Consider the following 115,343-nt stretch of genomic DNA (forward strand, 5'->3'; position numbering starts at 1 on the left):
TAGATTGAACATTTGTTACTATCTGTTGGTTCTCTTCAGCATTTTCTTCCGTTACATCCTCTGGATCATCTGCAGGATCAACTGATTCATCTGAAGCAAGCGATTCATCTAAGCTTGATTGAGCTTCGGCCTCCTCTTCAGGCAGTGCAGGGTTTAACCCTTCTGGATTCGTTGCTGATTCTCTAGCTACCCAACTCGTCATCGTCGATTCATCAATAATTTGTCCTTCTTGCATGTAATATTGTTCTGTAGGAAAAACTTGTTTACTAATTCGTAGTAAACCTTCTTCAAATGCACGTATATTAGCAGCTGAACTTAAATTATAGTTTGAACTCGCTGATGCACCCATCTGATATTGCCCATCAGTAATAACAGCACGATAATAATCATTCGATAATTGATTTGTTGTCGTTTGAACTGTCACTTCATCAGGACTGACCTGTTGATTATTTTCTGATTCGGACCTTACTTGCGTCACGCCTCCGGAAAGCATTAAGCAAGCAAGTACTACAGATACACTTTTTCTTATCTTTCTGTTCATTTAATTACTCGCTCTCTTTTAATTTTTCTAGGAAAGTTTCTTCATCCATTATTGCAACTCCAAGATCTTGTGCTTTTTTCAGTTTACTTCCTGCAGCTTCTCCAGCTACAAGATAATCAGTGTTTTTCGACACACTTCCTGTCACTTTTGCTCCAAGGTTTTCTAAACGTTTTTTGGCTTCGCCACGAGTTAGAGTTTCCATTGAACCTGTTAGTACAACAGTTTGATTTGCCCAGAAGTTATCTTCTAGAGCAATTTCTTCAGGCACAACACCTAAGTACTCTGTATTTACCCCAGCTTGCTGTAAACGTTGAATTAACTCATTTGATTCATCCATCTCAAAATACTCAACGATTGCCTGACTAATCATTGGGCCAATGCCATCGATTGCTTCAATGTCTTCATTCGTCGCTTTTTGAATCCTTTCGATATTTCTGAATGTTTCTGAGATTAGTCTAGCAGCTTTGGAACCTACATGTCGAATACCTAACCCAAACAATAATCGTTCTAAGGAATTACCTTTAGATTCTTTAATTGCATTCACATATTTGGTTGCTGATTTTTCTTTCGTACTCGGTAGTTTTAAAAAATCATCTAGCTCCAATGTATATAAATCACTTGGGTCAGATATCAATTCTTGATTAATTAAATGCGCAATAATCTTATCACCTAATCCAGTAATATTCATCGCATTTCTAGAACTAAAATGAATCATTTTAGCTACTTTTTGTGCTGGACACAGTGGATTCATACATCTAAGAGCGACTTCCTCATTAAGGCGTACCAATTCAGCTTCACACTGTGGACAATTTATTGGTATAGGGAGTGGTTTTGAATCGTCTTGACGTTGACTCATAACAACACTAACTATTTCTGGGATAATGTCTCCGGCTTTATGTATCTCCACAGTATCTCCGATTCTAACACCTAAAGATTCAATCAAATCAACATTGTGCAAAGAAGCTCGTTGAACGGTTGTCCCTGCAAGTTGGATTGGGTCCATTACAGCAGTAGGTGTTACAACACCTGTTCGCCCAACAGTCCATTCCACTTCTCTGAGCGTTGTCTCAGCAATATCAGCTTTAAATTTATATGCTACTGCCCATCTTGGTGCTTTCACTGTAAAACCAAGTTGTTGTTGCAAAGCAACATCGTTTACTTTGATTACGATACCGTCAATTTCATAGGGTAAGTCATGTCGTTGTTCTTCAATCTGATGAACAAATTCCATAACTTCAGCTTGATTTTTACACAGTTTACGCAAAGGATTCGTTCTAAATCCTAAGTGTTGTAATTGATTAAATAAATCAGCTTGTGTTTCAACATTAAAGTCTTCATTATATAAAGCACTATACAAGAACATGTTCAACTGTCGCTTCGCAACAGCTTTGGGATCAATTTGTCTTAATCCACCAGCAGCAGCGTTTCGCGGATTTGCAAATGGAACTTCTCCAGTTTCTTCTCGTTTTTCATTCAATACTTTAAAAACTTCTTTTGGCATATAGGCTTCACCACGAACTTCAACCGTCACTGGTTCTTTTAATTTCAATGGTAATGATCGAATTGTACGGAGATTAGAAGTAATATCTTCTCCAATCATTCCATCTCCACGTGTAGCACCTCGAACAAATTGTCCGTTCTCGTAGGTTAAAGCAATGGCTAAACCATCAATTTTGCATTCAACCATGAATTCGACTTCTTGCTCAGTTTGACTTTGAACGCGTTGAATAAAAGCTCCGACCTCTTCCTCATTGAATGCATTACCCAAACTATACATTGCTTCAGCATGCTCAACTTTAGCAAAACCTTCTAATAATTGATCTCCAATTCGCTGGGTAGGTGAATCAGATGTTACCCAATCTGGATATGCTTTTTCAAGCTGTTCCAACTCATTATACATTTGATCGTACTCTGCATCTGTGATATTTGGTTTATCTAACACATAATAATTATATGCGTGATGATTCAGCTCACTTTTTAGCTGTTCAAGTCTTTCTTTTGCCTGTTCTAAATCTTTCGATTGAACCATTTATACCATCACTCCTAAAAAGCCATTACGTCAATAGCGGTCTTAATTTCTTTGTCATAGTATATCATTCTTTACCTTTTCTATCAGTAAAAACTATTAACAATCTATTCTACTTTTGATATCGGTGCAAAGGAAGCGAGTAGTTCTTTAATGCCTTGTGAATCGAAAGCAATGCTTAGTAATGCATCACTACCTGACCCTTTCACATTAACAACTGTTCCAACTCCCCAAGTGCGGTGATCAACTTTATCACCTACTGTATAACTTGAATTGGAAGTGTTTGTTACTTTTTTCTTCAATGCTCCTGTCGAACCACCTTTTGGTCGTTGACTTAAAAGAACATTTCTAGCAGCACTACTTGAACGGTTTCTTGATTGCTTCATATTATTTTGTGAGCGAATAACAGTTTGGAATGATTGCCCAACTTGCTCAATAAGACTCTGGTCAATTTCTGATACGAACCTACTTGGTGCATTATGTTGGTATCTTCCATATAATAATCGACTTCTGGCTGCCGTTAGATACAACTGTTCCTCAGCACGTGTCATGCCTACATAAGCTAGACGTCTTTCTTCTTCTAACTCATCGTCACTTTCAGATGCTCGACTTAATGGAAATAAGCCTTCTTCCATTCCTACAATGAATACATTCGGGAATTCTAGTCCCTTAGCGGCATGCATTGTCATTAAAGTAATCTGATCAGCTGATTCTTCTTCAGATGTATCCGATACAAGCGATAACTCTGTTAAAAATAGCGTCAGGCGAATTCTTGGTGAATTCATATCGAGCACTTCCTCAGGTTCTTCTGGGTCTTCAGTGAAATCTGGATCTTTTTCAATAATATCTTCTAAATCCATCTCATCGAATTCTTTTGTTACTGATGCAAATTCATCTAAGTTTTCCAATCGATTTGTTGCTTCTAGCGTGCCTTCTTCTTGTAAGCTATGCTTATAATCTGATTGTTCCCAGACCTCTTCAACTAATTCACTTAGCGTTAGAAATTCAGCTTGTTGTCTTAGTCGCTTAATCATATCACTAAAGCGAACAAATTTATTTTGTAAGCTGGCTGATAGATTTGAATTACCAAGTTGGTCAATTGCTTCAAACCAGCCTAAATTTAAACTATCCGCAAATTCTGCTAATTTAGCAATACTTGTCGGACCAATACCACGTTTTGGCACATTAATGATTCGGTTAAAACTTAAGTTATCCGCTAAATTGTTAATGAGTCGAAGATATGCCAGTGTATCTTGAATTTCTTTTCGCGAGTAGAACTTCAACCCACCAACAATTTTATAAGGTAAATTCGCTTTTAATAGTTGATCCTCTAAATTACGCGATTGTGCTTGAGTTCGATAAAGAATGGCATAATCACTATTTGATCGTCTTTGATCTTCTTTCGTTTGAAAGATTTGTTGGATCACGTATCTAGCTTCTTCTGAATCAGACTCAGCGAGATAAAATTTAACTTTACTACCTTGAGCCTTATCACTCCATAGTTTTTTATCTTTACGGTTAATATTTTTCTCAATAACGCTATTTGCTGCGTTCAGAATAGATTGAGTTGAACGGTAATTTTGCTCTAATAGGATCACTTTAGCATTTGGATAATCCTTTTCAAAGTTCATAATATTTTCCATATTCGCTCCACGCCATCCATAAATACTTTGGTCAGCATCTCCTACAACACAGATGTTTTTCAATAATTCAGCTAATGTTTTCACTAGTAGATACTGTGTTTCGTTTGTATCTTGATACTCATCTACATGAATATATTGAAACTTTTGTTGATAAAAATGGCGCGCATCGGCGTTTTCTTGAAGTAATTTCACAGTTAATAGAATTAAATCATTAAAGTCCATGGCATTACTTGTTTTTAATTTTTGTTGGTACATTTTGTATACATTTGATTGAATGTTACCTAAGTAATCTGTATTTTCTGCTGCAAACTCTTGTGGCATTTGTCCTTCATTCTTTGCTGCATCAATAACCCATAACATGTCTTTGTAATTAAATCTTTGACTATCAAGGTTCAATTCTTTTAATACACGTTTCATTAACGTTTGTTGTTCACCTTGGTCAATAATCGAAAAGTTTTGGTCATACCCAATCTGATTGGCTTCACGACGTAAAATTCTCGCACACATTGAGTGGAATGTTGATACCCAAATCGATGATGCCTCAGGTCCAACTAACTTCTCAACACGCTCTTTCATTTCATTCGCGGCTTTGTTTGTAAAAGTGATAGCTAATACATTCCATGGTTTGACCTTTTTCTCCTCTAATAAATAAGCAATTCGATGTGTCAAAACACTGGTCTTTCCACTTCCTGCTCCAGCAGCAATTAATACTGGACCGTCTGTTGTATATACAGCTTCTTGTTGTTTTTTATTCAATCGGTTAATACTTTCTATTAACGATGACATACTATTACCTCCAATTTATTTAGTAGGTTTTTAACTCTTTAAAAATCATACATAGGAGATTATATCAAAAATCGGTGTAGAGTCCTAACAAACAATCGATTAATTTCCTTTGTTACTTTTTTATGAGTCATTCTACTTTTTTAAAAAAATTATTGTATAAGATTTAATGAATTGTAACGACTTGTATCTAATTACTTCCTGCATAAAAAAATACCTCCTTGAGCTTTTAACTCAAGAAGGAAATTTAATTTTTTATTCAGTTAACTCTGTAATTTGGATTTGTCGTTCACATTCTGATAATGAATCACCTGTAACAATAACTTGTCCAATTAAACGTTTTGTATCATTATTAATCGGATTGAATAATGCGAATCCCCAATCCGTTCTTAGCATTAGCTGAGTTAATAAATTCTCCTCATTTAACACTGATGCTGGTAAAGCAATCGCTGCTCTACTCTTTAAGTGAAGTGTCGGCAATGGTAAACCTAATATAGCTCTTGCTGCAGCTTCATAGTGAGATATACTCATTGAACCTATCGTAAACATTGCTTCATCAGACAAACCAATACTTGCTTCATTTATGTATACAACCCCGGCTGATGTAATTAACATCTTCAGTGTCAATGAACCCATTAAATTCAACGACTCAGCTAAAAACTGTGCTAGTCGATTCATTTCTAGTTCAACGGGTTTAGAAATTTGTGCTGGAAAACGAACTTGTCTACCAAGTTGGTCCCCTTGCTCGCGTACTTCAAAAATCGGATAGATTAAAATTTCTCCGCGTTCGTTACGAATAACCGTAACGCTTGCTTTCTTTTCAGTAGGAATCCATGCTTCTAGAATACATGTTGTTTCCTCTAATTTTACACTGGCTTCATCATAATCCTCTTCACCGTATAGTACGATATGCTCATTAGCATTATCGACATGACGCTGAGTGGACTTTAGAATACATGGGAAGCCAATATACTCAACCGCTTCTTTTAAATCTGTTAAATTAGTGACTAGCGAAAATGGCGCAACTAAACATTTGTTAGAATCTAAGTAAGCCTTCTCAATGAGTCTATCTGTTGTAATTGCAATTAGATCCTCTGACAATGTTAAATCTGTCTTTGATGCTAATAATTGGAACTCTCTATTGGATAAAATTCCCATCTCAACAGTTACTACATCCACTCGTTCACTAAAATAATTTAAGACTTGCTCATTATATGTTTCGGTAACAGTTTGCCATGTAGCAAATTGCCTAACTGGATTATTCTCACTTGTTACCAAACTTGCAACACGATAGCCTAGCTTACCTGCTGCTTGAGCCAAGACAGCTGCAGAAATAGATGATCCAATAATTCCAATTGTCTCACCTGGATAATGTCTTTGCGCCATCCTGTCTACTCCCTTCAATCTTCGATATTTAAATGCACCTATAATAATAACACAACATGCAAATTCTGGCACTGATAAATTAATTTTTTTTAATTATTGTAAGGGCTGATCGTATTGGTGTAATTGATAAGCCTCAATCATCTCAATCAATTTTTCAGCATAAATAGGATCGGTGGCGTATCCTGATTCTTGCAATGCATAAGCTTGCTCCTCGTAATTATCTCCGTCTAATACAGCGTGATAGAATGTAGGATCCCAAGATGTACCCTCATTAATTAAAATAGCATGATTCTCCATCGATGCTTCCCAACTTGGATATACTTTGAATCGATCTGTTATTTCTATCCATTCATCATCAAAAAATTCTAATGTAGGAAAATCAACACCATCTGGATCTGATGCATCAGTCTTAACACCATAAAGATTATTATAGTCAGCACCTAATTGACTTTGACCAAAGTTACTCTCTAAAGCAGCTTGTGCCATTGATATACTCGCTAGCACACCATACTGCCTTTGAAGCCTTTGGGAGATGGGGATAATTGTCTCTATGAAAGTCAACCGTTCCTCATAATCTAACTCACGTTGAATAAGCTCACTATGCCGTTGATTAGCTGTTTCAACCCAACGATAAATGATTATCCCACTTAACAAGGTGAATATCACAAAGAAAATTGATAATATACCGATTTTTTGCAGAAATTCGGTTTTAAATGTATTCCAGTTTTTCTTGTAGTTTGTTTTACTTTTTCGTCGTCGCGTTGGGCGTTTTTTAAATTTAAATAAGTTCTTTTTCTTCTTGGCCATAGTGCCTCACTTTATTATTAGCTTTCTTGTAACTTCTCACTTTCGTCCACAAACCATTGTAAAAGTTTTACTTCATCATGTCCAATTTGTTGACGTATAATTCCTGGTAACCTTAATTCAATAATATCATTATAACCCCATAAGTTGTAATCAACAATCAACTGTAGAATAACCATATTCGATTTTCTAACACTTTCTTCACTATTCTCATCACTTTGATGCCACTCTAATCGAGCGATTCCATTATTAACCCATTTTTTTGCAATTTGGTATTTTAAGAAATTATATTCATTCACAGGATTGTTAACAACATCAGGCATAATCTCTGTTGTTCGAACTACTTTTTGCACAAGCATCCACTCATAATCTGTGAATAACGTTGAAAGAATTTGAACATTATCATACTTTAACCCCTGGTCCCCTTTTTTCCAACGGTCCCAACTTTGCGGAGAAATACCTAATTTTTCAGTATAAAAGGCTTTTTCACTTACATACTTTTCACGAATGACTTGAACTACGATTTCAATTAATGCTGGATTCATACTATCACCCTTTACGTGTATTTTATATACAACATTATACACCCTATACGTGATATATCCAAATGATAGATAGACATTTTAAAAATTTTTGTTACTATTATACTCATCATTAAATTTGAAAGGGCTATAGATGGAAGAAAATAAATCATTTAGAGATAGACTATCACTAGGATGGCGAGCTTTTAAAACTGCTATTGCCGTTTCTTTAATAATTATTATCTACACTTTATTTAATCTTGGAGAAGGTACTTTGGCAGCTTTATCTGCTGTATTCGCGTTACGTGGGACCATGCCAGATACTTATAAATACGCAAAATACCGAATTTTCGGTAATACTGTTGGTGTTCTTATCGCAACAACTTTAATCTTTTTAAGACAAAACGTAGCATTTTTTGCCAACGATTTCTATACTTCTATTTCAGGTGGCTTAGGTGTTCTATTAGTCCTAAACTTTTGTACTTTTTTTGGGAACCAACAAAGTATCATTAATTCTGTAGCAACTTTTTTAGTTGTGTATTTAGGTACACCCGAAGATACTTGGCTAGTTTATAGCATTAGCCGTATCTTAGACACCATTTTTGGTACGAGTGTCGCCATTGCCGTTAATAGGATACTACCTAATCGTTATAAAGATTAATAAAAACACTACTGATTCTAATCAATGTGTAAAAGTGAGAACAGTGAAGAGAGACGTAAGCTCAGTTTCTGGGCGATAACCGAAGGGATTAACTAGAGGCGTTTCACTAGAGTCATAGAAGCGTTCTCGCTGGAATAAATGGTAGACATTCATTTTAAGAAAAAACCGCCTATACATATATCTTAAACAGATAATGTATAGGCGGTTATTTATTTAATGATTAACGGTAATAGTATCTTTCTTCTGCTTCATCGTAAAACCATTCTGCTGGTCTTGTTTCTCCAGTTGATTCATCATAAACAGTTTCTTCAGGTAAATCAACGTAAGATCCAATATTCTCAACATATTGCTGTGAATACGTTCTTCCATCTTCACCTACCGTACCCGATGCTGGTACAGATTCTTCAACAACGTTAACTTGTGAAGGTGTAGATTCCTCAACCACTGACTCAGCTTCAGCAGCCGATTCTTCTGCTTCTAATGCCGCTTCATCAGGCGTTTGTCCAGTTTCAAAATACGTAACAATCTCATTTATAGACGTTGAAATTGCCGGTACTACCTCTTCAGCACTACTAAAGTTTGAAGAAAGAATAACTACGATATAGTTAGTATCTTCTAATTCAATAATACCAGAATAGTTTTGTTGAGCAGAATTTGAATCTGCTGATGCAATTTCGTAACGTGTTTGGTATCCATCGATTTGTTCCGCTGGATATTTTTCAGTAATTGGTGTATTTAATAATAACTCTTTGAATGTAGCATCTAATTCTGGTGATACTAGTTCATTATTAGCTAATTTATCTAACAACTGAGCGATATCTTGTGCGCTAGTTACTGCACCAACAACTTGCCCTGATTCTTGTGTTGTTAACATTTGAGTCACTCGTGTTGAGAAGTAATTCGATTCATTTAGCCATAAGTTAAATGAATTTGGACCGCCAGTTTCTTGAATTAAATGATTCATTGCTGATGCATCATTCGATTCAACAACCGCTGCTAATAATTCCTGAATTGTAAATTCAGCTCCTTCTTCAGCTGTTGCTACAATCCCTTCATCATTCTCAGAAACTAAGTCTAGAGATACAGAAACTGTATCTTCAAGAGCTAACTCACCATCATTAATTGTATTGAATGTGTGACCTAATACAAACCAGGAAATTAAAGCATCTGCCTCGACACTTTGATCATCATATACATATGGGACTTCTGAATCAGCAGGATAAACCACAGCTGATACATCTCCTAATGATGCTAAGTTATCTGTAATTGTTGAATTAAAGAACTCAGCTTGTCCACTATCAAGTGTAGTAGTTGGTACTTCATATGTAATACTTTCGCTTACACCTAATGTTTCAGATTCAATATTAAGTACTTGCTCTTGAGCCTCTGTTGAAAGAACAGCGACTGATGGATCATTGAAACTGATCGATAAAGTTTGTCCATCTTTAACTAATGAATAATCATTATCTAAATCAATTGTTTCACCATTTGCTTCAATTGTAAAAGCAAAAGTACTATTATCTACACTATCTAATGACTCATCAAATTCTAGTGATACATTTGTTAATGGATATTCGTCTAAATTAACTTCTTGATTAACTATAGATATTTGTCCTTCAGTCTCAGCCTCTTCTTCAGATTCAGATGATTCATTTGTTTCCTCTGTTTCAGCATCTGATTCTTGAGCTTCTTCTGAAGTTTCTTCTACTTCTGATTCCCCATTAACAGGATCTTGTGTTTCCGGTTCTTCTTCTGGTGCATTTTGAGCCACTTCAGTTTCAGATGGTTGGAAGTAATCTACAACTTCGTTAATAATTCGTGGACCGAATAAAAATGCTAAGAAAACAATTGCTACTGCTAGAACTAATTTAATAATTCCCCATAATACACGTGTGAACCCACCTCGAGAACGACGCGGTGTTTCTTCTACTATCTCTTCGTCATAACTATCTTGTTTTACTTCAGCTACTTCTTTTTTATTGAAGACATGCCCACAATAGGCACATTGGTTTTTACTTCTTACGTTTCTACCGCAATTTGGACACTGCATTAACTCTACCTCCTAGAAATGTTGTCATTCCTTTTGTGCTTCCTATTGTAGCATAGAATGAATACAATTGTCAGTTACAAACTCTAAAATATAGAGTGAATTCCATTGTTTTACACGTTTATATTAAGTTTATAACATTCTCATAACAAGAAAATTAGTCTTAAATATCAAAAAAACTTCCAATGTTTTCTCTAGCAAAATTGACTAGGAATTCATTGAAAGTTTTATCAAATATTATATGTAATACTTAGTCCACCCCTTTTAACGCTTCAACCATGTCAATTCGTTTCAATTTATAGTGCATTGCTATCATGACTATTGCAGAGAAAACAAATGATATAATAAATGATGCGATATAACCTGGGATAGATATACTTGGACTGAATAAAACATCGGTCATTTGCATTGTTTTTAACAAGAATGTATTCAAGACTGTTCCTAACACTAAACCAACAAGTCCTCCTAAGAATGTAAGTACTAGCACCTCATTGAATATGTACATACTCACTTCATGATTATAAAAACCAAGTACTTTAATGGTTGATAGTTCTCGTATCCGTTCGGCTACGTTAATATTAGTTAAGTTATATAAAACAACAAATGCTAGTGAGGCTGCGGAGATAATTAATACTAAAGTAATTAAATCCAAGCTACCCATTTGATCTCCAACACTTTGTTCTATGGTATTTAAATCAACCGTTGTTAACACATTATCATTTTCCATGATTGCCTCTTCAACTTGCTTGTGATTGCTATTCTCAGAGTAATTTACTAAATAAGCATTACGGATGGGTCTTTCACCGAATATAGCTTCATACTGCTCTGGATTAACATAAAGGTAATGGGATACATAATTTTCTACAACCGTATAATCTTCTATTGTAAACTCATCAAAGTCTTCATTCACTAATGTAAAAGATTCGTTTGATGGTAAGTTTAGTAACTCACCCATTCGTTCAGTGATAAACGGTCCACCTTCAATGATGGCATCCGGATTGGCTTGATGATCTCTTTCGCGTAAAGTAACATAATGTGAAAACTCTTCTATATCACCTAATGGCACCGTTACAGTCACCGGTTGAGTTAACCCATTCTCTAGCTCAGCATCATAAGTATCTTGTACTACTGGCATAATTTCTTGAACTCCATCTAAGTTATTAAATGTTTGAGTTACCTCATCTAATTCAGATTGATTTAAATCATCTGAAAGATATACCATTCCATCATAAGTTTGTATCTCATTGAATTGAACATCTACAACACTCGAAATCGTATTACTTATTCCAAAGCCTGTAACAATGAGCATTGTACAACCAGCCACGCCAATTAAGGTCATAGAATTTCGCCCTTTATATCGGAGTAAATTTCGCACTGTCATCTTGGCGTTAAAAGATAATCGATTCCAAATTGCTGGCACACGTTCAAGCCATAATTTTTTACCTGATTTTGGTGGCTCAGGTTGCAGTAGATTGGCTGGTTGGGTGCGAAGCATATTCAACGGTGTGAAAATAGCTGGTAGTAATGCTGTCGCTAAAGCGATAAATGCTGCAATGAAATTCCAATCCCACAGTATTTCTATCTTAGGGTTGTCAAAGTAATAAAGCATATTATAAGCATTCAAGATAACACCTGGGAACACTGAATAACCAATTACTAATCCAACAATAGTTCCTAGTACTCCAGCAATACCGGCATAAACAACAAACTTTTGTATTATTGTTGTATTTGTATAACCTAATTGCTTCATAGTCCCCATGTAATTTCTTTGTTCACTAGCCATTCGCTTAATGGTAGTAAAAGTTACTAAAATCGCAATGGCAAAGAAAAAGACTGGGAAAATATTTGAAATCACATCTAGTTGATTAGCATTATCATTTAAGCTTTGATAAGCGCTTGAGCTACCACGTTTCTCTACCATATATGTGGGTTCATCTAAATCGTCTAATGTTCTTCTAGCCTCTGCAATATCCGCTTCAGCATCTTCTAGGTCAACTAGAGCATCTGCTTCTTCCGACTCAAATTTATGCCGATTTAAATTATACTCAAAGTCCCCTTGCATCAAGTCCATTCGTCCTTCTATTGCTTCTTGTTGGCCTGTTTCAAACTCATTTCGTCCTTCAATTATTGCAGCATAAGACTCATCTAAAGTTCGTTTACCATTGATTAAATCATCCTGCCCCTCACTTAATTGAGATTGAGCATCATCTAATGCTTGCCTTCCCTCAATTAAAGAATCGTACGATGAATCCAATTGTTCTTGCCCTGTAGCCCTTTGGGCATTTAATTCTGTCCAACCTTGGTTAATTGTACTTTGAGCTAACTCTAATTCTGCCACGCCAGCATAATATTCATCCCAGCCTGCTGCTAACGTTGAGCTTTGCTCATCTAAAGTTGCTTGGGCAGTTTGTAACATCTCAACAGCTTCTACTAATTGACGTAGTTCAGATTGAACTTGTTCTAAGTCTATCCCTTGAGGTAACTCACCTAAACCATTTTCCTCAAGAAGTTGATTCAGCTCTGCTTCAGTGGCAGCTAACGCCTCTTGATTTTGAATTAATTGATTTTCAAGTTCGCTAATTTGTAAATCGATTGAATTAACTTGCTCTAATTGATTATTTAAATCATTAATTTCTAGATTATTTTGTTGGATGACACTTTCCAATTCAGTCTGTTCATTGTTATAAGTCTGTAATTCTTCTTCAATTTGCATACGCTCTGAGTCAGTCAAATTCTGATTTTGAAGTTGTGAATTTAAACCGTTTATAATCTGTGACAATTCGGTTAATCTTTGATAATATGTTTCATTTTCAGTAACTAACTCATCTTTACGTGTGAGTAGTCCGTTTACATCGCCTAAATTAGTACGTTCAGCTTGTAGCTGGATTAGTCTTGCTTCAATTTCTTGAATTTGAGATTCTAATTCACTAATTTCTGACAGTTTGTTCGTGATATCTTCGTAATTCATTGAGCTATTTTCAAGACCTTCTAATTCAGACATACGTTTATTTAATAATTGAATCACTTCATCGATAGGTGTTGTTGAATTCAACTCTGTATTCAACAATTGTTCTAATACAGCCACTTGATCTCCCGATAGTTCCAAGTCACCTAAGTTCTGTTGTGAAGTATCTATCTCAGGTAATCCACCAACTATATTCGTAAGTTCTTCTAGGTTCTGAATGAGTATATCTCGCTCTGTATCCAATGAATTAATCCAAGAAATAATATCTGGATTATCTCCATTATCCGCTTCTTCTAAAGTTGCAAGAAAAGTATTGATAACATCAATTTGTTCTTCAATTGCAGCTAAAAGCTGTTCTGGAGGAATCTGTCCATCCGTTGCTAAACCTAATTGGTCTAATAATTCCTGTCTTCCAGCAGCTAATTGAGCATAACCAGCATCAAGCGCCTCTTGGCCTTCAGCAAGTTGTAAGTATCCAGCTTGAGCCTCAGAAGCTGCTTGATTTAACTGTGATTGCGCATCTGTTAACTGTGATTCAGCTGATGCTATTTCTTGATTAAACATAGCTAGGCCGTCTTCATATTGAGCTAAGCCATCAGCATATACCTTCTCGTTATAATTAAGTTGTGCACGTCCATCTGCAAGTTCTAAACGACCTTGATGATACTCTCTAATTCCATCTCTAAACTCTTCTTCTCCACTCTCAAGTTCTGAACCCCCTTGATTAAGTTGCTGTTGGCCTTCTACAATACTTACATGGCCATCTTGAAGTTCTTCTTTAGCATCTTCTAATGCAATTCGAGCATCTTCCAAAGTTTGATAACCATCCGTAATCTCTTGTTGACCTTCTTGTATCGAATTGGCAACTTCATCACGCAATTCTTTGACCCGAATCTCTGGTCTATCTTCCAGCACTTCTTCTATAGTAGCGACAGTACTGTCAATAATTTGATTATACTCTGGTGAATAAGCCTCGTAAGCTCTTGCCTCATCTACCCAATAGTAAGCTTCAGAGTATATATCTCCACTTACTGCTTGATCACTGATGATTGCAAAAACATTTGCTGTTCCACTTCGCGTTATTCTTTCTATATAAATAGGCGTTCGAGCAAAACCAACGACCTCAAATTCTTCTGACTCCAAGGTGAATCCCGAGTTATCCAAATTATCCAAAGTGACTCGATCACCTATTTGAATTGGCGAATCCATTTGTTCATTAAGTGTTTCTAAATATTTTGTATCTAGAACGATCTCATCTTTGTCTTCAACCATACGCCCTTCGTAGATTTTAAAGAAGCTTGTACTTTGATTTCCATTATAAGTGAATACTTTCGCATTCTCTTCCCCAGGACTTATGACGGCATTGATAGACTGCATAGGTAACCAAGTTAAGTTCTCTTGGTTATTTATCAAGTCTACATCTGCTTCATTTAAGCCCACCGTTGAAAGGATGTGTCCATCTGGCATATTATTATCTTGATACACTTCTCGCGCAGTCTTGACCATAGAAGGCCCAGCAGCTCTAATACCAACAAAGAACGAAACACCTAAAGCGATAATCGCAAATATAGATATAAAACGTGGTATGGAATCTTTAATTTCACGTAAATTATCTTTCCATAATGCAGAATTCATAACATCCCCCCTTAACAATAATGATTACCATGTAATCTCATCGACTTCTAAAGGTTCTTCATTAAGTGTGATATCATCAACTTTTCCATTACGTATCTTTACAACTCGATCAGCCATCTCAGCAATCGTTGTATTATGTGTAATGACTACAATCGTTGTATCTGTATTACGACTTGTATCTTGCAATAATTTTAAAATTTGTTTACCAGTTTCGTAATCTAATGCTCCAGTCGGCTCATCTGCCAATAATAATTTCGGCTTACTTGCAATGGCTCTAGCAATTGACACACGTTGCTGTTCCCCACCTGAAAGCTGCGCTGGGAAGTTGTCAGCTCGGTGGTCTAAACCACACTGTTTTAACACTTCCATAACATCGGCATTACTTTTAGATATTTGAATGGATAATTCAACATTTTCTTTTGCAGTTAAGTTCGGAACAAGATTATAGTTTTGGAATACAAAGCCAATATTATTTCGACGAAACGTAGTCAATTCTTTATCCGTATAATTGCTGATATCTTTCCCAGCAATAATTACTTCACCTGAGGTTGCCTTATCCATTCCGCCTAATATATTTAAGGTTGTCGATTTTCCCGCGCCTGATGGTCCTAAAATTACAGCAAATTCACCTGCTTCGATTGTAAACGTAACGCCGTCATTCGCTCGAGTCACTACTTCCCCACTAATATATTCTTTTATAACTTCATTGAGCTTAATATAACTCATATAATCTCACCTCTTTTACTAATTTTCGCGATAAAACACCAATACTTTGAGGTAGCTACTCTCTTCATCCGAACTTGTTGGAAAGTCTTCTGGTAGTCCGAATTGTTGAATTAAATAATATGTTCCTTCCATTGATTGAGTTACCTCAACCATATCATCACGGAATTGTTCCAGCGCATAACCGCTGTGGTTTGTACTTAAGATCGTCATACCATTAGGATTTGTTAGTTTGAATAATTGTTTTGCTAGTCTAGGATAATCTTCTTCTACTCTAAACATTTTCTTTTTGGTCCTAGCGAAACTTGGTGGATCACTCACAATCAAATCATAAGTAATCTTATTTTTCAGTGCATAGTCTAAGTAATTGAATACATCCATGACACGAACCTCATGAGGCGAATCTTCAACTTCAATATCATTTAATGCGAATTGTTCTTTCGTCAATTCGTTGCTACGATTAGCTACATCAATACTGACTGTTCGATTACTACCACCTACTGCTGCTGCCACTGAAAAAGCACCTGTGTAACTAAATATATTTAGTACAGACATATCTTGAGATTGAGTATTAATAAAAGATCTAACATCTCGTTGATCTAAGAAAATACCAGTCATCCAACTCTCACCTAAGTGAACCGCATAATTAATATTATTCTCTTTAACGATTAATGGATCCGGTGCTACTTCACCACTCACCAATTGAATTGGTTCTAAATCATCAGTTTGGAAGCGAAGTGTCTCATATACTCCCTTAACTTGTGGAAGTAATTGTGCTATTGCCTCAAAGAACCAGTTGCGATATTCATAAATCCCTTTAGAGTACCAGTTAATTTGCACATAGTGATCGTACCAATCAATTGTAACCCCACCAATACCGTCTCCTTCTCCATTAAATACGCGAAATGCAGTCGTTTCTGCGTTATTAAAGAATGCATCACGTTCTTCAATTGCATCTTTCAATGCATAATAGACTAAACTTTCATTCCAATATTCATCTTTAAACGTCGTTACCAACCAACCAACACCTTTATTTTGGCGTCCTACTAACATTTTACCTAAAAATTGATTATCAAAATCATTTAGGATAATAACGTCCCCTTCAATAAAATGTTTTGCTCTATCTTCATTTTGGAAATCTTTAGCCTTAATTAGCTTTCCACCTTGTTTGATTCGCTTTGTTGCAAGTTCTCTTAATTTATATTCTGCCATTTTGGACACCCTTATTCTCTTATTTTTAATTTAATAACTTATTGTCATCGACATACCGATTATTCTCTGCTGTTAATACTGTTTCCATCAAGTAGGCAAATTCCGTCATCGTCATTTTTTTTATTTCGTTAAATTTTGGTACAGTTTCTTTAGTTGGTGCGACTGTTAATTCTAAACGGTAGTTAAATGATTCTAAATCAGCCGTTTCATTGCTAAATATGTTTAACATAAATTGTTCGTACAAACCAGTTAATGTTGCAGAATAACTACCTATTCCTGGATTTATATTGATTGTCGCTTTTGTCAGTTTGTCTGTCACGTGGTTAGTACTGACGTTACTTTCCCATAAATAATCTTCTGGTAATTCATCAGTTTCAGTTCTTTTTAAGCGAATTAAATCATCTGTAATCTGAGACGTCAGTTTAGTTTGGAAAGTAAGTCCGCGAGAATTTTCTGAAACATTGAACCCTTGTGTAGGAATAACGTCGTAATCCATCAATCGTTCATCACTTTCATTGATATCAATATTCAAGTTGTAATCTAAACTAAAGCTTCCAGCATTTTGATAGAAGCTACGAGGTATTTCCAACCTTTCCATATCTATAATTGTACTGTCGTTTAGTTGATAGATATTATCAACAGATATCTCCCCTATCTGAGATAGATTCGGAAAATATAATAAATTGCTAAATAACTCATCATTCAGATTGATTGAACTAAGTTCATCATGATTAATGGGGATATAGTAATCTTTATAATTTTCCAATTGATTTTGAACATTTTGAGAAAAATAACTTTGATCAAAAAAGCCTGTATCCCCTAATAATCCAATCGTATTAATATACGCTAACGAAAACTCACGATACGATAATATATTATACGTAGACACAGATTGTGTATCATCTTGTCCATATGCATAAACATTGAATGCTAAACTCGCATCTCCACTCGCACTGTCACCAATGATTTCTCCTTCGGCGAGCAATTTGTTTGAATCAACATTCATATATCGTAAACTTACTTTGTAATTATCTTCTTGTTCTAATTTGTCTATGACTTGATTAAAATCACGAGTTACTTCATCTCGTATAACTAGCTCCTCTTGTATTTCTTCATCAGATGCTTCAACAAACTGCATAGGAAAATTTATGAGAGTTATGATACTAAGAGGTATTAATATTTTCTTTAATCGACGCATACTTCTTCGCTCCTGACCTTTTATACTCGTTTCATATATTAGCACATTTTTTCGAACTGAGTATGAATTTTGTGTTCTTTTTAAAGAAGGCTTAGACAACGAAAAAAATGCATACATTTTTAGCAATAATCACTAAAAATGTATGCAAATATTACGTATTAAAAAGCTACCTATTTTCTGTCTCTATCGTCACCGTCGAATGCATCTTTCACGCCATCTACTGCACCTTTTACTGAATCTTTTGCATCATTTAATAGTTCTTTCGCTTTACCACTATTTTTTTGTGCTTTTCCTTCAGATTCACGTTTTTTGTCCCCAGTCACTTTACCTGTAACTTCTTTTGCTTTTCCAGCAACTTGATCTCTTTTTTCTTCTGACATAATCAATACCTCCTGATATTTAATTATTTCTTACTTTATATTTTATTGAAATAAAGGGGCATTTGTCAATTCATAACACTTATTTTCACTTCTTAATCTCCGAAATATAGACACTATTCAATTGCACTTGATTGACTGTAACGCTTGCTAAAATGGTTTTCATGAACTAAACTAAAATTAGTTAAAGGGGTGTATTATGAAAGTATTACTGTATAGTGAAAACTTAAAACAAATTGGTAAATCTGGCTTAGGTAAAGCCATTCAACATCAGAAAGAAGCTCTTGCTTTAAATAATATTGAATATACTACCGATATAAATGATACGTTTGATGTACTGCACATTAATACGTATTTTCCTAAATCATATTATGTCGCCTTTAAGCTGAGCCATAGTGGCATCCCGGTTGTTTACCATGCTCATTCAACTGAAGAAGACTTTCGAAATTCTTTTATCTTCTCCAATCAAGTCTCACCTTTATTTAAACAATGGTTAATTCAAGCATATCGACAGGGTGACATTCTTATTGCACCTACACCTTATGCTAAGAAATTACTCGATTCATATGATATCGGCCGAGAAATTGTTAGTGTGTCTAACGGGATTGATTTACGCCGTTTTAAGCATATTGATAATGCGAGAGAGTTATTTTTAGATGAATTCAATTACGATGAACAAGACTTTATAGTTATGGGTATAGGTTTATACTTGGAACGTAAAGGTATTTTAGATTTTGTTGAACTAGCAAAAAGAATGCCACATATTCAGTTTGTCTGGTTTGGATATACTGATTTAAAGTTCGTACCTGACAAGATTAAACATGCGATTCAAACTGATTTACCTAATCTGAAGTTTGCTGGATATGTACCCAACGATTCAATTATTTTAGCATTACAAGGCGCAGATTTATTTCTTTTTCCTACTATGGAAGAAACTGAAGGCATTCCCGCTCTGGAAGCTTGCGCAACTAAAGCTAATTTTATTGTTCGTGATATTCCAGTCTTTGATGATTGGCTTATTGATAAAGAACACGTGTATAAAGGCAAAGATATAGATGATTTCGAACATTTGATTGAACAATTTAGATTGAAGGAACTGCCTCCTTTAGGAGAAAATGCTTATCAAGTTGCACAAGAACGAAATTTGATTGAAATTGGCAAACAGCTAAAAAATGTCTATGAAAAAGCCATAGAGATAAAACAAATGGATGAAAAAAACTGACGTAGATGAACGGCATAATACCGTTCATCTACGTCAGTTTTTTTATTCTTTATGACTTTTTTATCAGATGTGTTTCTAAAAACTTTTCTAATTGTCCTTTATCTCTAGCATTTTGACCTTGTGAGATATTCGTCGGATTTAAGTATAAACGAACTTGCTCTATATTATCTTCATTCAGAGCTGCAATCGCTTCACCCTCATCCTCATCAAACACGCGTTCAACATGATGGTACTTGCTGTCTAACAATTCCTCAACATCTTGTGCAATGGCATCACGTAGGACTTGATACATTTCAGCTTGTGCTTCGGGTATGTAGAATATATCGACTTTTACTAAGCTTTCTTGCTCAGTTCTTTTTCCTTTTTGATTTCTCTTTTTTGCCAATTGTCGCCACTGACCTTTCTATTTTTTCTTATGAATTAAATAATTATCCATAAACTCCATAGATTCAAACGATATCAACTCTTCTAGTATATTAACGACTGAAGAATCTTCATTCGTTCCAATTTGGTACGTTGTTGATAATAATAAATCATGATCAGCATTCCCCATTGCAATACTATAAAGCGATTCTTTCATCATACTTTCGTCATTCATGCTATCGCCAAACGCCATTGTTTCTTCTTTCGTAATATTATACTTCGCTTGTAATTTTCTTACTGCGCTTCCTTTACCACCGTCTACTGAGTACACATCCAACCATCCGTCGCCACTTGTTACTGAATCAATATCTTCATATCTTTCTTTCAAGATACGAACCATTGTTTTGTTACGATCAAGTGAATGAGTAGAATAAATAGCTAATTTAGTAGGTGATTCATCTTCAGGTATGTCTTGAAATCTTTCAATGTAATCTAATGCATTATTATATTGAGATATGTGATCAAAAGCATGCCCTTCACGCTCTCTAAAGTATGCTTGAGGCCCAGTATTTACTACGATGTGGAAGCCTTCAAACTCATCTATAAAATCAGCAATTTTGTATAAAGTGTCTCTCTTTACATTTGTTGAAGCTAATTCTACGTCATTTTTTACAATGAAATTTCCATTATCACAAGCAAAATATAAATCTTTTTGATCTTCTGGTGAGAAATAATCAATTATCTTATGATAACTGTTTCCAGTAGCAATACATACCAAAACACTTTGATCCTTTAATGATTGAAGCACATGATTAAAGCGCTTTACGTCGTAACTCTTGTCTTTTTTAAGCAACGTTTCATCTAAGTCAATTACAATCAATTTTACAGTCATTATAAACTCCTTATATGATGTTTATTTCACATTTATAGTATCATATTTTATGAATATTTTTAAATATATTCACTGAAAGAGTCGATGTAACCCTTTTCATGATGTTTATATAATTAATCTTTCAAAGTTTCATTGATGATATCACTAATTATTCGCCTTGCTTCTTCACCTTCTGGTGTCGGATAGATTGGATAAATATGATTCATTTTTGCTGCAACGTATAAGTCATGTTCTATATTATCTTCCTTCAATCGTCTTGAAAACTGAATAATATCTGGATAGAACACTTCATGTGTACCAACAAATAATGTTATATGACCTAAGTTTTTTCCGCTAATTACCATCGGGCTTACTAACGGATCTTCTATACTCCCATTTTTACCTAACCAATATTCACTCGCTAAATTTAAACCTATCTGACTTATCATTGGATCACTTGGTTCAAATTCAGGTATTTCTGGATTTTTATTTGTAATATCCAACCACGGTGATATAACAATAATTTCATCTGGTTGAGGTAAACCTTCAGTTCGTAAAGCATCTGCAAGTCCTAAAGCCATCCCCCCACCGGATGAATCTCCCATTAAAATAATCGGGCTGTCTTGAATATTCTCTTTAAGCATCTCCTTATACAATGAAAGTACATACGGCACAGAATCTTGATACGTGTATTTCGGTGTTTTTAGATACAGAGGAAATATTACTTGAGCATCGGTCTTTCTCGCAATTGAACGCAAGAAAAAATAATGTGTCGGATAAGGTGGAAATGCGTAGCCACCACCATGTAGATAAAATATGATTGGCTGTTTCTGCTTTTTATTATTCCAAGAAAAAACTTGCATCGGTCCATGATAATGTTCCTTCACTTTATAACCAACCATAATATCTGGTTTAATTAATGGTTTTGTATTCCATTTGATGAAGTCATCAATTCGGTTTTGTTGTTCGAACAAATTTTGTTGTTCTTTCTTCATGTCATATAAAAACAAACCACGTTCAATGATCCAACTTGAGAATGATTGGTTTTTAAGTTTAGGGAATAGTTTAGTTGTGAAAAAAATTCCGCCAGCAATTACTGCTCCCGCATATGCTAAGTGATTTAAAGTCTTTTTCTTTTCTTGCAACTTCACTCCTCCTTTGTTTAATATGATTCATTTCATTGTATCAAACAGTGGGCTCATTAATAAACCATTATGATTATAATGACTTAAATAAATTTGACAAAACATTAGTATTTGATTAGAATATATTTAATATTTTTAATTTAAGGAGAGTTTTAATGAAAGATGCATTCAAGTTCGCTTTTCCTCATACAATACCTATTATGGCGGGCTATATCTTTTTAGGTATACCTTTTGGTATATTGGCAGTTACCCAAGGATTTCAACCCATTTTTGCTATATTAATGAGTTTAATTATTTATTCCGGTGCGATTCAATATGCTGCAGTGGATGTTTTTTTGGCATCATTTAATCCAATTAATGCATTGCTTCTTACTTTAATGGTTGGTGCTCGACACATATTCTATGGAATCGCGATGTTAACTAAGTTCAGTAAATTGGATTCTAAACGTTATTATACAATCTTTGGATTAACGGACGAAACTTTCTCAATACTTGTTTCTCTCGATGTTCCTGATGACATCAACCGTGATTGGGCATATTTCTTTATTACAATTTTGAATCAAACCTATTGGGTGACTGGTACTGTTATTGGAGTGCTATTAGGTAGCCTCATTACGTTTAACTTAGATGGTATTGATTTTGTTCTTACAGCTTTATTTATTACTATTTTCGTTGAACAATGGCTCAGCAGCTCAAGTAAAACACCTGCTTTGGTAGGTGTACTATCTGGATTTATTTCTTTGGTCTTAATTGGCCCTGACAACTTTATGATTCCAGCGATGATATTTATTGTAGGGTATTTCTTACGTCAATATTCAACGAAAGGAGTTCCTAATCAATGACACAAACTCAACTATGGATAACTTTTGCCATTATTGCTGGATTCACTATGTTGACCCGATTCATTACTTTCGTTATTTTTCCACCGAATTCTAATCCACCTAAAGCAATTATTTATTTAGGGTCTGTTCTACCAACAGCAGCAATGGGATTGATTGTTGTATTTGCTTTACGAAATACAAAGATATTAAATTATCCTTATGCGGCACCTGAAATTATCGCGACCCTTTCAATAATCGCTATCCATTATTGGAAACGTAATACAATACTCAGTATTTTAGTTGGTACTGTTATCTATATGTTTCTAGTTCAAAGTGTATTTTAAAAAAGACCTTTCTTAGTCAAAAAACTAAGCAAGGTCTTTTATTTTTTTCTATTACATTTCTTCTGGCGCTTCTACACCTAATAGGCTTAAAGCGTCTTTAATTACTATCGTTACAGCTTTAACTAATGCCATACGAGATTCTAATTGGTCATCTTCGTTTAAAATTCTAACATTCGCATAGTATTTATTAAACTGCTGCGCTAATTGAATCACATATTTAGCAACCACTGATGGTTCAAATCGTTGAATCGCATTCTCAACAATTCTTGAGTAGTCAGCAATTTTCTTAATAATTTCCCAGCTATATGCATCATTTAAATTGACAATTGTTTCTGCTGAGATGTCTTTATTGTATTTACGCATCATACTCATTGAACGTGCGTATGTATATTGTACATATGGTCCAGTTTCACCTTCAAATTGAACAATATCTTTAAGGTTAAAATCAAAGTTATTCATACGATCTGTTTTAAGGTCGTGGAATACAACTGCTCCTACACCTACTTGATGTGCTACTTGTTCTTTATTAGGTAAAGCTGGGTTTTTCGCGTTGATTTGTTCTGAAGCTAAATCAATCGCATCATTTAATACTTGTTCTAATAAAACAATTTTCCCTTTACGCGTTGATAACTTTTTACCATTTAATGTAATTAAACCAAATGGAACATGAGTCATCTCGCTATACCAGTCATAACCTAATTTGTTTAAAACAGCTTTTAATTGTTTAAAGTGAACACTTTGTTCATTACCTACAACGTAAACGTTTTTAGAAAAATTATAAGTATTGTGACGGTAAATTGCAGCTGCTAAATCACGAGTAACATAAAGAGTCGCACCATCTGACTTTTTAATTAATGCTGGTGGTAAGTTCTCTTCTTCAAGATCAACAATTGTTGCTCCTTGGTCGATCTTAGTAATACCTTTTTCTTCTAATTCATCAATAACATTTTGCATTTTATCGTTATAAAATGCTTCACCATTGAATGAATCGAATTCGATATTAAGCATGTCATAAACTTTTTGGAATTCTTTAATTGACTCTTCTTTAAACCAAGACCATAATTCAAACATTTCTTGATCGCCATCTTCAAGTTTCTTGAAGGCAGCTCTCGCTTCATCATCTAATTCTGGGTCTTCTTCAGCTTTTTCGTGAAAATCAACATATAATTTTACTAATTCGTTGATTGGATCGACTTTAACTTTTTCCTCGTCTCCCCATTTTTTGTAAGCTACGATTAATTTACCAAATTGAGTTCCCCAATCACCTAAATGATTAATACGCACCGCATTATATCCTGTTTTCTCAGCTAAATTAGCAATTGCATTACCGATTACTGTTGAACGTAAATGTCCCATTGACATTGGTTTTGCGATATTTGGTGAAGACATATCAATTGTCATCGCTTCGCCATTACCAATATTTTGAGAACCGTAGTCATTTTCTTCAGTAAGAACTTGATTTACTAATGTATTTCCTACATTTTCACGTTTAAGAAACACATTGATATATGGTCCAACTGCTTCAACGCTTTCAAAGTTTTCCATATTAATTTGTTCAGCAATATCACTTGCAATTTGTTGTGGCGCTTTACGGAACACTTTAGCTAAAGCAAAAGCTGGAAACGCTAAGTCTCCATGTTCAGTATTGTTTGGTACTTCAATTAATTTAATGATTTCTTCTTTATTTAAATGCTCACCAACAATCGGTGTTAAAGCATTAACATATATTTGTTTTATATCCATCGTATATATTCCTCCTATAATAAATTTCAAAATAAAACACCTCAAGAAAGACACAATGATATGTCTTTCTAGAGGCGTTAACTTATACGCGGTACCACTCTAGTTCCATGAATCGATGATTATTCATGCTCTCATATTGATAACGAAGTTTCCTCCGAACTAGAGTATCTAGTTTCTTCGATGAAAGTGCGCTTCGATAGTTTTCTCATGCTGGCTCTCAACATCCCAGCTTGCTGTATAGAGAAAAGTTATCTACTCTCTTTCAAGGGTTAACTGTCTCCTAAACCGCAACTATTCTACCAAAATATTTTGAGTTCGTCTAGACTTTACTGATTATTAATTGATTTATTACGTGTAAACAATAAATATGCTCCACTTAATAATACAAGTACTCCAACCATGAGTATACCTCTAGTTGACGCTTCACCCGTATTAGGTAAGTCATCATCGTTTTCTTCAACACTTGATTCCATAGACACACTTACTGATTCTTGTGATATCGATGCTTGCTCAGCATTATATACAATACCAAATGTACCTAATTGTTGTGTTCTAAAAGTAATTCGTTGATTATGAAGCGCAAATGTTAAGTTCGAATTATTACTATCATTCACTCTAACAACACGTAATTGCGAATTAACTGGGCGCGTAGGTATTTTTACCTCTGCAATACGAGTTAATTCAACTGCTTCGTTGTTGTCATCAAGTAAAGTAATTGTATAAATATCAGCATCCGCATTTTCTAATGTCGGTGCGCTATCTAATGTTTCTATACTAACTCTGGCAACATTCGCAGCATCTTGTGGATTAACCCACACTTCGATACCTGTTTCAGGATCAACAAATTGTCTTGTAGCTAGTGACGCTTCTTCATCAATACTTGCTTGCTCAGCTGGTGTCAAACTCTGTGATTCATCTACGTTAACACTTGATGACTGTGATTGACTTGATGCTTCACTGCTAGCCTCTTGTGAGCTTGACTCTTCAGAACTGGTTTCTTCAGAACTTGATGATTCTAAAGCAGTCGCTTTGACATTAAGTGTTATGGTTTCGTTTGCTACGATACCAAACTCACCTTTTAATTGATCTATTTCGAATCCATCAGGAATACTAATAATTTCATATGGATATGAACCAACCTCTAAGTTTTCAACGGTAACTTTCCCATCATTATCAGTAGTTACGGTTTCATGATTAATTCTAAGTTCTACACCTGCGACAGACTGATTATTATTATCAGTAATTTGAATCGTTACAGCACCCGTTTCAGGTAATTTTTCTACTTTAATTTCTGTTTCAAAAGCAGATCCTTCTTCAATATCAATTACCTGCTCTTCAGAACTATTGTAATAACTGCTCGGAACATTCGTTACTGAATAATTATAACGACCTGGTTCAAGGCTTTCAAAATTTATGATCCCTTCTGCATTCGTTGTTCCAATCAAACCACCGAATGATACACTCGCATCTTGTACAACATCACCATTTTGGTCAATGACTTTAATCTGTGCTGTAGATAATTCTACTTCTCTTTCAACACTAATTTCTGCTGTCGTAATCTCAGCTTCATTTACAGTGACTTCTCCACTTGGATTACCTATATAACCTTCTGGTAACTCAGCGATTGAATAAGTGTAATTATTTGGTTCAATGTCCGTAATTGTTGCAGTACCTTCAGCATTCGTTGTGATTGTTGTGTCATTGATTGAAATATCAGCACCCTCTACAGGATGATTATCTTGATCTGTTACATTAAAGATAACCGTTCCAGGCTGAGTATTATGTTGAACTTGTAAAGTTCTCACTTCTGTAGCACCTTCAGCAATATAAACGCTTTGAGAAGCAATATTATGCTCATAATTTTCTGGCAATGTTTCAATCACATATTCATATGTACCTTCGTCTAATTCATTAAAGATTGCTTGACCTTCAGTATCTGTCGTTATAGTTTGGTCTTCATTTAATTGTATATCAGCTCCAGCAACAGCTTGATTATTTTGATCGTTAACAGTAATTGTTAATTGTCCTGGTGCAAGTTGTCTTTCTACTGTAACCACTTCCTCAATATTACCCTCTGCTTCAATTGTTACTGTTCCTGAAGCTTGTCCAATATAATTTTCTGGCAATTCAGATAATGTGTAATTATATGTTTGCCCAGCATTTAAACCTTCTATAATAACTTGTCCATTTGTATTCGTTGGATAAGTATTTTCATTTAAAGTAATTTGAGCTCCCTCGACAGCTTCACCGTTTTGATCAACGATGTTAAAGGTTACATTACCAAATTGATTAACTTCGCTTAAAGAAATTTCTTGAGAGGCTTCTTCATTCTCTGTAATTGTCAGTTGTCCTTCCACTGGGCCTTCATACTGCTCCGGTAAATTTAAAACTCTATAGTTATACGTTCCGGGTCCTATATCAAAAAACTCAGCTATACCACTTGTGTTCGTCGTTGTAGAACCTGTCCCTAATTCAATCTCAATGTTTTCAATGGGTTGACCCGATTCATCTAAGACAATAAACACTGCACTCCCTACTTGATCTGGCTGTGCGATAACTAATGTATCTTCAACTTGTTGCTCAGGATTCACTGTAATCGTACGTATCTCAGCTTCCCCTTCCATTAAGTATCCTTCGGGTAAAGCTGATACATAATAGTTGTATGATTGATTTGCTTCTAATCCTTCAATAATCGCTTGACCGCTCCCATTAGTAACAAATGTTTGCTCGTCAAGCGTTAATTCCGCTCCAATAATAGGTTGTTGATTCTCATCCACTACATTAATTAAAACTGATCCGTATTCAGTAGCATTTGTTAATGTAATTGTTTCTTCTGTTTGTGCCGATTCTACAACATTAACGCTATCAGCTTCTGGTAAGTTATAACCATCTGGAACCGAAATTACCTCATAAGAATAACCACCAACTGAAAGTGCTTCAGTCTCAACTTGTCCAGTTTCTGTTGTTGTATAAATAGTGTCAGCAATCGCAATTTCAACGCCATTGATTGGCTCATTGTCTTCATTGATAACATTAAACACAATTGGGTTAGTTACAATTTCTTGTGATAAATTTATCATCGCTTCTGTTGGTGTTGCCTCATCTACTAGAACTGTTCTTGTCGGTTGTTCGAGGTTAAATCCTTCTGGCACACTATTAATTGTATAAGTTACTTCTCCAACTGGAACCTCAGTGAATACCGCTTGTCCATTTGCTTCTGTATACACTTCTCGTTCATTTAGTGTGATTGAAACATTTGGAACTGGAGTTAAAGTCTCGTCCAAAACGGTTAATGTCACAGTATTGGTCTGTGGTATTTCTGGAATGCTTTCAACCGTAATTGTTGTATTAGTCGTTTCTTGAGCTGTCACAGTTACAGGGTCAAGTGTTAAACCTTCAATTGTATACGCTTCTGGCACAGAAATAACATCCATTAGAACTTCACCTGTCACTACATCATCAATTTGGATTAACCCTTGAGCATCAGTAGTATGTTCTTCTCCATTTATACTGATAACAGCATCACTCACTAATGTGCTATCGCTACCAATCACTTGAATGATTAATGAACCCGTATCTGTTGGTGTCCCTTCATTAGGTAAATCAGAATCATCTGAATTATCTGGAAGTGTTCCTACTGACTGTTGATCGGCAATTGTTACTATTAATTGCGTTTCATATTGATTGCTTGTTTCATTCAACAAATTATCCCCGATTTCGATAGTAAACGGTACATCAAGAACTACCGTACCATCTCCCCATGGGATTAAATCTCCTGAATTACTTAATGTTTTTAAGTTATTACCTTGGCCATTATCTTCTTCAGTTAATGTTGGAACAGTTTGTTCCACTCGTGCTGGTGTCAACTCTAGTCCATCACGTTGGAAATTTCCTCCATCATACAATCTAAATTTGTAATTCCCTGGTGTTAACATAAGTGGCTCACTTGTTGGCTCACTAGAGCGATAACTATAAACAAGTGTTCCTTCATTTGTTTGTGGATCAGTTTGAATGATGTCGTAACTGATTTGATTTTGTGGCGTAGGTTCACTCCCATACATTGCTAAATACACCTGAACATCAACAGTCACAGGCGTTACTGCATTCTCTTGTGCGTTTACTGGTTGTAACCCTGAAAATAAACCAACAAAAGATGATAAAAACATGAATATTGTTGTTATATACTTAATCTTCTTCATTCTACATACCCCCTAATTATATTTGTTATAAACTACATTATAAGTGTACCATAAAGGTGTTTTAGATAGGCTAAAGTACTAAAAACATCATAATTTGAAAGTAATGTTTCTCAGTTAATTCATTAATTATTCATATTTCTATATAGTGTGATTTTTGTATAAAAGCTATCATGTGGATTGCAATGAATTTACCTTGGCATTGAAAATATGCGAAGGTATTTTAACTTCATGCACCGATATCTTGATAAACAAAAAAACCATTCACTTCAATTAAGAAGTAAATGGGTTATATATTGTATAAGATTAACTTGTAATTGTTTGGGCAATATCAAATGCATGCAACATATCGTCCGATGCATCGTCTACGCTTAATGTATCTACTAATACACCTTGCACTACCACACGATCAATAAGACCTGTATCACACGTTATTAGTGTTACTCGTCCTTCTTCTGTTGGATAAGTTACTTCTACAGCAGTTGCTGGGACTGTATCGATGTAATCAACTTCATAAATATAAATATTCTCTAGATCAGTTAAGTAAATTGTTTGTCCTATTTCAGCTCGCATCAATGGTTCAAATAATAAACCATCATTAATTGAGTGATGACTTGCTAATGAGTAATTTGACACTCCCATTTCTTGATCTGGGTAAAGCGTCCCTGCTCCATAGAACATTCCTTCATTAGAAACACCTTTATAGATAGGTAAATTCATTCCTAATTCTGGCATGGCTATTCCACCAATAGTTGGTAAATCACTAGGATTAACACCACTTGCTAAAACTTCTCGGGCACTAAGTGTATTGATATCTCCCCAATCGTAAGTTACATCTACATTTTGGTTCGACTCAATTTGTTCTCGAGTTAAATTACTTACCGTATTTTGCTCACTACCTTGTTCAATTAAATAGTTCTTAATTGGATCCAAAGCTAACAAAACAACTGCTACCAATATTAATACGATACCAAAGAACGTACGTAACCCTCCGCCACGTTTACGTGATTGCTTTCTTCTACTTCTAGCTTCACGTCTTGTTTTGGGTTCTCTTTTACTCATCTATTTACCTCCAAAATTTTATATATACAAATAGAATATTATTTGAAACATATCGAAATTATGATATCACTTCCGTGACTGATAATATAGGAAAATGAGCTAATTTAATAAAAAAGCAAACATTATTACAAAAAACTTCATAATTTCTAACAATTTAGTTTGATAATTAGTTAGTAATCTTTTATAATAATTATATTAATTGTTCATAAGGGAGTAACTAGGGGTTTATCCTCGTCAGTATCAACATCGATAAGTAGTATAACTACTGGTACTGTACTTAAATAGTGAGACTTATGCCATCTGTATCGCGTCTGCTTTTGCATCTGCTTTATAGTTGGTGTAAGTCTCTTTTTTCTAGTAATCTACCCTTATAACAAAAGAAAATAGGAGGAATATTGTTAATGAAAGATTTTATTGCCTATAATGAATCGTCAGATTCAATTGTTTCAAAGCTTGACAGTAACGTGTCACAAGGTTTGAGCTCTTCTGAGGCGCAAGCTCGTATTGAAAAATATGGACCTAACGAAATTCAAGCCGAAGAGAAACGTACGCTACTACAAAAATTCTTAGATCAGTTTAAAGACTTTATGATCATTGTATTATTAGTAGCTGCTGTTGTTGCTGGGTTTGTTGGGATTGCTGAAGGTGAAGGTATTGCTGACTCAATCATCATTTTAATTGTTGTTATTTTAAACGCTATTATGGGAGTATTCCAAGAGCAACAAGCTGAAAATGCTATCGAATCTCTACGTAGCATGGCTTCTCCTGAAGCACATGTACGTCGTGACGGCACTATGAACTCAGTTAAAAGTACTGAATTAGTTCCTGGAGATATCATTACATTAGAAGCTGGGGACGTTGTTCCTGCTGATGTGCGTTTAATCGAAGCGAATTCTTTACAAATTGAAGAAGCATCTTTAACTGGGGAATCAGTCCCTGTAGTTAAAGATATCGCTACAATCGATAAAGAAAATGTTGGTATTGGTGACCGTGAAAACATGGCATTCTCAAGTACTAACGTAACTTATGGTCGTGGTTTAGGTATTGTTACTGGTACTGGTATGAATACTGAAGTTGGACACATTGCTAATATGTTAGCAAATACTGAAGGTCAATTAACACCATTACAACGTGACCAAGAAAAATTAGGTAAAAACTTAACGATTGCAATCTTAGTTATTGCTGTTCTTACTTTCATCGTTGGTATTACAGTTCAAGATTTTGAGATTACTCATATGTTATTAGTTTCTATCTCATTAGCTGTTGCGGCTATTCCAGAAGGTTTACCTGCAATCACTACTATTATTCTTTCTCAAGGTACAACTTCAATGGCCAACCGTAATGCATTAGTTCGTACATTACCTGCTGTTGAAACTTTAGGTAGTACTGAAGTTATTGCATCTGATAAAACTGGTACATTAACAGTTAACAAGATGACAATTGAAAAAGTTTATTATGATGGTCAAGTTCATGAAGCATCTGAAAAAATCGACTTTAGTAATCCTTTATTACGTTCAATTACTTTCGCTAACGATACTGAAATTGATGGTAAAGGTGAATTGATCGGTGACCCTACTGAAGCAGCGATGATTAAATATGCTATCGAGCAAGGTTTTGATGTTAAAGAAGCTGTAAAAGTTGAACCTCGTGTAAACGAAGTGCCATTTGATTCTGGTCGTAAATTAATGTCTACAATCCACAAAATGGAAGACGGACGTTTCTTCGTAGCTGTAAAAGGTGCTCCAGACCAATTAATCCAACGTGCAACTAAGATTGATATCAATGGTCAAGTTCGCGATATTACTCAAGATGATATTGATAAGACTCTTAAAGAAAACGAATTAATGGCTCGTGAAGCATTACGTGTATTAAGTGGAGCTTACAAAATTATCGATACTGTTCCTGAAACTATGAGTACTGAAACAGTTGAGCAAGATTTAATCTTTGCTGGACTTGTTGGTATGATTGACCCTGAGCGTTCTGAAGCTGGAGCAGCTATCCGTCGTGCTCGTGAAGCTGGTATCCGTACAGTTATGATTACTGGTGACCACGCTATTACAGCACAGGCAATCGCTGAACGTTTATCAATCTTAGATCCTAACGAACCTAATAACGAAGAACATGTTCGTACTGGTGCTGAGTTAGATAATATGACAGATGAAGAATTAACTAAAGATGTTGCTAATTTCGCTGTATATGCACGTGTTTCTCCGGAACATAAAGTGCGTATTATCAAAGCGTGGCAAGCAAACGACCGCACTATCTCAATGACAGGTGACGGGGTTAACGATGCGCCATCACTTAAACAAGCTAATATTGGTGTTGGTATGGGTATCACTGGTACAGAGGTTGCTAAAGGAGCTTCTGACATGGTACTTGCTGATGACAACTTTGAAACAATCGTTGTTGCTGTTGAAGAAGGACGTAAAGTATTTACTAACATCCAGAAAGCTGTTCAATTCTTATTATCAGCTAACTTGGGTGAGGTATTAACTTTATTCATTGCTACTTTATTCGGTTGGACAATCTTAGAACCAGTTCATATCTTATGGATTAACTTAGTAACTGACGTGTTCCCAGCTATTGCTTTAGGTATGGAAAAAGCTGAACCGGGCGCTATGAAACAAGCTCCTCGTACATCGAAAGATAGTTTCTTATCATTCGGAGTGCTTCCAAGTATTGCATACCAAGGTGTATTCGAAGGTTTACTTACTTTAGGTGTATTCTATGTTGGTGAGTTTGTGCTTCAAGTAGAACATCAAACTGCTGAAACTATGGCATTCATTACACTTGGATTCATTCAATTGTTCCACTCGTATAACGTTAAATCAATCTTTGGTTCGTTATTCAGTAGCAATCCGTTTGATAACAAGTACTTAAACGGTGCCTTCATTCTATCTGGTGCATTATTGTTAGGTGTAATCTTAACTCCAGGAATCAACACTTACTTCTCAGTAACTGTACCTGGTCCAGTTGAATGGGCAATCTCAATCAGTGTGGCATTCAGTATTGTTATTATCGTTGAAATCGTTAAAGCAATCTTCCGTGCTACTGGTTTAGCAGATAAATATCAAAAGAAAATCGCTGAGTAATTAGCAGTATTCTAAACAAAGTCGTTGAGCATTCGCTCAACGGCTTTTTTGTTTTTTACTGAATTAACGAATTCCTTTAACTACAAATACGACTTCGCAGTGTAAAAATTTGAGTTAGTCGCTTGGTAAAGTAAATTTAACTCAGATATCATAGCAGAACGCCTTAAGCTCATTACACTAAGATTACCAAACCATTCTCCCTGAAATAAGCAACCCTTCCATTTATTTGAATGAAAAAAACCTTAAGAAGATTGATTCTTAAGGTTTTATTACTCTCAACTATTTAATTATAATGTACTTCCACTCTTTCGTGCTTACAAGACGATACTTGCTCGAGTTCCTGAAGAATTGCATCCACTTGATCATTTGGACATAAAGTTAATACAGTCGGACCTGCCCCACTTATCACCGTCGCATATGCTCCATTATCTAGTGCAATTTGTTTAATCTCAGAAAACTCTGCAATTAATGGTTGGCGATAAGGTTCATGAAACTTATCCTTCATCATTAACTCGCCCATTGTTTTAAAATCTTTCTTAACCATTGACAGTAACATCACATTATTCAAAGCATTTTGTTCAATCGCAATGCCCTTTTCATATGATTCTGGTATAGCTTCCCGAGCTACTTTAGTTGAAATTTCATATGGCGGGATGGATATGATGAGTCCAATATCATCCATATCTATTTGATGATACGCTAAGTACTCATCTTTATAGTAGCCGACAAATGCCCCTCCCGTAATACAAGGGCCAACATTATCAGGATGACCTTCTATCTTTGAAGCCAGTAAAATTTTATCATACATTGATAAATTTAACTGACAGTAATGATTCGCTAATTCGATACCAGCCACGATAGCACTTGATGAGCTTCCTAATCCATGGGTTAAAGGAATTTCACTCGCCATCTCTACATGTAAAGTAGGCATCTTCTTATAATACGTTTTAGCAATGTCAATGGCTGTACTTGCGACAAAATTTGATTCATCATTAGGCAACCGACTTAATTCTTCATCTTGAAAGTCGAATTCCCATTTTTCACTTTTGCGTGCATTGATATACAAATACTTCTTGACTGCTATACCCATTGTATCGAAGCCCAGTCCAAGATTTGCACTTGTAGCTGGTATTTTTAATGATACATTATTCACACTATCCACTTCCAATTCTTAATCTTTTATAACTGCATAGACTGCCTCAATATTATGACTATTTTTTAATTGTTCTAATGCATTTGCTCCAATTGCTTCAGTCATAATTACTAAATCTTGATCATTCGTTACTACTTCATATTTAGCATCTAAGTTAATATCAGCTTCTACATTTTCAAAACGAATATAATACGATGCTGCTTCTCCAGATTGGTTAATTGTCGCTTCTTCTTCAACGATTAAGTTCCCAACAAAGCCAAATTTAGCGATATTCATCACATCTGAAACTACTGCTGAAGCCGTTTCTAAACTTCCTGCTCCAGGTCCGTAGAACATTGTCTCTCCAAATGCATTTCCGTTCACGTAAACTGCATTTGCTGCATCATTCACAGTTGCTAATTGGTGACGGTTAGGTAATAAAACAGGCTCAACACTAATTTCTAGTTTATCACCGTTGTATTCACTCTTACCTAATAATTTCATTGTTAGACCCGCTTCTTTAGCGTAATCAATGTCTTTAACGCTCACTTGGCTAATGCCGCTAACTGGAATATCCTCAACATTCATATCTAATTTATATGCGATACGAGATAATAAAGCAATTTTGCGTCTTGCATCTAACCCTTCAACATCATTCGTCGGATCTTTTTCTGCATACCCTTTTGCTTGCGCTTCATCTAATGCTTCTTGATAAGACCAGCCATCTTGTGTCATTTTTGTCAAAATATAGTTAGTCGTACCGTTTAATATTCCCATCACGCGATGAATCTTATTAGCTTGTAATCCATATGTTAAAGCATTAATGATTGGTATTCCACCTGCACAACTTGCTTCATATCCTAATTGAGATTTGTTGTCGTCTCCAATTTTTGCTAATTCTTTAATATGAACGGCTAACATATCTTTATTAGCACTTACAACATGAATTCCATTTGATAAGAATTTTTGGTGTAAGCTAAAGGTAAAGTCAATTCCACCCATCACTTCCACAACTAATTCTACATCGCTATTCAAGATATCATCGATATTCTCTGTGACAGTCACATTAGTAAAGTCAGCTTCATGTTGATTGTGAATAGCTTTAGCAAAAACATGTGAAACTTCGATAGGCTCATTGGTAAACTGTTGAATTTCTACTTGATTCTCTTGAATTACCTTGATTACACCACTTCCAACTGTTCCCATACCTAATATTGCAATTTTCATATTAAAATTCTCCTTAAATTATATTAGAGATACATTAAAAATTCCCTCACACTTATTTTACAATATGTGGTAGGAATTTTCCATTATATAATGTATTATTATAAATAGATTAAAAATGAAGGAGTAATATTATATGAAAGTTGCAAAATTTGGCGGAAGCTCATTGAGCTCATCAGTACAAATTAAAAAAGTATCCAATATTATAATGAATGATTCTGATATACATTATGTTGTTGTTAGTGCCCCAGGAAAACGTGATGACAAAGATATTAAAGTGACTGATTTATTAATCGCTTTACATACAAACCACACGGTTGGACTAGATACAACTAATATTGAAAAACAAATTATTGAACGCTATCAACATATCGCTGAAGAACTTAATGTAGATGTTTCTATCATTAAACATTTTAGTGATCGATTACACAACTTACTTGAAACGATTGACCGCTCGGATAGATTACTAGATGCACTTAAATCATGTGGTGAAGATTTCAATGCTCAATTAATTAGCCAACACTTTAATAATATTGGTTTAAATGCTGAGTACAAATCTCCAGAAGCAATGGGAATTTATGTGACAGATGAGCCTGGTAACGCTCAACTCCTGAAGGAATCTTACGATAAGATTGCAGAACACAAAGAGAGTGATAAAGTTTTAGTTATCCCAGGATTTTTTGGCGTATCTAAACGCGGTGACATTGTTACCTTCTCACGCGGTGGTTCGGATATTACGGGTGCGATTATTGCTCGTGGTGTGGAAGCTGAAATATACGAGAATTATACTGATCAATCTCATATCTTTTCTGCCCATCCTGGCATTGTAGACAACCCACATGCTATTAATGAAATAACATATCGTGAGATGCGAGAGCTTGCATATTCAGGGTTCGGTATCTTCCATGATGAGGCCCTAACTCCTCTATATGAAGTCCGTATTCCTATTCAAATTAAGAATACGAATGCACCTGAAATCGTTGGAACAAAAATTGTCGTTGAACGTGGAGAAATAAAACAGTATCCAGTTATTGGCGTTAGTGGGGATGAAGGGTTCATTTCTGTCACAATCAAACGTTACTTACTTAACCGAGAAATTGGTTATACACGTCGTCTCTTACAGATATTCGAAGATCATGATTTAAACGTAGAGCATATTCCAACGGGAATTGATGATATATCAGTTGTTATGCGCGCAAATCAATTTGAAAACAATAATAAATTGGAAGAGTTACTAGAAGATATCGAACAACAATTCGAACCAGAGTGGATTCACGTAGAACGAGACTTAGCTATTATTGCTATTGTTGGTGAAGGGATGCGTGATACGATTGGTATTGCCAACAAAGCAACTGCTGCCTTTGCTGAAAGTAATATTAGTTTACGTATGATTAATCAAGGTGCTTCTGAGATTAGTATGTTCTTTGCTATCCCAAGTGAGGACCTTAAAAAAGGTCTAAATAATCTATACTTAAATTACTTCGAAAAATAACTTCCAAATATAAAAGCGAATCAGATTACCTAAGTTGGGTAATCTGATTCGCTTTTAGTGTAAATTTATTTTATTGATAAAATATTATAGGGGTCATATACAATTTCTATATTAGAATGTGCAATGTTATGAGCTGATAAAATATGTCGAATATTATTCTTTATCTGCTCATGAACGGTTATTGAATCAGATGATGTACAAACAGTCATAGACATCATATGTGCCTCACCATCTAATGACCATAGGTGAAAGTGAGATAAACCGTTAATATTGTCCACACTCTGAACTTCTTCTCTTAAAGACTCCCCATCAATTCCATCTGGGACAGCCTGCAAAAATAGTCTGACTACTTTCATAAATTCTGGGATTGTTTTGTAAAGAATAAATAAAGCTATTCCTATTGATAATAATGGGTCTAAGAAGTACCAATCTGTAAAGTGCAAAATAATACTTACAATAAGGACACCAACCCAACCGAGTACATCCTCAAGAAGATGTAGAGATAGAATTGACTCATTATGTGATGAACCTTTGCTGATTATCCAAGCTGACACACCATTCGCTGCGATGGCGAATATTGCTAAAATCAACATCCCTTGATAATTCACAGGTTCTGGATCTAGGAATTTTTCGCCCGAATGAATAATCATAAATACTGACCCAACCATTAGGACAACACTCGTAATTAACGCTCCTAGTAGTGAGTAGCGCTTATAACCATAAGAAAAAGTTGAGTCTGACCCTTTTAATGATATTTTTTGGAACATCCAGGCCAATCCAATCGATAATGCATCTCCAAAATCATGCACTGCATCAGCTAGTATAGATGCACTGTTGAAGAGCAGTCCAAAAACAGCTTCTATAAGACTAAACATTAAATTAATTCCAAACACAATCATCATGTGTTTAGCAGCCTTACTACCACTCGTAAAGTCTACATCATGACTATGATTGTGGCTATGTCCCGGTGAATGGTGATGTTCGTGTTCTTCATGATGCTCTAATGATTTTAGCCCTACTTTTTCAAAACTTAATAATCGCTGTAAATTCTCATAACAAGAGATATTATCGACTTCGATTTCTTGTTTGTTTTTATTAACTTGAATGTTTTCATTATCTGGTAATTGATTTATCTGATTAAACAAAGATTCAGCATGGTCTTGATTACGAATCCCGACTAATTTATATTTCATAAGAAACCACCCTTTACATATGAATTGTTTTTCATATGTAAAGTATAGTCTGTTTTTAGAATTAATTCAAGTAAAACAAAAGAGTAATCACATTAACTTAGCGTTAATATATGATTACTCTTTAAGTAAGTAACTATTCTCTAATTTGCCCTGTTCCTTCGACGGTATATTTGTAACTCGTTAACTCTTCAAGTCCCATTGGTCCTCGTGCATGTAGTTTCTGAGTACTAATTCCCATCTCGCCTCCAAAGCCAAACATCTCTCCATCAGTAAAACGTGTTGATGCATTCACGTAAACCACTGCTGAATCGACATCGTTTAAGAATGATTTTGCGATTGTGTAATCTTCAGTAATCACAGCATCAGAATGTCCTGTCGAATAAGTTTCAATATGTTGTATTGCATCGTCATAATTTGCTACAACTTTAACAGCAATGATGCTATCTAAAAATTCTGTTGAATAATCTTCTTCAGTGGCTTCTTCAATCGTTGGGACAATCGTCTTAGCCTTTTCGTCTCCACGGATTTCAACTTGGTACTCTTTTAATGATTCAATTAACTTTGGTAAATCTGTCTTAGCGATGGCTTCATCGATAACTAACGATTCAAGCGCATTACAAACAGAGTTTCTTTGTGTTTTACCATTAATTAAAATTGCTAGGGCCTTATCAATATCAGCTGCTTCATGAATATAAAGGTGACAGTTCCCTACTCCTGTTTCGATAACTGGAACCGTTGCTTGCCTCATGACAGCATTAATTAATCCTGCACCTCCACGCGGAATTAAGCAATCCACATATTGATTTAAGCGCATGAATTGAGCCGCTAACTCGCGTGATGGATTCATAATAAGTTGAACAGACTCCGTAGAAAGCGCTGTTCCTTCAAGGGCCTTTTGAAGAATTTGAACAATTGCTTGATTACTTTCTAAGGCTTCTTTCCCACCTCGTAAGATTATAGCATTCCCAGCTTTAAGACATAAGCCTGTCGCATCTACTGTTACATTTGGGCGTGACTCATAGATGATTCCAATGACTCCTAACGGTACACGCTGACGTGATATTTTAAGACCATCTTTATTAACCCACTGTTTCTCTGTAATAAGCGTTGGATCTGGTAATGCAGCCATTTGGCGTAAACCGTTAGCCATTGATTCCACTCGCTGTTCTGTAAGTGTTAATCGTTCTAGTAACGCATCCGTCAAACCATTCTCTTTACCTCGTTCAAGATCTTTTTGATTCGCTTCAATTATTAATGCTTGATTCTTAACTACTGCATCCGCCATCTTTAGGAGTGCTTCGTTTTTCTCAACTTCTGTCGCTCGGCGTAAAGTTTTTGCTGCTCCTTTAGCCTTTTTCCCAAGTTCTATTAAATAATCATCCCATTGCTCAGTCATTTTTATGTCTCCTTATACTCTTCTATTGCTTAAACAACGTCCCTATTGAATCTCCTTCAAGTATTCTAAAGATAGACACAGGGTCTTCTCCACTTGTAATAATCATTGCCTGATTCTTTTCGAGAATTAATTGTGCTGCTTTCAGCTTTGTTGACATGCCACCTGTTGAAAAGGCTGATCCTTTACCACTTGCCATCAGCTCAATCTCTTCATTTATTTCGCTTACTTGTTCAATTAATTTAGCATCCGGATTATCTTTAGGGTTAGAGTCATACAAACCATTAACATCACTCATTATAATCAATAGGTCTGCTTCACTTAACCCAGCTACGATCGCTGATAATGTATCATTATCTCCAAACTTCGTTTGATGATTTAACTCATCATCAGCAATCGCATCATTCTCATTGATAATAGGTACAACCTTCTGATTCAATAATGTATTCATTGTTCGCTTAACATTGTAATATGACGTTTCAAACGTCACGACATCTCGCGTTAATAAAATTTGTGCAGTTGTCTGATTGTAATATTGAAAGAATCGGCTGTAATGCCCCATTAAGATACTCTGCCCAATTGCTGCTAAAGCTTGTTGTTCTTCAATCGTTTGTGGATATTCAGTTAAATTCAAGTGACTTGCCCCTACCCCTACTGCTCCGGATGTGACAATAATAACTTCTTTTCCTTCTTGAATTAACGTTGAACATACAAAGGCTAATCGGTCTAACTTCTTGTAATCAATTTGGTTTTCTTCAAGCATAATTGAATTGGTTCCTATCTTAATAACAACTCGCTTGTAATCTTTCATAAATTCACGACTCATAACATACCTCTATTCTAATCGTTCTCATCTAATTATAACAAATATAGCAAGATATTAATATACCCTAATTTTTCATGCTATCTCTTGTTTGATTTCTTCTAATAATGCTTTACACCCCGCATGTACTTGAGTATAGGTAGTATCAAAATCCCCCGTAAAGTAAGGATCTGCAATGTCTGCGTCGTTTCCAGTAAATGACAACAACTTTTTCACTTGGCCAATTGAACGACCGTCGACAAACTTTTCGATATTTTCGATGTTACTTTCATCCATTCCAATAATATATGTTGCCTCTAGATCATTATCTTCTAGTGGACGAGAATACATGCCCTCAACATGAATACTTTCTCGGGCTAGTCGTTTCTTTGTACCTGGGTGAGTTGAATTACCTTCTTCCCAATCACTAGTTGCTGCGGAGTCTACTGTAACTTTATCTGTTAATCCTTCTTCTTCAATCATATTACGAAAAACGGCTTCAGCCATAGGTGAGCGACAAATATTTCCTAAACAAACAAATAGTACATGTATCATTATTAACTCTCCTTATTCTTTGCCTTAATCATTGTTATTATCTCTTTATTAATAGGGAGCGATCGCCCAATAATTGAGCGCATCAGCAATCACTGTCTGAGCATGTATTCCTTGAATACTGAATAACTTATCTGGCGCATCATTAGGATCATTCAAATAAACTAAGCCGTCTTGATAACCACGCATTAACATGACGTGACCACCTTCTGTAAACGTCCCGGGCCCAACGGATACTACAACAAGGTAACCTTCTTCAAGTAAATTAACTGCTGAGTAGAAGTCATTACCAACATCGATGACATCATAGCCAAATTCTTGTCCAAAAGCTGAATAAATTGACCACGATGTTCCTTGATGAGACATGTAATAGTCGTCTCCTGCCCATCGAGTAATATCTTCTGGGCGTACTTCTTCATGTGTATAATAGCTATCTACCATCGCCAATACTACAATGGCACAGCCATTTTCCCAAATCGTTTGGGACGCATCTGTACCATAACTTTTATCAGCCCATCTAGGGTCATTTTGATTAATGTAAGGAACATTATGTTGATTAACATGTTGAATATCAATATAATTTGCTGGTTCTTCAGGTATAAAGACATGTCCTAATTGCTGTGGATTTACTTGCGTTTCTTCAATTTCTTCAACTATTTGAGCTTGATTCTCAATTAAATAATGTTCATTCGCTTGAGCAATCTCATAATATGGTTGGTAACTCATATCTGTTGTGAAATGAATATATAATAGAACCATGGTTCCGATCAAAATAATCAACCCAAAAAGTATTAAAACTATTTTTCCGGTGATTGATGCTGATTGTTGTTTTTTGGTTTTTCTTGCCATAGTTCCCTCCATAGATTTAGTAGTTTCTAATATAACAAAGATTCGATTCGTCTGCATCAGCATTGCGACTGATATTTTAGAAAAAGCCGCAAGAATTGCTTTCACAATCCTCACAGCTTTATGCCTACTACCTATTTATTTAGTTAAACAAATAATTATATTGCATATCTTGACGTAATGCCTCGCCGTCTCCACCTAATATATCTACTAGCGTATAACCAAATTCTAACGCCACTCCAGCTCCACGAGCTGTAATTAGATTGCCATCAACGACAACGACTGCATCCTTTTGGTCGAGTCCACTTGCGACCTGATCTTCGATTCCAGGAAAGTGGGTAAATTTCTTACCTTCTAATAAGTTTGCTTTTTCTAAAACAATTGGCGCTGCACATATTGCGGCGATTTTATTATTGGCTTGGTTCATTAGTTGTAGCGTTTCGATGATTAAATCATTATCGCGTAAGTTTTTTGAACCAGGCATTCCACCAGGTAAAACAATCAAATCATAATCAGTTAAAGGCTCATTCAATATGTAATCAGCTTTTATAATAATATCATGTGCACCGGACACTTCTTCTGTTAATCCAAATACATCTACTTTAAAGTCTGCACGGCGTAAAATATCAATTGGTGCAATCGCTTCTATCTCTTCGAATCCATTGGCTAATATTACTGCAACTTTTTTCATTTATAACGCCTCCCTATGCTGTTATTATAAAAGAACTATCAGAATAATCCTAATCATCTACTCAACTTGTACAAGTCTTTATCGTTAAGTAAAGACGAGTTGCACCCTTACTTCTTGACCACTACTTAGTACTCTAAGTCTTTTTGTCCTAAGCCTAATGACTTCGTATTAGGTACGAAGACTAATTGATTCTCATCTCGACCCTGAACAATAAAGTTTGCATTATTACTATTGTATTGTTTTTGAGCTAATTCTTTTAAGTCTTTAGTTTTGTCTTGATTTAAACAATTGAATATAACATTCAAGGAAACATCTTTGAGTTCTGTCATCATATGGTAATCCCCCATGCTATCACCAAATAAAGCAATTGGCTGACGGTGTTTGTGCTTTGGTGCAATGTGATTTAAAATTGCTTCCGTCTTACCTTCTTTTTTCGTAATTGGTGCGCCCTTTGTCATATACGCTTGAATTCTTCCCTCATCATCTAAATCATAATTCATACCTATCACTTGATTGATTGGTACATTGAATTGATAATCACTCGCCGCAGTTTTAACAACATCAATCGGACTTGCACTTACGACATATGTCACAATCCCATTAGCTTGAAATGCTTTATATAAGTCAATTATTTCTTGCGGGTACCTTAATCCACTTTGAAACTTACTACTAATTCGACCAGTTTTACCAATAAGCTCTTCTGGTGTCGAATAAATAACTTTTTCTGATCTTTTAGCTAATGCTTCTTCTAACATATCTTTCGTTAAACTTGATAATTCATTCGGAGTATATCCTTTAAACCAATAAGTTAACCAGGGTTTACCTGCTTGGCGAGTGAATTTACCGTTGACATGAACATAGTAGAATCGAAGCTTCGCCTGAAATGCACGATACTGCGCTGTCTTTCTGATTTCGCCTATATCTAGTCGATTCGCTACTTCTAGATTGATAAAATTGTGCCATAGCCATGCGTAACTATCGATGATATCGTCTGCTAAATTTCTTGGGCTCGTATGTGGTAATGCATTATCTAGTATCGTATCCATATCAAATAGATCCGATATTAACACTTCTTCTAGCTCCTGGGGAGTTAGTTTATAAAGTAAGTGATCTAACATATAAACCATCAGATTATCTTCAACATCCCCGATAATACTTGTATTATCAAAATCGAAAACAACATAAGGTTTGTCTTGATTATCAACATCATCTGTCGTTTTATTCTGTTCGATCAGTTGATTTAATTGCTTGTAAGCGTATGGCTCCCATTGGTTTTTTTGAAAGTATTGTGTCATGATATACCCCTTTAATTAGTCTATTTATATTGATGCTCTGCCTATCCTCTTTGGAATAAAATGATTCCGATAATCATGATAATCATACCAAAGACTTTGCCTGTTGTTAATTCAATCGCCTCTACGTTAAACCATCCATTCGTATTAATGATTAATGCGATTAATAGCTGAGCTACCATCATAAGCATGAACGTATACACCGGACCTAAACTCATCATTCCTTGAACTGAAAAATAAACGATTAATACACCAAACACACCGCTTAAATAATACAATTTATTCACTGACTGTAATTGTTCAATTGTTCCATCTCTGACCAACATGATAATTATTAATCCTAATAAAAACCCAATCCCATGAACAACTGTCGTCATAGTCCAAGACCCAGTTTTGACACTAATATTTGTATTAAAAACACTCTGTAAAGCAATAAACAGACCAGCGAATAACGAATATAAAATACCTTGTAACATCTGAGTACCTCCTCTATATTGTCCTTACATCATAACTAATTTCAATCCATTTTGAAATACAATTCATTTAAAGCCACATTGCTAGTGAAACGCTTTCTGTTATCATATAATAATATATGAATACCCAAATAAGAAATTCAAATAGGAGGTTAAGCAAATGGTTCAATTACAACATAAACACACCCTATTATTCATCGGTGACAGTATTACTGATGCCGGTCAAAGAGAATACTTTGGCGCTAATCTTGGTCAAGGATATGTCAACATGATTGCAGGACACTTATATCGACAATATATTCCACTTCAATTAAACATCTTAAATCAAGGTGTAGGGGGTGATAAATTAACTGACTTAGTTACCCGTTGGCAAGTTGATTGTCTCGATTTAAACCCTGATATCGTCACAATTCAAATTGGTATTAATGATATATGGCATCGACTTTCCGCTGAAATCCCTTATACAGAGTCAATTTTGGAATTATTCAAAGAAAATTATGGATATCTACTGGGTACGTTGAAAGAAAGAGAGATAGAAATTATTTTAATCGAGCCGTACGTACTACCTTTCCCAGAAGATAGATCGCAGTGGCGCCCGTATGTCGATAAGATGATACAGGCTGTTTCAGAGATGGCGGATGAGTATGGTGCTACTTTAGTAAAGTTAGATGACGCATTAAACCAAGCTGGAGATAACTTAGGTTATGAAGCAATTACTGGAGCGGACGGTGTACATCCTACTAGTTTAGGACATGCTTTTATAGCGGATCAATGGTTACGTTATACTGGATTATAATAAAAAAGAACCACCCGTTTGAACACTTTGATGTGTTTCAAACGGGTGATTTTAAAATAATAGACTTTTTACTCTGATTGGCCTAGCGTCCATTCATTCACACGGAGATTTAATTCTGCAATAAACATATCTGCATAAAGATCATCTCTAACCATTACGACTAATGAGTAAATCGGCTCTCCTTCTTGAAAGAATATTCCACTGTCATTTAGCATATTCTCATAACGGCCATACTTAGTAGCCATGTCGTTGACAAACAGTGAGAAAAATTGTTTAGGAGATGTTTCCATCATTAAGTCTTGAACGACGGCATATGTATCATCTTGAGCAATTTTTTGTAGTGATAGATTCATCATATGGGCTGATCCATAATTATCGTAAAAGTATACTTCTGGTACGTCATAATAATCGACAAAATCTTGGAAACCAGTTCGGAAACTACCGAAATTATTCACATAATAATAGTAAAGGATTAATGATGCAGTATTATCTGAATAGACAATTGCCTGATATGCTAAATCATCTAGCCTATAGTAAGCTTGTTTAGGATTAGCAGTTATCTCGCCAGCACCATCTTGATAGTATTCTTCACTATAAGGTAACTCTGAGTCCCAAGTTAAGTAGCCTTGATTAATTAAATCGATAAACATCGCAACCATTGGTACTTTGTACATACTTGCTACAATCATTTGTTCATCTTCATTCAAATAGAATGATTCTTCCGTATGTAAGTTTGTATACGCTAATCCGACTTGAGACACATCTAGACTATACTTAGCCATTAACTCATATACAATCTCTTCTAATGATTCATATTCAGAATACTCAAGAGGAACCATATCTAAGTTTTCCATCGTTTGATAATCATAGATTTCAGTTTCTTGAGAAGTTTCCTCAGTCATACTCTCTTCTTGAGATGATTCTGATGTGACTGAGTTTGACGTTTCCTCAGCATTAATTATTGGTAATGTAGTTTGAACTATCAATAAAGCAATCATCATAATAAGCCCTATATTCATTGTGTTTTTAATTTTCATGTTCATGTGTCCTTTCTCTAAACAACATGATGATTATTATAGCAATCTACTTTGGAAAAAACATCGAAAAGAGTATGAATATTTATAATCTTTTTAAAAGGGTTAACTTTTGACACAGGTTCTTAAAAGCTATATGCTTTACCCTAATAATGAATAAAAATTCATATTAATGGAGGATTTATTAATGAAAAAGAAACTTATTCCAGCAATGATTGCTGGTACTTTAGCACTTAGTGGCATGACATTTGCCTCTAACGTATTTACGTCTCAACCGGCGGTTGTATCTGCACAAGAAGAAACTAATTTTGATCAAGGTGACTTAAGTGATGAAGAGTATTTAAATAGTATCATTGATTCATTCAGAGTAGCAGAAAAAGTTCACTCATCTCAAATCGATGAGTTAGCGAATACTGATGGTTCAGTAGCGACTCAAGAAACTGTTCTGATTCATGACGGTAGCGTGCCAGCGAGACAATCAACAACTTCTGTAGGCGAAGAGCAAGCTGTGTTCTACTACTATAACGAAGGTATGTTATTCGAGCCACTTAGTCTTCACGAGTCAATGATTCCTATGATGTCGATGACAGACGAAGATTACGAACGTAAAGTCCAAGAATTATCAGATTCATTAAGCGAGGGGCAATTAGTATTAAATGAATCCGTAGCTGGTGAAGTCTTAAACCCATTTGAAATTTCGTTCCCAGAAGAGCAAACATTTAACTCTACTGAAAAAGATGGTTCGATTGTTCGTGGAACGATTGAAGATTACAAATTAACCGATGAAGAGAGCGAGATGTTAGCTTCAATTCTACCGGAAGGAACGACGTTCAATATTACTTTTGAAGTCAATCCAGAAGATGAAAGTTTAACTTTAATGCAAGAAACAATCTTCCCAGAACCTGAGGAAGAAACTGAAGGAATTAATCCATTTGAGGATTCTTTAATTACGTCAACTGTCTATACAATAACTGATGAAACAGTGCCTCCTTTATCAGATTTTGAAACAATTACTTATGAAGAATATCTAGATCTTCTAACTGAAATCGGATTAGATCCAGTCCTATAATTTCAAAAATCACTTAACCGTTTGATAAATGGCTAAGTGATTTTTCTTTAGATAAAATGTATGTTGATGTGCGAAAGTGAAAATCATTCGCTTATTCTAGTAAGAATGTTTCAGTAACCGTAGTGGAACGCCTCTAGCTAATCACAGCGGCTGTCGCCAAAGCTCGCTATGCTACAGAAACCAAACCTTGCGTCGTTGTTCGCTCCTACGGTCTCAAGCGGAACTACAGTAAACAAAAACAGTTCTTTTTATTCTGCAATATTATTGATGATTCCCTCGAATAATGGTATCTCTTCATAAACAATTCCATAGATAAATGGTTGGTCCACAATTAATTCCACGGGTTCCTCTTCAATCGGTGCAGCTGTCGTTTCGATATCAATCTCAGTTATTGCTGCCGCTCGCGTTCCTTTCTCATCTAATACAAACTCTACACGTTGAAGAATTTGGCTAATAGCCGTTGATTCTTGTGCTGTGAAAAAATCGGTTTGCCCGAGGTCTTTTTTAAACGTTTCTAAACCAAATAAATCTAATGAATCCGTTAAATCAAGCGAACCACTACTTTTCCATTTCGGTAAGCTTAAGTTAATTAATCTACTCTCAAAATCTTCTTCTTGGTCTAAGGCAGTTTGATAAGCTGACCACATATCTTCATCATTAGCTGCTTCTGTTGGTATAACAACTAATAAAGAAGCTCGGTTTTGGTAAGGGAGTTTAATGGCTTTAAAGCCCTCTCCTTCCAAGTAAGCAAACTGTGTTTCCTTATGCATCATTGGTACCGTTGTCTCTTCATCGCGTCCAAAGAATAATTCCTCTGTATTCTTCTCTTCATTAAACTCACTTCGCCAATTACTTCTAAAATAGAACAGATTCATTATGACTAGTTGCATGTATTTATTTTCTGTCATTTCAGCAATACGTTCCTCAGTATAATAAGGATCGATTAACCCCTCAGTGAACTCTGCAATATCCTCATTCATTAGTTTATAAGTAGATGAATCTTGAAAGTCTACATTCATTGGATTCGTAGCTAATTCATTGACTGCTTCTAAGTAAGTTGGATTCCATTCTAAATCATCACGCCCTAATAGATATGTTTCAGTATTAAAAATCGGATTATCATTATTCTTCGCTTCTTTTAGAAACAGTGCCATATTTTCAAAATAAGTCTCTCGATCCATATTATCAGATATAATTACATCATCAAGAAGGTCTCTTTCTGACTCTTTTAAACCTGGTTCTAAGGCCACGAGAGCTAAGTAATAAGATAAGGGTGAATACAGTGAGTTTCCTTCATCTTTATTAGCGGATAGTGGACGTATTTGTTCTGCAAAACTTTGAACTTGTTGAGCTAACTCCCCTTCAAAATCCACGTCATCCGCCGCAGCAACTAAACTGGGTGTTAATGACGTTAGTATAACCATCAAAACTACGTAACGCTTCAATGGATAATATAAATTTCTCAATAAACTTAACATAAAAGCTCCTTTCATGACGCCTACCTTTCTCTCTAATATCAGTATATCCATATTGAGATGAATGTCATTTATTTTAACTATTCACCTATTGGAACCAATTCTCCCTCATCAACTACAAGTAACATCGTACCACCTTCATTAACTGAGGGAACCTTCAACTCAACAGTAGTCTCTCCTGCTTGACTATTCGTGAGTTCGAACTTGTGACCACTATAATAATCGGTTACAAGAGCAGTGTCTGTTGATACAGGTAGTTCAATTGAATGTGCTTCTTCTGATAAGTTAAACACAATATACAAACGCTCTCCCGCATACTCTCGAGTAATAATTGTCCATTGATCTTCAATAGATTGACTTAAAACGTCTCGTGTACCGCGAGCTAACAATTCTGAATACTCTCCCCGGAAATCGAGTAGCTTTTTGTAATGAGTTAAAATATCGTTGTTTTGCGTTTGGTCCCAATCTAAATCATAACGATTATCATAGATTGGCCAATTATTTGCACCTGTTTGCCCGAGTTCCTCCCCGTAATAAATAACTGGTTGACCTTTTGCGGTCATTTGTAAGGTGACTGCAACTTTATATTTATCAACATTCCCATTCAGCATGTATAAAAAGCCTGTCTCATCATGACTGCTTAAGAAATGCCCAGTCGGACTCGCACTTGTCATTGCCTCGTTACGACGAATGAGACGTGAATTTACTCCCCTTAAATCACCATTAATAAAGTTCCTTGCATAGTCTTTAAACTCAAAATCCAGAACACTATCCATCATACCTGAATTTAAATATCCTTTAGGGCTTGTTGCACTTGCTCCCCAAACTTCACCGAGCAATTGGAATTCTGGATCCATTCTAGTTAATTCATTCCTGAAATGTTGCCACGCAGTATTATCAACGTGTATAACCGTATCCACTCTAAAGCTAGCAATTGAATTCCCACTAGGTGTCGTTGATAATTCAAGCCATGCAGTCTGCCAATCGACAAGTTGCTCGTAAACTTCAGTATCTTCCGTAGTAAAATCCGGTAAGCCAGATAATTCTTGTGTTAGGGAATCAACCCCTGGGCTCTCTCGCAACATCCCCTCAAAGACAGCTCGGTCTTCATTAGTCGGATAGCCTTCCGGTGGATCATCTAAATTCTCACCCTTACTATTCATGCCGTATCCCGCATGATTCAAAACAACATCGACCATTATTTTTATATTCTTTTCTGCTGCTGTATCGATTAATTCATGAAACTCTTCAAGAGTTCCAAAATGTGGATTCAATTCTTCAAAGTTCTGTGCCCAGTACCCATGATAACCGTAAAATGCGCCGTCATTACTTCCTGCCGACACATCATAAACAACGTTGGACACGATAGGTGATATCCAAATCGTCGTAATTCCTAAATCATCCAAGTAATCAATGCGTTCAGTAATTCCTTTGAAGTCTCCACCTTGATAAATTCCTCTTTGATTATCAGCTTGATCATAGCTTAATTCATAAGGATTATTATTAGATGCATCCCCGTCGTTAAACCGGTCAGTTAGCATAAAGTAGATAATTTCCTCATCCCAATCAATCTCTCCCTCATCTTTCTCCCGAGGTAAAATCGTCGCAGTAGTATAAGATTGATATTCATTATCATCCTGATCCCACCAAGTGATAGGTATATCATAATCCCCTGGTTCAATATCATGCGTTACAGACAAAGTCACTTTAAGAAGTTCCGGCGAGATATTTAACTGAGTTGACCCTCCAAGTTGCGAAACATCCGCAACCATTCGCTCAATTTGAATACCTTCTTCAACTTCGACCTCGAGAAGTGCATGCTGATTATAATGAAAAGGCTGATTCACACTTGCCGTCACTAAGTCAGATTCCTCTACCGTCTCAACTGCTTCAGCAAGTACAGTTTGAACATTCCCACCAACTACCGGCTGATAGAATGTCCCGAATAAAGTTAATAATAAACATAATTTTAAAAATGAATTCATATATGCCTCCTTTTAATAAAGCGTTTACAATTCAGTATATCAATAGATCAGTTAAACGCCAATACTTTCCATATAAAAAGACTGAGATTGTCTTCTCAGTCCTTGAGTGAAATTATAACGACTCCATGTAGGCCTGAAGTAAGGCAACCATTCCTTGAACAGTTTGATTGAGATAACTATCAACGGCTTCTGATGTTGAATATCGTATTGAATTATCTTCAAATAAAAGATAACTTTCAACGAACATATCATTCGTATCAGTCTCCTGTTCAAATCCTTCAGGTAAATCTTCTGGCATTGTTGATGGAATTGCCAATGTTGGCTTGTAGCCATCAATATTCATTAACCCGATACCCAATGTTGTAAAATCAAGTTCACTAAATTCATCTATGCTTGTCACTTCTTCTATCTCTTCAAAAGAGACAACATTCACTTCATCTACATTCATTGTTACAGCCACTAAATCAATATGAATTAAGTAACCATCCCCAAATGATGCTTCTAAGAACGCAACATCATCTTCAACTTCATACATATACGACAAAGTTGACTCGCCATTCTCATATTCAAATACTTCTGACTCAGCATCAGGATTAAAATCTGCCTGAATTTCTTCTTGTGTTGCTGTTACCTCTTCGAGCTCACTCGCTGTCATATCTTGGAAATGATATGTATCTGCAAGCATAACAAAGTCTTCCAAAGCTTGTAATAACGCCTGATTGTTCACTGTATCTTCATTGATAAGTTGCTTAAAAATTTCTGTGTCAATTTCTCTTGATTCATTTGAAACTGACTGACTAGATTCTTCCGTATTAGTGCTTTCGCTTGCATTGATACTGAGTTGATTCAAAGGAAACAACAATGTAGTGGCTAATAGTGAACTGATTATAACCTTTAACCCTTTATTTAGTCGTTTTTTCATAATATATCCTCTTTTCTGAATACCTTCAGGAACGGTCTAATCATACTACCTCAATTATATTCAAAATATTAATGTGACTCAAATGAAAGGGCTATCACGGTATATATACAAAAGAATCAGATGAACGATTAGAATGACTGACCATATCGCTGCATATGTCTTGTTCTCCTTTATAAACCACATATAACTTGGCATCGATAATATGATAAATTTACCTACTAGAGCCCAATGAACTGGCAATGGATGAGACGCTTTTGGAGCGAAGAATGCACCCCATATAATAATGATGACCCCAACACTAATGAATCCTCCAAGAATTTGCACCCAACGAGTTGAAAAGAAATGTGTTCCAAAATTCCAATAGCTTATTAAAGCGATAAACTCGATAATCAAAGCCAAAACAGCACTTCCACCCCATAAAAGCTTCATATGATTCTCCTTAAAAAATCTTATTTATTTTTTTATAATTTATTAGCTAAACTCCTCATATTCTCTAGGGTCTTGACCTTCAACTAAACCTTCTTTTCCTTTGTCTAGCTGCTTGATAATATTCATGTCTTCTTGAGATAATTCAAAATCAAAGACGTTTAAATTTTCTTTTTGATGATCCAAGTTGCCTGATTTAACATTGATTAATATACCTTCTTGAAGATTCCAACGTAAAATGATCTGTGCAATGGATTTCTCATGCTTTTGAGCTATTTTTGTTAACGTTTCGTTCTGTAATAGATCATTTAACTCGCGACCAAGTGGACTCCATGCTTCAGTGATAATGCCTCGTTCAATGTTCGCATGATGTAAATCTAAGTTATTAAAATATGGATGTCGTTCAATTTGATTCGTTGCAGGTGTAACACCTGTTGCATCAATAATCCGGTCCAAGTGCTCTGGCAAGAAGTTGGACACCCCGATCGACTTAATCAAGCCAAACTTTTGTGCATCGACCAACGCTTTCCAAGCATCAACGTATCGATCTTGTTTGGGTAATGGCCAATGAATTAAATATTTGTCAAAATAATCAATACCCATTCGGTATAAAGATTCTTGAATCGCATCAATTGCTTTGTCATATTCATGATTAGCGCCTGGTAGTTTGGATGAAATTTGAAGTTGCTCTCTTGAAATCGTCCCTTCTCTAATTGCCTTCCCAACAGCACCTTCGTTATTATAGTTTGTTGACGTATCAATCAAAGTGTATCCGTTATTAATAGCTGTTTTAATTGCTTGAACACCTTTAGCGCCTTTGAGATTGACTGTACCTAAAGCTATCTTCGGAAATTGACTACCGTCATTTGCATAATAAAACTCCATATTATTCTCCCCTTTTCTGGCTTAAGTTTAACACCTTCAATTAATTCAGCAAAATAATATAACTTCAAAGAGATAATATGGTTCTTATGATATATTAATAAATGAAATCTAAATAAAAGGAGTTTTATTATGTCAACTAAAAAAACGGATAAATTATTTAATACTTACATAAGTGAAGTAGATGAAAAGCATAAAGATACACTTATTTACTTAGATTCATTACTCACTTCAAAGTTTGGAGGGGATAATCGGTATATTTGGGAAGGTCCGTTCTGGGGTGGATCCGATCAACAAATTGTTGGATATGGCGAAATACCTATCAAAGGAAATACTGAAGAGACTTGGTTTATGATTGGTCTTGCTCGCCAAAAAAACTATTACAGTCTCTATATAAATGCAACGGAAGATAATACCTACCTTGCAAAAAAATATGGAGATTCACTTGGAAAAGTAAAAGTTGGCAGTAGCAGTATAGGTTTTAAACACTTAGACGATATTAACTTATCTACACTAGAAAAACTAATAAACATCGCCTTTGAACAATGGCTTGAGATAAATTAAAAAGGATGATGATATCAATGGAACAACATATTAAACAGTTATTTGAGGATTCAAATAATGGTTCTAAAGAAGAACGTTATGATGCTTTAATTAAGTTGAATACACTAATGGATCAGCCAGTTGATTGGACTTATGAAGTATGGGATGAGTTAATTGAACTGTTATCAGATTATGATGGTCACCAACGATCACGTGCAGCCCAATATTTATCTAGATTAGCAGCCTTTAGTGACCCAGAAAATCGGGTTTTACAAGACTTTGATAAGATCTGGCAAGTAACTTTTGATGAAAAATTTGTGACTGCCCGTCACACAATTCAAGCAATGTGGCGTATTGGAATGGGGAGCTCTCAAGCTCAACAACTACTCTTACAACACATAGAAGTAAGATTCAGAAATGGCTCACAAGAAAAAAATTATACTTTAATTCGAAATGATTTTTTACAAGGTATGCGTAATTTATATGACCAAACTCAAGAACAACACATCAAAGACCGAGCACTTTCTTTAATCGAAACTGTTGATGATGAGAAGTACAAAAAGAAATACACAAAAATTTGGAAATAAAAAATAGGGCTCTGATAAAATAACCAAGCCCTATTTGTATAGCTTTTTTGTATATATATCCACGGTAATTAATATTCTATATGTTTCAGTACTATATACCCTACTCATTTGTAGGATTTTCATATGAACTGCTTTCTTTCAATCGTGGCTCTTCTCATAACCCCACTCTGTTTTATCTATTATTTCGATTGATTATTATGAAAGGCTTAAATCTTAATTGACATCAGTATTTATACAAAAAAAGAAGAGTATCACTACTCTCCCTCTAATTCCTCAAAATAATTAATACCTTTTAAATTTTTAACCTTATTGATGAAATCTTGCTTAGGTATACGATTATATAAATCAATCGCAACAAAGTAAACAATTTCATTTGAATCACTTCTATAATCGATATCGATTACGTGCTCACTTTCAATTTGCATATCGATAATATTCACTCGTAAATCTGCACAAAATTCTAAAAAATGGTTGAAACTATCGAGTGATTCAGCAATGATATAGCAATCTATCTTGCTAGATCTCCCTTGTATAACCTTTTTTAACGGTCGCAGAAGAGTCATAATGATTAAAATGGCTATTCCACCAGCTATCGCACCTTCATAGAAACCAATACCAATGGCTAAGCCGATACAGGCTGCTGCCCATAACCCTGCCGCTGTTGTTAAGCCTTTTACGCGATTACGATTGGTTACGAGTATCGTTCCAGCCCCTAAGAAACCAATTCCACTAATTACTTGAGCACCCATTCGAGTTGGGTCTCCCCCGCCCATTGTTTCAGTTACATACTGATTCGTCATCATAACCATCGTTGAACCGAGACAAACTAGAATATAAGTACGAAGACCTGCTGTATGATTCTTCATTCCACGCTCTACTCCAATAAGTCCTCCAATTAAAACTGCTAATAAGATTCGTACAAGTATTGTAGTCATGTTTAATTCGTATAAGTCGAAGTTGATATCCATTATGATTCTCCTCACTAAAACTCATATTTTATAACTTTATTTTACCATATTTATTAAATAATCATTGTTATAAGCTATGCAGATAATCGTATTAATAAGTTCTACTCGATAACTTCTTTGACGCGTCCAACTGTACCACTTTCCAGCATTACTTTAATTCCGTGGTGGTGAGTTTGTGAATTCGTTAAAATTCTTTTTACGACTCCTGATGTCAACTTACCTGATCGTTGGTCTTGTTTCTGAACCACATTTACTTGTGATCCTACTTGAATATTAGCTCGTTTTGTTCCATCTTTCATTTCTTTTCCTCCTGTAAAGTGCGAGCGCAAAGCTCATTTTATTTTGTTGTATTGAATAAAAGTATACATAAGTTGAAGTGTACTGAGCAGACTTCTATGCATCTTGATTATAAAAAAGATGACATCACTCATAATCATCGTATATACTTGTAACAATAGCATCTTTCTATCATTTTAAGAATAACATATATTATAATCTTAAAGGTGCAAATAAACTTTTTCGAGGTGAAAAGATTGCGTAAAATCTATTTTATTCGTCATTCTATACGAGATACCAATATTAAACATGAGGTTGAAGCCCCACTAACTGATGATGGTTATGATTTAGCTGAATTACTTGTACCTATATTTGAAAGTATAAATATAACTGCTATTTATTCAAGTCCATACAACCGTGCAATTGAAACGATTGTTCCCATTGCAGAGTCTAAGAAGATTGATATTAACATCGTCACTGATTTAAAAGAGCGAGTTATTGGGACTTGGGTGAAAGACTTCGATTCATTCACTAAACAACAATGGGATGACTTTGATTATTTGATTGAAGATGGCGAATCGTTAAACGACGTAAGACACCGTATGCTTCGTACATTCAATACAATTTTGAGTCGTTCAACGGGTGATATTATCGTTAGTGGGCATGGTACAAGTTTTGCTGTGCTATTTAATTATTTCACACCCGATTTTGGATATGAATCATGGAGAAATATGACAATGCCTGACGTTTATTGTTTAACAATTTATAACGATATCTTTGAACTAAAGAGGACTAAATTGAAAGGTGGTTAATCGTTATGGAGGAATGTATCTTTTGCTCTAAAATATCAAAAAAGCTAAGAATAGCTGAATCGAATCATTTTTATATTGTTTATGATATTGACCCGATTCAAGAAGGACATATATTAATCATTACTAAAAAGCATATTATGAATTTAACTGAATTAGATACCATTCAATTACTTGAGTTAAGTCACATTCAGCAAAAAATAGTTGCTATTTATGAAAAAAATGCACTCATTGCTGGTACAACTTTCATCCAAAATAATGGAGATATTATGGATGATGGTGTTCATTTTCATCTACATGTCGTTCCGCGTTACGAAGATGATGATTTTTGGCATAATCATCTTGTCGAAAACAAGCCTTTGTCAACAGAGTGGTTAACGAAAGAAATCAAATCAGAATTTAGTTAGACAAATTTCCAATAAAAAATAGCTAAGTCTTCTAATTTGATAGACTCAGCTGTTTTTCATTGATTATTTTACTTTAATTTCTGCTTTGACTTGATCCATAATCTTCGCGATATTTATTGAGTCTTGTAGTGACATAATTGGGCTTTCAATCATGTCTTGATTGATACAATCAACAACATGCACAATTTCACTGTAAAAATCATCAATATCGTAAGGTACTTCAATGTACTGAACTTCATTACTATCTCCCATAACTAACTCATATGAATAAGGTCGATGGAAATTAGGTATACGGATCTCTCCCATTGTTCCAGTAATAATCGCAACAGTTTCTGTCTCACGATCAAAGGCAGATTCAAGCTTCCCAAAAACTCCGTTTGATTCTAAGTTTGCATTCACATAAACTTCAACACCGTTGTCTCGCACTTCATACTCAACATCTTTAACTTGGACCGGTGACGTCATAAAATCCTCAAGCAATGCGATATTGTACACACCCATATCAAGTAAGCATCCTCCTTGAACAGGTTCAAAATGATAGCTAGAATCTGCTTCACTGAATACACGACATAAAGATGTAGATACACTTAACACTTTACCAATTTCACCTTTATCAATTCGTTCTTTAACCTCACGATATGCTGGTACAAAGCGACTTTTCATTGCTTCCATGAAAAACAGACCTTCTTCATGAACCGTCTCCGTAATTTCTTCCATCTCATCTAATGATAACGTTGCTGGCTTTTCACAAAGTACTGCTTTTCCAGCTTTTAATGCCTTCTTGACCCACTCCAGATGGAATTGATGAGGCAACGCAATATAAACAGCATCAATCTGTGTATCATTTAATAAGCTTTGGTAATTATCATAACTGACTTCACATGGATGTTCACTTCTAAATGCTTCGGCCTTTTCCATAGTACGTCGTGCTACAGCATACAATTGCGCTCCATCAACGTACTCAAGACTATCCGCAAAACGATGAGCAATATTTCCTGCTCCAATTATTCCCCAATTTATCATAAATGACCCCTTTACGGTTAATATAATTTGTTATCTAAAAACTGTAACGTTTTCATTGATTAAATTGTACCCTATTTTTTCATAATATGGTAATTCTTTAAAAATATAATTAAGGTTAGCTCGTATAATTTAATAAATTGAGGTTATACTATTAACAAGTATTCTTTTTATGATTAGAGTTTGATTACTGCGTGCTATTTCTGAGAATAGACTATGCTAAACACATTACCTCAGCTTATTTTGACGAATAAGGTGAGGTAATTAATTAATATCGGTATTGTTAGATGCAGTTCGAATGCCATGCTATAAATTCTATTTCGATATTTAAGTAGATATTTCTACTCATTTGAAGCGTTTTATCATATAGTTAATATGAAGAATTCATTAGGAGGTTTATTATGCTAACAATCGCATATATCGGAAATGGTAAGAGTACAAACCGTTATCACTTACCATTCTCCACAAAGTTATCAGATAAAATAAAAGTCAAAACGATTTACTCCCGTAGCGGACTAAGTGATTGGCCACCAATCGAAGGTGTTCATTACACAACTGATATTGATGACATTTATAATGACCCAGAAATTCAACTAGTAGTCATCACTACACCTAGTTCATCGCACTATCAGCTTGCTAAAGAAGGCTTACATCGTGGTAAGAATATGCTCGTTGAAAAACCTTTTACTGAAACAAGTGAACAAGCAGAAGAATTGTTTGCCATCGCAAAGGAAAATAATCTCTTTGTTCAAAGTTATCAAAATAGACGTTATGATTCTGATTTTCTAACGGTACAAAAAGTCATAGAATCAAACAAATTGGGTGATATATTAGAAGTTGAGATGCACTTCGATTACTTCAGACCTGAAGTCCCTGAAAATAGTCCCTATTCTCAAGTTGATAGTTTCATGTACGGGCATGCTTGTCATACTTTGGATCAAGTGATTTCATATTTCGGGGAACCGGATGACGTTCATTATGATGTAAGACAATTACTCGGTGAAGGTCATATGAATGACTATTTTGATTTGGACCTTTATTACGGAACGATGAAAGTGTCTGTCAAATCAAGCTACTTCCGATTAACGCCCCGCCCTAGCTTTATCGTGTATGGAAAAAAAGGGTCCTTTGTTAAAGAATCGACAGACCGCCAAGAAGAACATCTAAAACAATTCTATATGCCGATCCAACCAGACTTTGGTGTCGACTCACCCGAACATTACGGTACGCTAACTTATATGGACGAAAATAATATGTATCATCAAGAAAAAGTGATCTCAGAAGCTGGGGATTATAGCCGCTTCTACGAGAATGTATACCAAACACTTGTCAATAATAAAAACAAAGTCGTCAAAGATGAAGAAACCTTATTACAAATTCGTATTCTTGAAGAAGGCACAGAACATCTACGTTAAATCAGTCAATTGAATGGAGGAAGTAAAATGAAGCTAGCCATATTTGGTGCAGGTATGATTGTCCGTGATTTCTTGGACATGGTTAAAGATATTCCCGAAATTGAATTAAAGGCCTTATTATCTTCAGAACGTAGCCTTGAAAAAAATACCGCTCTAATTGATTCTCATCATATTGAAGGCATTTATACCGATATAGATGACATTCTTAAGCATTCTGATATTGATACTGTCTATGTCGCTTTACCTAATCATTTACATTATGAATATAGTAAGAAAGCACTTAAGGCAGGAAAGCATGTTATCTGTGAAAAACCATTCACTTTAACTTTGAGTGAGCTAGAAGAGTTAGAAGCATTAGCCTTGTCTAAAGATCTAGTGTTGATCGAAGCAATCACGAATCAGTATTTCGTGAATTATGACCAACTTAAACGTGATTTGTCTGATATTGGAGTCTTAAAAATCATTGAATGTAACTATTCGCAGTATTCATCTCGCTATGATGCCTTCAAAGAGGGAACAATTCTTCCAGCCTTTAACCCTAAAATGGGTGGTGGATCGCTCATGGACATTAATATTTATAATATTCACTTAGTTGTGGGCATACTTGGGGCGCCTAATCGCGTTGAATATTACGCAAATATCGAACGAGACATTGATACCTCCGGGATGCTGGTTATGGATTACGGTGACATTAAAGCAGTATGTATCGGATCAAAAGACACAAGTGCGCCAATTAAGAGTACTTTTCAAGGAACTGACGGTTCACTCGTTGTGAATGGCCCAACGAATACCTTAGATAACTATACAAAAGTCATTCGTAAACAAACTGATGAAACGATTGATTTAAAAGTACATCCACATCGCATGTATGAAGAGTTTATCGCATTCAATCGCATCATTAAAGAACATGACATGGACACAGTTCGTGAAAAATTGACTCATAGTAAAATCGTCATGGATATCGTAGATAAAGCACTCGACGGTGCAGGAATTAAATTAGGCTAAAAAATAACACCAAAGGAAAGTGAGATATCATTCTCATTTCCCTTGGTGTTTTTATTATAGTAATTCTTTTCTTAACGCTTCATTGCTCTTGGGCGATAAGTATTTCGGTGCAATATCAAAGACCGTCATAGCTCCAAATTGCCCTTCTTTATGAATTTTGTAGGCCGCACGAGCGTAAGCAACATTCACTGCTGCCGTAAATTCAGGATTACTAGCTAAGTCTAAACCAAACTCATATACTTGATGGTTTTCAGGCGATGTCTTTCCAGAACGGATGACACGTCCTCCATGAGGTAAGCCAGAATGATTGGCTTTTAGTTCTTCCTCGCTAATGAACGTTACCGTTGTTTTGTAACCTTCAAAATAATCGGGCATCGTTATAATTTCTTCACGCACTTTATCTGCGTCCGCCTCATCTTCTAATACAACAAACACATCACGGGTATGCGCTGACTTCGATGTGTAGTTGACTTGTTTGCCCTCATGAATTTGATCAATTAATTCAGTGTTGGGAATCGTATATTGAACCCCGTCTTTCACACCTTCAACACGGCGCACGGCGTCCCCATGTCCTTGACTCAATCCTTTACCCCAGAAAGTATAAGTATCTCCCTTAGGCAATACCGCTTCACCAATTAATCGGTTTAGGGAGAATAGACCTGGGTCCCAACCCGTTGCGATAATTGATACATTTTTGTGTTCTTTTGAAACACGGTCAACACGTTCAAAATAATTTGGTATATTTCCGTGGTTATCGTAACTATCAACTGTATTAAAGTGTTCAGCCAATGTAGGTCCTTGTTCAGGAATATCTGTTCGCGAGCCTCCGCATAATATCAACACATCAATCTTATCTTTAAAACTTACTAAGTCATCCATATGATACGCTTTTGCCTCTGCATTTAATGTTTCAGGATTACGACGGGTAAAGATCCCAACTAAATTCATATCTGAGCTATTCTTAATGTTCGCTTCTACTCCACGCCCAAGATTACCGTAGCCCACAATTCCAATGTTTATCATAATTAAGTACTCCTTACAGTATAATTAAAATCTAATGTTATTTTGCTTGTTTTTATTTAATCTGTCAATTAATTTACTATAACATAATTCCCCTTTATATAAGATTTAAATTATTGATAATTGTTACACAAGCTGTTTTATAGTTTTTTCCTTATATACATAGTATTCTATAAAGGCATACAAGATTATATGGAGGTCATTATGAATAATATAGTAGAACTATTAAAGGGAACGACTTGGTCACTGAGATCTTTTGAATCCTTAGACAAAAATGAAGAGATTTATTTCCCATTAGGCGATGACGCAAAAGGTTATATCGTTTTTGACCATACTGGTCTTTTCTCGGTACAAATTATGGCTAATCATCGTGATGAACCATTATCTGTAGATACATTAAGCTCATATCGAACTGAAGTAGAAAAACAAATGGGTATCAATGGATATCACGCTTACTCTGGGCATTTTTCTTTAGATGAAGATAAAGCTATCATGACTACCTCTGTCGAATTAAGTCTCATTCAAGACTATGTTGGATCTAAACAAAAACGTTCGGTCAGAATTGACGGTAATTTACTATATTTATCGAATATAGATCATCCTGAACGCAAATTAGTATGGGAGAGAAAATCCTAGGGGGATTTTATGGCGCTTCTAATAGAATTCTTTGTTCGTTTAACGCCAGGGTTAGTTTTAATCAGCATCACGTACTTATTAGTACCAAAGAAAAATTATTTCTTAAAAATTATTCTATTGCACATGGATTAGCTATTTTTCTGTTAGCTGTTGGTCAATTCTAATCCCCTATATCAATCAAATGCATGTCGTAATGAACGTTTTCTTATGCTATACTATTCCTATTATGTTAAGGAGCTAATCATGCTAGAGATAGAATTTTTTCACGATGTTATTTGTTCATTCTGTTTTCCAATGTCTGATCGATTACGTAAAGTAGTGGGTAAATATCAGAACATTGATGTTCAACATCGCTCTTTTGCCCTAGGTTGGGAAGTTGAGCACTTTGAGCAAATGTTTGGCAGTCACGAAGCTGTTAAACCAGAAGTGTTAAACCACTGGGAAGCTGCAAATCAAAATGATGATGACCATCGTTTTAATATTGATGGAATGAAGCAAACTGATTTTAACTTTCCTCATTCACAACCAGGACTAATCGCAGCTAAAGCAGCTGGTTTAATTGGTGGAAACGCAATGTATTGGGAAGTGTTTGATAAACTTCAAGACGGCTTATTTGTTCGCAATCTAAATATTGCAGATCAACAAGTCATTGATGACTTAGTAAAAGAGACGTCCATCGACTTTGATTCATGGAAGAACCAAGCAAATAATGATGAAACTAAACAGGCTGTCTTAAATGACTTAGCCCTGGTTAACGCTTATGGTATCCAAGGAGCTCCAGCTTTAGTCATTGATAAAAAATACTTAATTAGTGGTGCCCAACCTCAAGAGCTTATTGAACAAGCTTTAGAGCAAGCAGCACAAGAAGCAAATATAGATATCACTAAACCAGTGACACCACAGTTTCAAGTACTAGGTGATAATACTGGCGCGTCATGTCGCGTTGAAAATGGAAATTGGATCTGCGACTAGATTCAAAATAAAATCAAATAAAAAACGTAATGAAGATGGAAATCAAATCCACTTTCATTACGTTTTTGTTTTGTTAAAAATAATTATTTAACTTAGATTCGAATAGTCTTAACTTAAATGATGCGCCTTGTTAGTCATCCCAATCGTCATCATCCCAGTCATCATCGTCCCAGTCGTCGTCCCAATCGTCGTCATCCCAGTCATCATCATCCCAGTCATCGTCATCCCAGTCGTCGTCATCCCAGCCATCGTCATCCCAGTCATCATCGTCCCAATCGTCGTCATCCCAGTCATCATCGTCCCAATCATCATCATAACGGTCGTCATCATCGTAACGGTCATCATCACGTCCATAGTAATAATTATTATCATAAACTGTTGGACGGCTTCCACTATAATCATTATAGAATTGACGGTAGTAATGGCGATCGTCATCATCGTCGTTATCGTCATCATTTACATCGTCATTAACGTCATCTATATCATCATCATCTTGATCAAGAATATCCCCAGTTAAGGCATCAACTTCGACTTCGATTTCACGATTACCATCAATGAGTGTAATCTCCCACTCTAGTTTATCGTCATCATCGTTATCATCATCGTCGTCATCACTATCTAAACTCCAATTAACGATATTATTATTTTGAGTGTGATCCATGACTGATTGAGTGATTTCTTCGATAGAAGCTAGCTCATCAATATTTATAGCTAAATTATCATCGTCATCATCTCTAGATTTACTTGCAAAAAAGTTTTCCCCGTTATATCTAATTAATTGATATGCTTCTGTCTCACCACGGCCAAGAACTCTTGTAATAAACTGCCCTGTTTCTTGATGCATGTGAATATCAATATCTGTTAATTCGGCATTTGGATAGTATGATTGATAAAGTGAAACTGCCTCATCAAAAGCATTTTGTAACTCACTTGTTTGTTCTTGAGAAATCGCAACAGTACCAACATCATTATTTTGCGCATTAATACTTACTACAGGCGTGATACCACTTAGAGCAAGCATAGATGCACTGAGTAGAAGGAATTTTTTCATCTTCATTTTCTATCTCTCCCTTATTTTTTTACCGTTTGCTCGGCTTATTAAATAATACGAATGTCGATTTGTTTTTAGGTACCTTTTTTATAAATTAATCATCATCATCGTCAAAATCATCATTCCAATCGTCATCATCATCCCAGTCGTCATCATCCCAATCGTCATCATCCCAATCATCGTCGTCCCAATCGTCATCATCCCAGTCATCGTCACCTTCTATATAAGAATTCACTGAACTATTGACATTGTCATCAGTACTATACGAATCTTCATCATAAAACGATTCGAACCAATCATCATCTGAATTAAATTCACTATTATCTGTTGGTTTTGGTGTAACTAATCCTTTGAAGAAGCTTTGTAGTTCTTGAACTTCTGAGCGATTATAGATACTTTCTAATAATTCTCTAAAACGTTCACTACTTTGGTTAAAATTATAATACTCCGCGTTTCCTGATAAGCGGTCACGTTTTTCTTTAGCTGATAATACGCGACTCTCTTCATCAGTCCACAATGAAATATTTGCATTAGCCAATTGATAATCACCCAATAAGACTTCTTGTTGAGTCGCATTTTCGTAGTCTTCCATTGTTCCTTTAATAACAACAATATTGTTGTTTGCCATTGCGTTTCTTAACTCTTCTACTACTAAATTCTCAATCGCATTTGTATCATCCGTATTGGGAGCCGAGATAGCGATCAGAACATCTAAGGAATCTGATTCATCAATGAGACTTACAAGTGAAGGTGTAATTTCACTTAAGTTTTCTCCTTCAGTTATGCTTTCATTCTCCATTTCACCCAGTCGATTAATTACTCTAACGACTTCATAATCATCATTCAGTTCAACTTGAACACCTTCTTGTGTTCCAATTGAAATGGCTGCATATGCAGGTTCTGATGGACCAAATATATTTTGAGAAAGATTAAAGAATAAGAACAACACTGCCGCAACAGCTACGAGGCTTATCAGTGGTCTGAAATTCACACGATGAACTTTTTCTTTTGCTTGATATCGATCAGAATCAAAGTAAAAAATTTGATCTCCAACGGCTAAAGAATCTTTTCTTTTCAACCGATGAATTTCACCACTCGGGTCCATGACGATGACGTAATTTTCTTTGACGTCTATGACAATTGTTTCTTTTACATCATATTTACTCATCTTATCCCCTCTTTATCCAATCTATTAAGCTCGCTAACCCATTTTTAAATATAATAATTGTCGATGTGATAAACACTTTGTTTCCTTTAACGACTTTCACTGAGACATTATTATATGTTGCGGTTAGTTTTATAGGTAGACGCTTCTTTTCAAATAAGGGTATTGTAATCGGCTTATGTTTACTTGATTTCTCCGATATATGAATGGCTCTTTCGCGACTATCTTGATGTTTTGGAGATTCTTCTATTAATTGCTCCAAAGTAATATCAAAGTCTTCAATCGTGCTTTTCCACTCTTCAATTTCAATAGCCAATACATTTTCACTTTGTTTCGATTCATCTTGAAATTGCATGCCTGATTCTGCCATGGAATCTAAGGATGCCATCTCTTCATTCTTTTTTTCTTTCCTTAGATAATCAATCACGCGACTTCGAATGACCACTTTTACAAAATTTAGTAAAGATCCTTTTGACTCGTCATATTTTTCAACGGCTTCTTTAAAAGCTAACAAAGCAATTGAAAAAGCATCATCATTTTGAACATTAACATATCGATTGGTAGTCTCGCTGACTACTTTTATAATGAAGCCATAATGCTCTTCAATTAGTTGCTCAATTTGTTTCTCGATTTGAAATGCCTCCTATCTGCTCAATAAATAATACGTAACTTTATAACAATTTAGGGACCATTTTCTTACTTTAATTCAATCATAGCACAATTTTTTATCGAATTAATCTAATTATCCTCCAAAAGGTCCCTAAAATTGATTTAGCTTTCGTATTATGTATCGACTGGCAAAGCAAAGTCAAAAATAAGAAAGAAGGTACGAAAATGCGAAACAAGAAATATCTATTAAGAAGAAAAGGTTTTAGTGTTAAAAAGGCTCTATTATCAATTGGTGTTGTTGCTTCCATTGGATTAGCTTTTAGTCATTCGACTGAAATCTTAGATAGTGCTTTAGCTAATTCCACAACTGAAAATGTAGATGTATCTCAAACAAATAATGTATTAAGCCATCCGGTAGTGCAAAAAGAACAAAATGCTGCTTTAAATGCATTGATTAATCGTTGGCAAGAAAAATCGGCTGAAGAAATTAAAGAGGAATTACTTCGTCAAGAAGAAGCCGGTTCTATTGCTTATGTCGTTCAGTGGGGAGACACTCTTCCAAATATTGCTTCCGCTGCAGGATTGACCGTTGATCAATTATTAGACTTGAATGGTCTGAGCGAAGATTATCATATGAATACTGCAGATATCTTAATCGGTCTCATTGATAACCAAGATATTCACGTCGCTGGCGCATATGACGATGATTGGGATGATGACGACTGGGACGACGATGATTGGGACGACGATGACTGGGATGACGATGATTGGGATGATGACGACTGGGACGACGATGATTGGGATGACGACGACTGGGACGACGATGATTGGGATGATGACGACTGGGATGATGATGACTGGGATGACGACGACTGGGACGACGATGACTGGGATGATGACAACGGTTATGATGATGACTGGGATGATGACGACAATTATTGGTTAGAACGATTCTATAACGATCCGAATAACATTCCAGGACACAATCCGAAAACCGAAGGGGATATTCCTACAACGATTGCCCAGGATACTGAAGTAGAAACAACACAATCGCCTGATCAAACAGTAGATAGTCAAGTAGCGGATACAACTTTAGATGAATTACCACCCGTTGATACGACTGTAACAGATTCAAATAATGTCAATCTTGATGCTGTTACTCAAGAATTCCATAATTTAGTCAATCAAGAACGTGCAAATAATGGGCAAAGCCAATTGAATTATGGTAATCATTTACAAACTGCTGCCGTAAGTCGAACATCAGAAATTACAGAACATTTCTCACATACAAGACCGAATGGATTATCATTCTTCACAGCACCCGGCTTTGATCAAGGTGGTACAATTGTCGGAGAGAACTTACAACAAACATATATTTCACAAAATGCAACACCAGAAGAAATTGCTCAAAAATTATTTGATAACTGGAAGAAAAGTCCAGGACACTATGAAAACATGATGGATGGTTCGTATTTAGATCATGCAATTCAACTTGATACATACGAAAATGGAGACAACATCATTATCTATTCAACACAAGTATTTAGTAATTAAGCAAAATAAAAGATACCGAATTTACTGCCATAAATTCAATATCTGATAAGTTTTAAATTCTAGTTCATTTAAAAATATAAAAGTTAAGAAGTACGGACAATTTACGAATTGTTCATGCTTCTTTTTTTCTATAAAAAATAACATTTAATGACGTCAGTATTCGCAATTTTATTCAACATGTGATATAATAGTTATTACGCGAAAGATATTTTTTATGCGAGAATTTAATTTGTTTTGATGAAATTTAATCAAACTGGCGTAACTAAAGGGTTACAAGGATATATTAGAGGTTATGGGAATATATCGTTTAAATGAGAAAGAATTAATTTTAAGTAATAGTTAAGCAAGAACTTTAGAATAATAATATTGACTAGTTAGGTAGCCTTCTCTTCACAGAGAGGGCTATTGTCTATTTAAAAGATAATTTCATAATAAAAAAGCAAAGTGCGCCGAAGTTCACTTTGCTTTTTTATTATGCTTCTTCTTGTAATGATTGAAGTCGATACATATCGTAATACGTACCTTCCAATTCAATTAATTCATCATGACGGCCTTTTTCAATGACACGTCCTTTATGTAAGACATAAATTTTATCTGCATTCTTGATTGTTGAAAGACGGTGAGCAATAACAATTAACGTTGCTTGCTCTCGTATCTTCTCAAGACTTTGTTGAATATATTGTTCTGTTTCTGTATCAATATTGGCAGTCGCTTCATCTAATATCAGAATACGAGGGTTACGAATGATTGTCCGCGCAATGTTAATCAATTGCTTCTGACCCGCTGATAATGACGATCCACCTTCACTAATTGGAGAATGATACCCTTCTTCTAAAGTATTGATAAAATGATCAGCTCCTGTAAATTTGGCAGCATCAATCACTTCTTCATCTGTGTAATTCCCATGTAAGCGAATGTTATCAAAGAAGTCACCATAAAACATGAATGCATCTTGTTGTACAAGCCCTATCTGAGAGCGGATGCTTTTCTTTGAATGATTACGAATATCTTGTTTATCGACAGAGATAATACCTTCTTGATACTCATAGAAGCGCATCAATAAGTTGATGATTGTACTCTTTCCGGAACCAGTATGGCCCACAATAGCAATCATTTCTCCCGGTGCCACTTCTAACTCAATATCTTTCAATACATTATGTTCACCATCATATGAGAAATATAAATCATCGATATTAATTTGCCCAGTAATTTGAGTGTCCATTGCATCTGATGTAGGTATAGGCTCAGTATTGTCATCATCCAGTAAAGCCATGCCTCGTGAAGCCGATACGAGTCCATCTTGATAAATGCTCAAGCTGTCTAGCATCCCTCCAATTGGGTGGAAAAATGACTTCGAATAAGATGTAAAAGCGTAAATAATTCCTATATCAACGAGAGATCCAGCAATGAGTTGCGAAGCAAAGATCCAAATAACAATGACTAAAACAATTTGTTCAATCAAATTAATCGCTGGCATTAATAGTATCGCATTCATCTTGAACATATTCGTTCTCGCCATTAAGTATTCTTGATTGACCTCATCAAATTCTTCTTTCATTCGCTCAGTTTGGTTAAACTGTTGAATCAGCCACATTCCCATAGTTGACTCACTTAACCTAGCATTCACTTTACTTAAAGCTTGTCGCATCCGCCTGTAAATAACCGTACTAATCTTTTGGTATACATATATTAATACAAAAACCACCGGGATAAAGGCCATGAACACCCAAGACATAGATGCACTCAAAGAAAACATTGCAACAGCTATCATTGTCGCATTAATAAAGCCATCAAAGAATGTCAAGAAGACATTCCAAAATTCTTTAATTGTTTCTGTATCGTTGGTTACGCGAGATACAACTTCACCATTTGGCGTTTTGTTAAAGTAATCTAAACTCAACGTCCCTAATTTGCGGTAAATATTATTACGCATATTCGCTACCGTATGTTCAGAAGCTAATTTGAATGTAAAATCTTTAAGATAAACTATAATCATTCTTAGAAATAATAGGACTAAATAAGTTCCTGCAACTTGTAATGTTACTTGTATTGTTGCTGAACTTGTTGATAAGTAATCATCTATATATTGTTGAATAATAATTGGTAAGTAAGCTGATAAAGCAGAGGCAAAAGTCATCATCACAATTGAAACAATAAACCATTTAATTTCTGACTTCGCAAACGAGAATAGGTAACGTAAAATACCCCATTGTTCTTTCAGTGAGAAGTTTGTTTTCCTTTGTTTCGTATTACTCATCTACTTCACCACTTTCTGAAATTTTTTGGTCCAATTGTTGTTGGCGGAACATATTATCGTACCATCCTGCTTGAGTTAATAATTCCTCGTGTGAACCTCTTTCACTAATATGTCCTTGGTCTAGAACAAGAATTTCATTCGAACGCATAATCGAACTAATCCGGTGAGTCGCTATAATTGTAATACCACTCTTACGGAATTTACGTAAATTTGATAAAATTCTTTGTTCAGTTTTAGCATCTACTGCCGATAGCCCATCATCCATAATTAATATTTTGGGATTCATAGCAAGTGTACGGGCTATGGAGATGCGTTGCTTCTGCCCTCCAGATAGACTCACTCCTCGTTCCCCAACTAAAGTGTCATAACCTTCTGAGAACTCTAAGATATCTTCATGAACATCCGCAATTTTCGCATAGTATTCCACTTCTTCTTGAGACATGTCCGGTCGACCAAAACGAATATTCTCACGAACAGTTGTTGAAAATAGTAAATTATTTTGTGATATGTAACCTACGCGTTCATTTAATTCTATCATATCAATCTTACTCAACGGTGTATCATCAATCAGAATTTCACCAACTTTAACGTCAAAATTACGTACCAGTAAGTTAAAAAGTGAACTCTTTCCAGATCCTGTTCGTCCAACGATTCCTAAAGTATCCCCTTCTTTTAATTCAAAGTGAATATCTTTAAGGATGATTACATCTGAGTCTGGGTAGCTGAATGAATCAATATCAACTTTTAAATTGTCATACTCTAAACCTTTAACAGGATTTGGCGCATTAACAACAGTTGCTTTCGCTGATAGCAATTCAGTAACTCGGTCATAACTCGCATTCCCACGCTCCATCGTATTGACTAAACGTCCTACCGCAAGTAATGGCCACGTCATATTACCTAGATAACTTAAGTAAGCAATTAAATCCCCTAACGTAATTCGACCATTTTGAATAAAGTATGTCCCAAAGATAATTGTTAATACATAAGTTAATCCGGTAATAACATCAATCACAGGTGTATAGGCCGAATCAATTCGGAATACTTTCTTATTCTTCTCAACCACATTATCTGTTTCTTTAACAAAATCTCGGTAATCGTCTTCCTCTTCACCAAAAGCTTTAATAACTTTCATCCCCGATACACTTTCTTGTACATGGTCATTCATTTGTGAGAATGATTGAAGTGAGCCACGAAAATACTTATTAATTAACTTCCCAAGATAATGGGCTACAAAAATTAATAATGGAAAAGGTATGATAGTAAGCAATGTTAATTGCCAGTCAATGATAAATAACATTGAAAATAATGTTACGACTGTAATGGAAAGAGAGTCAGTTAAGGTAATAATCCCCCCACCAGCAACAAAGCGTAAAGCCGCTAAGTCATTGGTTGCATGGGCCATTAAGTCTCCAGTTCGATATTCACCATAAAACTTCTGATCCATCTTAGTAAAATGATCAAACAAACGATTTCGCATAATCGCTTCTAATAATGTTGAATTTCCGAATAAATTACTACGCCACATATAGCGTAAACCGTACATAACCAATCCAATAATAAGTAACAAGCCAGTTTGTTGCGTTAAACTCGTCCAAGTAATACTACCCCTTGCCATCTCATCAACTAGATTCCCAATAATTAAAGGAATGGATGCAGATAATAAAGCACAAGCAATCAAACCACTAATTGCAAGTGTATAAGTCTTCCATCTCAGTTTGAAGAACCAGCTTAATTTTTTAAATATTTGAAACATGATATCCTCATTTCTTATATGTATTATTCAACTTAATAAGTTCATCCTTTATAATAGCGATAGCTATCAGTGTCTGTCAACAGTCATTGGGTGCTAAATGAGTATTTTTTATACCTATCAATATTAGATAAAATTCAAACTTAATTTATGCCCATTTCACTTGAATTAATCTTCCAGCTACTTACTCATATATTTATTTGATATAATTAAATAAATAAAATTTGGGAGGCCATAATGAAATCTTTAATGAGGAAAGCTTTAGGTATTGGTAGTCTTTTAGCACCCATCTGGTATGCAATTTATGCATGGCCACAATCTGACGAAGCAATGCCGTTTTTTGAAAAGAACCGAACTAGACCTTATAACATTGCTCATAGAGGTGGCGCAGCCTTAGCACCCGAGGAAACGCTTGAAGCATTTGCTAAAGCGGACGAAGCTGGAGCGGATATGTTTGAATACGATGTACATATTACGAAAGACGGACATCTTATAGCGAGTCACGATCCAACCGTCGACCGTATTACAACTGGCACAGGCTATATTAATGAGATGACTCTCGAAGACATAAAATCTTTAGATGCTGGAGCAAAATTTATTGATTCTGATGGCAACCATCCTTATCAAGGACAAACTGTCCAATTAGCAACAGTTGAAGAAATTTTCTTACTCTTCCCGCGCAAAAAAGCTGTTATAGAATTAAAAGATACGAATAATCCCGCTCTTTATGAAGAAATGATTCAAGAAATGTGGCGATTAATCCAACAATATCATATGGAAGATAAAGTGATTGTCGCAAGCTTTGATCATAAGATTAATCAGCGATTCAAAGAGATATCAGAAGGTCGCGTTGCGATTGGTGCGGGTGAAAGCGAAGCAACTTCTTACTTAACGAAGATGATGCTTAAGCTCAATGGCATTGCGCATACGGATGCTGAAGCTTTCCAACTACCTCTTGAACAGCATGGCTTAGACCTTACTCAAAAGAATATCATTGAAGGTTCTCGTAAACGTGGTATCGCTGTCTATTATTGGACGATTAATGATGAAGCAACCATGCGTGAGTTGATCCGTAAAGATGTGGATGGGATTATGACAGATAATCCGGAGATGTTGGGGAGAGTTTTGGATGAGTTATAAGATCCACATAATCGGGTCTATCGGAAGCGGAAAAACGACTCTTGCTAAAATGATTTCAGAGCAGTTAAATGTTCCCCACTTTGAATTGGATAATGTTGTTTGGATACGACTCGCTTCTGGCGATAAAAAGCGAACTGATTATGATAGAGATTTGTATTTACAGGAAATCGTAAATACTCAATCTTGGATTATAGAAGGTGTTCATCATAAATGGATTTCTAAATCACTTGAAGAGGCTGATCAAATTATATTTCTAGACATAAGCTTACTAAAAAGAAGATGGCGAATTATCCATCGCTTTATCAAACAAAAATTTGGTGTTGAAAAAGCCAATTATAAACCTTCATTGAAAATTCTAAAATTTTTGTATAATTATAACACAGTATTTGAGCATAAAAGTAAGCCAGAAATTTTATCTGTACTTTCTGACTATAAAAACAAAGTGGTCTTTATTAAAAATGATCAAGATATAAAACATTATTTGAACCATTTAACTTAAGCCTTACAAAGAATAAATATTTTTCTACTAAACGACACTGTTTGATGAAACTCTCATCTTTCTGAGTCATTCTCGAACTTTTCTCAATAAAAAAATACCTCACTCCCACAAGCCACCACAGCTAGGGGAATGAGGTATCGCACAAATAGCCACTTGGGCTATTTGATATAATTAATTATAACACGAATAGATATAATCTCCAAAAATTTCTATCCACTAAATAGTTATCTAGACTACAAGAAACAAACCGTCGAGCAAACCACATTTATCAGGTTTGCTCGACGGTTTTCATTAACTCTTAAGAGCTAATACAATTCAGTTTAATTTATAACCGCTTCAATCATAGCCAATTCTTCTTTGCTAAAGTCTAAATTATCTAATGCTTTCACGTTACTTTGTAACTGGCTCAAACGGCTTGCGCCTACTAGAACACTCGTAATGATAACATCACGTAAAATCCAGGCTATCGTCATCTCTGCTAGACTTTGACCACGTTGCGATGCAATATCATTCAGTTTTCTCACTTTATCAATCATTGAAGCAACATTCTCTTCAGATAGGAACGGACTGTCACTTCGATGTGCACGAGAATCTTCTGGCACGCCATTTAAGTAACGATTTGTTAATAAGTCTTGAGATAAAGGACTGAAAGCAATCGCGCCTAATTCTTCTTCAACTAACACATCTTTTAAGCCATCTTCAACCCAACGATTAAACATACTGTAACTGGGTTGATGGATAACAAAAGGTGTACCTTGCGCTTTTAGAATATGAGTCATTTTCTTCGTATCTTCTGCAGAATAGTTCGAAATACCCACATACAAAGCTTTTCCTTGTCGCACAAGTAAGTCCAATGCATGTGCTGTTTCTGTTAACGGCGTGTCACTGTCTGGACGGTGATGATAGAAGATATCTACATAATCTAACTCAAGCCGTTTTAAACTTTGATCACAACTTGCAATGATGTTTTTCTTAGAACCCCACTCATCATAAGGTCCCGGCCACATATAGTAACCAGCTTTCGATGAGATAATTAATTCATCACGATATGATTTTAAATCCTCTTTTAATATACGTCCAAAATTAATCTCAGCACTACCCGCTGGTGGACCGTAATTGTTTGCTAAATCAAAATGCGTAATTCCCATATCAAAGGCCCCATGAATAATTTCACGTTGATTGCTTAAAGAATCTACATCTCCAAAGTTATGCCATAAACCAAGCGAAATTGCTGGTAATTTTAAGCCACTATTACCAACACGGTTATAAATCATTTTCTCGTATCGTTGTTCATTTGCAATATACATTGAATCTTCCTCTCAATATAAAATATTCTTCTCTCAGGAAAAATATTTTCACTTACTACTCTAAATTGATAGCGAATTTGTTGTAACCGCTTTTATTATTTTATCTTATAATTAGAATAATGACAAAATTAACTTACTGAAAACACTATTACTTATTAAAAAACTTGATCCCAAAAAATTAATCTTATTATGTGGTGTCTCAGTAGCAGAAATCTGATTTTTCAATGTGTCATCAACATTTCCAACTTTATATTTTACCAATTAATTAAGAAAAAAGAAAAAAAGATGAATCGCCTCAACAAGCGACTCATCTTTTAATCATTAATCTATTATTTCAGAAAATTATTTAGCTACTTTAGAATCTAATCCTTCAGCTTTTAAGTATTCACTGAATGGTACTAAATCTTCTGCTTCATATTTCTCTTTATAAGCTTTAATTTCTTCTGCACTGTAAATTGAAGCATCTAATTTCAATGTTTCCACTGGAATTGGACGATCTTTAGTAATCTTCGCGTCAATTACAACAGTATTACCTTCTTTGTATGCTTTAACAGCATCAGCCATTACTTGATCCATATCTTCGATACGGCTTACTGTGAAACCAACTGCACCTTGTGCATCCGCAATTTTAGCGTAGTCCACATCTGTAAACTCAGTACCAAACGTGTTCGTGTTCGTATCTTCATATTTGTTTTGATGAAGCCGTACTCAGTATTCGTGAATACTACGTTGATTACTGGCATGTTGTAGCTTACGTTAGTAACAACATCTGGATAATTCATAGAATACGCGCCGTCTCCCATTAAGTTCCAAGCTTGACGATCAGGATAAACATTCTTAGCCGCAATCCCACCAGGTATTGCGATACCCATTGATGCGAATAATGGAGATGTTCTCCACATGTTCTTAGGTGTCATGTGTAAGTGACGAATAGATGTTTGAGTTGAGTTACCAACATCGATTGAGTAGATAGCATCTTCGTCAGCGTGTTTGTTAATAGCATTGTACACTTGATAAAGTTGTAGAGCACCAGATTCTTTTTGCTCTAACTTGTTCATGTATTCACGCCAGTTTTCAATGTTCTTAAGGTTAGCGTTCCACCATGCTGATTCTTCAACAGCTGTTACTTTTTCTAATAATGAGTGAACTGCTTCACCAGCATCACCAAGAATTGCAACATCTGCATCGTGGCGTTTACCAAGCATCACTGGGTTGTTGTCAATTTGGATGAAGTTTTTAATGTTTGAGAAAGTACCTTCTATTTCAGCAAATGGGAAGTTCGAACCAACGAATAATACTGTATCTGCTTCTTTAACAGCTTCGTTAGCTGGTTTCCAACCTACACGGTAAGTAGAACCAGTTAAACCTTCAAAGTCCCATTCGAATGTTTCGAAGTTTTTACCTGTAGTAATAACTGGTGCTTTAAGTTTACGAGATAGTTCTTGAACTGCTGGACCATGTCCCATAGTTCCGATACCTGCATAAATTACAGTACGATCTGAGTTGTTTAATAATTCAACAGCAGCATCGATGTCTGCTTCATTAATTGCAGATGAAACGTAATCACGGTAGCTATGACCAGTTGAATAGAATGCATCGTTATCAATTTCGTGGAAACCAAAGTCACCAGGTACTTCTAGTACAGCAACTCCACGTTTAGCGATAGCAGTACGAATAGCTTCGTCAACTAATTTTGGTAATTGTTCAGCATATGCAACACGGCGGTTATATACTGCAATGTCTGCGAACATTGGAATTTGGTTTAGTTCTTGGAAAGCATCCATGTTTAATTCTTTTAATGGACGAGATCCTAAGATAGCTAATACTGGCGTATTATCCATAGCTGCATCGTAAAGTCCATTGATTAAATGAGACGCACCTGGTCCACCTGATCCAACACACACACCTAATTTACCACCGAATTTTGATTGCATAACGGCAGCCATTGCCCCTACTTCTTCGTGTTTTACTTGAATAAATTTAATGTCTGTATCTTCTTGCTCACCTAAAGCTTCCATTAATGGAGCCAAAGTTCCTGAAGGAATACCATAAATTGTATCGATATCCCATCCTGCCATAACTTTTAGTGCAGCTGTACTAATTTTAGTTTTTCCGTCTGTCATTCTAATAATCTCCCTACATAAATTTTTCTAAAAATAACTCATGTATGATATTATCACTTTAAATTTTAAATACAAGAGAAACTTGACATTTAAGCCTTTATGAATTTTTTTTATAAGTTATTAATAAAAAAGCTCCTTACAAACCTAGGTATTTTGACTTCTCTTTTATCAAAAAACAAGTGTTTTCTCCTGTTTCATTTGGTCCATTAATCTGTACTACTTTATTGTCTAGACAAGATTCCATCAATTATGTTTAGCATTTTATATTTGTCAATTAATTGGAATATTGACCTCTTGTCTATAAATTGATAGATATTTAATTCGGTTTATGCTCATCATGATTGATACCGCTCCATACAAAAAAAGCTACGAACCTTTAGATTAAAAGGCTCGTAGCTTTTTTGACTTGTTACTAGTAGTGGGGTTTAAATTTTATTTTACTCCCACTCAATTGTCGAAGGTGGTTTACCCGTTACATCATACACTACACGGTTAACATGAGGAATTTCGTTAACAATACGCTTACTAATCTCATGTAAAATATCCCACGGAATTCTTGCGAACTCACTTGTCATACCATCAATAGAAGTTACAGCTCGAATTCCAACCATGTGGTCATACGTACGGGTATCTCCCATAACTCCAACACTTTTAACGTTTGGTAATGTCGTAAAGTATTGCCAAATATCGCGGTCTAAACCGTGTTTAGCAATTTCTTCACGTAGAATTGCATCTGATTCGCGGACGATTTCTACTTTTTCTTCAGTGATTTCACCTAAGACACGGATACCAAGTCCTGGTCCTGGGAATGGCTGACGCCAAACAATTGAATCTGGCATACCTAAAGCAGTACCTAAAGCACGTACTTCATCTTTGAATAATGTATTCAAAGGTTCGATTAATTCGAATTGCATGTCTTCAGGTAATCCACCCACGTTGTGGTGAGATTTAATCGTTTGAGCAGTTTTAGTACCAGATTCAATAATATCTGTATAAAGCGTACCTTGAGCTAAGAAGTCGATACCTTCTAATTTAGTCGCTTCATCATCAAAGACATAAATAAATTCGTTTCCGATAATTTTACGTTTTTCTTCTGGATCACTTACGCCTGCTAACTTTGTGAAGAAGCGGTCTTTAGCATCAATGCGTATGATATTTAATCCGAATTCTTCTAAGGCAGCCATAACGTGATCTCCTTCATTTTTACGAAGCAAACCATGGTCAACAAAGATACACACTAATTGCTCGCCAATTGCTTTTTGAAGAAGAACTCCTACAACACTTGAGTCTACTCCTCCTGATAAAGCTAATAGCACTTTGCGGTCTCCTACAAGCTCTCGTACTTTAGCAATTTCAATGTCGATAAAGTTCTCCATTGACCATTCGCCGGATACATTACAAATATTGAAGATAAAGTTACGTAGCATATCATTTCCACGTTCACTTGCTCGAACTTCTGGGTGAAACTGAACACCATAGATTTGTCGTTCCGTATTCTCAAACGCAGCAATCGGTGTGCTTTCATTACTTGCAGTAATAGTGAATCCTTCTGGTGCTCTAGTAATTAAGTCTGAATGACTCATTAAGACATTCTCAGTTTTTGATAAATCTTCAAATATCCCTGACTCTGTGTTGCTAATATGAATTGGCATTTGGCCATATTCACGTTTATTTGAGCTTTGCACTTCACCACCAAAGAACTTCGTTGTTAATTGCATTCCATAACAAATTCCAAATATTGGAAGATCTAAGTCATAGATCGCGGGATCAATGTCAAAAGAACCTGGTGCATACACACTATGTGGCCCACCTGACAAGATAATTCCTTTTACCCCATCCATAGCTTTAATTTCTTCAGCTGTTGTGTCATTTGGTAATAATTCACTGAACACTCCAAATTCACGGATACGTCTTGTAATTAATTGGTTGTATTGACTTCCAAAGTCTAATACGACGATTTTTTCAATATCTAATAAATTTGTTTCCATGCTATTCTCCTTTTTAATCAATATTTACGTACGTAAACATTGTCAATCGAATGATTAATCCCTTTATGTAAGATAACATCAGCACGGCCTCGTGTAGGCTGTATATGCTGTACTAAGTTCGTTAAGTTAATTGTATACCAGATTTCATTTCCATAATCTTCCACTTTTTCTTGTGGCCATTTTGAGATTTCATAGAAGTAGTTTGTCGGATCATCTTTAGCTGATTCCATATGCATTATGAATCGATCCATGAACCATTTCTTTATATGAAGTGGATCGGCATCAATATAAATTGAAAAATCAAAAAACTCATTCATATATGTTTGTTGGTTCTCTGGTAATTGGAATGCATTAATCCCTTCAACAATTAAGATATCCGGCTCTTTCATCACTTGCATCTCTCCGGGAACTATATCATAAATTTCATGCGAATAAGTTGGGTACTCAACTTTATCCTTCCCAACTTTAACCTTACTCATAAAATCAACTAAACTAGGCATATCATAACTTTCTGGGAATCCCTTACGCTTCATTATACCACGTCGTTCTAATTCTGCATTGGGATATAGAAAACCATCAGTTGTAACTAAACCAATTCGCTTATCTGGGTAATACTTTTCAAGTAAGCGTTGAAGTACTCTTGCTGATGTACTCTTGCCAACTGCTACACTTCCAGATACACCTATCATAAAGGTATTCGTTTCAAACGAACTTTTCTGTCCAATGATATTAAAGAACTTATCACGTTCTTCACCGTAGTTTTTTTTGTTGTTATGCATTACATCAATATAATGGACTAATGGTACATAAATCTCTTTCACATCATCTTGAGATAATCGATCATTAAGTGAAACAAGTTCTTCCAATCCTACAATTGGTTTTAACGTTCCTTCAAATCGATTAAAATGTTCCCATTCTTCTCTTGAATATTGTGTAAATAATTCGGTAGACAATTAACCACTCCTCAGACTTTACTTTAATTATAAGTATTTTAGCACTCTCGAGGAGTACTTTAAAGACTAGAAAGAAAACATTTTCATTAATGTTTCTAATCAAGCCTATATCCCTGTCTTATCTCGGCCAAAACAGAGATAAGTAAAGTGTCAGAGCGATTCTTTGCAAATACTAAAGAATATTATATAATTATGTTATCAATACGTTTGAATATCATTGTGTATTAATTTTAGAATCTTACCACGGCTTAAAGCAATACACAATAAAATAGCGTTAAAAAACCATGTTTTTCCATTTAATGTTCGGGTTTTATAGATAATTGATTTCTTTTGATTTTAATACTTACTTTTTAAAGAATTAAGTTCTAAACACATTGGATTTCCACTATATATCGTATCATTTCTTCTGGATACGGTTACTTAAGGTTGTATTCTAACAGTATTTATGTAAAATAATAAAGAGATGTAAACACACATATTTATTCATATTATATGGAAATTGATTGGAGGTAAAAAATGGATATTTCGAAGCAGTATAACCAACAATCTGGATTAATTACTTCAGATGATTTACAACAAATCGGGATTGGTACAGCACACAGTAAAATTATCTTAATGGGAGAGCATGCGGTTGTCTATGACTATCCTGCTATAGCCTTGCCTTTTAACTCTGCGAATGTAACAGTTACCATTACACCTTCTCAATCAGACCAATCTTTTATTCATAGTTCATATTATGATGGCGTTTTAGACGACGCTCCTATTACTTTGGATAATCTAAAGCAAGCAATTCTAGTCACTTTGAATAGCTTAAAGCTTACTTCTACTCCGATGGACATCACAATAGATAGTTCTATTCCATCAGGTCGTGGAATGGGTTCATCTGCTGCTGTGAGTGTAGCTCTTGTTCGTGCTTTAGCAAACTTTTACAAACACTCGATCTCAGATTATCAACTTAACTTTATCGTAAACCAAGCTGAAGTGATTGCACATGAATCGACAAGTGGACTAGATACACTTCTAGCAAGCACGAACTCTCCAGTGATTTACCGAAAAAGTAAAGCTGCCAAACCTATTCGACTTAACCTAGATGCCTACTTAATCGTTGCTGATAGTGACATGCCAGGACAGACAAAAACAGCTGTGAGTAAAGTAAGACAATTAAAAGAAGCACGCCCAGAATTCATACGCTCAGCAATGCGTGCAATTGGTGGTTTCGTCCAACAATCTGTTGAAGCCATTCAAGAAAAAAACATCAATGAATTAGGTCGCTTAATGACTTATAATCATTATTACTTAAACCAATTAGAAATTTCAAATTCCCACATCGACCGCATTGTGAATGCCGCTTGGTTAGCTGGTGCTTTAGGCGCTAAATTAACTGGTGGTGGATTAGGTGGGTGTGTTATTGCCCTAGCACAAACCAAAGCAGAAGCATTACTTATTCGACAAGCAATGAGTGAGGCTGGCGCTACAAAAACATGGGAATTAGATTTAAAAACAATATAGAGTGAGGTTTATAATGCAAACTGAAAAAATGGATACAACAACGTATCGTGCTTATACCAACATTGCTTTAATTAAGTATTGGGGAAAACGAAATAAAGAGTTGTTTCTACCAGTGACTAGCAGTCTTTCATTGACATTAGGAGAGTTTTACACAGATACAACCTTGGAATGGAATCGCGATTCCATTCATGATACTTTTACCTTAGATGGTCAAATACAAGATGCAAACGCGATAGATAAAGTATCGCGTTTTATTAATATGTTTAGAGATTTATCTGGTATTCAACGCCCAGTACATGTTAAGAGTATCAATCACGTGCCCACAGCAGCAGGACTTGCTTCTTCAGCTTCAGCTTTTGCAGCTTTGGCTAGTTCATGTAATGATTTATTTGGGACACAACTCTCAGATAAAGAGTTGTCAACTTATGCTCGTCGTGGTTCTGGAAGTGCTACTCGAAGTCTATTCGGTGGTTTTACAATGTGGCATGAAGGTATTGGCAATGATTCTGATTCGAGCTACGCCGAGATGATTGATTCTGCAGATTGGGATATCGGAATGGTTGTTGTAATGATAAACAAACAACAAAAGAAAATAAGTAGCCGTGTTGGGATGGAACATACAATTGAAACTTCACCGTTCTACAAACTTTGGCCAGAAACAGTTGCTGAGGATTTAAACGCAATAATTCCAGCAATCAAAGAACAAGATATTAAAACAATCGGTCAAATTGCTGAACATAATGCAATGAAGATGCATGCAACTATTATTGCTGCAAATCCAAGTATGACTTATTGGGAGCCAGAGTCTTTGACCGCTATGAATACTGTTCGAGAACTTCGTGAAGCAGGAATTGATTGTTACTTTACAATGGATGCGGGACCTAATGTTAAAGTCATTTGTCGTTTGAGCCAGGCGGATCAAATTAAAGAAGCTTTTGAAAAACACTTTTCAAGTGACCGCCTAGTGATTACAGGACCAGGTAAATCCCCTCACAAGATTAATTAGGAGTGATGACATTGTCAAAACAATTAACTATTCAGTCACTTTTTAAAAAAACAACAAATAATGAGATTAGTTCCGTAAAGGTTCCGGGAAAACTTTTCATTACGGGAGAATATGCTATTCTCTTTCCAAAACAACCTGCTATTATTATTGCCGTTGACCAGTTTTTAACTGCAAATGTCACGCCAAGTCAACAAACCAAAGCAGGTGTAATAACAACTGATCTATCTGAATTAACACCACTTGAGTATGTAAGGATAGATGGTCAGTTTCATGTTGATTCAAATGTATCTTCTAGTTGGCATTACGCTATAAACGCTGTGAATGTCGCTGAAGCTCTATTACATAGCTTAGACATACCTATTTCAAATTATAATATTCATTTTAATTCAGATTTAGTTAATAAAGATGGTTTAAAATTCGGTTTAGGTTCAAGCGGTGCTATTGTCGTTGCGACTATCAAAGGTTTATTGAATTTTCATGGCGTTAATGCTCTTGATAACGAAACAATCTTTAAATTAGCTGCAATCGCCTTAACATTATCAAAATCTAATGGTAGTCTGGCAGATATTGCTACAATCACAACAGGCGGATGGGTCTATTACCAATCCTTTGATCGTCAGTGGCTAAAGAATCAAGTTGAAGCAGGTACTCCAGTAGATATAATTCTTTTAACAGATTGGCCTGATTTAATTATCGAATCACTTAATGTACCAGATGATCTAGCGTTATTAATTGGTTGGACTCAATCTCCTGCATCTACTGATAATTTAGTCGGTCAATTATTAGAAAGATATACAAAACATGACGAGGCTTTCAACCTGTTCTTAAAGAATGCTGCTACTTCTGTTGAGCGAATGAGGTTTGCTTTTAATGAGAATAATCTAGCGACAATTCAAACAGAAATCCGAACGTATCGTCAACTTTTAATTGACTTAGCTAAAGCCTATCAACTTAACATCGAAACGACTAAACTGACTCAATTTATTGAATCGGCTCTTCCATACACTTTCTCTGCTAAGTCTTCTGGTGCAGGTGGTGGTGACTGTGGTATTGCAATAGGCCATAAAGATGCCTCAACTGAGGCTTTAATCAAAGAGTGGGAACTGGAGGACATTGTAGCTTTACCGCTTCAAGTGACACCGCCCTTCTCTATTGAAACAACTTAATATCGGAGGCAATTATGACAAAAGATATTCAACCTTCACTTGCTCAACAACGTAAAGATGATCATGTGAACTTAGCGTTAGAACAACAAAACAAATTAAATACATCGCCGTTCGATGATATTCGCTTTATGCATCATTCATTCAGTGATGTAAAATTTGATGATATCGATATTTCAACTAACTGGGCGAATACAACTCATCGCTTACCTTTCTATATTAATGGTATGACTGGCGGCTCAAAATATACTCGACAGTTCAATGATTCACTGTCAAAACTTGCACATGAAACTGGGCTAGCGATGGCTTCAGGTTCAGTCAGTGTTGCTTTAAAAGAACCTGAAGTCAGAGACTCATTCACGATTATTCGTAAAAACAACCCAAATGGCTTTGTTATGGCAAACTTAGGCGCGCATCATGACTTAGAAAATGCCAAGCGTGCTGTTGATTTACTTCAAGCGAATGCTTTACAAATTCATTTAAATACACCGCAAGAAGTCGTTATGCCTGAAGGTGACCGTGACTTTTCAATGTGGAAAGATAACATTCATCACATCGTTAAAGATTTAGGTGTGCCAGTCATTGTTAAAGAAGTTGGCTTTGGTATGAGCAAAGAAACAATCGAAGAATTAATATCGCTTGGTGTGAAAAATGTCGATGTAAGTGGTCGAGGCGGAACTAACTTCGTCAATATCGAGAACGATCGACGAGACACAATCGATTACAGTTTACTTGGAGAATGGGGACAAACAACACCGGAGTCCTTATTAGAATCGCTATCATTACAAAAAGAAGTGAACATTCTCGCAAGTGGCGGCGTTCGAACTTATTACGATATAGTTAAAGCAATCGCACTCGGAGCAAAAGCAACTGGTTTATCAGGTAAGTTACTCTCAACTGTTCATCAGGAAGGTGTGGAAGCTGCAACTCAGGTTGTTCTAGACTGGGAAAAAGCAATCAAACACATGCTTCTATTACTTAACTGTCGTAACCTTGAAGAATTACAACAAACTCAACTATTACTTCGTGGTCCACTGCGTGACTATGCAGATTTACGTGAGATTGATTATAAATATTTAGCCAAGCGCTAAGCAAAAATTCCCACCTACTCTACTTTGAGTAAGTGGGAATTTTTGTTTAGATTATAGTATTGTTCAAACTTGTTTCATACGTTTTTTGATGTATTATATATTACTTTTTTGTTAAGCGTGATTAATCGTATCTACAATCAGTTGAATAGGGTCACTATGATCACTAATGGTAAAGGCATTGTTCAATTTTTCTTTGACCTCATCAATATTCTCAGTGTTTGAGTGCACGACTACAACTGGATCACCTTTTTTCACTTTATCGCCAACCTTTACTTTCAATACTACACCGACAGCTGGATCGATATCGTCTGTATACTTCTCGCGACCAGCTCCAAGGATACTACATGCAATCCCTACCTCATGAGCAATCCACTCACTAATTACACCGTCTCGTTCTGCAACAATGGGAATTTGATATTTAGCTTGAGGGAGTAATTCTGGGTTATCAACGACAGCTGGATTACCACCTTGATGTTCAATGAAATGACGCAATGTTTCTAAAGCTTCACCATTATTAATTTTTTCTTGTAATAACGTTTTTCCTTCTTCTAATGTATCAACTTTATTAGCTGCCATTAACATTTGACTACCAAGTACGAGACATAACTCTGTTAAGTCAGTTGGTCCTTCGCCTCTTAAAGTATCAATGGCTTCTTGAACTTCTAAAGCGTTCCCAACCGCAAAGCCAAGTGGCTGGCTCATATCTGAGATAACAGCCAAAGTCTTACGGTTTACTTGTTCACCAATTTGAACCATTGTTTCAGCTAGTTGACAGGCTTGCTCAACTGTCTTCATGAAAGCACCGTCCCCGACTTTAACGTCAAGAACAATAGCATCAGCACCTGATGCTATCTTTTTACTCATAATTGAACTCGCAATTAATGGAATCGATTGAACCGTACTTGTTACATCGCGTAAGCCGTACATTTTCTTATCAGCTGGCGCTAAATTACCTGTTTGACCAACAACTGCTACCTTGTTCTTATTAACAAGCTCGATAAATTTCTCAATAGGCACTTCAATTTCAAAGCCATCAATTGCTTCGAATTTATCCAATGTACCACCAGTGTGGCCTAACCCACGCCCACTCATCTTAGCAACTGGAACACCAGCGCTCGCTACTAATGGTGCGAGTACGATGGTCGTTGTATCTCCAACACCACCCGTTGAATGTTTATCTACTTTGACACCTTCAATATCAGATAAGTCGATTTGGTCGCCACTCTCAACCATAGCCATAGTCAAATGACTCGCTTCTTCTTCATTCATTCCTTTGAAGTAAATTGCCATCATCCATGCACTCACTTGGTAATCTGGGATAGATGAATCAGTAAATCCTTCAACAATAAAACGAATCTCTTCTTCGGTTAAAGCTTTACCCATTTGTTTTTTTTCAATGATATCTACTACTCTCATAACTTGTCTCCTCTTCTGACACTATTTAATTTCGTTTAATTTCTTGAACATTTCCTTCAGCGTCACCTGATAAGATTGTATCAGGGTAATTTAAGAATAAACCATGTTCAACAACACCAACCATATTACTTAACTCAAAGGCAAGTTGATGCGGATTTTGAATCTCATCTAAGTGTAAATCTATTATATAATTTCCTGAATCTGTGATAAATAGCGTATCTTCACCTGATTTTCTAAATGTTGGATTCATACCTGCTTGGTCAAACGTACGGAATAACTTCCAACTACCGAATTGGACAATCTCTATTGGAAGTGGGAATTTTCCTAACGCGTCCACTAACTTATCTTCAGTGACAATCCAGATAATACGACGGCTATTTTGCGCAACAATCTTCTCGTATAATAAAGCCCCTCCGCCACCTTTAATTCCATTAAAATCTTGTGTGGTTTCATCCGCACCATCAACAAGTAAATCAATAAAGTTAACGTCGTCAAGCGAACGGCTAGGAATGCCTAAAGACTTCATCTGCGTCAACGTACGACGTGATGTCGCTACGCCAACAACATGATTCAGTTCGCCAGCTTGTATTCTTTTTCCAACTTCATCTATAAAATAATAGGCAGTTGATCCAGTTCCAAAGCCAACTACCATCCCATCTTCGACATAATCTGCCGCTTTTCGACCTACAGCTTCTTTACCTAAAGACATATTGTCATCCACCTTATCCTCTGTCATATTTGGGCTCTGCTTCGCTTTGGTAGCCCTACCAAGTAAATTATAGCATATTCATTAATACTTGTTACCTTAGATATCGTATAAATTATCTAATTTTGTTATAATGAATATATTGTTTAAATTAATAGAACAGCTTCTAGGAGGATTCGATGAAACAAGTAGTTAAAATTAAATGTCCTGTCTGTCAAACACCTGCCTCACAAGAGGTTGAAACTCGCGTAAATTCTATTTTGCAACCCAACTTAAAAAAAGATTTATTAAATGGTCAATTGCAATTTTTTGAATGTAGTGACTGTGGTGCACGCCGACAAATTGAAACAGATTTTCTATATCATGATCCAAAGAACAAATTTATGGTCTTTTTGATTCCTAACTTAAGAAAGAAACAAGATCAACTAAGTACCTTATTAGAAAACGTTGCACGAGATGAGAAAGTAAACCTTTCAGATTATGAGTTACGTATTGTTACGCATCATCCAGATTTAGTTGAAAAAATTCAATTATTCGACAATGGTTATAATGACCGTGAAGTCGAGATTGTTAAGTTATTGACTGATGGACTATTTGCTAAAGAAAGACCCAACGAAGAAGTGAAATCACGCTTTTTCTACATGAAAAATAAAGAACCAAAGATTATGTACATTACGGCTAATGAACAACTGTTAGTTGATTTTAGTGATAACTTACATACCTTTGCTAAAGATAAATACAAAAAAGTTGTATCTACATCTGAAAAAGGTCAATTCCATTTAATTAATGCGGAATGGGCAGCACATGCATTGAGCGGTAATTAACACAAATAGAAAACCGTCTAAGTATCTACGCAATTTGCGTTGGATTCTTAGACGGTTTTCACTACTTTATAATTACTTGTCATCTCGTTTATGTACTTCCTTTACGATATAGAGTGGACGACGCTTTGTCTCGTTAAAGATTTTTGCGACATACTTACCAACAATTCCTAAACAGAAAAGATGAAGTCCTCCCATACCAACTATTAGAACTGCCAGACTAGGCCATCCTGGTGTGACTACACCTAATATCATTGTCTTCACAATGATATATACCCCATAAATACTTGAAAGGATGAATATAACTAAACCTAGCATACTGGCAAAGGTTAATGGTGCATCTGAAAAACTAATAAAACCATCAAAAGCATAATTGATGAGTTGAAGAAACGACCAAGATGAATCTCCAGCACTTCGTTCTACATTATAGTAATCTAGATACTTCACTTTATAACCGACCCAGCTAAAGATTCCTTTAGAGAAACGGTTACGCTCTGGTAAGCTTAAGACCGCTTCTACCACTTCTCGTTTCATTAAGCGGTAATCCCGTACACCTTCTTCTAACTTTACATCAGAGATAAGATTATTTAACTTATAGTACATATTCGCAAAGAACGATCTGACTGGTGGTTCACCATCTCGATTCACCCTTTTCGTTCCAACTACATCATAATCTTCTTCAGTGATCAAGCGGTGCATCTCTAAAAGCATCTCAGGTGGATCTTGTAAATCAGCATCCATTAATGCTACCCATTCTCCTTGAGCATGCTCTAATCCAGCAATAATACCTGCTTCTTTTCCAAAGTTTCTTGAGAAAGATATATAACTCACACGATCAGGATATTTAATAGCGAGTTGCTTAATAACTTCAAGTGTTTTATCTCGAGACCCATCATTGACGAATAGCGTTTCAATAAAAACCGATGGTAATTTCTTTTGTGTTTCTAAAATCGCGTTCATAAATATTTCAAGTGTCTCTTCTTCGTTATAAGAAGGTACTACGATTGTCATAATATTATTTGTCATAGTGATTAGCCTCCTCTACTACAATTTCTTTAGTCTCAACTGAATAAATTGGTTGTTCTTCACTGGATTCATCCAATAAAATTTTACGTGATACAAAATTAAACACCATCACAAAACCTGTAACGAATATTTTTGATATCATGACCGCCAAGCCAAACCATTCCACAAAAACAACCATGAGTAATTGCGTTAGAATTAAACCGATGATACTTAATACTAAAAATATCGTGAACTCTTTACCACGTTGACTTTTATCGTACTTACTAACAAAAATATATCGCATACTTGCCCAGTAATTAAACATAGTGGCAACGATGAATGCGATAGCCGTCCCTATTAAGTAATTTATACCAAGTATTTCATAGATAATATACAATACTACAAAATCTATCAGCGTCGAAATCCCACCGACAACAGCAAAATTAAAGAACTGCTGTAATAATCGTTTCATTCATTATCCTTCTTTCCATACTTTAATATTATTTAATGCGTTAATATTCAGAAGTATAATTTTCCTAAGCCTCTTCTATTAAGCGGAAAACTCGCTACTTTAGAGGGTTTTCTATTGTAAAAAGAACTTAGACAAAATAACTACCCCTTATAGTAACGGATTTCCACTAAATATAAAAGCATTACGTTACTTTCTATAGGAACATAATTTGAGATTATACACAATTTAAATAAAGAGGTTCGTTTCCGAACCTCTTTTTATGCTTTAGTCGCGATATTTTTATGAATAATCGCATTCTTTTTCATTTTTATAATGCCTTAACTTCAACCGTACATATGGGTTTGGATTCTGGTAAATCCTTACTGCTATCTATTTCAAAAGCTATAATCCATTCCCCTTCAGGAATCAATCCATGTTTGGCATCACTACTTGTATTGAGTTCTTTTTCATGGATTTTTATTAAGCGTTCTTCATGCATTTGCGTTGTTTCTGCTCTTAAATTATAACAACTATCGTAAACTAATACGAGATTAATATAATCATAAGTCATATTAATTGAAAGTAAGACCCCTTCCAAGTTGTCTGGTACAACAAACCGCTCAATGATAAAGGATGAAGATTTGGTATAATCCCTCCTTGTTATATCAATATTAATTTTATCTAGTAATACCATAATTTCATCCCCCTTTTATGATATCTCTATCATAACAAGTGAATATAAATTTAATGCTAGTTTCTTGTAAATTTTATGTAAATATTGGTCTATTAGATTACAATCATATTAAAACGTAGAAAAGTGGCTTTTAATAAACAATTGAGGACTCATACTCACGTTTATAAAAAACCACTTTATAAAATAATTATCTATTAATCTCTTGGTTCAATCTTTACTTCCAAAAATAAATCATTGTACTCAATTAACTTCTCTTGGCCTAGTCCTCGATATACTTCAAGTTTATCAATTGTTTCTTCACTTGGATAGAACGCCTCGTCAGAAGTTACTTCTGGATCCATAAGTGCTATTGCGGATTCGTTAGGAGTTGAATACCCAACGTAATCTGCATTTTGGGCTGCAACTTCAGGTCTCAGTAAGAAGTCAATTAGTGCATGAGCCCCTTCAATATTTTGAGCATTATGGGGAATAACAATATTATCAAACCATAAGTTTGATCCTTCTTCTGGCAGTATATAAGCTAATTCTGGATTCTCCCAGATCGCCATCGATGCTTCTCCAGAGAATGTTACTCCGATTGTCGCTTCTTCGTTACCTAGATGCATCTTCATCTCATCTGCAACTAAAGCCAGAATATTAGGCATCAATGTCTTCATCTTATCTGTCGCTTCTCTTAGTCTAGCGCTATCCGTTTCATTCAGTGAATAGCCTAGCGATTGCAGACCAATACCTAACACTTCTCTCGCTCCATCATAAATCATAATATTATTACGAAACTTAGGATTCCAAAGATCATCCCACTGCTCCACTTCATGTGCTTCTACATAGTTTGTATTGTAGATAATACCTAATGTCCCCCAGAAATAAGGAATTGAAAACCGATTATTCGGATCAAATTCTAAATCTAAAAATCGTGGGTTAATATTTTTTAAGTTAGGTAGTAATGAATGATCAATCTCTTGTAGTAAGTTTCCTTCAATCATTTGTTCAATCATATATTCACTCGGCACAGCAACATCATAGCTAGTTCCACCTTGCTCAATTTTAGTCACCATTGCTTCATTCGAATCAAAGGTTTCGTAAATGACCGAATAACCTGTTTCTTCTTCAAACTGTGTGAGTAACTCAGGGTCTATGTAATCACCCCAATTGTAAAAGACAATTGTATTACCATCTGTCAGACCTAAGCTACTTTCTAATTGATGTCTGAAACCAAACAACACCGCAACAATTAATAATATGCCTATTAACATTGTGATTAATTGTTTCATCGTAGCCCACCTACTTTATTACCGGCTTGCTTTCGTGATTTTCTTTGATCACTCATTTGAATTTGGTAATATCCAAACACTAAACCTAAAGCTAGGACAAACATCAAGGTACTTAGTGCATTAATCTCTAAGCTGATTCCAGTTCGTGCTCTTGAATACACTTCAATGGAGACTGTACTAAAGCCGTTTCCAGTTACAAAGAACGTCACTGCAAAGTCATCTAAAGAGTATGTGAATGCCATGAAAAATCCTGACACTATGCCTCGTACAATACTTGGGATAACAACACGTGATAATATTTGCCAATGTGTTGCCCCTAAATCTTGGGCAGCAGTAATCATATTGGGATTCATCTCATATAACCGCGGTAAAACCATTAAAACTACAATTGGAATACTAAAAGCAACGTGAGCAAGTAATACACTCCAAAAGCCTAGGCGTAACGGTAATAAACTTGAAAATAATATTAAGAAACTCGCACCCATCATAACATCCGGTGTAACCATCAAAACATTATTCATATTTAACAAAGTCTGACGCTGACTATTCAAGCGAGCATAATATATTGCTATGGCACCAAAAGTACCTATTGCAGTTGCAAGTGTTGCTGAAAGTAACGCGATAATAAAGGTATTCATAATAAATGACAATAAGCGCTTATCAGAAAATAAGGTATGGTAATGTTCAAACGTGAAACCAGTAAAGTTTGACATATCTCCTCCGCTATTGAATGAGTATGCAATTAAATAACCGATAGGTAGGTACAATATAATGAAAACTGCGATTATATAAAGGTTTGACCATTTGAATTTACAATTAGTCATTACCTACACCCCCTTGATCATTTCGGCTACGAGTAAGATACATCACTAAAACCATCGATACCATTAGAACAACACCAATTGTTGCTCCCATTCCCCAGTTTTGTGTGACTAAGAAATGTTGCTCTACGGCAGTCCCCAAAGTAATGACTCGGTTCCCACCAATCAAACGCGTTAACATGAATAATGACAGTGACGGGATAAACACTGCTTGTACACCACTTCTCACACCACGCATTGAAAGTGGCATGATCACTCGACGAACGGTAATCCATTCACTTGAACCTAAGTCTGTGCTTGCCTCAATCAATGAATTTGGAATCTCATCAATTGAGTTGAAGATAGGTAAAAGCATAAATGGCAATTCAATATAAGCCGCAACTAATAAAAATGCTGCATTCGTAAATAACATTTGTTGGGAGTCAAAGCCTATATTCATTAAGAATGTATTGATCGGACCTGTTTGGCTTAAAATCCCAATAAACGCATAAATTTTAAGAAGCAGGTTAATCCATGTTGGTAAAATAATTAGTAATAACCATAAATCTTTACGTTTTGTTTTTGATAGGAAATAAGCCATTGGATAGGCAATAATAATTGTCACTAAAGTCACTAAGAACGCATATAAAAAAGAACTCACTGTCATAATTAAATAGTTTCTGTTCGTAAAATAATGAATATAATTACCAAAGGTAAACTGACCCGCGAGGTCAAAAAAAGATTGATATAATAATAAAAGTATCGGTGCGATAACAAATAAAACAATCCACAAGTAATACGGTATTGCTAATAAATGATGTTTTTTCGTATTCATTATCCTACCTCTAGTCTTCATACTGTTCTAGACGCGCATCGAAATCTTCTTCCGATTCATTGAATCGCATAACATGAATATCACTTGGTCCGAATTGAAGTCCAATCCGTGATCCCGTTTCAACTTTTTTAGTCGTATGAATCATCCAACTATTTTGGTCTTCATCAAAAGCAATCACTTCGTTAAACACACCACGGAATAATTGTGTATCAACTCTAGCAACAATTTGACCGTCTTCAGGTGCTGTAATTTCTATATCTTCTGGACGAATAACCACTTCTACAGCTTCGCCACGCGGAATTCCACCGTCTTCACATTCAAATAAGTGACCGACAAATTCAACTCGATAATCCTCAATCATTCGCGCTTCAACAATATTACTCTCACCAATAAAATCAGCAACATAGCGGTTAATCGGTTCATCATATATATCAACTGGCGTTCCTGATTGAACGATTTCTCCGTTATTTAATACATAGATCCAATCAGACATCGCTAGCGCCTCTTCTTGATCATGTGTGACAAATACGAATGTGATTCCTAAACGTCTTTGTAATTCTCGTAATTCATATTGCATCTCTGTTCTTAATTTTAAATCTAATGCCGATAAGGGTTCGTCTAATAAAAGAACGTCGGGTTCATTTATTAAAGCTCTTGCTATTGCTACACGCTGCTTTTGTCCACCTGACAAAGCATCAATGTAGCGCTCATCAAACCCTTCTAACCGCACTAACCGTAACATCTCTGCTACTTTCTTCTTAATCGTTGCTTTGTCGACTTTTTTAACTGATAAGCCAAAAGCGATATTATCAAAGATATTCATATGCGGGAAAAGTGCATAATCTTGAAATACAGTGTTAACCTTCCTTTGATTTGCAGCAACCTTAGTCACTTCGTTACCATCAATCAATACTTGCCCAGATGTAGCTTTCGTAAATCCTGCGATAATTCGCAAAATAGTAGTTTTACCACACCCTGAAGGGCCAAGTAAGGTATAAAACTTACCTTTCTCTAATTCCATATCAATGGACTTTAACACTTGTGTATCATCGAATGATTTTGTTACACCATGCAATTCAACACTATAACCTTGTTTTACCATATGCACATTCTCCTCTGCATAATTTTTTGTCATTATTGACTCCTTTGAAACCGATTTGAAAGAAAATAGTTCTTTCGAGATGAAATTATAGCATATGGTTTCTAAGTAAGACACACTTATTTACACGAAAATTAATCTTTTTAAAAACGTGTATAAAGACTGTAATACCAACGGTTTATGATTGGTGATTATACTATGAGTAAACTTAAACTGAATACATTGAGATAAAGTTTGAGTTGATTAAACTTGAATTCTATCTTGTTCAATAACGTTTAAGTTTGTCTAACTTAAACACAATCGAACAAATTAAAAGCAAGTTGATTTCTAAAATTTCCCAACAAAAAAATGCTAAGCATAATTGCTTAGCATTTTAAATTTACTCTGAAATCATATTTTTATATGTTTCATACCGTTCTTCAAATGATATTACTTCTATAACTTGATTTATTGTCCAAGTGTAGCCAAATGGATCTACGATTTCTGCGTGTTTTGTTCCCATAAACACATCGGGTTCTTGAGTAACTTTAGCACCGTTGTCGATCGCTTTTTTCAGTGTGACTTCCACATCTTCAACTTCCATTTGTAGCCAAATAGAATCTACTTCACCTTGCTTAGGTGGAAAACATTCAAAGGCTGCATTCTCATCGATGAGCCGTAAATCGACATTGCCTACCCTTACATTCGCTTCATTATTTGCAATTGCTTCAGTAAACTCATAAACATCTAAACGAACACCATCAAACACTTTTTCATAAAACGTAAGTGCTTTTGTTGCACTTGAAACGACTAAATTTAAAGTTAATATATTTGCCATCGTTATCCTCCTTGTTTGGTTGAGTAATCACACATTCTTAACAGCCATACTAATTCCCATTCCACCCCCAACACATAATGAGGCTAAGCCGTAATCAGCTCCAGAACGCTTCATTTCGTGAACTAACGTTGTACTGACTCTAGCTCCAGATGCACCAATTGGATGCCCTATTGCTATCGCACCTCCGTTAGGATTCACTTTAGTAGCTAACTCTTCATATGTTAAGTCAGAGTGCTTAACGAGTTCGCGCATTACACCGATAGATTGTGAAGCAAATGCTTCATTTAATTCAATAACATCAAATTCATCTAGTCTAAAATCAATTTTAGTCATTAACTGATTAATTGCTTTAACTGGACCGATTCCCATAATATTTGGGTCAACCCCACTTTGTCCAAAACCTAAAATTTCAACCAGTGGTTTTAGATCATGTTTCGTCACAAAATCTTCTGATACAACGAAGGCAAATGATGCACCGTCATTAATACCTGATGCATTTCCCGCCGTTACCGATCCTTCTTTATCAAAAGCTGGACGCAGTGAGCTAAGCTTATCATATGTCGTTGTGTGATTAATATACTCATCTTCTTCGAAAACAACTTCTTGTCGGCGTTGACGAACTGTAATAGGAATTATCTCGTCTTTAAACTTACCTTCTTTTTGAGCTTTTCTTGCTTTCTCTTGCGAATTCATTGCGAAAGTATCTTGCTCTTCGCGTGTAATATCAAACTTCGCTGCAACATTCTCAGCGGTGATTCCCATATGAATATTTGAAAAAGCATCTGTTAAACCATCTGTTAACATTGTATCTTCTAAAGAAAATGCTCCCATTTTATTACCTTTTCTTACGTTTCCTGATGTTGTAAATTTCGCTTGGCTCATGGATTCAACGCCACCAGCAATGACACAATCCGCATCGCCTAACTTTACGTGATTATATGCTTCATTAATTGCTTTCAAACCACTCCCACACAACATATTAACACCATAAGCAGGCACATCAATAGATATCCCAGCATTAACAGAGATTTGACGAGCTACATTTTGACCATGTCCAGCACTCAAGACATTACCTATAATCACTTCATCCACATTTTCTTTAACTACTGTATGTTCTTCAAGCATTTTTTCAAGTAATTGTGTTCCGATTTCTACCGGTGATAAATCGGATAAAGTACCAAGAAAACTCCCGACTGCTGTTCTATTGATTGATAATATATACACATTTCTATCTTGCATAATAATTAGCCTCCATTGTGTTTATTATTATTTGTAAACGTTACCTTCTATTATATGTCATTTGAAATTATTATTACACTATAGCGTATTTTTTTATAAAAAAACAACCCAACCAATTCTTATTCAGAATGTGTTGGGTTGGATTCGTTTCATTCAATTATTCAGCTTCGTGTCCAATAATACGGACTTCTGTTTCAAGTTTAACTGAATTTAGATTCCAGATTGTCTCTTTAATATACTCAATCATTTCGACGTAATCTGTCGCTGTTGCGCCACCTACGTTAATAATAAATCCAGCATGTTTTCGAGATATCTCTGCGCCACCAATTCGGTGTCCTTGTAAACCAGCATCTTGAATTAACTTTCCTGTAAAGTAACCTACTGGACGTTTAAATACACTTCCACATGATGGGTACTCTAAAGGTTGTTTTGCTTCACGTAATTCAGTCAAATGATCCATCTTTTCTTTAATTGCAACTTGATCTCCAGGTTGAAGCTCAAATGATACACCTAAAATAATATTATCATTTTCTTGAAAAATGCTATAGCGATACGCAAATTCTGCGTCTTCATTCGTATATGTTAAAAATTGCCCGTCGCGATTGATTGCCTCAATCTTCACATTAATATCTGTTATCTCACCTTCATATGCACCAGCATTCATAAATACTGCGCCTCCAACACTACCCGGAATTCCACACGCGAACTCTAGTCCTGTAAGTGAATGGCGATAGGCTGAACGGCTTACTTCAATAATCCCCGCTCCGCTTTCTGCATAAATATAATTACCATCAACTGAGATTGCATTCATATCTGTTAAAATCATGACGATACCGCGTATTCCACCGTCTCTGACGATTAGATTACTTAGGTTACCGAGTATTGTTAACGGGGCATCATATTCGTTTGCCCAGTCAATAATTTGTTTCACTTCTTCTTTTGATGTTGGAAATGCAATAACATCTGATTCGCCGCCAGTTTTAGTATAACTGTAATCTGACAGTGCGTGGTTAAATTTTATATTTAAATTAGGATGAGCTTCTTCTAATAGCTTATAGTCCATAACTCGACCTTTCTTTCATAATCAATACTTACCTATTCTAATTAATTCTATATAAAATGTAAAGTAAATCTATGATGAGAAAGTAAACTATTCTCAATCAATCAATCGTTCCATAGTATAAGTATCATAATAATGGTATTCACTTTTAAGTCGTTTAGATAGTGTTCCGACAATATTAAAGCCAAACTTCTCATATAACTTAATCGCACGTTTGTTTTGTGTGACTACTTCTAAAGTTAAAACTTTAATATCTGCATAACTTGCAAATTGAATCATTTCCTCAGTTAGTATAGAACCGATACCGTATCCCCAGTATTCTTTAATAATACTTACACCAATTTCAGCGACATGACTTTGTCGGTTATTATCTATAACTGCTACTGTGGCCATTCCAACAATCTGATCATCTGATTCAGCCACTAACATGATGTTATTTGTGGATTCATTGTATCTAGTAATCAAATCAATTTGTTGATCCACCTTCATATTGGCACCTTCTGGTCCAACTGACAAGTACGGCGTATCTTTCCCTACATGTCTCAATAAGCCAAGTATTGCCTTAGCATCTATTGGTTCTGCTACTCTAATGATCGTTTCGATTGGCTCGTCCTCTGCTTCATGTACGTATTTGTTGTAATTAACCATACAATCACAATCCTTTCCAGTTCTGAGTCCATTCTTTCATTAATTGTTCGTAGTATTCGTCATTGCCTACTGTTCGCACTTGAATTTTTCGTTCTTCTTGTTCAATCGACAATAGCTCAATTTCTAAATAAGAATCAGGCATATAGTCAATAACGAACTCTGCCCATTCTATTAACGTAATCGTATCATTGTCGATAAAACTTTCCAAGTCAATCGAATCGGCTCCACCTTCTTCAAGTCGATATGCATCAATATGATTAAAAAATCTTCCTTCTTCATCCAGTGGATATTGTTTTACAATGGTATAAGTTGGACTTTTAACCGCTCGTTTGATACCTAAAGCTTTAGCAAACCCTTGAGAAAACGTTGTCTTCCCACTTCCGAGATTCCCCTTCAAGCTAATCACTTTACCTAGTTCAATTATTTGTGCTAAATCTCCCGCCAATTTTTTTGTTTCTTCGGCAGATTGTGTAATATAGTGTGACATTATATATATCTCCTTGTACTTCTTAAAATATTCATTTTTAATTCTAATTATGCCAATTATAAACAAAGTGTGTCAAAACTGCGAATCATTTGACTTTAAGGCTATTTATTGATAATTTATACCTATAACATATTAACGTAAGGAGGCAGTTTTATGAAAAAATTTATCAAATTAATTACTCTACCTACTTTAGCATTGCTACTAGTAGCGTGTCAAAGTACACCTGAAGAGCAACCTGTAGAAAGTGCGCCAGCTGAATCAGTGGAACAAGTATCAACTGAAGATGTATCTGGTGAAGAGCAAACAGAAGGTGCTGAAGAATCTGGTGAAGAACAAGCTTCAGAAGAGACAGATACTGAAGGTACAGACAATGGCGAAGCTACAACTGAAGAAGGGCAATCTGACACTGAAGATACAGAAGAAGCTAGCGAAACAGCTGCTACATTTGCATTCTACGTAGCTGGAGAAGAAGCGCCTATTGCAGAATTCTCAGTGGAAGATGCAGAAGGCTTAAGCGTTTTAGAAGCTTTAGAGTCTAACGAAGATATTACATTCAACTTCAATGAAACAGAAGGTGTCGTTGATGCTATCGAAGGTTACGAAAATGACTATAGTGTTGGTAATACTTGGACTTACGTATACAATGGTGAATATGCACAACTTGGTGTTATTTCTCAAACTTTAGAAGCTGGAGACGAAATTGATTGGTACTTTGGTACAATCGACGAAATCCCAATAAACGTAGTAGTAGAATAATACAATTTAAAAACGTCTGACTAATTTTTTTGTCAGACGTTTTTTTGTATCCATTTTTATTCTTTTAAATTCACTCGCTTAATCCACTCATGATTATTTCTCGAGAGTAATCGATCTGCACTACTAGGCCCAAATGAAGTTGCTTGGTAATTCGGAAATACTGGCTCCGACATATTACTCCATGCTTCTTTAATCGCATCGGTTATACGCCATTGCTCTTGTACTTCAGACCATGAACTGAATAATGTATTATCCCCTTCCAGCGCATCATGTAAAAGGTTCTCATAAGGACTTGGAATGTACTCCTCACTAAAGTTCTTTTCATCTGGCCCTATAAAAGTTGTGATGGGCTGCATATCTGACGATATATCTTTTTGGTTGAGAACTAACGATAGACCTTTACCTGGCTCAATATAAAACGTCATCCGACTTGGTGTGTCTTGCGAGTCGCCATTTCTTTCTTTCAATATAATATCAACCGAAGAAAATTGTTCGACTAATGCTTTTCCGGTACGCACATATACTGGAACGCCTTGCCAACGCTCATTATCAACTGATAATTGTATCGCGATATATGTTTCAGTATGACTATCTTTTGCAACATCTGTCTCATCCCGATAATGTTTATACTCACCTTCTGAATCCGCTGAATATTGCCCTCGTACTACATATTCTTTTACTTCATCTTTTGTAAATGTAGGTATGTTACTTAATGCAGCATGCTTCGCATTATGTATCGCATCTTTTTCAAATTCATTGGGTAAGTCCATAATGATAAAAGACAGAATCTGAAGAATATGATTTTGAAACATATCTAATAGTGCCCCATTCTCATCATAAAAGGCTCCTCTATCACCTACTTCAAGTCGTTCAGGTAAATTAATCTGAATATTTTCAATAAAGTCTTTATTCCACATACCTTCTATAAATGGATTATAAAAACGTGTTGCCATTATATTTTGAACAAAGTCCATTCCAGGGAAATGGTCAATTAAATAGATTTCATCTTCTGAGAATGATTTTTTCAAAATATCATAATATTCTTTTGCTGACTCAAAACTGTATCCAAATGGTTTTTCAACGACGACACGATGCTCACCAGTCAGGCCAGTAATTCCTGAATCTTTTAAATTTACCGTCGTCTCATCATAAATACTTGGAGCAATCGAATAATAATATAGATACCGTTCATCCGTATTGTGTGTTGTTGATACTTCTTTAATTTTGGTCATTAGCTTTTCAAAATCCCCAACTTTTGTATTATCTGCCGGTTGGTAATATATATGGTCTAAAAAAGACTCTTCAAATTTAGTATAATTCCCACCCGCTTCAACTGCTTTTCTAACATGCTCTTTAAATTCATTTTCAGTTAGTTGCGTTCGAGCTGCACCGATGATCGCAAACTCTTGTGTTAGTTGGCCTCTTTGGTACAATTGATGAAATGCCGGATATAATTGTCTTTCAGCTAGATCACCTGTCGCTCCAAACAAGACAATAAGTCCACCTACTTCAACTTTAGACATAGTATCTCTCCTCCGTTTATATTATTTTTCTGTCGCTTCTATATAAAAGTCTATAACAAAATAATCATAATATACAATGATACAACTTAGGTGAGTGGCAAACCAACTTTCATTTGACGCAAATAGCAGTGTTACATTTTTTCAAGCCAAAAAAATGCCAAAGCGAAAAGTCGCCTTGGCATTAAATTCTTTTTTTGAAAGTCTCAATTACATAATTGCTTGGTTGGCAGTAATAATTGATACTTTGTATACGTCTTCTTCGATACAACCACGAGATAAATCAGATACTGGTTTGTTTAAACCTTGTAAGATTGGTCCAACTGCTTGGTAGTTACCTAAACGTTGAGCAATCTTGTATCCGATGTTCCCTGATTGGATTTCTGGGAATACGAAGACGTTTGCTTTACCAGCAACATTTGATTCTGGTGCTTTTTTGTCTGCAACTGCTTCGATATAAGCTGCATCAAATTGTAATTCACCATCAAGAGCTAAGTCAGGTGCTAATTCTTTAGCGATTCTTGTTGCTTCAGCTACTTTATCAACTTCGGGAGACGCTGCTGAACCTTTAGTTGAGAAGCTTAATAAAGCAACTTTAGGATCGATATCGAACATTTTAGCTGTCATTGCACTCTCTACTGCGATTTCAGCTAATGATTGTGCATCTGGGTTAATATTAATTGCACAGTCAGCAAAGATTAAACGGTTACCATCATTGTTAGGTGGCACCATTACGAACGCTCCACTTGTTAATTTAACACCTGGGCGAGTTTTGATGATTTGTAGTGCTGGACGAACTGTATCACCCGTTGAGTATTGTGCTCCACATACTAAACCGTCGGCAAGGTCCATGTATACTAACATCGTTCCGAAGTAAGCATTGTCACGTAGCATTTCACGTGCTTGCTCTTCAGTATTTTTACCTTTACGACGTTCTACAAATGAAGCAACCATTGCATCAAATTCATCATAATTATTAGGATCGATAACAATCATTCCACCGATATTCCAGTTACGTTCCTCTGCTACCGCTTGAACTTCATCCGGGTTACCTAATAAAATTGGCTCTACTAATTGATCAGACTTTAGACGTAATGCTGCTCCTAAAACACGCGGATCAGTAGCTTCAGGATAAACAATTTTAACGTCTTTTCCTTCGATTTTTTGTGATAAAGATTTAAACATATCCATTCTAAATATTCCTCCCATAATTTAATTTTATAATAAACGCTTACTCTCTAATATTACATGTTTTTGATGCTTAATGAAACTCTTTTACCCTATTATTCAGTATTATTATTGTTTTCGTTCTCATTAGTTCTACTTATAGTTTTCTCTTTTCTCTTCGGCAAAGCACTTTTAATCTTTCTAAACAATGGGCGCAGTATAAAACGAATGATTAATAAGATGATCAGAATTACTATTATGTAAGGAATTAGGAATATAAGAGTCAAGATTCCCCATTGGAATGCATCAATTGAATTTTCCCAAGTCTCATTGAATGCTGAAACAATTCGGTCCCAGAAAGTAAGTTGACTATCACTTCGATCGGACAACTCGATAACTTCTTGTAAATTCAAATTGATTGTTGCATTATCTATTTCTCCCGAAATAGCTGTTTGATCTGCGATTAAAATATCACGCTCAGCAATTGCTTCTTCAAGTGCTGCTTGAATCTCGATTAAATCAGCGATCGATTCAGCTTGATCATTTAGTTCGTTCAATCTATCAATACGGGATTCAATTGATTCAATGCGTATCTCTATATCTTGTACTTGTTGTGTTACATCTTGAGAACCGCGTGATAGTTTCATTAATTGTGCTTGGTCATTTGCTTCAAATTGCTCTAGAATCTGCTCGTAATTTTCTTGGGGTACTCGAATAATCATGTATAAATTAGTCAGTGTTTGACTACTTTCTGTGTAGCTATATTCATTCACCGATTCATCTTGGTACTGAATGTAGCCATCATTCGCTTCGATAATTTCATTGATACCTTGCTTTGCATCATTATAATTGATTGTTTGATAATTGACTGAGGCTGTGTAAATGACGTCTCGATTTTCATTTGATTGTTCACGGTTTACGCTTACTTCATTATCTACAGCCATTTCTGTTGTATAATTTGGCTCTTGATAAGTATCTGTTGTTTGAGTGACTGATTCACATGCGACTAGTATGAATGCCAATATTAATAAGGCAAACATCTTCCTTTTTTTCATTTCTATCACACCTCTCTTACTTAGTATTATAAAGGGTTTTCATTTTTTTCACTACTCATAACATATTTTTTCATTAAAAACACAAAAAAACACCTCAATGAAAACTCACTTTAGTTAAGTGTTTATTCATTGAGGTATAACTTAATCCGTTGATTTCATAGACGTTTGAGTATTTTTTGATGCTTCACGTCTGCGTTTCTTCTCTTTGCGGTACTCCATGCGTTGAGCGCGGCGGTCATTAATGGCCCATTGTTTGTAATCATTATCTTCCATTGCTTGTACTTCACCAAGTAGATAACCATTACCTACTTGCGAGAAGAAGTCATGGTTACTTGTCCCAGTTGAGATACCGTTCATAACAATCGGATTCACATCTTCGGCTGTATCGGGGAATAATGGTTCAAATCCCATATTCTGTAAAGCTTTATTCGCATTGTAACGAACAAAGACATTCACTTCCTCAGTCCAACCAATCTCATCATATAATTGAGATGTGTATTTTTCTTCATTTGAATATAATTCAAATAATAAGTTAAATACCCAATTCTTCAATTCTTCTTGTTCTGCTTCTGGTAAGGCATTGTAACCTAGTTGGAATTTATAACCAATGTAAGTTCCGTGAACAGACTCATCACGTAGGATTAGTTTAATAATCTCCGCAACATTTGGTATTTTATTGTTTCCTAAGTACCATAATGGTGCATAAAACCCTGAGTAGAATAAGAATGATTCCAACAGCACACTCGCGGCTTTCTTTTGCAGAGGTGTTCCATTTTGGTAGGCGTCATTGATTTTATCTGATTTAAATTGAATCAAATCATCTGTATTCGTCCAATCAAAAATTGAATCAATCTCAGTATTAGAGTTTAACGTAATGAAAATCGTTGAATATGATTTTGCATGTACTGATTCCATAAAATGAATGTTACTTAAAACTGATTTCTCATGTGGTGTTCTCGCATCATCTAATAAGACAACTGCCCCTTCTTCTGACTGAAGTGTATCTAATAAAGTCAGTCCACCAAAGACTTTTCCTAGCATATCTTGTTCTGCTTTAGATAATCGACGCCAATCATCTAGATCGTTAGATACGGGAATTCGTGTATCCAACCAAAATTGCTCTGTTAATTTTTCCCATGTTAACTTATCAACTGTATCTTCAATATCATTCCAATTAATTGCAGTATAATTTGGCTTAACCATGCATTATTTCCTCCTAATATGTCAATTACTAAATTGAACAGCTCTCACAATAGTTACTTCCAATTTCATCCCCGTCATCCGTGAATGTACGAACATAGTAGATTGATTTAATGCCTTGATTCCAAGCATAATTGCGTAGAATGTTTAAATCTCTCGTATTCATCTTTCTGTCACCAGGTCGTTTCCAAGGATAAAGTCCTTCAGGTAATTCTGAGCGCATGAACAATGTTAATGACATTCCTTGATCAATATGACGTTGAGCTGCTGCATAAACATCAATTACTTTACGCATATCAATATCATACGCTGACTCATAATAATCAATCGTTTCATTCGATAATTGAGGTGCTGGGTAATATGTTTTCCCTGTTTTCTTCTCTTGACGCTCTTCAATTAAACGCGTAATTGGGTGTAAGCTAGCACTTGTTTCGTTAACATACGAAATACTTCCAGTTGGAGCAATCGCATGACGGTATGCATGATAGATTCCATCCTGTTGGATTTTCTCCTTTAGAGCAGTCCAATCTTCAGCAGTTGGAAGTGGAACATGTTTCATAATTTCTTTAACTTTTTCATCTGTGATAACAAATGGGTTCTCGATATAACGATCGAAGTATGTTCCATTGGCGTAGTCAGAATGTTCAAAGTTATGGAATGTTTCTCCACGCTCGCGAGCAATGTTATTACTTGAGACTAATGACCAGTAGTTTAGCGCATAGAAAAATGCTTCTGTTAATTCTAAAGATTCGTCTGATCCATAGTGAATTTGATTGATTGCAAATAATGTATGTAGTCCCATACCACCTAGACCAATTGTGTGGTTTAAGTCGTTCCCGTTACGGACACTTGGTACAGAATCGATACTCGTATGATCTGTAACGAATGTTAATCCACGCACTGCTGTATCAATAGAGCGTGCAAAGTCTGGAGAATCTACCATATTCACAATATTCGTTGAACCTAAGTTACAACTAATATCAATCCCTACTTCTTTAAACGTCTGATCGTCATTAATTACAGATGGCTGTTGAATTTGTAAAATTTCTGAACATAAGTTAGACATAACAATACGCCCATCAATTGGATTCGAATCGTTGGCTGTATCAATATTAATAATATATGGGTATCCAGATTCTTGTTGTAGTTTACTAATCTCATTCTCTAACTCACGGGCTTTAACTTTATACTTACGAATTTCTTTGTTTTGAGCCATATTCTCATACTCTTCTGTAATATCGACATAAGCGAAAGGTTGCCCGTAAATACGTTCAACATCATAAGGACTGAATAAGAACATATCTGCATCTTCAGCAACTAATTCGTAGAATTTATCTGGGACAGTGATTCCTAGTGATAAAGTTTTAACACGGATTTTTTCATCGGCATTTTCTTTCTTAGTTGATAAGAACCGAACAATATCCGGATGGAAAATTGATAAATAAACGGCACCAGCTCCGTTACGTTGACCTAGTTGGTTTGCATAACTGAATGAATCCTCGAATAATTTCATAACCGGAACAACACCTGATGCGGCATTTTCAATTTTTTTAATCGGTGCGCCTTCTTCACGTAAGTTCGATAGATTAAGTCCTACTCCCCCACCACGTTTACTTAGTTGAAGTGCTGAATTAATGCTACGACCAATTGAATTCATGTCATCACTAATCTCAATTAGGAAGCATGACACCATCTCACCACGACGTTTACGTCCTGCGTTTAGAAACGTAGGTGTTGCTGGTTGGAATCGTTGTGCAATTAACTCATCACGTAAGTTGAGTGCAAGCTCTTCATTACCATCAGCTAAAAATAGCGCATTAAACACAATACGATCTTCAAAACGCTCTAAGTAACGTTCTCCATCATTTGTTTTTAAAGCATATTGATTATAGAACTTATGAGCACCCATAAATGATTTAAAGCGGAATTTTTTCTCATAAGTTGTTTGCATCAATTTCTTGATGAAATCACGATCATATTTATTTAAAAACTCCTCTTCCAAGTAATCATGTTCAATCAAGTAATCTAATTTCTCATCTAATGTATAGAAGAATACCGTATTTGGATTTACATGCTCTAAGAAATAGGCCCGTACTGCTTCTTTATCTTTCTCGAGCGGAATTTTATTATCAACTGGAATGTTTAATTCATTATTTAGTTTAAAATAAGTTACCTCATTAGGTGTCTTAGACATAGTTGGTGTTTTCAATTTCAGTCACAATCTCCTTTACTTTTTTTACATCATTATCTGAACCTTGGAATTCAAGTCTATGTAGCAACGGAATATCATAATCGAGCGAGATATCCTCTGCTGTAAAGCAATAGAGATCATTGAAATTTCGATTTCCTGCTCCAACGACTCCTTTACAATATGACAAATTATTGCCTGTTTCTAAGAAGTCATTCAAAACATCTGTCATTTCAATTGCATAAGTTGGTGCAATCATAATAAAGTTTTCTTGAATCTCAGAAAAAGCATTGGCATCAGATAATTCTAAAGAGTCCATTTCGAGTTTCTCAACGAAGCGTCGGGTATTGCCGACAACAGTCATAAAAACAATTTTCATTATCCCACCATCCTCTTTAATTAACTATAATATCATGGATACACTTTAAATTAAAGCTTGAAAGACTCTAAGTATTGTGCTCGTATTAATATCCAAGCACAATATGTTGTGTTCTCGCTATTGTTCGACTCCTATGATATTTTTCTATAACAAAAGAATAAAATTGTCGTATTTTCAATTTATACTTGCATTCCGAAGGTTACACATGTAAACTATACTTATAGATTACAAACGTAACCTAAAGGGAGGTTTAAAATATGACCGATGCAATATCAACTCCAATTTTAACTATTTCGGATTCAGAATGGGAAGTGATGCGTGTTCTATGGGCAGATGCACCTTTAACGAGTCGAGAAATTATTGATCGTGTCTTAGACATTCTTGATTGGAAAGAAGGCACTGTTAAATCTTTAATTAATCGGCTAGTCAAAAAGAATAATATCAAAAAAGTAAAAACTGATACTGTATTCAAATATCAACCAACTATTTCAGAATATGAAGCAAATCATTTAAAGGTTAATAAAGTCTTTGATTCGGTGTGCACAAAAGAACGTGCCAACGTCATCAGTCATCTCGTTGAAGACAATACCTTATCTCAAACTCAAATTGAGCAGTTAATAAAACAATTAGAAGTCAAAGCACAAACTGCTCCTATAGAAGTAAATTGTGAATGCCTTGCTGGCCAATGTCATTGCCACTTACATTAAAATCAAACACTAAAAGGAGAATATATAATGAAAAAAGAACAATTTAAACTTGCAGGAATGGGTTGCATGAACTGTAGCAAAACGATTCAATCAACATTATCGAATTTAGAAGGTGTCAACGAAGCGAATGTCGACTATGAAAATAAAGTTGCGCATGTAGATTATGACGAACACATCGTAACCAAAGAAATGCTACAAGTAGCCGTATCTGATGCTGGTTATCAATTAATTATTAAGTAATTAGGAGGGATATGTTTGAAAACTTATACAGTAGAAGGGATGCACTGCGCTGCCTGTGCAACGTCTGTGGAAAAAGCTGTTAATAAACTCGATGGTGTCAATGAAGCATCAGTTAATCAAATTACCGAAAAAGTCAGTCTAGACTATGACCATTCTAAATTATCTCTAGAAGACATCTCAAATGCCGTATCATCTGCTGGTTATACATTAGTAACACAATCATCTACTGGGTCAGAGGACGACTCTTTCCAAAACTATTCAATTACAGGGATGACGTGTGCAAGCTGTGCACAAACTGTAGAAAAGGCAGTTGCTAATCTTCCACAAGTGAGTTCAGCTGCTGTAAATTTAGCAACTGAAAAATTATCTGTTACTTGGGAAGATTCAGCAGATTCTATATTAATCCAAGAAACAGTCGACAAAGCTGGTTATCACGCTGAATTAGCTTTATCCGCTAAAGAACAATTTGAAGTTGATCAAGCACGTAAAGATGCCAAATTAAATGGTATGAAACAAACATTAATTAAGATGGCAGCTTTTACTATTCCATTATTCATTCTAACAATGGGACCTATGGTCGGCATGCCCCTTCCAGCAGTAATCGATCCGATGATAAATCCTGGCGCAAACGCTGTGCTTCAATTACTCTTAACAACGCCCGTCTTATACTTTGGCCTTGATATATTTAAGCGTGGTTTCAAAACACTGTTCAACGGTCACCCTAACATGGATTCATTGATTGCGGTGGGAACTGGCGCAGCATATATTCAAGGGATTGCCATGACTACCCTCATTCTATTAAGTCGAGTTGAGGTGCACGGTCACCTTGATTTATATTTTGAATCAGCTGCCGTCATATTAACTTTAATGACTCTTGGTAAGTATATGGAAGAACTTGCTAAAGGAAGAACTTCATCAGCAATTAAAAGTTTAATGGACTTAGCTCCTGATACAGCACGTGTTGTTCGAGATAATGGGCAAGTCGAAACGATTCCAGTTGAACTACTTAACGTTGGTGACATCATTCAAGTTCGTCCTGGTGAAAGCTTACCCGTAGATGGTGAAATTATTGAAGGACGCTCAAGTATTGACGAATCAATGTTAACCGGTGAGAGCTTACCTGTTGAAAAGTCTATCGGTGACTTAGTTACAGGTGCTAGTATGAATAAAACCGGTGCCTTTAAGTATAAAGCGACTCGAATCGGACAAGATACCATGATTTCTCAAATTGTTCGAATGGTCCAAGACGCACAAGGTTCTAAAGCGCCGATTGCTAAGCTGGCTGACATTATCTCAGGCTACTTTGTTCCAACGGTTATTGTTATTGCTATCCTATCCGGACTTTTTTGGTTCTTTGTGATGGGTGAGCCTTTAAACTTCGCTTTAAATATCTTTATTAGTGTCTTAATAATCGCTTGTCCATGTGCTCTTGGCTTAGCTACGCCGACTGCGATTATGGTTGGTACAGGTAACGGTGCGAGCCAAGGTATCTTAATCAAAAATGGCGAAACTTTAGAAAACATCCATAATGCAACGGCTGTTCTATTAGACAAAACTGGTACAATTACAGAAGGTGAACCGACTGTAACTGACTTCATAATTAAAGAGGGAATCGACACGAAAGAAGTTCTACAACTTGTCGCTTCTGCTGAGTCAGTATCTGAACATCCACTTGGATCAGCCATCGTTAAATATAGCGAAGAGGAAGGTATCAAATTACTCCCTACCGAAGACTTTGAAAGTATTACCGCTCGCGGAATTAAAGCTTTAATCAATGGGCAACAAATTGCGATAGGTAATAAAAAACTAATGGAATCTCTTGGTAGTTTGTCAAATGACTTAGAAGATAAAGCAAATCAATTGGCGAATGAAGCTAAAACACCCATGTATATTGCGCTAAATAATGAAGTTGCTGGTATCATTGCGGTAATGGACCCGGTTAAAGACACATCCAGCCAAGCAATCAGACAAATGAAAGATTTAGGCTTGGAGGTCATTATGGCAACGGGAGATAATCACTACACTGCGAATGTTATTGGTAAACAACTTGGAATTGACCGTATATTAAGTGAAGTGATGCCCGAAGATAAATCGGCCATTGTTCAAGAATTACAAGATAGCGGTAAAAAAGTGATTATGGTTGGTGATGGGATCAATGATGCGCCAGCATTGGCTCAAGCAGATATTGGTATGGCCGTAGGTTCAGGTACTGATGTAGCAATTGAATCGGCTGATACTGTCTTAATGCATGATGATCTTCGTGACGTGCCTAAAGCGATTAGTTTAAGTCATGCGACAATTCGTAATATTAAACAAAACTTATTCTGGGCTTTCGGATACAATACGATAGGTATTCCAGTTGCGATGGGACTTTTATATCTATTCTTTAATGGACCTTTACTAAGCCCAATGTTTGCTGCAGCAGCAATGAGCTTAAGTTCTGTATCTGTCCTTTTGAATGCTTTACGTTTGAGAAGAAAATAATAATATGAAAACCAAACGGCCTCCTAACTGTTAATTCAAAGTTAGGAGGCCGTTTTTTTGGGGGCAAAAAGTGAGTGAATGATTGTCATTATACGCAACTAGTCAGTCTTGTGTGTTTTTAGCTTCTGCGAACGTTCTCATGACAATTGGTAGTTCTTTGATAATTTGAGTGGGCAATGTCACATAATGTGTCTTAGCTAATAGATCAGCAATATAACTATGGATGTAAACAGCAGATAGGACTCCTGCCTTAGTATTCGTTATTTGCCCAATAAATCCAGCTAAAATCCCTGTCAACGTATCGCCCATTCCCCCTGTCGCTTGAGATGGGTTCCCAGTTGGGTTCTCCCACACTTCACCATTTATATATACTCGCGTTGGTGCGCCTTTTAATATAACTGTTGCATTCAATTCTTTTTGAACTCGTTGATTATCTTCTATAGTAATGTCAGCTTTACTTAATCCAGATAGCCTTTCCCACTCTCCGATATGCGGTGTATAGATACAATATGCTTTTGTATCTGACTTTACTTTGTCCTCAGCAATCAGCGTAATCGCATCCGCATCAAGAATTAATACTTGTTTTGAAGAGGCATACTCAAGTACCGTCTCAAGCACTTTAATACTCCCCGTTGCTTGTCCCAATCCTGGTCCAATAACTATGACATCTTTATCTTTGATTTCATGAATTAACCGTTCATTTTCAAACATATCAACAAACATAATTTCCGGTGCATGCATATGAATTGCCGGTAGGTTAACTGAGTCACTCGCAACAGTGACAAGTCCTGCGCCTGAATACAGTGCTGCCAAGCCACTCATGATAATAGCCCCGCCTTTTTCCTGATTGCCCCCTACACATAACACTCGACCCATTTTGTTCTTATAAGTTTCCTTATCTCTAATAGGAATAGAGTCTATAACCATATCTTTATTAATCTTTTTCATGTGGATAACTCCCTTGTATAGTCACTTTAGTATAGCAAAATACAAAAAAATAAGAAAAGACTAGGCTTCATTACACCTATTCCATTCTTATGTTTTATTGATTGTTTAAAAAGCTTGAATAATATATGAAATCCCATTCAGTAAGAAATAAATACCTATTAAGTATGCAACAGTTAGAATGGAAGCGATGGGATTAAATATCAACATAATTCCTACAACGATACTTAATAAAGATAAAATGACAATCATCCAAAAGTTTCTTTTATTGTATTTTCTAATCCCTCTTGCTGAAAATAACGCAATGACAGAATCAATAATAAACCAAACTGCAAAAATGATTGGTAAAGCAAGAACGCCAGTCGTCACATTAAAGAGTAAAAATACACCGATTATAATATCGATAATCCCAATGACAATTAGCCAGTTGTTCGTTATGCCAGTATATTCTTTCAGTCGATTACGAATCATTATTTGTGTAATCCCTTTGAATATGACCGCAAAAGCAAATAGATATATAACTAAACTTGCTCCTTCAATTGGATTATTAAATGCAAGGAAAGCTAGAATAATATAAATAATTCCTATCACAAGAGACCACCAATTAAATCCATTCTTAGATTTCGACAATAAACCCACCTCTTTCATATTATTTTCTATCATTATTTTATACATAAAATTTTATTTATATCAATTTATTTGCTCTATTAAATTAAAACTGTTTTAATCTTTATTAGCCCTCTCAATTGAGCATTGAGCCATCCTCAGTTATAATGGAATATATACATGAGAGGGGATTATTTATATGTCACATATTTATTTTGCTAGTCCGTTATTTAGTGAGATGGAATTAGCCTATAATGCTCAATTAGTTAAAAAAATTAGAGAAACATATCCAGAAACTACAGTCTTTTTACCACAAGAGCAAGGCGATATAAACGACAAACAAAGTTATGCAGATTCAATGATGATCGCCAAAGCAGATACAGACGCCGTTTTGAAAAGTGATTTGGTTGTCGCCGTCTTAGATGGCTTAGTCATTGATCCAGGTGTAGCTTCAGAGATTGGTGTCGCGTATCAAGCTGGTATTCCAATTCTTGGTCTTCACTCAGATCAACGTCGTCAAGGAGCTGACAATCAAGAAAAACTCGACGCCCTTCAAAACGTTGCTGAGTCTCAATTCCCTTACATTAATTTATATACCGTTGGGTTAATTAAATTAAATGGAGACATTGTTGATAATTCTGATGAATTAACTCAACGCATCTCAGACTACATTTAAACGAAAGGATTCTATTATGTATACAGAAGTTATTGGAATTATCGATATTGGTTCAAATACAATTCGACTCGTTATATACGGGATTGATGAGTTTTATAACTATATCGAAATTCAAAACATCAAAACACCTGCTCGTCTTTCACAATATCTAATTACAGATAAAGATTCTGAACATGCTCTTATGTCACAAGATGGAATCGACAAACTAGTTGAAACACTCGTTAGCTTCAAAGCAGTCGCGGATTCGTTCAAAGTAGCTCGTATTCTTCCAATGGCTACCGCTGCAGTACGTCAATCTGCTAATAAGGAGGATATCCTCGAGCAAGTAAAAAAAGCAACTGATTTGGATATTAATCTCGTGTCAGAGGAAGAAGAAGCAAGTTATGGTCAATATGCGATTACTCATTCAACAGCAGTTACTGACGCGATTACAATTGATATCGGTGGTGGTAGTTGTGAGATAACCTATTATGAAGATAAAAATATGGTTGCATACCACAGTTTTCCATTTGGCGCGGTCAGTCTTAGTAAACAATTCTTCCAAGGTAAAGATCATAATGATTCTGAAGCAATTGAAGAGGTTCAAAATTATGTTCGTAAGCAGTTTAAACAATTTGATTGGATTAAGAAAGCCAAACAACCAATCGTTGCTATCGGTGGTTCTGCTCGTAACCTTGCGAATGTTCACCAACGTCTTATAGATTATCAGATGGCTGGTGTTCATGGTTATTCAATGAATGAAGATAATATTAAAGAAACACTTGATTTGTTTATATCAACAGACATTGATGATATGACAAACATTGAAGGTTTAAGTGCTGACCGTAGAGATTTAATTATTCCTGCTACGATTGTTTTCTTAGAACTTTATAGAACAGTTAAAGCCAAAAAATTCATGCTATCTTCGCAAGGTTTACGTGAAGGAATTATCCTTAAATATATCAACAGTACTTACAATTATCCTTTAGATAATCAACTTATCCGTGTTCGATCGATCCGACAAGTTGTGCGTGATTTCCCAATTAATACAGTGGGTTCTCAAATTCTAGCCGATATTAATATTAGTTTATATAAGCAACTATGTGATTTAGGCCTAATGACCTACAATTATGAAACTCAAGAAGAAATGGAATTTGCTGCTTACTTATATCGCTTTGGTGGCTTTATTAGTCCAGAAGCTGATTCCCAACATACTTTCTACTTGTTATCGAATATGAATTTACTTGGGTTCTCGCATCTTAAGCGACTACGCCTTGCTCTTTTAGCTAGTTATCGTAACCGCTCATTATTCAAACAATATTTAACGAATTATGAGAATTGGTTGACTGATGAAGAGATTAATGACTTAGAACTACTAGGTGGCGTCATAAAGTACGCAGCAGCCTTAAACGATTCAAAAACAGGTCCAATCGACAATTTAAAATTATATCGAACGAAAGATAATAATTATAAATTAGATATTTATCACTCAGCTCCAGTTATTGCTGAGAAATATCGTAGTATGCGTCATAGTAAACATTTTGAAAGAGCCTTAGATGGTGATTTAGATATAGAATTCATCCAAAAATAAAGAATACGTCATTCGAAAGGAGCTTTTTGTGAATAAGCAAATGAATAATGAGAATGTGGTAGACAACACTATTGATACTTTAGAGTCCGATAATGTATTTGAAAATCCAGATTATTACTTCAATCGCGAATTAAGTTGGCTTGATTTTAATCGTCGCTGTATCGATGAAGCGTATGATAAAGAGAATCCTTTACTTGAACAATTTAACTTCTTAGCAATTGGCTCTTCAAACCTGGACGAGTTTGTGATGGTACGTGTTGCTGGTGTCTATGATCAATACTTAGCTAACGTAAAAGTGGCAGAGAACAAAACACAAATGACACCTAATGCTCTATTACAAGGTATAAGCGAAAAAAATCATGATAACGTTGCAGCTCAATATTATCGATACAACGAAATCACCCCAAATTTAAAGTCATTAAACTATTCAATTAAACGCATGGATGAGTTAAATGATAATGAATTAGCACATGCTGAAAAGTATTTTATAGATTTAATATTACCAACCTTATCGCCGTTAGGTGTCGACGCATATCGACCCTTTCCTCACCTGTCTAATAAAAGTCTCAATATATTAGTTCAATTAGAGCAGAAGAAGGAAGAATTAACGGCAATTGTTCCTGTCCCTTCATTATTAGATCGTTACATGACGATTGATTCTGGTCTGAATCGAACGATTATTTTAACCGAAGATATTATTATTCACTTTATTGATGCTTTATTTACAGGATACAAAATTAAATATGCTTATCCATTCCGTATTACACGCAATGCTGATTTTGATATTATTGAAGATAGCGCTGCGGACTTACTTGCGTTAATCGAAGATTACGTTAAAAGTAGAAAAAAAGGAATGGCCGTGCGTTTAGAAATAGATACACGTTATATTGAACATTATACAGCAGAACACTATGACTTTTTGCAAACTATTCTTGAATTGGATGATCGTGATATTTATCTAATCGATGGTCCACTAGATCTTACTTTTTTATTTTCTTTAGCGGATCAAATTGGTGAAAAACATCCTGACCAATTGTATAAGCCGTTTAAGGCTCACTTGAATCCAAATTATTTAGGTGAAAATTTATATCAAACAGCAAGTCAGAAGGACATCTTTTTAAATCATCCTTTTGATTCTTTCAAACCCGTTGTTTCCTTTATCGAACATGCTGCGGAAGATAAGAATACAATAGCTATCAAGCAAACACTTTACCGAGTATCTAAAAACTCTCCGATTATTTCAGCTTTGAAAAAAGCTGCAGAAAACGGCAAAGAAGTCACAGTCCTTGTCGAATTAAAAGCTCGTTTTGATGAGGAAAATAATGTTTTTTGGGCCCGAGAATTAGAAGAAGCTGGCTGTCACGTTCTATATGGTGTTAGCGAGTTAAAAACTCATAGTAAAATAACACTCATTATTCGTAAAGAAGACGAAAAAATTAAGAGTTATGTCCATTTGGGAACAGGAAATTATAACGATAAAACGGCTAAAACATATACGGATATGGGGATAATTTCTTCCAATAGCGAATTAACACGTGACGCTTCTAATTTCTTTAATTATTTAAGTGGCTATACAGATCGACCAATTTATAAGCATCTTCATGTATCTCCCTTTGAAATTCGTGATTCATTAATTGATTACATCAATGAAGAGATAGAGTTTCAAAAGCAAAATGGAAATGGACGAATTATTGCTAAAATGAATTCATTAACCGATAAACCGCTCATTCAGAAACTATATGAAGCAAGTCAAGCGGGTGTTAAAGTCGATTTAATCGTTAGAGGTATTTGTTGTCTCCGTCCTGGAATTCCAGGGATTTCTGAAAACATTCATGTACGAAGTATTGTTGGACGATTCTTAGAGCATAGCCGTATTTATTACTTTAATCGTAATGATGAAAAACATTTATTTCTTTCATCAGCAGATATGATGACACGAAATATGACAAAACGAGTTGAAATTGAGTTCCCTATTCTTGATCAAGATATTGAAGCAGAAATAACAGACATCCTTGAGCTTCAATTAGCTGATACGATGAAAGCACGTGTACTTCAATATAATGGTGATTACGTTCGTCCAGATCGAACATCAATTAAATTGAATTCACAAATAGAACTGATGAAGCGTGCAAACGCTAAAACAACCTCACTACAAGTTATGCAAATCGAAAAGAAGAAAAAGAGAACAAATTGGTTGACACGTATTTTACGTCGATTTAATAACTAAATTCTTGAAGGCAATGCATCTAAAAGATGTATTGTCTTTTTTAATGCCAATATTCTCGCTAGACACTTATTATTTAGATTTCTGAGTATATATTCTATAGGAATGTAAACATCAATGGATTTAGGTCAACTATTAAGCATGCTTTATCCTCGAATTTAGATCATTAAAATATTTTTTTGAATTTGTGAGTATTTATGGTTTATTTATCTTTATTTTGTGTTAATATATCTGATGGTGCCAAAAGGCAATAAGGGCACGAATGAGTATTCCAATGGGAGGAAAAATGAATGATTAATGTATCTAACGTCAGTTTACAATTCCCAGATCGTAAGCTTTTTGATGAAGTAAATATTACGTTTACGCCTGGAAACTGCTACGGAGTTATCGG

General features: G+C 35.5%; 100 protein-coding genes and 1 pseudogene (2 of these 101 only partly in view). 32 read left to right on the top strand and 69 right to left on the bottom strand.

The annotated features are described in order from the left end of the window. The 6 genes from HYQ40_03695 to HYQ40_03720 all read right to left on the bottom strand — a co-directional run. A protein-coding gene (locus HYQ40_03695; protein MBZ6526867.1) for a CamS family sex pheromone protein crosses the window boundary here: on the bottom strand, positions 1–541 show its start. It extends 707 nt beyond the left edge of the window; the window shows 541 of its 1,248 coding nt (coding positions 1–541); it begins with the start codon at positions 539–541; the stop codon falls past the left edge of the window. Positions 542–545: 4 nt separating this feature from the next. Further along, positions 546–2,570, bottom strand: a complete 2,025-nt coding sequence (gene ligA, locus HYQ40_03700; protein MBZ6526868.1) for an NAD-dependent DNA ligase LigA — start codon at positions 2,568–2,570, stop codon at positions 546–548. Between the two features lie 104 nt (positions 2,571–2,674). Next, a complete protein-coding gene (pcrA, locus tag HYQ40_03705; GenBank protein MBZ6526869.1) occupies positions 2,675–4,996 on the bottom strand; it encodes a DNA helicase PcrA in 2,322 nt (773 codons plus the stop codon). 252 nt (positions 4,997–5,248) lie between these two features. Further along, the gene (locus HYQ40_03710; GenBank protein ID MBZ6526870.1) at positions 5,249–6,379 is read right to left on the bottom strand and encodes an ATP-grasp domain-containing protein; all 1,131 of its coding nucleotides are present in this window, start codon (positions 6,377–6,379) and stop codon (positions 5,249–5,251) included. Positions 6,380–6,472: 93 nt separating this feature from the next. Further along, positions 6,473–7,186: a glycoside hydrolase family 73 protein gene (locus tag HYQ40_03715; GenBank protein ID MBZ6526871.1), complete on the bottom strand. Its 714-nt coding sequence runs from the start codon at positions 7,184–7,186 to the stop codon at positions 6,473–6,475. Between the two features lie 17 nt (positions 7,187–7,203). Then, complete coding sequence (locus tag HYQ40_03720; GenBank protein ID MBZ6526872.1) at positions 7,204–7,728, bottom strand: hypothetical protein; 525 nt, start codon at positions 7,726–7,728, stop codon at positions 7,204–7,206. A gap of 130 nt (positions 7,729–7,858) precedes the next feature. On the opposite strand from HYQ40_03720, the gene HYQ40_03725 reads away from it, so the two are divergent. After that, positions 7,859–8,365 carry an FUSC family protein gene (locus tag HYQ40_03725; GenBank protein ID MBZ6526873.1) on the top strand — a complete coding sequence of 169 codons (507 nt, stop codon included), beginning with the start codon at positions 7,859–7,861 and terminating at the stop codon, positions 8,363–8,365. Positions 8,366–8,585: 220 nt separating this feature from the next. Here the strand turns inward: HYQ40_03725 and HYQ40_03730 are convergent, their stop codons facing one another. From HYQ40_03730 to HYQ40_03755, 6 genes are all read right to left on the bottom strand, one after another. Next, positions 8,586–10,415 carry a serine hydrolase gene (locus tag HYQ40_03730; protein ID MBZ6526874.1) on the bottom strand — a complete coding sequence of 610 codons (1,830 nt, stop codon included), beginning with the start codon at positions 10,413–10,415 and terminating at the stop codon, positions 8,586–8,588. Positions 10,416–10,662: 247 nt separating this feature from the next. Next, positions 10,663–15,012, bottom strand: a complete 4,350-nt coding sequence (locus tag HYQ40_03735; GenBank protein ID MBZ6526875.1) for an FtsX-like permease family protein — start codon at positions 15,010–15,012, stop codon at positions 10,663–10,665. Between the two features lie 24 nt (positions 15,013–15,036). Then, positions 15,037–15,738, bottom strand: a complete 702-nt coding sequence (locus tag HYQ40_03740; GenBank protein ID MBZ6526876.1) for an ABC transporter ATP-binding protein — start codon at positions 15,736–15,738, stop codon at positions 15,037–15,039. An 18-nt stretch (positions 15,739–15,756) separates the two neighbouring features. After that, a complete protein-coding gene (locus HYQ40_03745; GenBank protein MBZ6526877.1) occupies positions 15,757–16,947 on the bottom strand; it encodes a class I SAM-dependent rRNA methyltransferase in 1,191 nt (396 codons plus the stop codon). A 25-nt stretch (positions 16,948–16,972) separates the two neighbouring features. Continuing rightward, on the bottom strand, positions 16,973–18,145 hold the full coding sequence (locus HYQ40_03750) for a hypothetical protein (protein MBZ6526878.1): 1,173 nt from the start codon (positions 18,143–18,145) through the stop codon (positions 16,973–16,975). 170 nt (positions 18,146–18,315) lie between these two features. Then, on the bottom strand, positions 18,316–18,525 hold the full coding sequence (locus HYQ40_03755) for a CsbD family protein (protein ID MBZ6526879.1): 210 nt from the start codon (positions 18,523–18,525) through the stop codon (positions 18,316–18,318). A 196-nt stretch (positions 18,526–18,721) separates the two neighbouring features. Between HYQ40_03755 and HYQ40_03760 the strand changes: the two genes are divergently transcribed. Then, a complete protein-coding gene (locus tag HYQ40_03760) occupies positions 18,722–19,744 on the top strand; it encodes a glycosyltransferase (GenBank protein ID MBZ6526880.1) in 1,023 nt (340 codons plus the stop codon). 49 nt (positions 19,745–19,793) lie between these two features. Here the strand turns inward: HYQ40_03760 and HYQ40_03765 are convergent, their stop codons facing one another. The 3 genes from HYQ40_03765 to HYQ40_03775 form a co-directional block, all read right to left on the bottom strand. Further along, a complete protein-coding gene (locus HYQ40_03765; GenBank protein ID MBZ6526881.1) occupies positions 19,794–20,129 on the bottom strand; it encodes a hypothetical protein in 336 nt (111 codons plus the stop codon). An 18-nt stretch (positions 20,130–20,147) separates the two neighbouring features. Continuing rightward, the gene (locus tag HYQ40_03770; GenBank protein MBZ6526882.1) at positions 20,148–20,999 is read right to left on the bottom strand and encodes an HAD family phosphatase; all 852 of its coding nucleotides are present in this window, start codon (positions 20,997–20,999) and stop codon (positions 20,148–20,150) included. A 113-nt stretch (positions 21,000–21,112) separates the two neighbouring features. Beyond that, entirely contained in the window at positions 21,113–22,123 is a 1,011-nt protein-coding gene (locus tag HYQ40_03775) for an alpha/beta hydrolase (protein MBZ6526883.1), read from the bottom strand. A gap of 155 nt (positions 22,124–22,278) precedes the next feature. Between HYQ40_03775 and HYQ40_03780 the strand changes: the two genes are divergently transcribed. Beyond that, positions 22,279–22,965: an AzlC family ABC transporter permease gene (locus tag HYQ40_03780; GenBank protein ID MBZ6526884.1), complete on the top strand. Its 687-nt coding sequence runs from the start codon at positions 22,279–22,281 to the stop codon at positions 22,963–22,965. Further along, positions 22,962–23,288, top strand: a complete 327-nt coding sequence (locus tag HYQ40_03785; GenBank protein ID MBZ6526885.1) for an AzlD domain-containing protein — start codon at positions 22,962–22,964, stop codon at positions 23,286–23,288. Before HYQ40_03780 ends, HYQ40_03785 begins: the two co-directional genes overlap by 4 nt. A gap of 51 nt (positions 23,289–23,339) precedes the next feature. Here HYQ40_03785 and HYQ40_03790 read toward each other — a convergent pair whose 3' ends face one another. The 3 genes from HYQ40_03790 to HYQ40_03800 form a co-directional block, all read right to left on the bottom strand. Beyond that, positions 23,340–25,031, bottom strand: a complete 1,692-nt coding sequence (locus HYQ40_03790) for an arginine--tRNA ligase (protein MBZ6526886.1) — start codon at positions 25,029–25,031, stop codon at positions 23,340–23,342. A 326-nt stretch (positions 25,032–25,357) separates the two neighbouring features. Then, positions 25,358–29,230 carry an LPXTG cell wall anchor domain-containing protein gene (locus HYQ40_03795; GenBank protein ID MBZ6526887.1) on the bottom strand — a complete coding sequence of 1,291 codons (3,873 nt, stop codon included), beginning with the start codon at positions 29,228–29,230 and terminating at the stop codon, positions 25,358–25,360. A 303-nt stretch (positions 29,231–29,533) separates the two neighbouring features. Further along, positions 29,534–30,289: a class A sortase gene (locus HYQ40_03800; GenBank protein ID MBZ6526888.1), complete on the bottom strand. Its 756-nt coding sequence runs from the start codon at positions 30,287–30,289 to the stop codon at positions 29,534–29,536. A gap of 401 nt (positions 30,290–30,690) precedes the next feature. On the opposite strand from HYQ40_03800, the gene HYQ40_03805 reads away from it, so the two are divergent. Continuing rightward, entirely contained in the window at positions 30,691–33,381 is a 2,691-nt protein-coding gene (locus tag HYQ40_03805; GenBank protein MBZ6526889.1) for a cation-translocating P-type ATPase, read from the top strand. Positions 33,382–33,664: 283 nt separating this feature from the next. Here the strand turns inward: HYQ40_03805 and HYQ40_03810 are convergent, their stop codons facing one another. Both HYQ40_03810 and HYQ40_03815 read right to left on the bottom strand, forming a co-directional pair. Beyond that, positions 33,665–34,534 carry a homoserine kinase gene (locus HYQ40_03810; GenBank protein MBZ6526890.1) on the bottom strand — a complete coding sequence of 290 codons (870 nt, stop codon included), beginning with the start codon at positions 34,532–34,534 and terminating at the stop codon, positions 33,665–33,667. Positions 34,535–34,552: 18 nt separating this feature from the next. Continuing rightward, positions 34,553–35,740, bottom strand: a complete 1,188-nt coding sequence (locus HYQ40_03815) for a homoserine dehydrogenase (protein MBZ6526891.1) — start codon at positions 35,738–35,740, stop codon at positions 34,553–34,555. 133 nt (positions 35,741–35,873) lie between these two features. On the opposite strand from HYQ40_03815, the gene HYQ40_03820 reads away from it, so the two are divergent. Next, positions 35,874–37,229, top strand: a complete 1,356-nt coding sequence (locus HYQ40_03820) for an aspartate kinase (GenBank protein MBZ6526892.1) — start codon at positions 35,874–35,876, stop codon at positions 37,227–37,229. 65 nt (positions 37,230–37,294) lie between these two features. On the opposite strand, the gene HYQ40_03825 is transcribed toward HYQ40_03820, so the two are convergent. From HYQ40_03825 to HYQ40_03860, 8 genes are all read right to left on the bottom strand, one after another. Beyond that, positions 37,295–38,422: a cation transporter gene (locus tag HYQ40_03825; protein MBZ6526893.1), complete on the bottom strand. Its 1,128-nt coding sequence runs from the start codon at positions 38,420–38,422 to the stop codon at positions 37,295–37,297. Positions 38,423–38,555: 133 nt separating this feature from the next. Then, positions 38,556–39,818 (bottom strand): glutamate-5-semialdehyde dehydrogenase, encoded by a 1,263-nt coding sequence (locus tag HYQ40_03830; GenBank protein ID MBZ6526894.1) that lies wholly within the window; start codon positions 39,816–39,818, stop codon positions 38,556–38,558. A gap of 22 nt (positions 39,819–39,840) precedes the next feature. Continuing rightward, a complete protein-coding gene (gene proB / locus HYQ40_03835) occupies positions 39,841–40,641 on the bottom strand; it encodes a glutamate 5-kinase (GenBank protein MBZ6526895.1) in 801 nt (266 codons plus the stop codon). A gap of 72 nt (positions 40,642–40,713) precedes the next feature. Then, positions 40,714–41,172, bottom strand: a complete 459-nt coding sequence (locus HYQ40_03840; GenBank protein MBZ6526896.1) for a low molecular weight phosphotyrosine protein phosphatase — start codon at positions 41,170–41,172, stop codon at positions 40,714–40,716. Between the two features lie 48 nt (positions 41,173–41,220). Further along, complete coding sequence (locus HYQ40_03845) at positions 41,221–42,132, bottom strand: C39 family peptidase (protein ID MBZ6526897.1); 912 nt, start codon at positions 42,130–42,132, stop codon at positions 41,221–41,223. A 25-nt stretch (positions 42,133–42,157) separates the two neighbouring features. After that, positions 42,158–42,706: a DJ-1/PfpI family protein gene (locus tag HYQ40_03850; protein MBZ6526898.1), complete on the bottom strand. Its 549-nt coding sequence runs from the start codon at positions 42,704–42,706 to the stop codon at positions 42,158–42,160. Positions 42,707–42,831: 125 nt separating this feature from the next. Continuing rightward, the gene (locus HYQ40_03855) at positions 42,832–44,001 is read right to left on the bottom strand and encodes a haloacid dehalogenase-like hydrolase (GenBank protein ID MBZ6526899.1); all 1,170 of its coding nucleotides are present in this window, start codon (positions 43,999–44,001) and stop codon (positions 42,832–42,834) included. Positions 44,002–44,042: 41 nt separating this feature from the next. Then, a complete protein-coding gene (locus HYQ40_03860) occupies positions 44,043–44,474 on the bottom strand; it encodes a DMT family transporter (GenBank protein MBZ6526900.1) in 432 nt (143 codons plus the stop codon). Between the two features lie 157 nt (positions 44,475–44,631). On the opposite strand from HYQ40_03860, the gene HYQ40_03865 reads away from it, so the two are divergent. Then, on the top strand, positions 44,632–45,267 hold the full coding sequence (locus tag HYQ40_03865) for an SGNH/GDSL hydrolase family protein (protein MBZ6526901.1): 636 nt from the start codon (positions 44,632–44,634) through the stop codon (positions 45,265–45,267). Between the two features lie 68 nt (positions 45,268–45,335). Here the strand turns inward: HYQ40_03865 and HYQ40_03870 are convergent, their stop codons facing one another. Then, positions 45,336–46,304 (bottom strand): serine hydrolase, encoded by a 969-nt coding sequence (locus HYQ40_03870; protein ID MBZ6526902.1) that lies wholly within the window; start codon positions 46,302–46,304, stop codon positions 45,336–45,338. Positions 46,305–46,488: 184 nt separating this feature from the next. Between HYQ40_03870 and HYQ40_03875 the strand changes: the two genes are divergently transcribed. Then, a complete protein-coding gene (locus tag HYQ40_03875) occupies positions 46,489–47,370 on the top strand; it encodes a hypothetical protein (GenBank protein MBZ6526903.1) in 882 nt (293 codons plus the stop codon). A 248-nt stretch (positions 47,371–47,618) separates the two neighbouring features. On the opposite strand, the gene HYQ40_03880 is transcribed toward HYQ40_03875, so the two are convergent. From HYQ40_03880 to HYQ40_03900, 5 genes are all read right to left on the bottom strand, one after another. Next, complete coding sequence (locus HYQ40_03880; GenBank protein MBZ6526904.1) at positions 47,619–48,848, bottom strand: hypothetical protein; 1,230 nt, start codon at positions 48,846–48,848, stop codon at positions 47,619–47,621. Between the two features lie 77 nt (positions 48,849–48,925). Continuing rightward, positions 48,926–50,830 carry a hypothetical protein gene (locus HYQ40_03885; protein ID MBZ6526905.1) on the bottom strand — a complete coding sequence of 635 codons (1,905 nt, stop codon included), beginning with the start codon at positions 50,828–50,830 and terminating at the stop codon, positions 48,926–48,928. A gap of 112 nt (positions 50,831–50,942) precedes the next feature. Beyond that, the gene (locus HYQ40_03890; GenBank protein ID MBZ6526906.1) at positions 50,943–51,752 is read right to left on the bottom strand and encodes a hypothetical protein; all 810 of its coding nucleotides are present in this window, start codon (positions 51,750–51,752) and stop codon (positions 50,943–50,945) included. Positions 51,753–51,830: 78 nt separating this feature from the next. Then, positions 51,831–52,181, bottom strand: a complete 351-nt coding sequence (locus tag HYQ40_03895; protein MBZ6526907.1) for a YrdB family protein — start codon at positions 52,179–52,181, stop codon at positions 51,831–51,833. A gap of 42 nt (positions 52,182–52,223) precedes the next feature. Continuing rightward, the gene (locus tag HYQ40_03900) at positions 52,224–53,063 is read right to left on the bottom strand and encodes an aldo/keto reductase (protein MBZ6526908.1); all 840 of its coding nucleotides are present in this window, start codon (positions 53,061–53,063) and stop codon (positions 52,224–52,226) included. 129 nt (positions 53,064–53,192) lie between these two features. Between HYQ40_03900 and HYQ40_03905 the strand changes: the two genes are divergently transcribed. Further along, entirely contained in the window at positions 53,193–53,624 is a 432-nt protein-coding gene (locus tag HYQ40_03905; protein ID MBZ6526909.1) for a hypothetical protein, read from the top strand. 17 nt (positions 53,625–53,641) lie between these two features. Further along, entirely contained in the window at positions 53,642–54,190 is a 549-nt protein-coding gene (locus HYQ40_03910) for a hypothetical protein (GenBank protein ID MBZ6526910.1), read from the top strand. 254 nt (positions 54,191–54,444) lie between these two features. On the opposite strand, the gene HYQ40_03915 is transcribed toward HYQ40_03910, so the two are convergent. Continuing rightward, complete coding sequence (locus tag HYQ40_03915) at positions 54,445–55,158, bottom strand: MgtC/SapB family protein (protein ID MBZ6526911.1); 714 nt, start codon at positions 55,156–55,158, stop codon at positions 54,445–54,447. Between the two features lie 101 nt (positions 55,159–55,259). Then, positions 55,260–55,457 carry a YwbE family protein gene (locus tag HYQ40_03920; GenBank protein MBZ6526912.1) on the bottom strand — a complete coding sequence of 66 codons (198 nt, stop codon included), beginning with the start codon at positions 55,455–55,457 and terminating at the stop codon, positions 55,260–55,262. A gap of 234 nt (positions 55,458–55,691) precedes the next feature. Between HYQ40_03920 and HYQ40_03925 the strand changes: the two genes are divergently transcribed. Further along, positions 55,692–56,246: a histidine phosphatase family protein gene (locus HYQ40_03925; GenBank protein MBZ6526913.1), complete on the top strand. Its 555-nt coding sequence runs from the start codon at positions 55,692–55,694 to the stop codon at positions 56,244–56,246. 5 nt (positions 56,247–56,251) lie between these two features. Beyond that, positions 56,252–56,650 carry an HIT family protein gene (locus HYQ40_03930; GenBank protein ID MBZ6526914.1) on the top strand — a complete coding sequence of 133 codons (399 nt, stop codon included), beginning with the start codon at positions 56,252–56,254 and terminating at the stop codon, positions 56,648–56,650. Positions 56,651–56,713: 63 nt separating this feature from the next. Here the strand turns inward: HYQ40_03930 and HYQ40_03935 are convergent, their stop codons facing one another. Beyond that, positions 56,714–57,673, bottom strand: coding sequence for a Gfo/Idh/MocA family oxidoreductase (locus HYQ40_03935; GenBank protein MBZ6526915.1), 960 nt, complete (start codon positions 57,671–57,673; stop codon positions 56,714–56,716). A 398-nt stretch (positions 57,674–58,071) separates the two neighbouring features. On the opposite strand from HYQ40_03935, the gene HYQ40_03940 reads away from it, so the two are divergent. Both HYQ40_03940 and HYQ40_03945 read left to right on the top strand, forming a co-directional pair. Next, the gene (locus HYQ40_03940) at positions 58,072–59,085 is read left to right on the top strand and encodes a Gfo/Idh/MocA family oxidoreductase (GenBank protein ID MBZ6526916.1); all 1,014 of its coding nucleotides are present in this window, start codon (positions 58,072–58,074) and stop codon (positions 59,083–59,085) included. 27 nt (positions 59,086–59,112) lie between these two features. Next, the gene (locus tag HYQ40_03945; GenBank protein ID MBZ6526917.1) at positions 59,113–60,090 is read left to right on the top strand and encodes a Gfo/Idh/MocA family oxidoreductase; all 978 of its coding nucleotides are present in this window, start codon (positions 59,113–59,115) and stop codon (positions 60,088–60,090) included. Between the two features lie 54 nt (positions 60,091–60,144). Here the strand turns inward: HYQ40_03945 and HYQ40_03950 are convergent, their stop codons facing one another. Further along, positions 60,145–61,113, bottom strand: coding sequence for a diaminopimelate dehydrogenase (locus tag HYQ40_03950; protein MBZ6526918.1), 969 nt, complete (start codon positions 61,111–61,113; stop codon positions 60,145–60,147). A gap of 201 nt (positions 61,114–61,314) precedes the next feature. Here HYQ40_03950 and HYQ40_03955 point away from each other — a divergent pair, with 201 nt between their 5' ends. Then, positions 61,315–61,746 (top strand): lipocalin-like domain-containing protein, encoded by a 432-nt coding sequence (locus HYQ40_03955; protein MBZ6526919.1) that lies wholly within the window; start codon positions 61,315–61,317, stop codon positions 61,744–61,746. A gap of 243 nt (positions 61,747–61,989) precedes the next feature. Continuing rightward, positions 61,990–62,718: a DsbA family protein gene (locus HYQ40_03960; GenBank protein MBZ6526920.1), complete on the top strand. Its 729-nt coding sequence runs from the start codon at positions 61,990–61,992 to the stop codon at positions 62,716–62,718. A gap of 130 nt (positions 62,719–62,848) precedes the next feature. On the opposite strand, the gene HYQ40_03965 is transcribed toward HYQ40_03960, so the two are convergent. The 3 genes from HYQ40_03965 to HYQ40_03975 all read right to left on the bottom strand — a co-directional run bounded on the left by HYQ40_03965 (position 62,849) and on the right by HYQ40_03975 (position 65,565). Further along, complete coding sequence (locus HYQ40_03965; protein MBZ6526921.1) at positions 62,849–63,562, bottom strand: PepSY domain-containing protein; 714 nt, start codon at positions 63,560–63,562, stop codon at positions 62,849–62,851. 301 nt (positions 63,563–63,863) lie between these two features. Beyond that, on the bottom strand, positions 63,864–64,937 hold the full coding sequence (locus HYQ40_03970) for an anti-sigma factor domain-containing protein (protein MBZ6526922.1): 1,074 nt from the start codon (positions 64,935–64,937) through the stop codon (positions 63,864–63,866). 1 nt (position 64,938) lies between these two features. Next, positions 64,939–65,565 (bottom strand): sigma-70 family RNA polymerase sigma factor, encoded by a 627-nt coding sequence (locus HYQ40_03975; protein MBZ6526923.1) that lies wholly within the window; start codon positions 65,563–65,565, stop codon positions 64,939–64,941. A gap of 203 nt (positions 65,566–65,768) precedes the next feature. Between HYQ40_03975 and HYQ40_03980 the strand changes: the two genes are divergently transcribed. Further along, a complete protein-coding gene (locus tag HYQ40_03980; GenBank protein MBZ6526924.1) occupies positions 65,769–67,097 on the top strand; it encodes a LysM peptidoglycan-binding domain-containing protein in 1,329 nt (442 codons plus the stop codon). A 472-nt stretch (positions 67,098–67,569) separates the two neighbouring features. Here HYQ40_03980 and HYQ40_03985 read toward each other — a convergent pair whose 3' ends face one another. Next, positions 67,570–69,354, bottom strand: a complete 1,785-nt coding sequence (locus HYQ40_03985) for an ABC transporter ATP-binding protein (protein MBZ6526925.1) — start codon at positions 69,352–69,354, stop codon at positions 67,570–67,572. After that, positions 69,347–71,110 (bottom strand): ATP-binding cassette domain-containing protein, encoded by a 1,764-nt coding sequence (locus HYQ40_03990; GenBank protein MBZ6526926.1) that lies wholly within the window; start codon positions 71,108–71,110, stop codon positions 69,347–69,349. Before HYQ40_03990 ends, HYQ40_03985 begins: the two co-directional genes overlap by 8 nt. 234 nt (positions 71,111–71,344) lie before the next feature. Between HYQ40_03990 and HYQ40_03995 the strand changes: the two genes are divergently transcribed. Together HYQ40_03995 and HYQ40_04000 are read left to right on the top strand one after the other, a co-directional pair. Continuing rightward, positions 71,345–72,247, top strand: coding sequence for a glycerophosphodiester phosphodiesterase (locus tag HYQ40_03995; protein ID MBZ6526927.1), 903 nt, complete (start codon positions 71,345–71,347; stop codon positions 72,245–72,247). Next, positions 72,237–72,746 carry a deoxynucleoside kinase gene (locus tag HYQ40_04000; GenBank protein ID MBZ6526928.1) on the top strand — a complete coding sequence of 170 codons (510 nt, stop codon included), beginning with the start codon at positions 72,237–72,239 and terminating at the stop codon, positions 72,744–72,746. The genes HYQ40_03995 and HYQ40_04000 overlap by 11 nt, the downstream gene beginning before the upstream one ends. A gap of 320 nt (positions 72,747–73,066) precedes the next feature. Here HYQ40_04000 and HYQ40_04005 read toward each other — a convergent pair whose 3' ends face one another. The 4 genes and pseudogenes from HYQ40_04005 to HYQ40_04020 form a co-directional block, all read right to left on the bottom strand. Beyond that, on the bottom strand, positions 73,067–74,053 hold the full coding sequence (locus HYQ40_04005) for an aldo/keto reductase (protein MBZ6526929.1): 987 nt from the start codon (positions 74,051–74,053) through the stop codon (positions 73,067–73,069). Between the two features lie 342 nt (positions 74,054–74,395). Next, positions 74,396–76,176: pseudogene (spxB, locus tag HYQ40_04010) on the bottom strand (pyruvate oxidase). A 437-nt stretch (positions 76,177–76,613) separates the two neighbouring features. Then, the gene (gene guaA / locus HYQ40_04015; GenBank protein ID MBZ6526930.1) at positions 76,614–78,164 is read right to left on the bottom strand and encodes a glutamine-hydrolyzing GMP synthase; all 1,551 of its coding nucleotides are present in this window, start codon (positions 78,162–78,164) and stop codon (positions 76,614–76,616) included. 17 nt (positions 78,165–78,181) lie between these two features. Next, positions 78,182–79,117: a type I pantothenate kinase gene (locus tag HYQ40_04020; GenBank protein MBZ6526931.1), complete on the bottom strand. Its 936-nt coding sequence runs from the start codon at positions 79,115–79,117 to the stop codon at positions 78,182–78,184. Between the two features lie 516 nt (positions 79,118–79,633). Between HYQ40_04020 and mvk the strand changes: the two genes are divergently transcribed. From mvk to HYQ40_04040, 4 genes are read left to right on the top strand one after another with little or no spacing between them, the layout of a single operon-like run. Beyond that, positions 79,634–80,626, top strand: coding sequence for a mevalonate kinase (mvk, locus tag HYQ40_04025; protein MBZ6526932.1), 993 nt, complete (start codon positions 79,634–79,636; stop codon positions 80,624–80,626). 28 nt (positions 80,627–80,654) lie between these two features. Beyond that, the gene (gene mvaD / locus HYQ40_04030) at positions 80,655–81,632 is read left to right on the top strand and encodes a diphosphomevalonate decarboxylase (protein MBZ6526933.1); all 978 of its coding nucleotides are present in this window, start codon (positions 80,655–80,657) and stop codon (positions 81,630–81,632) included. Positions 81,633–81,643: 11 nt separating this feature from the next. Next, positions 81,644–82,798, top strand: a complete 1,155-nt coding sequence (locus HYQ40_04035; GenBank protein ID MBZ6526934.1) for a phosphomevalonate kinase — start codon at positions 81,644–81,646, stop codon at positions 82,796–82,798. A gap of 14 nt (positions 82,799–82,812) precedes the next feature. Next, positions 82,813–83,886: a type 2 isopentenyl-diphosphate Delta-isomerase gene (locus tag HYQ40_04040; GenBank protein MBZ6526935.1), complete on the top strand. Its 1,074-nt coding sequence runs from the start codon at positions 82,813–82,815 to the stop codon at positions 83,884–83,886. Between the two features lie 111 nt (positions 83,887–83,997). On the opposite strand, the gene HYQ40_04045 is transcribed toward HYQ40_04040, so the two are convergent. Further along, positions 83,998–85,302, bottom strand: coding sequence for a pyrimidine-nucleoside phosphorylase (locus HYQ40_04045; GenBank protein MBZ6526936.1), 1,305 nt, complete (start codon positions 85,300–85,302; stop codon positions 83,998–84,000). A gap of 25 nt (positions 85,303–85,327) precedes the next feature. After that, positions 85,328–86,011 (bottom strand): ribose-5-phosphate isomerase RpiA, encoded by a 684-nt coding sequence (gene rpiA / locus HYQ40_04050; protein MBZ6526937.1) that lies wholly within the window; start codon positions 86,009–86,011, stop codon positions 85,328–85,330. 176 nt (positions 86,012–86,187) lie between these two features. On the opposite strand from rpiA, the gene HYQ40_04055 reads away from it, so the two are divergent. After that, positions 86,188–86,832, top strand: coding sequence for a CpXC domain-containing protein (locus HYQ40_04055; protein ID MBZ6526938.1), 645 nt, complete (start codon positions 86,188–86,190; stop codon positions 86,830–86,832). A 72-nt stretch (positions 86,833–86,904) separates the two neighbouring features. Here the strand turns inward: HYQ40_04055 and HYQ40_04060 are convergent, their stop codons facing one another. The 12 genes from HYQ40_04060 to tsaE form a co-directional block, all read right to left on the bottom strand. Then, complete coding sequence (locus HYQ40_04060) at positions 86,905–87,855, bottom strand: glycosyltransferase family 2 protein (protein MBZ6526939.1); 951 nt, start codon at positions 87,853–87,855, stop codon at positions 86,905–86,907. Then, on the bottom strand, positions 87,845–88,306 hold the full coding sequence (locus HYQ40_04065) for a GtrA family protein (GenBank protein MBZ6526940.1): 462 nt from the start codon (positions 88,304–88,306) through the stop codon (positions 87,845–87,847). The genes HYQ40_04060 and HYQ40_04065 overlap by 11 nt, the downstream gene beginning before the upstream one ends. 307 nt (positions 88,307–88,613) lie before the next feature. Further along, a complete protein-coding gene (locus tag HYQ40_04070; protein MBZ6526941.1) occupies positions 88,614–88,979 on the bottom strand; it encodes a hypothetical protein in 366 nt (121 codons plus the stop codon). A 194-nt stretch (positions 88,980–89,173) separates the two neighbouring features. Continuing rightward, complete coding sequence (locus tag HYQ40_04075; GenBank protein MBZ6526942.1) at positions 89,174–90,250, bottom strand: ABC transporter substrate-binding protein; 1,077 nt, start codon at positions 90,248–90,250, stop codon at positions 89,174–89,176. Next, positions 90,247–91,074, bottom strand: a complete 828-nt coding sequence (locus tag HYQ40_04080; protein MBZ6526943.1) for an ABC transporter permease — start codon at positions 91,072–91,074, stop codon at positions 90,247–90,249. Before HYQ40_04080 ends, HYQ40_04075 begins: the two co-directional genes overlap by 4 nt. Further along, entirely contained in the window at positions 91,067–91,885 is an 819-nt protein-coding gene (locus HYQ40_04085) for an ABC transporter permease (GenBank protein MBZ6526944.1), read from the bottom strand. Before HYQ40_04085 ends, HYQ40_04080 begins: the two co-directional genes overlap by 8 nt. A 10-nt stretch (positions 91,886–91,895) precedes the next feature. Beyond that, positions 91,896–92,987, bottom strand: a complete 1,092-nt coding sequence (locus tag HYQ40_04090; protein ID MBZ6526945.1) for an ABC transporter ATP-binding protein — start codon at positions 92,985–92,987, stop codon at positions 91,896–91,898. A 376-nt stretch (positions 92,988–93,363) separates the two neighbouring features. Beyond that, positions 93,364–93,801 carry a VOC family protein gene (locus HYQ40_04095; protein MBZ6526946.1) on the bottom strand — a complete coding sequence of 146 codons (438 nt, stop codon included), beginning with the start codon at positions 93,799–93,801 and terminating at the stop codon, positions 93,364–93,366. 27 nt (positions 93,802–93,828) lie between these two features. Next, entirely contained in the window at positions 93,829–95,040 is a 1,212-nt protein-coding gene (locus tag HYQ40_04100; GenBank protein ID MBZ6526947.1) for an acetyl-CoA C-acetyltransferase, read from the bottom strand. Positions 95,041–95,197: 157 nt separating this feature from the next. Further along, complete coding sequence (gene murB / locus HYQ40_04105; GenBank protein ID MBZ6526948.1) at positions 95,198–96,103, bottom strand: UDP-N-acetylmuramate dehydrogenase; 906 nt, start codon at positions 96,101–96,103, stop codon at positions 95,198–95,200. A gap of 93 nt (positions 96,104–96,196) precedes the next feature. Continuing rightward, entirely contained in the window at positions 96,197–96,748 is a 552-nt protein-coding gene (locus HYQ40_04110; GenBank protein MBZ6526949.1) for a GNAT family N-acetyltransferase, read from the bottom strand. A 4-nt stretch (positions 96,749–96,752) separates the two neighbouring features. Next, complete coding sequence (gene tsaE / locus HYQ40_04115; protein MBZ6526950.1) at positions 96,753–97,235, bottom strand: tRNA (adenosine(37)-N6)-threonylcarbamoyltransferase complex ATPase subunit type 1 TsaE; 483 nt, start codon at positions 97,233–97,235, stop codon at positions 96,753–96,755. Positions 97,236–97,388: 153 nt separating this feature from the next. Between tsaE and HYQ40_04120 the strand changes: the two genes are divergently transcribed. Beyond that, positions 97,389–97,991 carry a DUF4430 domain-containing protein gene (locus tag HYQ40_04120; protein ID MBZ6526951.1) on the top strand — a complete coding sequence of 201 codons (603 nt, stop codon included), beginning with the start codon at positions 97,389–97,391 and terminating at the stop codon, positions 97,989–97,991. 56 nt (positions 97,992–98,047) lie between these two features. On the opposite strand, the gene zwf is transcribed toward HYQ40_04120, so the two are convergent. The 6 genes from zwf to nrdI all read right to left on the bottom strand — a co-directional run bounded on the left by zwf (position 98,048) and on the right by nrdI (position 105,500). After that, positions 98,048–99,514: a glucose-6-phosphate dehydrogenase gene (gene zwf, locus HYQ40_04125; GenBank protein ID MBZ6526952.1), complete on the bottom strand. Its 1,467-nt coding sequence runs from the start codon at positions 99,512–99,514 to the stop codon at positions 98,048–98,050. 207 nt (positions 99,515–99,721) lie between these two features. Next, a complete protein-coding gene (gene pta, locus HYQ40_04130) occupies positions 99,722–100,702 on the bottom strand; it encodes a phosphate acetyltransferase (protein ID MBZ6526953.1) in 981 nt (326 codons plus the stop codon). A 92-nt stretch (positions 100,703–100,794) separates the two neighbouring features. Continuing rightward, on the bottom strand, positions 100,795–101,733 hold the full coding sequence (locus HYQ40_04135; GenBank protein ID MBZ6526954.1) for a DUF4349 domain-containing protein: 939 nt from the start codon (positions 101,731–101,733) through the stop codon (positions 100,795–100,797). 141 nt (positions 101,734–101,874) lie between these two features. Then, positions 101,875–102,936 carry a class 1b ribonucleoside-diphosphate reductase subunit beta gene (nrdF, locus tag HYQ40_04140; protein MBZ6526955.1) on the bottom strand — a complete coding sequence of 354 codons (1,062 nt, stop codon included), beginning with the start codon at positions 102,934–102,936 and terminating at the stop codon, positions 101,875–101,877. Between the two features lie 28 nt (positions 102,937–102,964). Next, positions 102,965–105,127 (bottom strand): class 1b ribonucleoside-diphosphate reductase subunit alpha, encoded by a 2,163-nt coding sequence (gene nrdE, locus HYQ40_04145; GenBank protein ID MBZ6526956.1) that lies wholly within the window; start codon positions 105,125–105,127, stop codon positions 102,965–102,967. Further along, a complete protein-coding gene (nrdI, locus tag HYQ40_04150; protein MBZ6526957.1) occupies positions 105,120–105,500 on the bottom strand; it encodes a class Ib ribonucleoside-diphosphate reductase assembly flavoprotein NrdI in 381 nt (126 codons plus the stop codon). Before nrdI ends, nrdE begins: the two co-directional genes overlap by 8 nt. A gap of 257 nt (positions 105,501–105,757) precedes the next feature. On the opposite strand from nrdI, the gene HYQ40_04155 reads away from it, so the two are divergent. From HYQ40_04155 to HYQ40_04165, 3 genes are read left to right on the top strand one after another with little or no spacing between them, the layout of a single operon-like run. Continuing rightward, positions 105,758–106,207, top strand: a complete 450-nt coding sequence (locus HYQ40_04155) for a CopY/TcrY family copper transport repressor (protein ID MBZ6526958.1) — start codon at positions 105,758–105,760, stop codon at positions 106,205–106,207. Between the two features lie 27 nt (positions 106,208–106,234). Continuing rightward, entirely contained in the window at positions 106,235–106,447 is a 213-nt protein-coding gene (locus tag HYQ40_04160) for a heavy-metal-associated domain-containing protein (GenBank protein MBZ6526959.1), read from the top strand. A gap of 9 nt (positions 106,448–106,456) precedes the next feature. Then, positions 106,457–108,931 (top strand): copper-translocating P-type ATPase, encoded by a 2,475-nt coding sequence (locus tag HYQ40_04165; protein ID MBZ6526960.1) that lies wholly within the window; start codon positions 106,457–106,459, stop codon positions 108,929–108,931. A gap of 102 nt (positions 108,932–109,033) precedes the next feature. Here HYQ40_04165 and HYQ40_04170 read toward each other — a convergent pair whose 3' ends face one another. After that, on the bottom strand, positions 109,034–109,879 hold the full coding sequence (locus tag HYQ40_04170; GenBank protein ID MBZ6526961.1) for an NAD(P)H-hydrate dehydratase: 846 nt from the start codon (positions 109,877–109,879) through the stop codon (positions 109,034–109,036). Between the two features lie 105 nt (positions 109,880–109,984). Then, positions 109,985–110,506, bottom strand: coding sequence for a DUF308 domain-containing protein (locus HYQ40_04175; protein ID MBZ6526962.1), 522 nt, complete (start codon positions 110,504–110,506; stop codon positions 109,985–109,987). Between the two features lie 175 nt (positions 110,507–110,681). Between HYQ40_04175 and HYQ40_04180 the strand changes: the two genes are divergently transcribed. The 4 genes from HYQ40_04180 to HYQ40_04195 form a co-directional block, all read left to right on the top strand. Beyond that, the gene (locus HYQ40_04180; protein MBZ6526963.1) at positions 110,682–111,158 is read left to right on the top strand and encodes a nucleoside 2-deoxyribosyltransferase; all 477 of its coding nucleotides are present in this window, start codon (positions 110,682–110,684) and stop codon (positions 111,156–111,158) included. Positions 111,159–111,174: 16 nt separating this feature from the next. Beyond that, positions 111,175–112,728 (top strand): Ppx/GppA family phosphatase, encoded by a 1,554-nt coding sequence (locus tag HYQ40_04185; protein MBZ6526964.1) that lies wholly within the window; start codon positions 111,175–111,177, stop codon positions 112,726–112,728. A 40-nt stretch (positions 112,729–112,768) separates the two neighbouring features. Continuing rightward, on the top strand, positions 112,769–114,955 hold the full coding sequence (locus tag HYQ40_04190) for an RNA degradosome polyphosphate kinase (protein ID MBZ6526965.1): 2,187 nt from the start codon (positions 112,769–112,771) through the stop codon (positions 114,953–114,955). A 287-nt stretch (positions 114,956–115,242) separates the two neighbouring features. Further along, positions 115,243–115,343, top strand: the start of a protein-coding gene (locus HYQ40_04195; GenBank protein ID MBZ6526966.1) for an ATP-binding cassette domain-containing protein. 1,528 nt of this gene lie beyond the right edge of the window; 101 of the gene's 1,629 nt are visible here — the first part of the coding sequence; it begins with the start codon at positions 115,243–115,245; its stop codon lies beyond the right edge, outside the window.

The organism is Aerococcaceae bacterium DSM 111021 (assembly GCA_020112395.1).
In the GTDB taxonomy this organism is placed as follows: domain Bacteria; phylum Bacillota; class Bacilli; order Lactobacillales; family Aerococcaceae; genus Ruoffia.

What these genes read in the sequence shown, in the direction of transcription:
- ligA (MBZ6526868.1), bottom strand. Translation starts at nt 2,570, where the DNA reads ATGGTTCAATCGAAAGATTTAGAACAGGCAAAAGAAAGACTTGAACAG.
- pcrA (MBZ6526869.1), bottom strand. Translation starts at nt 4,996, where the DNA reads ATGTCATCGTTAATAGAAAGTATTAACCGATTGAATAAAAAACAACAA.
- HYQ40_03710 (MBZ6526870.1), bottom strand. Translation starts at nt 6,379, where the DNA reads ATGGCGCAAAGACATTATCCAGGTGAGACAATTGGAATTATTGGATCA.
- HYQ40_03715 (MBZ6526871.1), bottom strand. Translation starts at nt 7,186, where the DNA reads ATGGCCAAGAAGAAAAAGAACTTATTTAAATTTAAAAAACGCCCAACG.
- HYQ40_03720 (MBZ6526872.1), bottom strand. Translation starts at nt 7,728, where the DNA reads ATGAATCCAGCATTAATTGAAATCGTAGTTCAAGTCATTCGTGAAAAG.
- HYQ40_03725 (MBZ6526873.1), top strand. Translation starts at nt 7,859, where the DNA reads ATGGAAGAAAATAAATCATTTAGAGATAGACTATCACTAGGATGGCGA.
- HYQ40_03730 (MBZ6526874.1), bottom strand. Translation starts at nt 10,415, where the DNA reads ATGCAGTGTCCAAATTGCGGTAGAAACGTAAGAAGTAAAAACCAATGT.
- HYQ40_03735 (MBZ6526875.1), bottom strand. Translation starts at nt 15,012, where the DNA reads ATGAATTCTGCATTATGGAAAGATAATTTACGTGAAATTAAAGATTCC.
- HYQ40_03740 (MBZ6526876.1), bottom strand. Translation starts at nt 15,738, where the DNA reads ATGAGTTATATTAAGCTCAATGAAGTTATAAAAGAATATATTAGTGGG.
- HYQ40_03745 (MBZ6526877.1), bottom strand. Translation starts at nt 16,947, where the DNA reads ATGGCAGAATATAAATTAAGAGAACTTGCAACAAAGCGAATCAAACAA.
- HYQ40_03750 (MBZ6526878.1), bottom strand. Translation starts at nt 18,145, where the DNA reads ATGCGTCGATTAAAGAAAATATTAATACCTCTTAGTATCATAACTCTC.
- HYQ40_03755 (MBZ6526879.1), bottom strand. Translation starts at nt 18,525, where the DNA reads ATGTCAGAAGAAAAAAGAGATCAAGTTGCTGGAAAAGCAAAAGAAGTT.
- HYQ40_03760 (MBZ6526880.1), top strand. Translation starts at nt 18,722, where the DNA reads ATGAAAGTATTACTGTATAGTGAAAACTTAAAACAAATTGGTAAATCT.
- HYQ40_03770 (MBZ6526882.1), bottom strand. Translation starts at nt 20,999, where the DNA reads ATGACTGTAAAATTGATTGTAATTGACTTAGATGAAACGTTGCTTAAA.
- HYQ40_03780 (MBZ6526884.1), top strand. Translation starts at nt 22,279, where the DNA reads ATGAAAGATGCATTCAAGTTCGCTTTTCCTCATACAATACCTATTATG.
- HYQ40_03785 (MBZ6526885.1), top strand. Translation starts at nt 22,962, where the DNA reads ATGACACAAACTCAACTATGGATAACTTTTGCCATTATTGCTGGATTC.
- HYQ40_03790 (MBZ6526886.1), bottom strand. Translation starts at nt 25,031, where the DNA reads ATGGATATAAAACAAATATATGTTAATGCTTTAACACCGATTGTTGGT.
- HYQ40_03795 (MBZ6526887.1), bottom strand. Translation starts at nt 29,230, where the DNA reads ATGAAGAAGATTAAGTATATAACAACAATATTCATGTTTTTATCATCT.
- HYQ40_03800 (MBZ6526888.1), bottom strand. Translation starts at nt 30,289, where the DNA reads ATGAGTAAAAGAGAACCCAAAACAAGACGTGAAGCTAGAAGTAGAAGA.
- HYQ40_03805 (MBZ6526889.1), top strand. Translation starts at nt 30,691, where the DNA reads ATGAAAGATTTTATTGCCTATAATGAATCGTCAGATTCAATTGTTTCA.
- HYQ40_03815 (MBZ6526891.1), bottom strand. Translation starts at nt 35,740, where the DNA reads ATGAAAATTGCAATATTAGGTATGGGAACAGTTGGAAGTGGTGTAATC.
- HYQ40_03820 (MBZ6526892.1), top strand. Translation starts at nt 35,874, where the DNA reads ATGAAAGTTGCAAAATTTGGCGGAAGCTCATTGAGCTCATCAGTACAA.
- HYQ40_03825 (MBZ6526893.1), bottom strand. Translation starts at nt 38,422, where the DNA reads ATGAAATATAAATTAGTCGGGATTCGTAATCAAGACCATGCTGAATCT.
- HYQ40_03830 (MBZ6526894.1), bottom strand. Translation starts at nt 39,818, where the DNA reads ATGACTGAGCAATGGGATGATTATTTAATAGAACTTGGGAAAAAGGCT.
- proB (MBZ6526895.1), bottom strand. Translation starts at nt 40,641, where the DNA reads ATGAGTCGTGAATTTATGAAAGATTACAAGCGAGTTGTTATTAAGATA.
- HYQ40_03840 (MBZ6526896.1), bottom strand. Translation starts at nt 41,172, where the DNA reads ATGATACATGTACTATTTGTTTGTTTAGGAAATATTTGTCGCTCACCT.
- HYQ40_03850 (MBZ6526898.1), bottom strand. Translation starts at nt 42,706, where the DNA reads ATGAAAAAAGTTGCAGTAATATTAGCCAATGGATTCGAAGAGATAGAA.
- HYQ40_03855 (MBZ6526899.1), bottom strand. Translation starts at nt 44,001, where the DNA reads ATGACACAATACTTTCAAAAAAACCAATGGGAGCCATACGCTTACAAG.
- HYQ40_03860 (MBZ6526900.1), bottom strand. Translation starts at nt 44,474, where the DNA reads ATGTTACAAGGTATTTTATATTCGTTATTCGCTGGTCTGTTTATTGCT.
- HYQ40_03865 (MBZ6526901.1), top strand. Translation starts at nt 44,632, where the DNA reads ATGGTTCAATTACAACATAAACACACCCTATTATTCATCGGTGACAGT.
- HYQ40_03870 (MBZ6526902.1), bottom strand. Translation starts at nt 46,304, where the DNA reads ATGAAAATTAAAAACACAATGAATATAGGGCTTATTATGATGATTGCT.
- HYQ40_03875 (MBZ6526903.1), top strand. Translation starts at nt 46,489, where the DNA reads ATGAAAAAGAAACTTATTCCAGCAATGATTGCTGGTACTTTAGCACTT.
- HYQ40_03880 (MBZ6526904.1), bottom strand. Translation starts at nt 48,848, where the DNA reads ATGTTAAGTTTATTGAGAAATTTATATTATCCATTGAAGCGTTACGTA.
- HYQ40_03885 (MBZ6526905.1), bottom strand. Translation starts at nt 50,830, where the DNA reads ATGAATTCATTTTTAAAATTATGTTTATTATTAACTTTATTCGGGACA.
- HYQ40_03890 (MBZ6526906.1), bottom strand. Translation starts at nt 51,752, where the DNA reads ATGAAAAAACGACTAAATAAAGGGTTAAAGGTTATAATCAGTTCACTA.
- HYQ40_03895 (MBZ6526907.1), bottom strand. Translation starts at nt 52,181, where the DNA reads ATGAAGCTTTTATGGGGTGGAAGTGCTGTTTTGGCTTTGATTATCGAG.
- HYQ40_03900 (MBZ6526908.1), bottom strand. Translation starts at nt 53,063, where the DNA reads ATGGAGTTTTATTATGCAAATGACGGTAGTCAATTTCCGAAGATAGCT.
- HYQ40_03905 (MBZ6526909.1), top strand. Translation starts at nt 53,193, where the DNA reads ATGTCAACTAAAAAAACGGATAAATTATTTAATACTTACATAAGTGAA.
- HYQ40_03910 (MBZ6526910.1), top strand. Translation starts at nt 53,642, where the DNA reads ATGGAACAACATATTAAACAGTTATTTGAGGATTCAAATAATGGTTCT.
- HYQ40_03915 (MBZ6526911.1), bottom strand. Translation starts at nt 55,158, where the DNA reads ATGGATATCAACTTCGACTTATACGAATTAAACATGACTACAATACTT.
- HYQ40_03920 (MBZ6526912.1), bottom strand. Translation starts at nt 55,457, where the DNA reads ATGAAAGATGGAACAAAACGAGCTAATATTCAAGTAGGATCACAAGTA.
- HYQ40_03930 (MBZ6526914.1), top strand. Translation starts at nt 56,252, where the DNA reads ATGGAGGAATGTATCTTTTGCTCTAAAATATCAAAAAAGCTAAGAATA.
- HYQ40_03935 (MBZ6526915.1), bottom strand. Translation starts at nt 57,673, where the DNA reads ATGATAAATTGGGGAATAATTGGAGCAGGAAATATTGCTCATCGTTTT.
- HYQ40_03940 (MBZ6526916.1), top strand. Translation starts at nt 58,072, where the DNA reads ATGCTAACAATCGCATATATCGGAAATGGTAAGAGTACAAACCGTTAT.
- HYQ40_03945 (MBZ6526917.1), top strand. Translation starts at nt 59,113, where the DNA reads ATGAAGCTAGCCATATTTGGTGCAGGTATGATTGTCCGTGATTTCTTG.
- HYQ40_03950 (MBZ6526918.1), bottom strand. Translation starts at nt 61,113, where the DNA reads ATGATAAACATTGGAATTGTGGGCTACGGTAATCTTGGGCGTGGAGTA.
- HYQ40_03955 (MBZ6526919.1), top strand. Translation starts at nt 61,315, where the DNA reads ATGAATAATATAGTAGAACTATTAAAGGGAACGACTTGGTCACTGAGA.
- HYQ40_03960 (MBZ6526920.1), top strand. Translation starts at nt 61,990, where the DNA reads ATGCTAGAGATAGAATTTTTTCACGATGTTATTTGTTCATTCTGTTTT.
- HYQ40_03965 (MBZ6526921.1), bottom strand. Translation starts at nt 63,562, where the DNA reads ATGCATCAAGAAACAGGGCAGTTTATTACAAGAGTTCTTGGCCGTGGT.
- HYQ40_03970 (MBZ6526922.1), bottom strand. Translation starts at nt 64,937, where the DNA reads ATGAGTAAATATGATGTAAAAGAAACAATTGTCATAGACGTCAAAGAA.
- HYQ40_03980 (MBZ6526924.1), top strand. Translation starts at nt 65,769, where the DNA reads ATGCGAAACAAGAAATATCTATTAAGAAGAAAAGGTTTTAGTGTTAAA.
- HYQ40_03985 (MBZ6526925.1), bottom strand. Translation starts at nt 69,354, where the DNA reads ATGAGTAATACGAAACAAAGGAAAACAAACTTCTCACTGAAAGAACAA.
- HYQ40_03990 (MBZ6526926.1), bottom strand. Translation starts at nt 71,110, where the DNA reads ATGTTTCAAATATTTAAAAAATTAAGCTGGTTCTTCAAACTGAGATGG.
- HYQ40_03995 (MBZ6526927.1), top strand. Translation starts at nt 71,345, where the DNA reads ATGAAATCTTTAATGAGGAAAGCTTTAGGTATTGGTAGTCTTTTAGCA.
- HYQ40_04000 (MBZ6526928.1), top strand. Translation starts at nt 72,237, where the DNA reads ATGAGTTATAAGATCCACATAATCGGGTCTATCGGAAGCGGAAAAACG.
- HYQ40_04005 (MBZ6526929.1), bottom strand. Translation starts at nt 74,053, where the DNA reads ATGTATATTGCAAATGAACAACGATACGAGAAAATGATTTATAACCGT.
- guaA (MBZ6526930.1), bottom strand. Translation starts at nt 78,164, where the DNA reads ATGGAAACAAATTTATTAGATATTGAAAAAATCGTCGTATTAGACTTT.
- mvk (MBZ6526932.1), top strand. Translation starts at nt 79,634, where the DNA reads ATGGATATTTCGAAGCAGTATAACCAACAATCTGGATTAATTACTTCA.
- mvaD (MBZ6526933.1), top strand. Translation starts at nt 80,655, where the DNA reads ATGGATACAACAACGTATCGTGCTTATACCAACATTGCTTTAATTAAG.
- HYQ40_04040 (MBZ6526935.1), top strand. Translation starts at nt 82,813, where the DNA reads ATGACAAAAGATATTCAACCTTCACTTGCTCAACAACGTAAAGATGAT.
- HYQ40_04045 (MBZ6526936.1), bottom strand. Translation starts at nt 85,302, where the DNA reads ATGAGAGTAGTAGATATCATTGAAAAAAAACAAATGGGTAAAGCTTTA.
- rpiA (MBZ6526937.1), bottom strand. Translation starts at nt 86,011, where the DNA reads ATGTCTTTAGGTAAAGAAGCTGTAGGTCGAAAAGCGGCAGATTATGTC.
- HYQ40_04055 (MBZ6526938.1), top strand. Translation starts at nt 86,188, where the DNA reads ATGAAACAAGTAGTTAAAATTAAATGTCCTGTCTGTCAAACACCTGCC.
- HYQ40_04060 (MBZ6526939.1), bottom strand. Translation starts at nt 87,855, where the DNA reads ATGACAAATAATATTATGACAATCGTAGTACCTTCTTATAACGAAGAA.
- HYQ40_04065 (MBZ6526940.1), bottom strand. Translation starts at nt 88,306, where the DNA reads ATGAAACGATTATTACAGCAGTTCTTTAATTTTGCTGTTGTCGGTGGG.
- HYQ40_04070 (MBZ6526941.1), bottom strand. Translation starts at nt 88,979, where the DNA reads ATGGTATTACTAGATAAAATTAATATTGATATAACAAGGAGGGATTAT.
- HYQ40_04075 (MBZ6526942.1), bottom strand. Translation starts at nt 90,250, where the DNA reads ATGAAACAATTAATCACAATGTTAATAGGCATATTATTAATTGTTGCG.
- HYQ40_04080 (MBZ6526943.1), bottom strand. Translation starts at nt 91,074, where the DNA reads ATGACTAATTGTAAATTCAAATGGTCAAACCTTTATATAATCGCAGTT.
- HYQ40_04085 (MBZ6526944.1), bottom strand. Translation starts at nt 91,885, where the DNA reads ATGAATACGAAAAAACATCATTTATTAGCAATACCGTATTACTTGTGG.
- HYQ40_04090 (MBZ6526945.1), bottom strand. Translation starts at nt 92,987, where the DNA reads ATGGTAAAACAAGGTTATAGTGTTGAATTGCATGGTGTAACAAAATCA.
- HYQ40_04095 (MBZ6526946.1), bottom strand. Translation starts at nt 93,801, where the DNA reads ATGGCAAATATATTAACTTTAAATTTAGTCGTTTCAAGTGCAACAAAA.
- HYQ40_04100 (MBZ6526947.1), bottom strand. Translation starts at nt 95,040, where the DNA reads ATGCAAGATAGAAATGTGTATATATTATCAATCAATAGAACAGCAGTC.
- murB (MBZ6526948.1), bottom strand. Translation starts at nt 96,103, where the DNA reads ATGGACTATAAGCTATTAGAAGAAGCTCATCCTAATTTAAATATAAAA.
- HYQ40_04110 (MBZ6526949.1), bottom strand. Translation starts at nt 96,748, where the DNA reads ATGGTTAATTACAACAAATACGTACATGAAGCAGAGGACGAGCCAATC.
- tsaE (MBZ6526950.1), bottom strand. Translation starts at nt 97,235, where the DNA reads ATGTCACACTATATTACACAATCTGCCGAAGAAACAAAAAAATTGGCG.
- HYQ40_04120 (MBZ6526951.1), top strand. Translation starts at nt 97,389, where the DNA reads ATGAAAAAATTTATCAAATTAATTACTCTACCTACTTTAGCATTGCTA.
- zwf (MBZ6526952.1), bottom strand. Translation starts at nt 99,514, where the DNA reads ATGTCTAAAGTTGAAGTAGGTGGACTTATTGTCTTGTTTGGAGCGACA.
- pta (MBZ6526953.1), bottom strand. Translation starts at nt 100,702, where the DNA reads ATGGATATGTTTAAATCTTTATCACAAAAAATCGAAGGAAAAGACGTT.
- HYQ40_04135 (MBZ6526954.1), bottom strand. Translation starts at nt 101,733, where the DNA reads ATGAAAAAAAGGAAGATGTTTGCCTTATTAATATTGGCATTCATACTA.
- nrdF (MBZ6526955.1), bottom strand. Translation starts at nt 102,936, where the DNA reads ATGGTTAAGCCAAATTATACTGCAATTAATTGGAATGATATTGAAGAT.
- nrdE (MBZ6526956.1), bottom strand. Translation starts at nt 105,127, where the DNA reads ATGTCTAAGACACCTAATGAGGTAACTTATTTTAAACTAAATAATGAA.
- nrdI (MBZ6526957.1), bottom strand. Translation starts at nt 105,500, where the DNA reads ATGAAAATTGTTTTTATGACTGTTGTCGGCAATACCCGACGCTTCGTT.
- HYQ40_04155 (MBZ6526958.1), top strand. Translation starts at nt 105,758, where the DNA reads ATGACCGATGCAATATCAACTCCAATTTTAACTATTTCGGATTCAGAA.
- HYQ40_04160 (MBZ6526959.1), top strand. Translation starts at nt 106,235, where the DNA reads ATGAAAAAAGAACAATTTAAACTTGCAGGAATGGGTTGCATGAACTGT.
- HYQ40_04170 (MBZ6526961.1), bottom strand. Translation starts at nt 109,879, where the DNA reads ATGAAAAAGATTAATAAAGATATGGTTATAGACTCTATTCCTATTAGA.
- HYQ40_04180 (MBZ6526963.1), top strand. Translation starts at nt 110,682, where the DNA reads ATGTCACATATTTATTTTGCTAGTCCGTTATTTAGTGAGATGGAATTA.
- HYQ40_04185 (MBZ6526964.1), top strand. Translation starts at nt 111,175, where the DNA reads ATGTATACAGAAGTTATTGGAATTATCGATATTGGTTCAAATACAATT.
- HYQ40_04190 (MBZ6526965.1), top strand. Translation starts at nt 112,769, where the DNA reads ATGAATAATGAGAATGTGGTAGACAACACTATTGATACTTTAGAGTCC.